The 115343-nt window shown below is 30.9% G+C and carries 99 protein-coding genes and 1 tRNA gene (2 of these 100 running past the window's edge); 53 read left to right on the top strand and 47 right to left on the bottom strand.

Annotated features, from left to right (window positions below):
* From A8C32_RS01980 to A8C32_RS01930, 11 genes are all read right to left on the bottom strand, one after another.
* Positions 1-290, bottom strand: the 5' portion of a protein-coding gene (locus tag A8C32_RS01980) for a hypothetical protein (RefSeq protein ID WP_069828772.1). The gene continues 157 nt to the left of window position 1, outside the view; 290 of the gene's 447 nt are visible here — the first part of the coding sequence; it begins with the start codon at positions 288-290; the stop codon falls past the left edge of the window.
* 64 nt (positions 291-354) lie between these two features.
* Positions 355-1569 carry an aminotransferase class V-fold PLP-dependent enzyme gene (locus tag A8C32_RS01975; RefSeq protein ID WP_069829156.1) on the bottom strand — a complete coding sequence of 405 codons (1215 nt, stop codon included), beginning with the start codon at positions 1567-1569 and terminating at the stop codon, positions 355-357.
* Positions 1570-1657: 88 nt separating this feature from the next.
* The gene (gene sufD / locus A8C32_RS01970; protein ID WP_069828771.1) at positions 1658-2971 is read right to left on the bottom strand and encodes a Fe-S cluster assembly protein SufD; all 1314 of its coding nucleotides are present in this window, start codon (positions 2969-2971) and stop codon (positions 1658-1660) included.
* A gap of 135 nt (positions 2972-3106) precedes the next feature.
* On the bottom strand, positions 3107-3859 hold the full coding sequence (sufC, locus tag A8C32_RS01965) for a Fe-S cluster assembly ATPase SufC (RefSeq protein ID WP_069828770.1): 753 nt from the start codon (positions 3857-3859) through the stop codon (positions 3107-3109).
* Between the two features lie 79 nt (positions 3860-3938).
* A complete protein-coding gene (locus A8C32_RS01960) occupies positions 3939-4358 on the bottom strand; it encodes a hypothetical protein (protein WP_069828769.1) in 420 nt (139 codons plus the stop codon).
* 70 nt (positions 4359-4428) lie between these two features.
* Positions 4429-5877, bottom strand: a complete 1449-nt coding sequence (sufB, locus tag A8C32_RS01955) for a Fe-S cluster assembly protein SufB (RefSeq protein WP_069828768.1) — start codon at positions 5875-5877, stop codon at positions 4429-4431.
* Between the two features lie 23 nt (positions 5878-5900).
* Positions 5901-6230, bottom strand: a complete 330-nt coding sequence (locus A8C32_RS01950) for a HesB/IscA family protein (protein ID WP_069828767.1) — start codon at positions 6228-6230, stop codon at positions 5901-5903.
* Positions 6231-6436: 206 nt separating this feature from the next.
* The gene (locus A8C32_RS01945) at positions 6437-7504 is read right to left on the bottom strand and encodes a cytochrome-c peroxidase (RefSeq protein ID WP_349267220.1); all 1068 of its coding nucleotides are present in this window, start codon (positions 7502-7504) and stop codon (positions 6437-6439) included.
* A gap of 7 nt (positions 7505-7511) precedes the next feature.
* Positions 7512-8279 carry an MbnP family protein gene (locus A8C32_RS01940; RefSeq protein WP_069828766.1) on the bottom strand — a complete coding sequence of 256 codons (768 nt, stop codon included), beginning with the start codon at positions 8277-8279 and terminating at the stop codon, positions 7512-7514.
* On the bottom strand, positions 8280-9641 hold the full coding sequence (locus tag A8C32_RS01935; protein ID WP_069828765.1) for a hypothetical protein: 1362 nt from the start codon (positions 9639-9641) through the stop codon (positions 8280-8282).
* A 10-nt stretch (positions 9642-9651) separates the two neighbouring features.
* Positions 9652-10890, bottom strand: a complete 1239-nt coding sequence (locus tag A8C32_RS01930; RefSeq protein ID WP_069828764.1) for a choice-of-anchor B family protein — start codon at positions 10888-10890, stop codon at positions 9652-9654.
* Between the two features lie 83 nt (positions 10891-10973).
* Here A8C32_RS01930 and thiL point away from each other — a divergent pair, with 83 nt between their 5' ends.
* Positions 10974-12020, top strand: a complete 1047-nt coding sequence (gene thiL, locus A8C32_RS01925) for a thiamine-phosphate kinase (RefSeq protein WP_069828763.1) — start codon at positions 10974-10976, stop codon at positions 12018-12020.
* Positions 12021-12275: 255 nt separating this feature from the next.
* Here the strand turns inward: thiL and A8C32_RS01920 are convergent, their stop codons facing one another.
* Entirely contained in the window at positions 12276-12542 is a 267-nt protein-coding gene (locus A8C32_RS01920; protein ID WP_069828762.1) for a DUF1660 family phage protein, read from the bottom strand.
* Positions 12543-12604: 62 nt separating this feature from the next.
* A complete protein-coding gene (locus A8C32_RS01915) occupies positions 12605-13381 on the bottom strand; it encodes an alpha/beta fold hydrolase (RefSeq protein WP_069828761.1) in 777 nt (258 codons plus the stop codon).
* Positions 13382-13415: 34 nt separating this feature from the next.
* Here A8C32_RS01915 and A8C32_RS01910 point away from each other — a divergent pair, with 34 nt between their 5' ends.
* Positions 13416-14711: a branched-chain amino acid transport system II carrier protein gene (locus A8C32_RS01910; RefSeq protein ID WP_069828760.1), complete on the top strand. Its 1296-nt coding sequence runs from the start codon at positions 13416-13418 to the stop codon at positions 14709-14711.
* Here A8C32_RS01910 and A8C32_RS01905 read toward each other — a convergent pair whose 3' ends face one another.
* Positions 14712-15368, bottom strand: coding sequence for a hypothetical protein (locus A8C32_RS01905; protein ID WP_069828759.1), 657 nt, complete (start codon positions 15366-15368; stop codon positions 14712-14714).
* Between the two features lie 243 nt (positions 15369-15611).
* Here A8C32_RS01905 and A8C32_RS01900 point away from each other — a divergent pair, with 243 nt between their 5' ends.
* A complete protein-coding gene (locus A8C32_RS01900) occupies positions 15612-16934 on the top strand; it encodes an aspartate kinase (RefSeq protein WP_069828758.1) in 1323 nt (440 codons plus the stop codon).
* 92 nt (positions 16935-17026) lie between these two features.
* Here the strand turns inward: A8C32_RS01900 and A8C32_RS01895 are convergent, their stop codons facing one another.
* Complete coding sequence (locus A8C32_RS01895) at positions 17027-18316, bottom strand: aminopeptidase P family protein (RefSeq protein WP_069828757.1); 1290 nt, start codon at positions 18314-18316, stop codon at positions 17027-17029.
* Positions 18317-18432: 116 nt separating this feature from the next.
* Between A8C32_RS01895 and A8C32_RS01890 the strand changes: the two genes are divergently transcribed.
* The 4 genes from A8C32_RS01890 to A8C32_RS01875 all read left to right on the top strand — a co-directional run bounded on the left by A8C32_RS01890 (position 18433) and on the right by A8C32_RS01875 (position 23905).
* Positions 18433-20295 (top strand): T9SS type A sorting domain-containing protein, encoded by a 1863-nt coding sequence (locus A8C32_RS01890; RefSeq protein ID WP_083253205.1) that lies wholly within the window; start codon positions 18433-18435, stop codon positions 20293-20295.
* A gap of 159 nt (positions 20296-20454) precedes the next feature.
* Entirely contained in the window at positions 20455-21126 is a 672-nt protein-coding gene (locus A8C32_RS01885) for a succinate dehydrogenase cytochrome b subunit (protein WP_069828755.1), read from the top strand.
* An 11-nt stretch (positions 21127-21137) separates the two neighbouring features.
* Positions 21138-23156, top strand: coding sequence for a fumarate reductase/succinate dehydrogenase flavoprotein subunit (locus tag A8C32_RS01880; RefSeq protein WP_069828754.1), 2019 nt, complete (start codon positions 21138-21140; stop codon positions 23154-23156).
* 8 nt (positions 23157-23164) lie between these two features.
* Positions 23165-23905, top strand: a complete 741-nt coding sequence (locus tag A8C32_RS01875; RefSeq protein ID WP_069828753.1) for a succinate dehydrogenase/fumarate reductase iron-sulfur subunit — start codon at positions 23165-23167, stop codon at positions 23903-23905.
* A gap of 576 nt (positions 23906-24481) precedes the next feature.
* Here the strand turns inward: A8C32_RS01875 and A8C32_RS01870 are convergent.
* Both A8C32_RS01870 and A8C32_RS01865 read right to left on the bottom strand, forming a co-directional pair.
* Entirely contained in the window at positions 24482-25675 is a 1194-nt protein-coding gene (locus A8C32_RS01870) for a hypothetical protein (RefSeq protein ID WP_069828752.1), read from the bottom strand.
* A 221-nt stretch (positions 25676-25896) separates the two neighbouring features.
* Entirely contained in the window at positions 25897-28668 is a 2772-nt protein-coding gene (locus A8C32_RS01865) for a TonB-dependent receptor (protein ID WP_069828751.1), read from the bottom strand.
* 213 nt (positions 28669-28881) lie between these two features.
* Between A8C32_RS01865 and A8C32_RS01860 the strand changes: the two genes are divergently transcribed.
* On the top strand, positions 28882-30228 hold the full coding sequence (locus A8C32_RS01860) for a deoxyguanosinetriphosphate triphosphohydrolase (RefSeq protein ID WP_069828750.1): 1347 nt from the start codon (positions 28882-28884) through the stop codon (positions 30226-30228).
* A 41-nt stretch (positions 30229-30269) separates the two neighbouring features.
* On the top strand, positions 30270-33446 hold the full coding sequence (locus tag A8C32_RS01855) for a PA domain-containing protein (protein ID WP_123803298.1): 3177 nt from the start codon (positions 30270-30272) through the stop codon (positions 33444-33446).
* An 89-nt stretch (positions 33447-33535) separates the two neighbouring features.
* Here A8C32_RS01855 and dxs read toward each other — a convergent pair whose 3' ends face one another.
* Positions 33536-35305: a 1-deoxy-D-xylulose-5-phosphate synthase gene (dxs, locus tag A8C32_RS01850; RefSeq protein WP_069828748.1), complete on the bottom strand. Its 1770-nt coding sequence runs from the start codon at positions 35303-35305 to the stop codon at positions 33536-33538.
* Positions 35306-35509: 204 nt separating this feature from the next.
* Here dxs and A8C32_RS01845 point away from each other — a divergent pair, with 204 nt between their 5' ends.
* Together A8C32_RS01845 and A8C32_RS01840 are read left to right on the top strand one after the other, a co-directional pair.
* A complete protein-coding gene (locus A8C32_RS01845; RefSeq protein ID WP_069828747.1) occupies positions 35510-35959 on the top strand; it encodes a nucleoside deaminase in 450 nt (149 codons plus the stop codon).
* A 190-nt stretch (positions 35960-36149) separates the two neighbouring features.
* On the top strand, positions 36150-36980 hold the full coding sequence (locus tag A8C32_RS01840; protein WP_069828746.1) for a type IV pili methyl-accepting chemotaxis transducer N-terminal domain-containing protein: 831 nt from the start codon (positions 36150-36152) through the stop codon (positions 36978-36980).
* Between the two features lie 277 nt (positions 36981-37257).
* On the opposite strand, the gene ahcY is transcribed toward A8C32_RS01840, so the two are convergent.
* Positions 37258-38574, bottom strand: a complete 1317-nt coding sequence (ahcY, locus tag A8C32_RS01835; RefSeq protein ID WP_069828745.1) for an adenosylhomocysteinase — start codon at positions 38572-38574, stop codon at positions 37258-37260.
* Between the two features lie 127 nt (positions 38575-38701).
* Here ahcY and A8C32_RS01830 point away from each other — a divergent pair, with 127 nt between their 5' ends.
* From A8C32_RS01830 to A8C32_RS01795, 8 genes are all read left to right on the top strand, one after another.
* Entirely contained in the window at positions 38702-39328 is a 627-nt protein-coding gene (locus A8C32_RS01830) for a 4'-phosphopantetheinyl transferase family protein (protein ID WP_069828744.1), read from the top strand.
* A 1-nt stretch (position 39329) separates the two neighbouring features.
* The gene (locus A8C32_RS01825; protein ID WP_069828743.1) at positions 39330-40055 is read left to right on the top strand and encodes a phosphoglycerol geranylgeranyltransferase; all 726 of its coding nucleotides are present in this window, start codon (positions 39330-39332) and stop codon (positions 40053-40055) included.
* Between the two features lie 118 nt (positions 40056-40173).
* Positions 40174-40434, top strand: a complete 261-nt coding sequence (locus A8C32_RS01820) for a thiamine-binding protein (RefSeq protein WP_069828742.1) — start codon at positions 40174-40176, stop codon at positions 40432-40434.
* Complete coding sequence (gene pnuC / locus A8C32_RS01815) at positions 40418-41050, top strand: nicotinamide riboside transporter PnuC (RefSeq protein WP_069828741.1); 633 nt, start codon at positions 40418-40420, stop codon at positions 41048-41050. Before A8C32_RS01820 ends, pnuC begins: the two co-directional genes overlap by 17 nt.
* Complete coding sequence (locus A8C32_RS01810; RefSeq protein WP_069828740.1) at positions 41011-41577, top strand: AAA family ATPase; 567 nt, start codon at positions 41011-41013, stop codon at positions 41575-41577. The genes pnuC and A8C32_RS01810 overlap by 40 nt, the downstream gene beginning before the upstream one ends.
* Complete coding sequence (locus A8C32_RS01805; RefSeq protein WP_069828739.1) at positions 41577-43124, top strand: DUF4301 family protein; 1548 nt, start codon at positions 41577-41579, stop codon at positions 43122-43124. The genes A8C32_RS01810 and A8C32_RS01805 overlap by 1 nt, the downstream gene beginning before the upstream one ends.
* Entirely contained in the window at positions 43121-43531 is a 411-nt protein-coding gene (gene arfB / locus A8C32_RS01800; RefSeq protein ID WP_069828738.1) for an alternative ribosome rescue aminoacyl-tRNA hydrolase ArfB, read from the top strand. Before A8C32_RS01805 ends, arfB begins: the two co-directional genes overlap by 4 nt.
* Positions 43532-43777: 246 nt before the next feature.
* The gene (locus tag A8C32_RS01795; protein WP_069828737.1) at positions 43778-46033 is read left to right on the top strand and encodes a TonB-dependent receptor; all 2256 of its coding nucleotides are present in this window, start codon (positions 43778-43780) and stop codon (positions 46031-46033) included.
* A gap of 61 nt (positions 46034-46094) precedes the next feature.
* Here the strand turns inward: A8C32_RS01795 and A8C32_RS01790 are convergent, their stop codons facing one another.
* Positions 46095-46523 carry a Rieske (2Fe-2S) protein gene (locus A8C32_RS01790; protein ID WP_069828736.1) on the bottom strand — a complete coding sequence of 143 codons (429 nt, stop codon included), beginning with the start codon at positions 46521-46523 and terminating at the stop codon, positions 46095-46097.
* Positions 46524-46670: 147 nt separating this feature from the next.
* Between A8C32_RS01790 and greA the strand changes: the two genes are divergently transcribed.
* Together greA and A8C32_RS01780 are read left to right on the top strand one after the other, a co-directional pair.
* Positions 46671-47144: a transcription elongation factor GreA gene (gene greA, locus A8C32_RS01785; RefSeq protein WP_069828735.1), complete on the top strand. Its 474-nt coding sequence runs from the start codon at positions 46671-46673 to the stop codon at positions 47142-47144.
* A gap of 71 nt (positions 47145-47215) precedes the next feature.
* Complete coding sequence (locus A8C32_RS01780; protein WP_069828734.1) at positions 47216-47605, top strand: HIT family protein; 390 nt, start codon at positions 47216-47218, stop codon at positions 47603-47605.
* Here the strand turns inward: A8C32_RS01780 and A8C32_RS01775 are convergent.
* The gene (locus tag A8C32_RS01775) at positions 47600-47953 is read right to left on the bottom strand and encodes a hypothetical protein (protein ID WP_069828733.1); all 354 of its coding nucleotides are present in this window, start codon (positions 47951-47953) and stop codon (positions 47600-47602) included. The two genes, A8C32_RS01780 and A8C32_RS01775, sit on opposite strands and share 6 nt — an antisense overlap.
* A gap of 2 nt (positions 47954-47955) precedes the next feature.
* Complete coding sequence (locus A8C32_RS01770; RefSeq protein ID WP_069828732.1) at positions 47956-49110, bottom strand: sensor histidine kinase; 1155 nt, start codon at positions 49108-49110, stop codon at positions 47956-47958.
* A gap of 258 nt (positions 49111-49368) precedes the next feature.
* Between A8C32_RS01770 and A8C32_RS01765 the strand changes: the two genes are divergently transcribed.
* From A8C32_RS01765 to A8C32_RS01750, 4 genes are all read left to right on the top strand, one after another.
* Positions 49369-50238 (top strand): flavin reductase family protein, encoded by an 870-nt coding sequence (locus tag A8C32_RS01765; RefSeq protein ID WP_069828731.1) that lies wholly within the window; start codon positions 49369-49371, stop codon positions 50236-50238.
* A 37-nt stretch (positions 50239-50275) separates the two neighbouring features.
* Entirely contained in the window at positions 50276-50653 is a 378-nt protein-coding gene (locus A8C32_RS01760) for a DUF3127 domain-containing protein (RefSeq protein WP_069828730.1), read from the top strand.
* 94 nt (positions 50654-50747) lie between these two features.
* On the top strand, positions 50748-51371 hold the full coding sequence (gene aat, locus A8C32_RS01755; protein ID WP_069828729.1) for a leucyl/phenylalanyl-tRNA--protein transferase: 624 nt from the start codon (positions 50748-50750) through the stop codon (positions 51369-51371).
* A 77-nt stretch (positions 51372-51448) separates the two neighbouring features.
* Positions 51449-52627, top strand: a complete 1179-nt coding sequence (locus tag A8C32_RS01750; RefSeq protein ID WP_069828728.1) for a porin family protein — start codon at positions 51449-51451, stop codon at positions 52625-52627.
* Positions 52628-52705: 78 nt separating this feature from the next.
* On the opposite strand, the gene A8C32_RS01745 is transcribed toward A8C32_RS01750, so the two are convergent.
* Positions 52706-53269, bottom strand: a complete 564-nt coding sequence (locus tag A8C32_RS01745) for a DNA-3-methyladenine glycosylase I (protein WP_069828727.1) — start codon at positions 53267-53269, stop codon at positions 52706-52708.
* A gap of 126 nt (positions 53270-53395) precedes the next feature.
* Here A8C32_RS01745 and A8C32_RS01740 point away from each other — a divergent pair, with 126 nt between their 5' ends.
* Positions 53396-54013 (top strand): thioredoxin family protein, encoded by a 618-nt coding sequence (locus A8C32_RS01740; RefSeq protein ID WP_069828726.1) that lies wholly within the window; start codon positions 53396-53398, stop codon positions 54011-54013.
* Here A8C32_RS01740 and A8C32_RS01735 read toward each other — a convergent pair.
* The 5 genes from A8C32_RS01735 to A8C32_RS01715 form a co-directional block, all read right to left on the bottom strand.
* The gene (locus A8C32_RS01735; protein ID WP_069828725.1) at positions 53997-54719 is read right to left on the bottom strand and encodes a hypothetical protein; all 723 of its coding nucleotides are present in this window, start codon (positions 54717-54719) and stop codon (positions 53997-53999) included. The two genes, A8C32_RS01740 and A8C32_RS01735, sit on opposite strands and share 17 nt — an antisense overlap.
* Before the next feature lie 125 nt (positions 54720-54844).
* Positions 54845-55540: a tRNA pseudouridine(55) synthase TruB gene (truB, locus tag A8C32_RS01730; RefSeq protein WP_069828724.1), complete on the bottom strand. Its 696-nt coding sequence runs from the start codon at positions 55538-55540 to the stop codon at positions 54845-54847.
* Position 55541: 1 nt separating this feature from the next.
* On the bottom strand, positions 55542-56339 hold the full coding sequence (locus A8C32_RS01725) for an undecaprenyl-diphosphate phosphatase (RefSeq protein ID WP_069828723.1): 798 nt from the start codon (positions 56337-56339) through the stop codon (positions 55542-55544).
* Positions 56340-56392: 53 nt separating this feature from the next.
* Positions 56393-56647: a DUF3098 domain-containing protein gene (locus A8C32_RS01720; RefSeq protein WP_069828722.1), complete on the bottom strand. Its 255-nt coding sequence runs from the start codon at positions 56645-56647 to the stop codon at positions 56393-56395.
* 99 nt (positions 56648-56746) lie between these two features.
* Complete coding sequence (locus tag A8C32_RS01715) at positions 56747-57625, bottom strand: cell division protein FtsX (protein ID WP_069828721.1); 879 nt, start codon at positions 57623-57625, stop codon at positions 56747-56749.
* A gap of 155 nt (positions 57626-57780) precedes the next feature.
* Here A8C32_RS01715 and A8C32_RS01710 point away from each other — a divergent pair, with 155 nt between their 5' ends.
* From A8C32_RS01710 to A8C32_RS01685, 6 genes are all read left to right on the top strand, one after another.
* Positions 57781-60717: a leucine--tRNA ligase gene (locus tag A8C32_RS01710; protein WP_069828720.1), complete on the top strand. Its 2937-nt coding sequence runs from the start codon at positions 57781-57783 to the stop codon at positions 60715-60717.
* A gap of 231 nt (positions 60718-60948) precedes the next feature.
* Positions 60949-61212, top strand: a complete 264-nt coding sequence (locus tag A8C32_RS01705) for a SemiSWEET family sugar transporter (RefSeq protein ID WP_069828719.1) — start codon at positions 60949-60951, stop codon at positions 61210-61212.
* Positions 61213-61421: 209 nt separating this feature from the next.
* A complete protein-coding gene (gene ald / locus A8C32_RS01700) occupies positions 61422-62522 on the top strand; it encodes an alanine dehydrogenase (protein WP_069828718.1) in 1101 nt (366 codons plus the stop codon).
* A 90-nt stretch (positions 62523-62612) separates the two neighbouring features.
* Positions 62613-63308, top strand: a complete 696-nt coding sequence (locus A8C32_RS01695) for a zinc metallopeptidase (protein WP_069828717.1) — start codon at positions 62613-62615, stop codon at positions 63306-63308.
* Between the two features lie 83 nt (positions 63309-63391).
* The gene (locus tag A8C32_RS01690) at positions 63392-65161 is read left to right on the top strand and encodes a MutS-related protein (RefSeq protein ID WP_069828716.1); all 1770 of its coding nucleotides are present in this window, start codon (positions 63392-63394) and stop codon (positions 65159-65161) included.
* Positions 65162-65646: 485 nt separating this feature from the next.
* Positions 65647-65958, top strand: a complete 312-nt coding sequence (locus tag A8C32_RS01685) for a hypothetical protein (RefSeq protein ID WP_069828715.1) — start codon at positions 65647-65649, stop codon at positions 65956-65958.
* Between the two features lie 182 nt (positions 65959-66140).
* Here A8C32_RS01685 and A8C32_RS01680 read toward each other — a convergent pair whose 3' ends face one another.
* The 3 genes from A8C32_RS01680 to aspS form a co-directional block, all read right to left on the bottom strand.
* Complete coding sequence (locus tag A8C32_RS01680; protein ID WP_069828714.1) at positions 66141-66371, bottom strand: hypothetical protein; 231 nt, start codon at positions 66369-66371, stop codon at positions 66141-66143.
* A 35-nt stretch (positions 66372-66406) separates the two neighbouring features.
* Positions 66407-68194, bottom strand: a complete 1788-nt coding sequence (locus A8C32_RS01675) for a chloride channel protein (RefSeq protein ID WP_069828713.1) — start codon at positions 68192-68194, stop codon at positions 66407-66409.
* Between the two features lie 78 nt (positions 68195-68272).
* On the bottom strand, positions 68273-70027 hold the full coding sequence (aspS, locus tag A8C32_RS01670) for an aspartate--tRNA ligase (protein WP_069828712.1): 1755 nt from the start codon (positions 70025-70027) through the stop codon (positions 68273-68275).
* 372 nt (positions 70028-70399) lie between these two features.
* Here aspS and A8C32_RS01665 point away from each other — a divergent pair, with 372 nt between their 5' ends.
* From A8C32_RS01665 to A8C32_RS01655, 3 genes are all read left to right on the top strand, one after another.
* The gene (locus A8C32_RS01665) at positions 70400-73021 is read left to right on the top strand and encodes a TonB-dependent receptor (RefSeq protein WP_240491669.1); all 2622 of its coding nucleotides are present in this window, start codon (positions 70400-70402) and stop codon (positions 73019-73021) included.
* Positions 73022-73388: 367 nt separating this feature from the next.
* The gene (locus A8C32_RS01660; RefSeq protein ID WP_432416486.1) at positions 73389-76199 is read left to right on the top strand and encodes a TonB-dependent receptor; all 2811 of its coding nucleotides are present in this window, start codon (positions 73389-73391) and stop codon (positions 76197-76199) included.
* Positions 76200-76294: 95 nt separating this feature from the next.
* Positions 76295-76567 (top strand): hypothetical protein, encoded by a 273-nt coding sequence (locus A8C32_RS01655; RefSeq protein WP_069828710.1) that lies wholly within the window; start codon positions 76295-76297, stop codon positions 76565-76567.
* Between the two features lie 168 nt (positions 76568-76735).
* Here the strand turns inward: A8C32_RS01655 and A8C32_RS01650 are convergent, their stop codons facing one another.
* From A8C32_RS01650 to A8C32_RS01635, 4 genes are all read right to left on the bottom strand, one after another.
* Positions 76736-80260 carry an efflux RND transporter permease subunit gene (locus tag A8C32_RS01650; protein ID WP_069828709.1) on the bottom strand — a complete coding sequence of 1175 codons (3525 nt, stop codon included), beginning with the start codon at positions 80258-80260 and terminating at the stop codon, positions 76736-76738.
* A gap of 105 nt (positions 80261-80365) precedes the next feature.
* Entirely contained in the window at positions 80366-81535 is a 1170-nt protein-coding gene (locus A8C32_RS01645; RefSeq protein WP_069828708.1) for an efflux RND transporter periplasmic adaptor subunit, read from the bottom strand.
* A gap of 26 nt (positions 81536-81561) precedes the next feature.
* The gene (locus A8C32_RS01640; protein ID WP_069828707.1) at positions 81562-82905 is read right to left on the bottom strand and encodes a TolC family protein; all 1344 of its coding nucleotides are present in this window, start codon (positions 82903-82905) and stop codon (positions 81562-81564) included.
* Between the two features lie 2 nt (positions 82906-82907).
* Positions 82908-83513: a TetR/AcrR family transcriptional regulator gene (locus A8C32_RS01635; protein WP_069829153.1), complete on the bottom strand. Its 606-nt coding sequence runs from the start codon at positions 83511-83513 to the stop codon at positions 82908-82910.
* A gap of 123 nt (positions 83514-83636) precedes the next feature.
* Here A8C32_RS01635 and A8C32_RS01630 point away from each other — a divergent pair, with 123 nt between their 5' ends.
* Both A8C32_RS01630 and A8C32_RS01625 read left to right on the top strand, forming a co-directional pair.
* On the top strand, positions 83637-84611 hold the full coding sequence (locus tag A8C32_RS01630; RefSeq protein WP_069828706.1) for a polyprenyl synthetase family protein: 975 nt from the start codon (positions 83637-83639) through the stop codon (positions 84609-84611).
* Positions 84611-84958, top strand: coding sequence for a hypothetical protein (locus A8C32_RS01625; RefSeq protein WP_069828705.1), 348 nt, complete (start codon positions 84611-84613; stop codon positions 84956-84958). Before A8C32_RS01630 ends, A8C32_RS01625 begins: the two co-directional genes overlap by 1 nt.
* A gap of 77 nt (positions 84959-85035) precedes the next feature.
* On the opposite strand, the gene ric is transcribed toward A8C32_RS01625, so the two are convergent.
* The 3 genes from ric to A8C32_RS01610 all read right to left on the bottom strand — a co-directional run bounded on the left by ric (position 85036) and on the right by A8C32_RS01610 (position 86935).
* Positions 85036-85752, bottom strand: a complete 717-nt coding sequence (ric, locus tag A8C32_RS01620) for an iron-sulfur cluster repair di-iron protein (protein WP_069828704.1) — start codon at positions 85750-85752, stop codon at positions 85036-85038.
* A gap of 124 nt (positions 85753-85876) precedes the next feature.
* Positions 85877-86380, bottom strand: a complete 504-nt coding sequence (locus tag A8C32_RS01615; RefSeq protein WP_069828703.1) for a c-type cytochrome — start codon at positions 86378-86380, stop codon at positions 85877-85879.
* 111 nt (positions 86381-86491) lie between these two features.
* Positions 86492-86935 carry an alpha-ketoglutarate decarboxylase gene (locus A8C32_RS01610; RefSeq protein WP_240491668.1) on the bottom strand — a complete coding sequence of 148 codons (444 nt, stop codon included), beginning with the start codon at positions 86933-86935 and terminating at the stop codon, positions 86492-86494.
* A gap of 244 nt (positions 86936-87179) precedes the next feature.
* Here A8C32_RS01610 and A8C32_RS01605 point away from each other — a divergent pair, with 244 nt between their 5' ends.
* Both A8C32_RS01605 and odhB read left to right on the top strand, forming a co-directional pair.
* Positions 87180-89921: a 2-oxoglutarate dehydrogenase E1 component gene (locus tag A8C32_RS01605; RefSeq protein WP_069828701.1), complete on the top strand. Its 2742-nt coding sequence runs from the start codon at positions 87180-87182 to the stop codon at positions 89919-89921.
* A gap of 46 nt (positions 89922-89967) precedes the next feature.
* On the top strand, positions 89968-91179 hold the full coding sequence (gene odhB, locus A8C32_RS01600; protein ID WP_069828700.1) for a 2-oxoglutarate dehydrogenase complex dihydrolipoyllysine-residue succinyltransferase: 1212 nt from the start codon (positions 89968-89970) through the stop codon (positions 91177-91179).
* Between the two features lie 352 nt (positions 91180-91531).
* Here the strand turns inward: odhB and A8C32_RS01595 are convergent, their stop codons facing one another.
* Both A8C32_RS01595 and A8C32_RS01590 read right to left on the bottom strand, forming a co-directional pair.
* On the bottom strand, positions 91532-92275 hold the full coding sequence (locus A8C32_RS01595; RefSeq protein ID WP_069828699.1) for an energy transducer TonB: 744 nt from the start codon (positions 92273-92275) through the stop codon (positions 91532-91534).
* 97 nt (positions 92276-92372) lie between these two features.
* Entirely contained in the window at positions 92373-93035 is a 663-nt protein-coding gene (locus A8C32_RS01590; protein WP_165605771.1) for a DUF2490 domain-containing protein, read from the bottom strand.
* 310 nt (positions 93036-93345) lie between these two features.
* Here A8C32_RS01590 and A8C32_RS01585 point away from each other — a divergent pair, with 310 nt between their 5' ends.
* The 4 genes from A8C32_RS01585 to A8C32_RS01570 all read left to right on the top strand — a co-directional run bounded on the left by A8C32_RS01585 (position 93346) and on the right by A8C32_RS01570 (position 99147).
* The gene (locus A8C32_RS01585) at positions 93346-94125 is read left to right on the top strand and encodes a universal stress protein (protein ID WP_069828697.1); all 780 of its coding nucleotides are present in this window, start codon (positions 93346-93348) and stop codon (positions 94123-94125) included.
* Between the two features lie 13 nt (positions 94126-94138).
* Positions 94139-95977 (top strand): SLC13 family permease, encoded by a 1839-nt coding sequence (locus A8C32_RS01580; RefSeq protein WP_069828696.1) that lies wholly within the window; start codon positions 94139-94141, stop codon positions 95975-95977.
* Positions 95978-95996: 19 nt separating this feature from the next.
* Positions 95997-97622 (top strand): phosphoenolpyruvate carboxykinase (ATP), encoded by a 1626-nt coding sequence (gene pckA / locus A8C32_RS01575; protein WP_069828695.1) that lies wholly within the window; start codon positions 95997-95999, stop codon positions 97620-97622.
* Between the two features lie 205 nt (positions 97623-97827).
* A complete protein-coding gene (locus A8C32_RS01570) occupies positions 97828-99147 on the top strand; it encodes an ATP-dependent 6-phosphofructokinase (protein ID WP_205635358.1) in 1320 nt (439 codons plus the stop codon).
* 828 nt (positions 99148-99975) lie between these two features.
* Here A8C32_RS01570 and A8C32_RS01565 read toward each other — a convergent pair.
* The 5 genes from A8C32_RS01565 to A8C32_RS01545 all read right to left on the bottom strand — a co-directional run bounded on the left by A8C32_RS01565 (position 99976) and on the right by A8C32_RS01545 (position 107107).
* Positions 99976-100608: a response regulator gene (locus tag A8C32_RS01565; protein WP_069828693.1), complete on the bottom strand. Its 633-nt coding sequence runs from the start codon at positions 100606-100608 to the stop codon at positions 99976-99978.
* A gap of 202 nt (positions 100609-100810) precedes the next feature.
* Positions 100811-101254 carry a retropepsin-like aspartic protease gene (locus tag A8C32_RS01560; RefSeq protein WP_069828692.1) on the bottom strand — a complete coding sequence of 148 codons (444 nt, stop codon included), beginning with the start codon at positions 101252-101254 and terminating at the stop codon, positions 100811-100813.
* A 5-nt stretch (positions 101255-101259) separates the two neighbouring features.
* Complete coding sequence (locus A8C32_RS01555) at positions 101260-103815, bottom strand: CHAT domain-containing protein (RefSeq protein ID WP_069828691.1); 2556 nt, start codon at positions 103813-103815, stop codon at positions 101260-101262.
* A gap of 31 nt (positions 103816-103846) precedes the next feature.
* Positions 103847-105802 (bottom strand): DUF7849 domain-containing protein, encoded by a 1956-nt coding sequence (locus A8C32_RS01550; RefSeq protein ID WP_205635357.1) that lies wholly within the window; start codon positions 105800-105802, stop codon positions 103847-103849.
* Between the two features lie 279 nt (positions 105803-106081).
* Complete coding sequence (locus A8C32_RS01545) at positions 106082-107107, bottom strand: hypothetical protein (protein ID WP_093455577.1); 1026 nt, start codon at positions 107105-107107, stop codon at positions 106082-106084.
* 134 nt (positions 107108-107241) lie between these two features.
* On the opposite strand from A8C32_RS01545, the gene A8C32_RS01540 reads away from it, so the two are divergent.
* The 10 genes from A8C32_RS01540 to A8C32_RS01495 all read left to right on the top strand — a co-directional run bounded on the left by A8C32_RS01540 (position 107242) and on the right by A8C32_RS01495 (position 113997).
* Entirely contained in the window at positions 107242-107823 is a 582-nt protein-coding gene (locus tag A8C32_RS01540; protein ID WP_069828690.1) for an RNA polymerase sigma factor, read from the top strand.
* Between the two features lie 4 nt (positions 107824-107827).
* Positions 107828-108574, top strand: coding sequence for a tetratricopeptide repeat protein (locus A8C32_RS01535; protein WP_069828689.1), 747 nt, complete (start codon positions 107828-107830; stop codon positions 108572-108574).
* An 80-nt stretch (positions 108575-108654) separates the two neighbouring features.
* A complete protein-coding gene (locus A8C32_RS01530) occupies positions 108655-109422 on the top strand; it encodes a TatD family hydrolase (protein ID WP_069828688.1) in 768 nt (255 codons plus the stop codon).
* Between the two features lie 3 nt (positions 109423-109425).
* On the top strand, positions 109426-110457 hold the full coding sequence (locus tag A8C32_RS01525; protein WP_069828687.1) for an asparaginase: 1032 nt from the start codon (positions 109426-109428) through the stop codon (positions 110455-110457).
* 75 nt (positions 110458-110532) lie between these two features.
* Positions 110533-110620, top strand: a tRNA-Ser gene (locus A8C32_RS01520).
* A gap of 73 nt (positions 110621-110693) precedes the next feature.
* Positions 110694-111467 (top strand): MotA/TolQ/ExbB proton channel family protein, encoded by a 774-nt coding sequence (locus tag A8C32_RS01515; RefSeq protein WP_069828686.1) that lies wholly within the window; start codon positions 110694-110696, stop codon positions 111465-111467.
* Between the two features lie 22 nt (positions 111468-111489).
* Positions 111490-111921, top strand: coding sequence for a hypothetical protein (locus A8C32_RS01510; protein ID WP_069828685.1), 432 nt, complete (start codon positions 111490-111492; stop codon positions 111919-111921).
* 3 nt (positions 111922-111924) lie between these two features.
* Entirely contained in the window at positions 111925-112512 is a 588-nt protein-coding gene (locus A8C32_RS01505; protein ID WP_069828684.1) for an ExbD/TolR family protein, read from the top strand.
* A gap of 23 nt (positions 112513-112535) precedes the next feature.
* Complete coding sequence (locus tag A8C32_RS01500; protein ID WP_069828683.1) at positions 112536-113009, top strand: ExbD/TolR family protein; 474 nt, start codon at positions 112536-112538, stop codon at positions 113007-113009.
* A 364-nt stretch (positions 113010-113373) separates the two neighbouring features.
* Positions 113374-113997 (top strand): porin family protein, encoded by a 624-nt coding sequence (locus tag A8C32_RS01495; protein ID WP_240491667.1) that lies wholly within the window; start codon positions 113374-113376, stop codon positions 113995-113997.
* A gap of 25 nt (positions 113998-114022) precedes the next feature.
* Here the strand turns inward: A8C32_RS01495 and A8C32_RS01490 are convergent, their stop codons facing one another.
* Positions 114023-114628, bottom strand: coding sequence for a hypothetical protein (locus A8C32_RS01490; RefSeq protein WP_069828681.1), 606 nt, complete (start codon positions 114626-114628; stop codon positions 114023-114025).
* Positions 114628-115343 carry the final stretch of an RNA polymerase factor sigma-54 gene (gene rpoN / locus A8C32_RS01485; RefSeq protein WP_069828680.1) on the bottom strand. The gene runs 745 nt beyond the window's last position, so the window shows 716 of its 1461 coding nt (coding positions 746-1461); its start codon lies off the right edge, out of view — the gene reads right to left on this strand; the stop codon is at positions 114628-114630. The genes A8C32_RS01490 and rpoN overlap by 1 nt, the downstream gene beginning before the upstream one ends.

Here is a 115343-nt window from a genome sequence, read left to right as displayed (position 1 = left end):
TCAAAAAAACGTTTTTTAGAAGGCGCTTCTAGATTGGGTATGTTTTTAATATCAAGGTCTTTAAATATCTTCATTAGCTTGTTCCAACTTGCTTGATTACATTCTTTAGAGATGGGTTTAACATCTCTTTTGTTGACTAAGGAGATACGCTTTTTAGTAATGCTTATATGCTTAAAAGAGCCTCTTGAATTTGCCGTATACTCTATTGATACGGCATTTTGATCTATTTTAGTTTTAGAGCATGTATTATTTACTAAAAGTAGAGATAACAGTATTAGTATTAATTTCATAATGGCTTAAAATTGTATTTTTATATTTGGGAGGCCAATAATACAAAAAAAAGAAGCCAAAATATTACATCAACATCATTTTTGCTTTTTTAACACCTGTTACTAAAGTATCAATTTCATCTTTAGTATTATAAAAGGCAAAGGAAGCTCTTATAGTTCCTGGTATACCGTAAAAATCCATAATGGGTTGCGCACAATGATGGCCTGTACGAACAGCAATACCCATTTTATCTAGAATAGTGCCTACATCGTAAGGGTGAATACCATCTAAATTAAATGAAATGACTGAAGTTTTATGTTTTGAAGTTCCATAAATTCTCAAACCTTCAATCTCTAAAAGTTTTTGAGTAGCGTACTCTAACAATTCATTTTCATATTTAGCAATGTTTTCAAATCCAATGCTATTCATGTAATCTATAGCAGCTCCAAAAGCTACTCCTCCACATATGTTTGGTGTTCCTGCTTCAAATTTATGTGGTAAATCGGCATAAGTCGTTTTTTTAAAAGTAACTTCTGCTATCATTTCACCTCCACCTTGGTAGGGAGGTAGTTTTTTTAACCAAGCTTCTTTTCCATAAAGCATACCTTGACCTGTTGGACCACACATTTTATGAGCAGAGGTGACATAAAAATCAACATCTAAGGCTTGAAGGTCTGGTTTTATATGCGGACAAGATTGTGCCCCATCAATTAAAACAGCTGCACCTACTTGATGCGCTTTTTCAATAATATATTCAATAGGATTGATGGTACCTAATGCGTTCGAGATATGATTTACAAATATTAGCTTTGTGTTTGTAGATAATAAGTTGTCATAATCGTACATGATTAATTCACCCTCCTTATTCATTGGGATTACTTTTAGTGATGCTCCCGTACGCTCACAAAGCATTTGCCATGGCACAATGTTACTATGGTGTTCTAATGCAGAAACGATAATATCATCTCCTTTTTTTAATATAGAAGAAAACCCATTTGCGATTAAATTAATCCCGTGGGTAGTGCCTGACGTGAATATAATTTCGTGCGAAAATTTAGCATTAAAATGGGCTTGCACTTTTAGACGAGCCTCTTCGTATTTATCTGTAGCTTCTTGACTTAGCCTATGTACACCACGATGAATATTAGCGTTGTAGTTTGAATAATAATCTACAATAACATCTATAACCTGTTGTGGTGTTTGCGATGTTGCTGCATTATCAAAATAGACTAATGGTTTGCCATTTACTTCACGTTGAAGAATAGGAAAGTCATTGCGTATATTTTTATAATCTAACATAGTTGTTTGGTTTAGCCCAGATTGAGGCATTTGTTGGAGCTCCTCGTAGAGAGCGACTGCCAAAAGCTGGATATAGCTTCAAAAAATATTATAGATCAAAACCTATATTAACGCCTAATTTATTAGCAATAATTTTAGTGATACGTTGTTTGATTTCTGGGATTTTTACAGAACTTAATACGTTATTACTAAAAGCATACATTAAAAGTGCTTTCGCTTCTTTTTCTGGTATACCACGTGAACGCATATAAAACATAGCGCTTTCATCTAATTGACCTATAGTACAACCGTGAGAACATTTTACATCATCTGCAAAAATTTCTAATTGAGGTTTTGTATTTATAGTTGCCTTATCGCTAATTAGTATATTGTTATTGGCTTGAAATGCATTGGTTTTTTGCGCCTCTTTTTCAACAATAATTTTTCCATTAAAAACACCTGTTGCATTTTCACCAAAGATGCCTTTGTAATCTTGATGACTTTCACAATTTGGTTCTATATGGTGAACTAAAGTATTATGATCTACATGTTGTTTGTTCCCAATAATTGTTACGCCTTTTAAGATAGAGTCAATGCGTTCTCCTTCTTGATAAAAATTTAGGTTATTACGGGTTAGCTTACCACCAAAAGTAAAAGTATGTACAGAGGCAATACTTTCTTGCTTTTGCTTGATAAAGGTATTGTCTACAAGTGAGGCGTTTAAATTATCGTTTTGTACTTTGTAATAATCTACAATAGCTCGCTTTTTTGTGAAAATTTCGGTAACACTATTTGTTAACACAGGGTTATCTGTTAAACTTTGATGGCGCTCTATAATTTGTACATGTGAATTTTCTTCAACAACAATTAAATTACGTGGTTGTAATAATATAGCAGATTCGTTTCCTGTAGAAAAGTGTATAATTTGAATAGGTTTTTCTACAACCTTATTTTTAGGAATATGTATATACGCTCCTTCATTTGAAAATGCAGTGTTTAAAGAAGGTAAACTATCTTTTGTAGCCGCTTTATTAAAATAGTTTTCAATAATTAAACGGTATTTAGGCTTTGTTAATGCAGAAGACATTAAACAAACATCTATACCTTCGTGTGTTGTTTGAGATAGGTGAGATGAATATTTACCATCTATAAATACTATTTTATAAGTATCAATATCATGAATAAAATATTTTTTTATATCACTATAATCTAATGCGTTTTCTTGTTTTGGGAATACGCTATAATCTTCCTTTAATACTTTGTTTAAAGAGGTATATTTCCAAGCTTCTTCCTTTTTTGTAGGGAAGCCTTTTTCTTCAAATGTTTTTATAGCATCGTTTCTAACTTCATGCAAATAGTTATCTGCATCAGATTTATCTTCAAATACTAAAAAGGATGATAATAATTTTTCTTTTAAATCCATTTTTTTCAGTTTTCAGTTACTATTTCAGTATATATTTATACTAAGTAGGTAGCTGTTTACTAATTTTTTAAACTTTTTAGTGTTCAATTATGTTTGAGCAAATTACTAATAGGGTTGAACACTACAAACTATTTTTTAAGCGTCTACTTCTTCTTTAATCCAGTCGTATCCTTTTTCTTCAAGCTCATGTGCTAGTTCTTTACCACCAGACTTTACAATACGACCATTGTATAAAACGTGTACAAAATCTGGAACGATATAATCTAATAAACGTTGGTAGTGTGTTATTACTACAACAGCGTTGTCTTCATTTTTTAGTTTGTTAACACCATTAGCTACAATACGTAGAGCATCGATATCAAGACCTGAATCTGTTTCATCAAGAATAGCTAATTTTGGATCTAACATAGCCATTTGAAAAATCTCATTACGTTTTTTTTCTCCTCCCGAAAATCCTTCGTTTAAAGAACGTGATAAAAACTTTCTGTCTATTTCTAATAAATCTGCTTTATCGCGAATTAGTTTTAACATGTCTTTTGCAGGCATATCTTCTAATCCTTTTGCTTTACGTGTTTCGTTAATAGCTGTTTTAATGAAATTAGTTACAGATACACCAGGGATTTCTACTGGGTACTGGAATGATAAGAATACACCTTTATGTGCGCGTTCTTCAGCAGCTAATTCATCAATATTTTCACCATTAAAAGAGATGTTTCCTTTAGTTACTTCATATTCTTCTTTTCCAGAAATAACAGAAGCTAGTGTACTTTTACCAGAACCATTAGGTCCCATAATAGCATGCACTTCGCCTGCTTTTACCTCTAAGTTTATACCTCTTAAAATACTTTTGTCTTCAACACTTGCGTGTAAATTATCGATCTTTAACATACTATTTGTTTAAAATCCTGCACCTTAAAACATTTTATAAACTTGTTTTAAGGTTTGGAATTTGATTTCTCTATTTTAATTAACTTCCTAGTTTTACTACGTTGTTATCTTCTTGGGGAGCTGATTTTATATTTAATATTTCAACAATTTCAAGTTTATTTTCCCAAAGAATTTTATCATCTTTTTGGTTACTTATTTTTCCTCTAACTTCAACATTAACCATGTCTGTTGGAGCTTTTTTATATTGCTCTGCAAGTTTGTTTAACTCATGCATTTTATCGGTAATTAAAACGCCATAAATTTCTGCATGTGTTTGTAAAACAGCTGCGCCACCATGATATACAAACTCCCCTTTTAATAGTGTTAGTCCATCACGTTGTTTTTCGGTTAATTCACTGTCATCTGCAGTAATTGTTTCTTTTTGATCTCCTTTTGTGTTGTCTTTACAGCTTAAAAACACTGTAAACATTAATGCGATAAAAAATGTGCTTTTTTTCATTTTTAAAATTTAGGTTTTTTAATATAATGAGAGACTTTTTATTAACACTTCATGAAACTTATTTCATTTTTTACCCTACAGATCCTTCTAAACTTATTTCTAATAGCTTTTGGGCTTCTACAGCGAATTCCATAGGCAGTTTATTTAATACTTCTTTACTAAAACCATTAACTATTAACGCAATTGCTTTTTCGGTATCAATACCACGTTGATTACAATAGAAAATTTGATCTTCACCAATTTTACTAGTTGTTGCTTCGTGCTCTATTTTAGCTGATTTGTTTTTTGCTTCTATATATGGAAATGTATGTGCACCACATTCATTACCCATAAGTAAACTATCACATTGTGAAAAGTTACGGGCGTTTTCTGCTCGCGAATTTATTTGAACTAAACCACGGTAGCTGTTTTGTGATTTACCTGCAGAAATTCCTTTTGAAATGATGGTCGATTTAGTGTTTTTACCTAAATGAATCATCTTAGTACCTGTATCTGCTTGTTGGTAGTTGTTCGTTACTGCTATTGAATAAAATTCTCCTACCGAATTATCGCCTTTTAATACACATGAAGGATATTTCCATGTGACAGCACTACCCGTTTCTACTTGAGTCCAAGAGATTTTTGCATTTTTCTCACATAATCCTCGTTTTGTAACAAAGTTGTACACTCCACCTTTTCCTTCTGCATTTCCTGGATACCAGTTTTGTACTGTTGAGTATTTAATTTCAGCATCATCTAAGGCTATTAGTTCTACAACTGCAGCGTGTAATTGGTTCTCATCTCTGCTTGGAGCAGTACATCCTTCAAGATAACTTACATAGCTTCCTTCATCTGCTATAACAAGTGTTCTTTCAAATTGACCTGTACCTGCTTGGTTAATTCTAAAGTATGTTGATAATTCCATAGGGCAGCGTACGCCTTTTGGGATATAACAGAAACTTCCATCACTAAATACAGCGCTATTTAATGCTGCGTAAAAGTTGTCTTTTTGTGGTACAATGGTACCTATGTATTTTTTAACAAGTTCTGGATGCTCTTTTATGGCTTCAGAAATACTCATAAAAATAATACCTTTTTCTCCTAAGGTTTTTTTAAATGTTGTTGCAACAGATACTGAATCGACTACAACATCCATAGCTACTCCAGATAACTTTTTTTGTTCATCTAAAGAAATACCAAGTTTTTCAAAAGTTGCCAGTAATTCTGGATCAACTTCATCTAAACTTTCATACTTAGGTTTGCTATTTGGTGCAGAGTAATATGAAATACCTTGGAAGTCGGGTTTTTTGTAATTTACATTCGCCCATTCAGGCTCCTCCATATCTTTCCATACTCTAAAAGCTTCTAGCCTCCAATCTGTCATCCATTGTGGCTCTTCTTTCTTTTTAGAAATAGCACGTACAATATCTTCATTTAAACCATTAGGAAATGTTTCAGATTCTATATCTGTGTAAAAACCGTATTCGTATTCCTTGGTTTTAAGCTCCTCGCGAAGGTCATCTTCTGTATACTTCGACATAATTCTTTATTCTTTCTTAAATTTTATAGTGAAAATGATTCTCCACAACCACAGGTGCGGTTAGCGTTAGGATTATTAAATACAAAACCAGTACCGTTTAATCCTCCAGAATATTCAAGAGTAGTTCCTATAAGATATAGGAAACTTTTTTTATCAACAATAATTTTCACATCATTATCTTCAAAAACTTTATCGTCTTCTTGATTTTCTTTATCAAACTTTAAATCATAGGACAAGCCTGAGCAGCCACCACTTTTAACACCAACGCGAACGTAATCTGTAGTAGGATTGTAGCCGTCATCTTGCATAAGCTCAATAACTTTTTTCTTAGCTGTTTCAGAAACTTTAATCATAACATCTTTAATTTAGATTTATTCATATGTCTTTCATATTGTTTAAATACTGGCACATATAACCTTTGTTAATAAAATTGACTATTGTTTAAAATAATCAGTAAATTTATTAAGATGATTTCTAAATAGAGTGCAAATATACAATATAAGTCATGGATTTCCATATAACCTAACATTATATTAATATATAATTTTATAGGTTTTTCTTATGGTTTTATAAAGTTAAGGTTGTTTATAAATTCATAATCAGAGAGAGTCAGTAAAAAAGCTTTTAAATCTGCTTTGTCTTGTGGAGTTAAATGTACACCTCCTTGTGCTACTTTTTTCATTAAGGGGTCTATGGTTGTAGAGTTTTTGAGTCCTTCACTGTAATGATTTATAACATCGTTTAAAGTTTTAAACCTACCATCGTGCATATAGGGTGCTGTAAATGCTAAATTCCTTAACGAAGGCGATTTGAATTTACCATTATCTGCGGGGTCTCCAGTAATTGCTCCTAAACCTAAATCTGTAATAACTGTATCTAAACCGTTGTTGTGAAATATATTATCTGTCCATAATGGATTTTTGTCACTTCCATGGCAATGAAAACAATCTCCTCGAGTTTCATCCATAAAAATATTAAAACCATTGAGTTCTTCTGCTGTTAAAGAGGTTTCTCCTAAAAGGTATTTGTCGAATTTAGAGTTAGAAGATATTAGTGTGCGTTCAAATTGCGCTATAGCTTTTGTAACTAAAGTAGAATCTATTGTTGATGTTCCAAATGCTTGTTGAAATAATTCTGGATATTCCGGATGTTGTTGTAATTTTTCTTCAACTTGAATCCAAGTACTCCCCATTTCATTGGGGTCTGTTACAGGTAAAAAGGCTTGGTGTTCTAAACTGAAAGATCTACCATCCCAAAAAAACTTTTCATCATAATTCCAGGCTAGGTTAAATAGAGGCATAGAGTTACGTTTGCCAAAAGCACCATTAATACCGTCGCTAAACCTGTCTGTGTCTGTAAATGCATTTTCTAGGGCATGACAGTCTGCACAGGCTTGTGTGTTATTTGCAGATAAAATGGGATCGAAAAACAGTTTTTTACCTAGGGAAATACCTTCAATAGTTTGCAGATTATTGTTCGGAATTACTGGTGCTAATATATTATCTTCAAAAAGTTTTGGAATTTGTAATAAGCTTGGTTTGGATACATAGGTTTCTATTTTTTCATTTGAACATGATATACACGTGAAAATAAAAAGTATATAAATATATGTGTTCCATGTTTTCAAAATAAAACTATTGAATTGGTTTTAAATTAAATGTGTTTTGACCATTTTCAAACATCATGATTTGGGCATCGAAATTAGGCATGAGCATATTGTTTAATGTATTTAAATCCCAGGTGTTTGGGTTTTTAAACCATTCTGCTATATTTATTTCAATATCAAAAGTAGAATTATTAGAAACAGTAACTTCTCCTAGGTTGACTTCAAAAAATGTATCTTGAAAAACTTGAATAGCTCCAGAGTTATTTACGGCTCTTATCGTGTGATATGCGTATCCAGTTTCTGTACTAGTATTGTCTATAAATTTACCTTCTAGTTGCATGTAGTGGTAGCCACCACCTAATGCTTCAGGAACATTCCATGATACCGAATTTAAATCTGTGTAATTATTATTGTAATTAGCATCATTATTAAAACCAAAAGTAAAAGATAGACTGCTATAAACTCCTAGTGGAATAGCAGTAATTGGTGTAAATGATAGATCTGTGTTATTGGTAACATCTACTAAATTGTAACCATCAAGGACAATTGTTTCTCCGTTTGGTTTTGTTAAAGTAACATTTGAAATTAAATAACGAAGTTTTGTGATGCTCATTTCTTCTCCATTAGCATTAGTGTATTGAATGGTGTTAAAATTAGCATTTGTAAAAGGGGTTTCGTCCCAATTATGATTAAAATTAAGAGTAATATTAGTTCTTTCAGATTGATCATCATTGTCGTTATTACATGAAATTACTGTAAATAAACAAGTTATTAGTATAAAGTTTATTCTTTTCATTTATTGATTTTCTTTTATTTTTAATATGAGTAAATCTGTAAATCCATTATTGGTTGTAATATCTATATCGGAGCTATTAGACTCGCCAACCGAGATTATTGTCTTGTTATTAATTTCAATAGCGTCATGTGCAAGATCAATACTGGAGCCTCCAATGTTTTTTTGCCATTTTAAATTGCCATTGGTGTCTATCTTTAAAACCCAAGCATCATTTTGTCCATTATTTTTGTTTAGATCATTATCTGAGCTTCTTGAACTGCCAGAAATAATGAAATCGCCATTCTGAGTTTTTGATATTGAACGGCCAGCGTCAAAATTAGTGCCTCCAAATGATTTTTCCCAAATTAAATTCCCGCTAGGTGATATTTTAATAATCCACAAATCTGCTGCGCCGTTATTAAATGAAACGTCTAAATTGCTGCTTCTGGTATCTCCAACAATAATGTAATTGCCATCATTTGATTTTTCAATAGCTCTGGCCTCGTCAATTTCGCTACCTCCATAAGATTTCTCCCAGAGTAAATCTCCAGTTTCGGATATTTTCACAACCCAAAAATCATAAGAGCCTTTGTTTGCTTTTATATCGACATCGTTACTGTCTGATGAGCCTACTATAATGTAGCCATTATCTTCTGTCTGTATGGCATCGTAAGGTGTATCTGTAAAAGTGCCTCCATAGAATTTACTCCATTCTTTCTCTCCTAAAGTGTTAAGTTTTATTGCCCAGTAATCGCCACCAGCATGTTGTGTAGCTGTGCTTTTGCTGTTTCCTTGTCCGTTAGATGCTGAAACATCTAGAACGCCAGTTAAAAGAAAGCCTTTATCGTTAGTTTGAATTATAGAAATACCTTGGTCTACTCCAGAAAAACCGAATGATTTTTCCCAAGAGATAGTTCCGGAACTATCTAATTTAGATACCCAAAAATCGTTAAAACCATTATTTTGCGTTACATCTCCATTGGCACTTTTACTAAAACCTGTTATAGCGTATCCGTCATCTAATGTTTGAATGATGCAGCTTCCTCTATCGTCATCACTTCCACCATATGTTTTTTGCCATTGTAAGCTATTGTTGGCATTAAATTTAAGTAGCCAGTAGTCGAAAGATTCATTGTTTTTGTTTGTTATGTCTCCATTTATACTTTGAGTATGTCCTAAAACGACGTATCCGCCATCTGAAGTTTTGGTAATGTTTTTGGCACTTTCATTTTTTGAGCCTCCAAGTGTTTTTATAAAATCTAGTTCTACTTTAGATGTGTTTGATGGCTTTGAAGTATCATCATTTTGTGAGCAACTAAATGTTTGTAAAACAATAGGCAGGAGTATTAAAGCGATTATATGTTTTTTTAAGAAATTATACATAAGCTAATAATTATGTTCCGCTTTTTCTAATAATAAAGAGCCCTTTATTAATATCGCTAATTATTATATTTCCACTTGAGAAATATGGATAGACGTTCCAGGCGCCTTGGAAGCCAGTAATATTGTTATCTGTGTAGGTGTCAAAAAAACCTATTTCGGTAATGGATTTATTACTAATGTTGGTTATATCTAACATTCTAACTCCAGCTCTGTAATTTGCTTGATAGTACGTGTTGCCTTTTACATAACCATTATGATCTATAGCTGTAAAATTGGAGAAATAGTCTGTATGAAATAGTGGGTTATCTAAATCTGTAAAATCAAAAACGATGGTGCGCGTATTGTTTCCTATATCTTGTTCATCTGTTTCATCACCTAAAATAAAGTATTTGAGGTCTTCGGTAAACCAACCTTGGTGTGTGTAGCCGACGTTATTATAGCTAATTGTTGAAATACTTATAGGTTTTGCTTTATCTGTGACATCTACAATAACGACTTCGTTTTCATTGCTTCCAATTAATATTTCACGACCTATATAGTCTGCGTCAGGACCACTATAGGTTACTACTTGAGCATCGTGAGAATAACCTCCTGCTCCAAATCCACCTTCAGAAACTGGTGTTTTTGGAGTATTAATGTTAATAAATAATGGCCCTCCTTTAAAAATACCTCTTCTGTCTGTTCCAACAATGTATGCATAGCCACTGGTTTCATTTATTACAATATTATGGGCGCTGCCAAAGTCTGTAAAATGTGTGTCTGCTGAAAAAATTTCTGGTAGATTAGTTAAATTTCTTAGTCTAGTTAAATCAAATACTTGTAGTCCGTGATTATCAGCTTTGTCTGCAACAATAAAAGCATGGTTTTTAAATACTTTTACATCTCGCCAAGAACTTGCGGTTGTTGCTGTAGGCAGGTTTCCTAGATAAATAGGGTTGTTGGCTTCTGTAATATCAATAAATGAAACGTTACTATCAGTACCCATTAAAGCGTATTCTTTTCCTGTTGTGCTGTCTGTCCAACCCCAGCAATCATTTCCAGATATTGCTCCAAAAGTGCTTAATGGTATGTGCGCCATTAAATCATAATTATTACATGGATAAATATCTGCAAAACCATTTTCACAAGGGAATAATGCTTCAGATATATTGTTATTTTTTATAGAAGTGTTGTCTTTTGAACAATTGTAAAGTAATACTAAAATAGCACACCCTAAAAATCCTCTGTAAAGGAGTTTGGTATATTTCATAACAAATTTATATTAATAACTAAATAAGTTTTGTTTTTAGTATAAAGGTAGTAAAAACAAAATTAGCTTCTTATTTTTGCATCATGATAGAAGATAAAAATCAACAACGAACTCAATTAAGTGATTTAGGTGAATTTGGTCTTATAGATCATTTGACTAAAAATTTCAAAATTAAACAGTCTTCGACAGTTAAAGGAATTGGTGACGATGCAGCTGTTTTAGATTTAAAAAACAAAAAGATTGTAGTCACTACAGATTTACTTGTTGAGGGTGTACATTTTGATTTAAGTTACGTGCCATTAAAGCATTTAGGTTATAAGGCGGTTGTAGTTAATTTATCAGATGTGTATGCTATGAACGCAAAAGCTACACAAATTACAGTGTCTATTGCGGTATCAAATAGGTTTCCTTTAGAAGCTTTAGAGGATTTATATGCTGGAATAGAAACAGCTGCTTCTATTTACAATATTGATGTTATTGGAGGTGATACGACGTCGTCTACAACAGGGTTGCTTATATCTGTAACGGCTATTGGTGAAGTTGAAGACAATGGTGAAGTGTATAGAAGTGGAGCTAAACCAAATGATTTACTAGTTGTTACAGGAGATGTTGGTGCAGCTTATATGGGGCTTCAGGTGCTTGAACGAGAAAAGGAGGTTTATAAAGTGAACCCTAATAGCCAACCAGATTTAGAGCCATATTCTTATATTATAGAAAGGCAGTTAAAGCCTGAAGCTAGAAAAGATATTATTAAATTGTTGAGAGATTTAGAGGTGAAGCCAACATCAATGATTGATATAAGTGATGGTTTGTCCTCTGAAATAATTCACCTTTGTAAGCAGAGTGAAGTTGGGTGTGATTTATATGAAGCAAAAATACCCTTAGATCCTCAAGTTATTTCAACTTGTGAAGAATTTAATATTGATAGTACCACTGTGGCTTTAAGTGGAGGAGAGGATTATGAGTTATTATTTACTATTTCTCAAGACGACTTTTCGAAAATAAAGGCAAATCCCAATTTAACAATTATTGGTCATATTAAAGATACTAAAGAAGGCATGCATTTAGTTACTAGAGCAGAAACTAGAGTTCCTATTAAAGCACAAGGCTGGAGAAATTTTAATGATTAAGAATTAAGTAATTGTTTAGGTTTTACTCACGTCTTATGTTCATTTTTTGAGCATGCTTATAGTACGTAAAATACTAAAAGATCATTTATTTCTTTATACTTAGGTATAAGTTGTTTTTTACACGTGTATTCTTTTACATAATAGGTAACATGACGTGTTATTTTTAGTCATGACTAAATATTTTTTTTATTATTTAATTAGATTGTTTAAAGTGTGTTAAGGTGCTAAAAACAATTTAGAAGCATGAGAGATTGTTTAATAAACTGATGAAGCGACTGCTTTATTCTTTGAACGTTCCATCCTTGAAGTGTGAATACGTTCTAATATGTCATTAATTTCTCTAAATTTAGGGGTTAACTCAATTAATTGACCATTACTGTCTGTGGTTAATTCTTTTTTACATTGGGAGCAAGTGTATTCTTTAACATGGTATGTAACTTTTTTAGTTACTTGATAATCATGTCCAAACAAATTGCAGTACATTTTAGGAATTAGTGTTGGTTTGTTAGTAGTTTTTTTCATATCTTTTATCGTTAGGGATTGTTAAATCTAAAAATAAAAACGAATAAAACGACAAGGTGTTATTATTTTTCGATGAAACGCAAAGCATTGTACGAAAAGTCTTTTTTATTCTCGATATGACTCATGTGTCCATCAGAAAACTCAACAACTTGGACTTGTGTATTTTTTGTTTGAGTAATTAATGAATTGTAATCAAGTACAGGATCTCTTCTACTTAGAATCATCATTTTTTTAAAAGGCGTAAAGTGGAGTAAGGCTTCTCTGTCGTTTCTTATTTTCATACCTTCAAGTGCTGCAATAATACCTTGTAAAGGTGTTTTTAATGCTTCATTTTTTAATTCTTTTATTTCTTCAGAGAAAATAGTTCTGTTTTTTGGTCTAAATAAATTAGTAATAGCCATTCTTATAAATGCTTTATGGTTTTGTTTTACAGCTAAAATGGCTCTATCTCTGTTTTTTTTCTTTTCTGGGGTGTCTGCATTGGATGTGGAATTCATTAAACATAATCCTTTTAAAGCATCTGGGTTTTTTTCTGCGAAAGCGAGCGCTACATACCCCCCCATGGAGTGGCCTATAAATGTGGAGCGTCTAATTTTTAAGTGTTTAAGAACAGCTTCCACGGCTTCGGCCATAAGTTCCATAGTGTGTAAATAACCTAAGCATTCTGATTTTCCATGACCTAATAAATCAATACAAATTACTCTGTTTTTTTTTGAAAAAGATGGGATAAAAGGTGACCACATAGAGCTATTCTCTAAAAAACCATGTAATAATACAAGAGCGTTTCCTTTTCCTTGATCTGTATAAAAAATGTTAATGCCTTTATGTTCTAAAATCATTTTAAAGTATATTGGACAAAGATAAAAGCATACTATGAAAAAAACTAAAGAAATACTAGTTACAAGTTTTGCATTGTTTTCGTTGTTTTTTGGAGCTGGTAATTTATTAATCCCTCCTCTTTTAGGCTATAATTCAGGAGGAAGTTGGTTTTTAGTGACTATCGGTTTTATGATTACCGCAGTAATTATTCCTATTTTAGGTATTTATGCTCATGCTAGATTACAAGGCACAATGTATGATTTTGGAAAAAAGGTATCTCCGCTCTTTAGTGTTGTTTATTGTGTTCTAGTTTATTTAATATCTATTGCTATTCCATCACCAAGAACTGCATCTGCTACTCATGAAATTGCTATTTATCCAGTTTTTGGTACTTCTCCATTATTAACAAGTGCTATTTATTTTTCTCTAGTATTGGTATTCGTTTTAAATCGTTCCAAAATTTTGGATTTCATTGGTAAATTTTTAACGCCTTTTATCGTTATTATGCTTTTGTTGGTTATTGGTATAGGGTTGTTTTCTTCAGAATTTATTACAAATATGCCTAATCTAAATGCGCCATCTTTTGTTAGTGGTGTGTTAGAAGGTTATCAAACGTTTGATGCGATAGGGGCTGTTGTAGTTGGAGCTGTAATTATTGTGTCTTTGAATTTTAAAGGACAAGTTTCTTTTAATGTTAGGAAGGATTTAATTAAAAAGTCAGGACTAATTGCTGGTTTTGGTTTGTTTATTATATACGCTGGATTAATTTCTGTAGGGGCATTCTATGGTACGGAAATTAATATTGATAATGCCTTAAATAATGATATGCAGCGTGCTGTCTTATTAAGAGGTATTAGTTTAGCGGCTTTGGGATCATTTGGTAATATGACTTTAAGTATTTTAATTTCTCTAGCCTGTTTTACAACAGCTGTTGGTATTATTGCGGGTACTGCAGATTATTTTAAAGGCTTATTTGGTGATTCTCAGAAGATCTATGTCTTAACTGCAATTATAGCATGTCTTTTTGGGGTTGTTGTTGGTCAATTAGACTTCCATTCTATTATTGTTTTGGCTTATCCAGTTTTGTTATTTATTTACCCTATCACAATTGTTTTAATTTTCCTTAATGTAATTCCTGAAAAGTTTGCGGCTCCCATAGTGTTTAGAACTACAATTTTAGTTACTTTAGTATTCAGTATTCCTGATGTTGTAAACTTTATAAGTCCTTCGAAAATATTAAAAAATCTTATTGATTTTATTCCTTTAAGTCATTATAGTGTGGGATGGTTATTACCAATGACAGTTGCTTTTTTAATTGTTAATCTGTTTAAAATTATAAAAAATAAATGATTAGGCTTTTACTCTTTTAATAGCGGCAAAAGCTTTGTCTACAAACTCATCTTCAACTAAAATAGTGAATTCATTTGTGGTAGATATAACTTCATATAGTACAACGCCTTCCCATGCTAAACGTTTAAAAAAATGGTAATAAAGTCCTGCGATTTTTGAGTTGTCTTTGGGTAGGTTAATACTAATAGCAGATAGGCCGTCTTGTATTGCAAGAAAGTGTTCGTTTTTAAGTTGTTCTAAAATAAAATCTTTTAGACTACTTGAGATAATAATATTGCTTTCATGAATACCTCTAGTAAACGTATAAAAAAGCTTAGATTCTTGATTAATTCGGTCTAGGATTTTTGCATGGTTATCTATAAGTGTATCAGAATTTCTAACGGTAAAATCTGTTAAATTAGAGCGTACTGTAATGTCTCCCAAATTCTGAATAGCCTTTTTCATTTTAACAGAATTCGATAAAGTAGTAGGAGGGTTGTAGCGTCTTAAAGCCATCATGATTGCTCCAGGTTTTACATCCTTCTTAAGCATCTTGCTTATAGGTTCTGTAAGTTCAATGGCTAAGGCGCTAAAGTTTATAATATTTCTTGATAATGCCTCTTCTAGGTAAGGTTGCGTTATTAGAATATCTTCAACACAATTTGATACTGTTTTCATATGCTTATTTTATGATCTTTATTATTTATAATAGCTATACCATTTAAATAAATAACTATTAGAATGACAAACACATTTTGTTAAATATTTAACAATATGTGCAAAAATAAACATATTTTTTAATAAATATAGCTATTAGCTAAATGAGTTATAGTTTTGCTTTCAAAATAATGAAAATCAAGTACCTAGTATTAAGCTCTTGTTTTATAAATAGCTTGTTTATAGGTTTTTAAAAGATATAACATGAAAGTATTAAAGTTTGGAGGCACCTCAGTAGGATCTATTGAAAATATGAGCAACGTTAAAAGTATAATTAACGATGGTAAGAAGAAGGTTGTAGTGCTTTCTGCTATGTCTGGAACAACTAATAAATTAGTAGCTATCGCAAAGGATATAGCAGATGGTAAATCCAATGACGCTTTAGGTGTTATTAATAAACTTCATGAAACGTATTTTGTTACTATAGATAATCTTCTTAGTGATGTTGTTTTAAATAAAACTGTTAAAGGATATGTTTCTAGTGTCTTTAATTTTTTAGTAGAATGTACTTATAAAGATTTTTCTGAATTATTAGAAAATCAAATTGTTGCTCAGGGAGAATTGCTTTCAACTTTTATGTTTAATAGTTATTTAAAGCAAGAGGGCGTGAGTTCTGCATTATTACCAGCTTTAGATTTTATGCGTATTGACGGTTTTAAAGAACCAAATATTAATTATATAAAAGAGAATTTTCAGATTGTTTTAAATAAAGTTGACGAGGCCGATATTTATATTACGCAAGGGTTTATTTGTTTAGATGAAGAAGGTGAAATATCTAATTTACAGCGTGGAGGTAGTGATTATACAGCAACTATTATTGGGGCAGCTATTAAGGCTGAAGAGGTTCAGATTTGGACGGATATAGATGGTATGCATAATAATGATCCTAGGCACGTTGAAAATACTAGAGCTATTTCGAATTTGTCGTTCGATGAAGCTGCAGAGTTAGCGTATTTTGGAGCAAAAATATTGCATCCGCAAACAGTAACTCCTGTAAGAGCAGATAATATTCCTGTTCGATTAAAAAATACAATGGATCCTGATGCTCATGGCACATTGATTTCTAGTGAAACTTCGGAAAATGGAATAAAAGCAATAGCTGCAAAGGATAATATTACGGCTATAAAAATTAAATCTGCAAGAATGTTGCAGGCACATGGTTTTCTAAAAAAGGTATTCGAGATTTTTGAAACATATAAAACTTCTATAGATATGATTACAACATCTGAGGTTGCTGTTTCGTTAACTATTGATGATGATAGAAATCTTAATGAAATTCTTGCTGAATTACAGGAAATTGCTTCGATAGAGGTTGATAAAAATCAAAGTATTGTTTGTTTGGTAGGACATTCTATAGTAAACCATCAAGATACTTTTAGATTATTTCAAATATTGAAAGATGTAAAAATTAGAATGATTTCTTATGGAGGAAGTAATAATAATATTTCATTATTAATAGATACTGAAGATAAAATTAATACGCTACAAAAACTAAATAGTTATTTATTTGAATTAGTCACTCTATAGATTATTACATATTTTAGTGTTGTTAGCAAAAGGGTCGTTTTTATTAAACGACCCTTTATTTTTTTTGAATAAGAAGATTTTTTGGCTCGGATTTAATTCATGATGTCTTCAATCTCATCTGCTTCAATAGGGATATTTTTCATTAAATTAAAAGGTTCTCCAGTTTTTTGAATAACAACATCGTCTTCTAGTCTAATACCAAAGCCTTCATCAGGGATATAGATCCCAGGTTCGACTGTAAAAACCATATTAGCCTGCATAGGCTCTGTTAAAATTCCATAGTCATGCGTGTCTAACCCCATATGATGACTTGTGCCATGCATAAAGTACTTTTTATATGCTGGCCAATCTGGGTTCTCATTTTGTACATCAGCTTTGTCAAGTAAATTTAAGTCTAATAACTCACTGGTCATTATTTTTCCAACTTCAATATGGTAATCGGCCCATATAGTTCCTGGAGTAAGCATTTTTGTAGCTTCTTTTTTTACTCTATTTACAGCATTGTAAACAGCTTTTTGTCTTTTAGAAAATTTACCAGAGACAGGGACACTACGTGTCATGTCGCTAGAATAATTAGCGTATTCTGCAGCAACATCCATTAAAATTAAATCACCAGTTTTACATTGTTGGTTGTTTTCAATATAATGAAGTACGTTGGCATTATTTCCCGAGGCAATAATAGGTGTGTACGCAAAACCTTTAGAACGATTGTTTAAAAACTCATGCATCAGTTCTGCTTCAATATTGTATTCCCAAACATCTGGTTTTATAAAATTTAAAACTCTACGAAATCCTTTTTCTGTGATATCGCATGCCTGCTGTATTAAATCTATTTCTATTGGATCTTTTACAGAGCGTAATCTTTGTAAAATAGGGTTGCTTTTAGCTACACTGTGCGCTGGATATTTTTCTTTAAGCCATTTTGTAAACCTATCTTCTCTAGTTTCGGTTTCTACATTGGCTCTGTAGTGTTCGTTTGTGTTTATGTATACGGTATCGCATTGAGACATAATTTCTGCTATAACTTTCTCCATGTCTTGTAGCCAATAAACGGTTTTAATACCACTTGTTTCAAAAGCTTTTTCTTTAGTTAGTTTTTCTCCTTCCCAAACAGCAATATGGTCATTGGTTTCTTTTAAAAATAACATTTCTCGGTGCTTTTCTTTTGGGCAGTCAGGAAACAAAACGAGAATACTTTCTTCTTGATCAATACCAGATAGATAAAAGATATCTCTATGTTGTTGGAAAGGCATAGTGCTATCTGCGCTTATAGGGTATATGTCATTAGAATTAAAAATAGCTAAGCTGTTTTCTTTCATTTGGTTAGAGAATTTTTCTCTGTTTTTTGAAAAAAGGGTGTTTTTTATAGAATGGTATTTCATGTTAAGGGTGTATTAAGTTTGCTAAAAGTACTAAATCTAAATAAATCATGGATTATATTTATTATCTTTGATTTACCCCCTGATCGAATAGAAAAAGAATATAAAATTTAAAGAAAATGAAAAGAATTGTACTAATATCTTTCGGGTCGGTTATATTATTATGTTTATTGAGTGCCAACATGTTGTCTGCTCAGGTAATGTTAAAAGAAATATCATTAAAAGCTCAAATTAAAAGTTCGAGTTTAGTTATTGAAGGTGAGGTTATTGCTAAAAAATCTGTTTGGGATAATAGTCATAAAAATATTTATACTATTAATACAGTGAGAGTAAGTAAAGTGTTTAAAGGGGATTTATTAAAAACGGTAGATATTGTCACTTTAGGAGGGACTGTAGGGGAGACCGCCTTAATTGTTTCACCTAGCTTAAATTTAAGTGTTAGAGACATAGGCGTTTTTATGTTAGAGAATGATAATTTAGTTTTAAATAAAACAGGTAAATCATCAAGTGAAAAATTTAAACCTTATGGCTCGTTGCAAGGGTTTTATAAATACAATTTATATGATGATTTGGTGGTAAATCCATTTAATAAAAAACAAGGTATCTCTTCATCGTTTTACGCTGAGATAATGGATTATACTAAATCAAATTATACAGAGATGTCTTCGTTTAATGTGAATCAATTCTCGAAATCTAATTTAAGTAAAAGCTTAATGCTTCCTCCAGAAGCTATAACATTTTCTCCAACTACATCTACGGGAGGAACTAAATCCGTTTTAACTATAAATGGTACTGGTTTTGGTGCAACGAAGGGACGGGTTGGATTTAGTAATGCAGATGATGGTGGAGCAACTTTTGTTTTTGCTTTAGATACGCAAGTTTTAACTTGGTCCAATACAAGAATAACAGTGGAAATACCATCAAGTGCAGGAACGGGAAATATTTTGGTAGAAAATGCAGATACAACTACTGGGCAATCTACAAGCGATTTAACTATTACTTATTCAGAAAGTAATGCGGAATTTGATCCTGACGGTAACGGGCCTTTAGGACTTTATGCATACCCCATAAGACATATTAATAGTAATGGTAGTGGAGGTTATACATTTCAAATGCAAACAGGTTTTTTTAACAATTCTGAATTTCAGGGAGCTAAAGCAGCTTTCGAAAAAGTATTAGATCAATGGCGTTGTGAAACTAAAGTAAATTGGATTGTTGCTGGATCTGCAACGGGAATTGATATTGCGGCTGCAGATGATGTTAGCGTGGTTAAATTTGATAACAATAATGTACCTTCTGATAATTTACCAGCTGGCGTTCTTGGTCAAACTTTTAGTAGGGTTTCTGGCTGTGGAATTTCTGGTATGCCAGCTACTTGGAATGCACATGTAACTGAGATCGATATTGTTTTTGATTCTGCAATCGACTGGTTTTTTGGTACAGGATTACCAGATTTTGTGCAATACGATTTTGAAAGTGTGGCGCTCCATGAATTAGGTCATGCACATCAATTAAGCCATGTAATAGATGATTCTTCACAAGCAGATAATTCAAATGATGTTATGCATTATGCTATATCTAATGGTGAGCAGCAGAGAGTTTTAAATTCAAATAATATTACAGCAGCAAGTAATGTTCATGGTAGAAGTATTACTGTTAATGCTTGTTCACAAGGTTTAATGATAGATTATGTCGCTAATTGTACTTTGAGTACTACTAGTGATAATGAAGGAGAATTAGCAAGTGATGTTTCTATATTTCCTAATCCTACAAAGGGTAATTTTTCTATAAAAAAAGGTGCTTTAATTAGCTTAGAAAAAGCAGCTATTTATGATATTAGTGGAAGATTGATTTCTGAACATGATATTTCTGACGCATCAAATATTAAAACGATTAATTTATTTGGAGTTTCTAAAGGGGTTTATTTTGTTAATATTCATTCTGAAGGAACATTTATTACCAAAAAACTTATTTTTGAATAAAACCAAAATTAACTTATAATATTCAACATAGGGAATACTTAGTTTAAACTAAGTATTTTTACTTATAATTGTTCTAAATTATAATTTTTTATGCATAGGTTTTTGTCTAAGACTTTATTGTAAATTACATTTGTAATTAAATAAATTAACTTAAAAAATATGAGTGGATTTTTTAATTCTTCAATAGGAAGAAAAGTAGCTATGGCGCTTTCTGCATTTTTCCTGATGTTCTTCTTACTTCAGCATTTTGCTATCAATATTTTATCAATATTCAATCCAGATGTATTTAACGAAGTGTCGCACTTCATGGGTACAAACCCATTGGTGCAGTATGCTTTGCAGCCTGTTTTGATTTTTGGTGTTGTATTTCATTTTGTTATGGGGTTTGTATTGGAACTTAGGAATAAAAAAGCGAATGGTATTAAGTATGCAAAAAACAATGGTGCTGCGAATTCATCTTGGATGAGTAGAAACATGATTTACAGCGGAATTGCAATTCTTGCTTTTGTTGTATTGCATTTTATTGATTTCTGGATTCCAGAAATTAATACAAAGTATATTGTTGGAGATATGTCTGGATTGCATAATGGCGAGTTTAGATATTTCCATGAGTTAGTAGAGAAATTTGAAAACCCGTTAAGAGTTGTTGCTTATGTAATAGCCTTTGTGTTTTTAGCATTGCATTTACTACATGGTTTTACATCGGCATTCCAATCTATGGGAGCTACTGCGGGGCGCAAGAAAACATTACAAAATATTGGTAAAGCCTATTCAATTATTATTCCATTAGGGTTTATTGTTATTGCACTTTTTCATCATTTTAACCATTAATCTTAAATAGTATGGCTTTAGATTCAAAAGTACCAAAGGGTCCAATTAAAGATAAATGGACAGATTATAAAAATCATATAGACTTAGTTAATCCAGCTAATAAACGTAATATCGACATTATTGTGGTTGGTACAGGTTTAGCAGGAGGTTCTGCAGCTGCAACATTAGCTGAACTAGGTTATAATGTAAAAGCATTTGCTTATCAAGATTCTCCGCGTAGAGCACACTCAATTGCAGCTCAAGGAGGTATTAATGCAGCAAAAAATTATCAAGGAGACGGTGATTCAACTTACAGATTGTTTTATGATACTGTAAAGGGAGGAGATTACCGTGCTCGTGAAGCTAATGTATATCGTTTAGCAGAGGTTTCTGCAAATATTATAGATCAATGTGTCGCACAAGGTGTTCCTTTTGCTCGTGATTATGGCGGATTACTAGATAACCGTTCTTTTGGAGGGGTATTAGTATCTCGTACATTTTATGCGAAAGGACAAACAGGGCAACAATTATTATTAGGAGCTTACTCTGCAATGAACCGTCAAATTGCACGTGGAAAAATACAAATGTTCAACCGTCATGAAATGATGGATGTTGTCATTGTAGATGGTAAAGCAAGAGGGATAATAGCTCGTAACTTAGTTACAGGTGAAATTGAGCGTCATTCTGCACATGCAGTAGTTATTGGTTCTGGTGGTTATGGAAATGTATTTTTCTTATCAACAAACGCTATGGGATCTAATGTTTCTGCTGGATGGAAAATTCATAAAAAGGGAGCGCACTTTGCAAACCCTTGTTATACGCAAATACATCCAACATGTATTCCAGTGCACGGAGAGAATCAGTCTAAATTAACATTAATGTCTGAATCTTTACGTAATGATGGACGTATATGGGTGCCTAAAAAGAAAGAAGATGCTGAAGCTATTAGGGCTCATAAATTGAAAGCTACAGATATAGCTGAAGAAGATAGAGATTACTATTTAGAAAGAAGATATCCAGCCTTTGGTAACTTAGTACCACGTGATGTAGCATCACGAGCTGCTAAAGAGCGTGCAGATGCTGGTTACGGTGTTGGGCATAATGAAACTGGTGAGGCAGTATTTTTAGATTTTGCTTTTGCTATTGAACGTTATGGAAAAGAACAAGCCTTAATAAAAGGTTTAGATCAAAATAATAAAGCTTTAATTACAGACTTAGGTAAAAAAGTAGTAGAGGCTAAGTATGGTAATTTATTCCAGATGTATGAGAAAATTGTTGACGAAAATCCATATGAAACGCCAATGATGATTTACCCTGCAGTACACTATACAATGGGAGGTGTTTGGGTTGATTACAACTTGATGACTACCATTCCTGGGTGTTACTGTATTGGTGAAGCAAACTTCTCTGATCATGGTGCTAACCGTTTAGGGGCTTCTGCTTTAATGCAAGGTTTGGCAGATGGATATTTCGTGTTACCTTATACAATTGGAGATTATTTATCAAATGATATTAGAACAGGAACAATTCCAACTGATACTCCTGAGTTTGATCAAGCAGAAAAAGAAGTGAGAGAGAAAGTTGATTTCTTTATTAATAACAACGGAACAAAATCTGTTGATCACTTCCATAAACGTTTGGGGAAAATTATGTGGAATAAAGTAGGTATGGCTCGTAATGAAAAAGGGTTAAAAGAGGCTATGACCGAAATTAAAGCGTTACGTGAAGAATTCTGGAAAGATGTAAAAGTACCTGGTACTGCAGATACTTATAACGAAGAATTGGCAAAAGCAGGACGTGTAGCAGACTTTTTAGAATTAGGAGAGTTGTTTGCAAAAGATGCTTTAGAAAGAAACGAATCTTGTGGTGGGCATTTCCGTGAAGAATCTGCCGAAGAAGATGGACCGCAAAAAGGAGAAGCAAAACGTGATGATGAAAACTTTGCGTATGTAGCTGCTTGGGAATATAAAGGAGAACCAGCGAAAGCAGTTCTTCATAAAGAGGAGTTAGAATTTAAAGATATCGAGTTAAAACAACGTTCATATAAATAAGAAGGATTATGAAATTAACGTTAAAAATTTGGCGCCAAAATGGTGCAAACGATAAAGGAGGTTTAGTAGATTATAAACTAGACGGAGTGTCTCCAGATATGTCTTTCTTAGAAATGTTAGATATGTTAAACGAACAAATTATCAATGAAGGAGGGGAGCCTGTCGCTTTTGATCATGATTGTCGTGAAGGAATTTGTGGTATGTGTTCATTATATATAAATGGTGAAGCTCATGGACCGGATAGAGGTGTTACAACATGTCAATTACACATGCGTATGTTTAAAGATGGTGATACTATTTTTATAGAGCCATTTAGAGCGTCTGCATTCCCTGTAATTAAAGATTTAATTGTAGATCGTACGTCTTTTGATAGAATTCAACACGCGGGAGGATTTATATCTGTAAATACCTCTGGAAATACACAAGATGCTAATTCACTTCCAATTTCAAAGCATGCAGCAGATGAAGCTATGGATGCTGCAACTTGTATAGGTTGTGGAGCTTGTGTTGCAACGTGTAAAAACTCTTCTGCAATGCTATTTGTAGGTGCTAAAGTATCTCAATATGCATTGTTACCACAAGGGCAAGTAGAAGCTACAGATCGTGTTAAAAATATGGTCGCTCAAATGGATTTAGAAGGTTTTGGTAATTGTACTAATACTGGAGCTTGTGAGGTGGAATGTCCTAAAGGAATTTCATTAGATAATATTGCAAGAATGAATAGAGAGCTTATGAAGGCTTCTGTGTAATTCTATAATTTAAAAGAATATTAAAGCCCATATCATTTTTTGATATGGGCTTTTTTAGTGAAGTAATCTGCCTGCTCTGAAATATATTAAAGAATATCCTGATTTATAAGAAATAACAGCAGATTGAGAATAAAGCTAACATAACGTGATTGTGATTTTAAACTTAGAATAATCCTTAGTATCTGAAGTTAATAAAGGTACTTATGGATATAAGTAAGCACAAAAAGCTTATGGTATTAAAGGGGGCGTTTAGGTATGATTAAGGATATATAGTAGATTAGATTGAAGTAAACTAGACTTATATCTTATACTAAAACCATAAGAAATCCTAGTAAAAAAACAAACACTTAGAATAAGAAGGGAGTAAATACATTGATATGCTTAAAATTAATTGATATAAGAGTGACTTGTAATCCTGCAACAATTAAGGACCTTATTTTTGCTTTAATGTAAAATCATCTAAGTTTTATGGACAATAAAAAACCTGTTAAGCTAGCTTAACAGGTTTGATTTAATTTTATTAAAAGCTGTCTACCTTTTTTTAGTAGGACTTATAAAGTTTCTTTTTACTAAAACTTATTTAGTAACTACAAATTCTTGGTTAGCCCAAGCGAAAGCAGATAAATCTGCACCAACACCAGCTTTTGTAGCAACAGTGTTGTTTGAAGGAACAGAGATACCATCTGTAATTACAGATACAGTACCTGTAATATCACCACCTTCTTTGTCATCTCCTACATTTCCTTGAGCAAAAGCATTAGAAATAGTTAAAATACCATTTCCTTTATCATCGTTTGTATCTATTCTGTTACCAAAAGAAGCAGATCCGTAGGCAGCAAAAAGAACATTATCTATAGTAGCCTCAGTTCCTCTTCTAATCTCAGCACCAGCTTTAAGAGCTACATCAGGATTAAGGTTAAGTATTGTTACATTTCTTAATGTAGGTCTAGATATAGGTGTAGCAGTAGCATCAGAACCATTACTATCTCCTTCGATACCTCTTGGGTCTTCACTAGCCTCATCAAAACCATCATTACGAACACCAAATGCATTTGTTATAGTTCCTGTGTAACCACCTGTCCAATCAAACATATCATCTCCGATGTTAGCACAGTAAACATTAGTTACATTAACGCTACCTCCAAAGAATTCAATACCATCGTCTTTACCATCGCTTACAACTATGTTGTTTACTACTGTACCATTACCAACACCAAAGAAAGAAATTCCATTAAATTCTTGCTCCCCGTTTATTTTCGCTCCAGTGTATTCTGCGATAACATAGCTTAATTCTCCTGAGTTATCAGAATTATCATTGCCTCCATAAAGTAAACCGGCAACTTCAGATTGTACATCTGTACCTTTGTTGCTTATAGCTTTTCCAGCAATTACAATTCCACCCCAGTCACCAGCTTTAGGAGAACTAGCATCAGATGTGAATTTAATTGGATTAGCAGCAGTACCTTTGGCTATTAATTTAGCGCCTCTTTCTACAGCTAAGAATATATCAGTTCTACCGCTTTTAGCTTTAATTATTGTACCAGCCTCTATTGTTAAAGTTGTTCCTGTTTTAACTGTTAAAGATCCTGTTAGGTTATAAGCTACAGAAGCTAATAAAGTAGCGTCTTCTGTCAGTTCTCCTTTTAACTCACTACCTGTAATAGGAGTTCCTCCCTGACCTGGGTCAATAGACCTATTATCATCATCAGAAGAACAAGAGAAAATTGAAACTATAGTTACAACTAATAATAAGTTTTTTAAATTTTTCATTTTGGTTTTTTATTATTTTATAGGTTTTGTTAATTATAATGCAAATTAACTTCAAGAGTATAAATTAAGTTTTAAGCCAATATTAGTATTAGGTTAAGAAATTAGACTAAAGTTAAGCTAATGTTTTTTACTATAGCTATTTAGTGTTATCTTGTATAATAAAAAACCCTCAAAAGTATTTAATTTTTGAGGGATTTTTTATAATAATGAAGCTTATGTTTTTATAAGCTATAGCTTATTCCTGCAGATATTGAAGTTCCTCTTTTATATGTGTTCATTGTTAGTTTTTCTGGAATATCTCTATATCTTTCAAAACTAGGGTTCAATAAGTTTTTAGCATTAAATTTAACGCTTAAATTTTTATTGAATTTATGACTAAAAACAAAGTCTAGTAAAGGCACTCCTTTTTCAACAATGTTTTCTTTAAAGTTTGTTCCAATACTATATACTTTATCACTTTGATAATTAAATACTAATGTAGAAATAGTTTCTTTTTCATTTACTTTAAATCTATATGAAACATCAGCATTTATTGTAAAAGGAGATGCGCCTTCTAATTCAGAACTGCCTCCTGTGTAATTAAATAATGTATTAGTAGTGTTATATTTAAGTTCGGTTTTCATTAGTGTTATATTACCACCTATCGTTAGATGTTGAGATTTTTCATCATCTATTTCTTTAGATAGTATATTTAATTTTCCTTCTAGTTCAGCTCCAAAAACTGTTGCGTCACCAGAATTGTCGAATGTAAAATCTCTTTCTATAGCAGAGTTTCTTTCTAAACGGTTTATAGAGTTTTGGATTAATTTACCAAATACACCTATGGAGATTAATTCACTTTTATTAGGGAATAATTCAAATTTAAGTTCCCCATTATAATTATCTGAAGGAAGTAAAGCAGGATTACCACTTTCTTGAAAGTTAATCCCTTCATAAGTAAAAGGTGCAATTTCTTTAAACTGTGGGTATGTGTAAGTAACTCCACCAGATGCTCTTAAATTGATTTTTTCATTAACTTGATACTTCAAGTTAAGCGTAGGTAATATGTATTGTTTATCTAATGCTATTTTACTATTACTAGAAAAACCAGGGAAACTAATATTAGTACTCCACTCAATATCCATTTTTATGTCTTCAGCACGAATCCCAACATTAGCTGTGAATTTATCATTGAACTTAAACATAGCATCGATATATGCTGCATGTATAGTTTTTTCAGCATCATATAATTGTGGAAGATATGTTTCAGCATCATCACTGTTTCTACCTCTTGAAGTTTCTATTCCAAAAAACGCATTATCAAGGTTGTTTTGGTTAAAAGTAGAATCTAAATTGTTTATGTCTACAAAAGTATTTCTTGGATTTGTGAAGTTGTGATCAAAATAAATACCATCAAACTTTCTGTCTGTAATGCTTCCATTGTAACCTAAAGTTACTTTGCCTTTGTTTTCATAACGTTCTCCTAGGTATTTTATAATACTTAGTTTTCCTGCAATATTATTTTCAAATAAATTACCATAAAACCTACTGTTATCTCTTACTGCATTTTGAGATATTCTTGTTGTATTAGTGTCGTTATTGATAATGAAAGTATTTTTCCTTCTGTCGGGTTCATCATTGTAAATGGCATTATAACTTAAAGCAGCATTAACATCTATTGATTCTCCTAACTTGTTTGTAGATAACAATTGATTTACAAAAAGCTTATTTTGAATCTCTGTTTGCAATAATACGTTTACTAATCTATTGTCATCTGAATCTCTTCCTACATCAGTTGTTGTTCCAATGAAATCTTGAATTTTTTGAGTGTTAGAGTGAACAAATAAATGATTAAAACTTAATTTATGGTTGTTGTTAATTTTATAAGCAATATTACCCATTAACATTTTTGAGGCGCTATATTTATAAGTTTTAGTGTCGAATATGGATCCTACATTAAGAATAGCATTATCATTAATGTCAACAATTGCATCTGAAGCTCCTTCTTGAAATGTATATTTATTATTAAATGATCCAACTAAGAAAAAACTAACATTACTTTCGTCTGATAAAGCTATTTTTTTACCATAATTAACAGAAAGACCTAAATTAGGATTCGCTTTTCCAGAATTAGGGGAATAGCTATTGTCGAAACTATAAGTTGATAGGTTTCTTATTTTGTGTTTCGTGTTTGAATTAACTCCAAGCCAGTTAGCTCCATCAATTTCTTTAAAATCTTTAAGTGTTGTTTGTGTATTGGCTCCAGCAGAAACTCCAATTTTAAATAAAGATTTTTTTGAGTTTTCTTTACTTACAATGTCAATATTTGCTCCAGCAACATCAGAAGACATATACGAAGAAAAAGCTTTTGATATTCCTACGCTTTCTATAATGCTTGATCCAAATAACGATAAATCAATATTTTTGTTTCTTGGATCATTAGAAGGCAGAGGAAGGCCATTAAGTGTTGTGTTGTTGTATCTATCACCTAAGCCTCTTACATAAATTTTGCTAGAACCTTCTTTTTTATTTACACCAGTTACTTTTAAGGTTGCTGCTCCTGCATCAGATACCGCTTTTTTGCTGAGTTCTTGAGCACCTATAGCTGTTTTTATACTTACAGCTTTCTTTTGATCCAACAACAAGGCAGTTTCACTTTCTCGTTTAGTTGTTGTTGTAATTACAACTTCATCTAATGAAGCCGAACTAGCACTCATAACAACATTAACTGTTGCGGTTTCTCCAGCAACAATGGTTACAGGTATCTCTTGAGTTTCGTAACCAACAAAGCTAAATTGTAATATATGAGATCCAGGTTGAAGTTCTTCAAGTTTGTAAAGTCCTTCAAAGTCTGAAGTCGTTCCTTTTGTTGTCCCTTTTATGATAACATTTGCAAAGGCTAAAGGCTCATTATTGTAATCTTTATCTGTTAGTTTACCTGTCACAGAACCAGTACTTTGAGCGTGCGAAAAAGACGCTAAAATCAATGTAAATACTACTACTAAATTTCTCATTTTGTTAATATAGTTTCTTGGCGCAAAGAACGGTAGAACCTATAAACTCGATGTTATTAATAGGTTAAACAACAGTAATAAAAGTGTTATCTAAATGTTAACAAAACATTGCGTTGATAATTACGAAACAATTTTTTAACATTTAAAAACAAAGTAGAAGTTTTAAAGGTTAAGCGTGAATTTAAGTATCTTGCCAGAACTTAATAATTTACTATGAACTGGGAACAATTACTATCCTTAAAGCGTTTTGGAGATACTAATAAACGTATAAGAAAAGAACAAGATGAAACTCGATTAGGTTTTGAGGTAGACTATGATCGTATTATTTTTTCTTCAGAATTTAGAAGTCTTCAAGATAAAACACAAGTTATACCGCTATCGCAAACAGATTTTGTACATACGCGATTAACACATAGTTTAGAAGTTAGTGTTGTGGGGCGTTCTTTAGGGCGACTTGCAGGGAAAAAAATATTAGAAAAATATCCTCATTTACAAAATGTACATGGCTACCAACCTAATGATTTTGGAGCTATTGTAGCATCTGCAGCTTTAGCTCACGATATAGGAAATCCGCCTTTTGGGCATTCAGGAGAAAAAGCTATTGGTGAATTTTTTAAAACAGGAGAGGGTAAGCAATTTAAAGATAAACTTACAGATAAAGAATATCAAGATTTATGTGATTTTGAAGGTAATGCAAATGGTTTTAAAATATTAACTGAAAGTAGAGAGGGGCGTGATGGTGGATTACGTTTGAGTTATGCAACTCTTGGTACGTTTATGAAGTATCCAAAAGAATCACTTCCAAAGAAACCAACAAAACATATAGCAGATAAAAAGTATGGTTTTTTTCAATCCGAAAAAGATGCTTTTATAGATATAGCTAATGAATTAGGTTTGTTAAAAAGAGGTGATGATGATTTGAGTTTTTCTAGACACCCACTGGCTTTCTTAGTAGAAGCGGCAGACGATATTTGTTATACTATAATTGATTTCGAAGATGGTATTAATCTAGGACTAATCCAGGAAGAATTTGCACTTGAATATTTAATTAATATAGTAAGAGATAAAATTAAAACTGAAAAATACCATGCGCTTAAAAGCAAGGAAGATCGTTTAAGTTATTTAAGAGCTTTGGCTATTGGAACGCTAATAGATGAAGCTGTAGATATATTTATGAAACATGAAGAAGCTATCTTAAGTGGTGATTTTGATTGTGCATTATTAGATAAAAGTAAATATGAAGCTCAAATAAAAGATATTATAAAAATAAGCGTAGAACAAGTTTATCAAAGTAAAGACGTTATAGAAAAGGAGATAGCAGGATATAGTGTGATAAATACATTATTAAGTACATATACAAGAGCTGTAAATAATTGTTTTGAGGGGATTGCTTCAAATTATGATAAACTGATAATGAAAAGTTTACCTCGCCAAATGATTTATAATAATCAAGCTAGTTTATATAAGCGTTTATCAAGTGTTTGTTATTATATATCTTTGCTTTCTGACAGTAAAGCAATATTAACCTACAAAAAAATGAAAGGTTTTGATTTTGTTTGAGACTAATTAAATCCTTATTTTTAAATTTAACCCAATATACAGTGAAGAAAACCTTATTAAGTATCTCATTATTAACATTAATCATCGCTTTAGCATGTATTTTAAATACTCCTAAGGAAGATGTAGTTAGTAATCTAAAAGCTAAACATAATGAGTTTTTAGATAAAAGTCCATTTAAATTAAATAAAAATTTATCAAAAAAAGAAAAATTTGAAATGGGATTACCTCCCAATAGATATCTTTCAAGAGAATGGGAGCTTACAATGAATCCTGAAATTGGAAGGCCTACACCAGAAAATATTAGCAAAATTCGAAAACAATTAGGGTCTAGTTTAACAGCTAGAGTGCCAGGAGATAAAGCGAGTAATATATGGATAGAAAGAGGACCTAATAATGTAGGTGGTAGGGTGAGAGCTTTAATGTTCGATCCTAATGATAATACAAACGAAACTGTTTTCGCAGCAGGAGTAAGTGGAGGATTATGGAAAAACATTAATATAAGTTCATCTTCATCAACTTGGACAAGAGTAAATATTCCAGAAAACCTTAATATTTCTTGTATGACTTACGATCCTACAAAGCCTAATGTTTTTTATGTAGGAACGGGCGAGTCTTATGTTGGCGGTGATGTAAATGGAGATGGTCTATGGCAATCTACAAATGGAGGCACAAGTTGGTCTAGAGTATTTGGAGGTGTTACAGGAGAAACAAAATTTGTTACAAATGCAAAACTTACAGTAAATTCATCTAGTTTAATTACAGGAGAATACCAATTAGCACGAGCTAATTTTGGACCGTCATTAACATCTGTTACAGGAGATCTTGTTTTAGTAAACGACGGTGTCGATACGGTAATAGATGGATGTACTGTGTTAACTAATGGAGCTGAAATCAACGGTAATATTGCTGTTGTAGAAAGAGGTAGTTGTTCTTTTGTAGCAAAAGTGAAAAATGCTCAAGATGCTGGTGCTGTAGCTGTATTAGTTGTTAATGATAGAGTAGGTCCACCATCAGCTCTTGGAGGGGTAGATGGAACGGTTACTATTCCTTCTGCAATGATTTCTAGGGATGCTGGGCAAGCTTTAATCACACAGTTAGGAAGTGGAGTTAATGTGACTATAGAAGCAGTATCTTCTTCGCCTGTAGCCTCAGGGTATTTAACGCCAGGTATTCATCATATTAACGATGTTGAAGTAAGAGACATAGGCGGAGGAAATAGTGAAGTTTATGTAGCTGCAGCATCATCTAGATATACAGATGGTTCTCCTAGTTCATTATTTGGAGTTGAGGAATATGGTTTGTATAGATCTTCATCTAATGGAAATACATGGTCTAAACTTGTATTACCATTAACATCAGAAGGAGCTGTGTATACACCAAACGATATAGAAATTGGTGCAGATAATACAATATGGATTGCTACCACAAGGAATACTTCAGGTTTAGGAGGCGGTGTTATTTTATCTTCTACTAATGGAACATCATATAGTATTGAAAAAACAATACCAAAAGGAAGAAGAACTCAAATAGCAGTATCAAAATCAAACCCAGGAAGAATTTATGTTTTGGTAGAACTATCAGAGAGTACTAATGCTGTGCAAATTATTAGAACCAATGATAAGTTTAATAGTGAAGAAGATTTGCCTTTACCAGATGATGTAGATATAAATATACCAGCTACAGATTTTACAAGAGGACAAGCATTTTATAATCTGGTTATAAAAGTAGACCCTACGAATGATAACAATGTATTTTTAGGTGGAATAGATTTATTTGAAAGTAATGATTCAGGTGATACATGGAAACAAATGTCTAAATGGTCTAATAACAATGATTTACGTGCTTTAAGAGAGCCATTGGTTCATGCAGACCATCACGCTATAACTTTTGGTAAAGGAGATGTAACTAAAATGCTTTTTGGAAATGATGGAGGTGTGTATTATAGTAACAATTCAGGAGTTTCAATTAATAGAAGAAATAGAGGGCTAAATGTAACGCAGTTTTATACTGTTGGTGTGGCTCCAACATCAGCAATTAGTGGTGATTATTTTTATGCTGGAGCTCAAGATAATGGGACTCAGTTTTTTGAAAATTCAAATTCAGGAATAGACTCTTCAGTAATAAATCCAACTGGAGGTGATGGTGCTACTACATTAGTAGATCAAGATGGGAGTGATACATATTTTATTTACAACTCTGTTTATAATGATAGAATTACGAAAAGAGAGTATCCATCTGGTGTTGAGATTGAAGTAAATAGAGAAAATTTGAATAGAGGTGATTTTATTAATGAAGGAGAATTAGACTCTAATTTAGATATTCTATATACAAATTATTCAGAAGGATCAGATTTTCAAATAAGGAGATATGATTTAAGCGGGGCGAGTATTCTTAAATCAATTTTATCTGATAATTTAATGAATTCTAGTCCAACAGCTTTTAAAGTATCTCCATTTACAAAGTCATCTACTGTATTATTAGTTGGTCTTGAAAGAGGAAAGCTTTTAAAAATTACTGGCGCTAATGGAAGTTCTCCTGTTTGGACCGAAATTGGAGATGGCAATTTTATTGGTAGTATTTCTGATATTGAGTTTGGTCAAACAGAATCGGATATATTTGTAACTATTCATAATTATGGAGTAGAAAATATTTGGTATAGTGATGATGCAGGTACTTCATGGGAAGTTAAAGAAGGCAATCTTCCTGATTTACCAGTTAAAACTATATTGCAAAACCCATTAAATCTTGAAGAAGTGCTTGTAGGTACAGAACTAGGTGTTTGGTATACTAATGATTTCTCATCTACAGATCCAACATGGAGACGATCTTTTAATGGGATGAGTAATGTGAAAGTAACCGATTTAGATCTTAGAGATGATAATACTGTTTTTGCAGCTACTTATGGAAGAGGAATCTTTTCAGGAAAATTACTGTCAAAAACATTAAGTATTGATGAAAATAACGAAGAAGCAGTTTCTCAAATTAAAGTATATCCAACAGTATCGAATGGTGATTTTAAAGTATCTGCACCTATTGATATTAAAAAAGGAACTCTAAATATTTTTGATTTAAATGGTAGAGAAGTTTATGCATCAAAAGTTGATTTTAATAGTGGTTCAAGTTTAGATATATCTCTTAATGTGTCAAGTGGTATTTATGTTATTAAATTTATGTCTGAAAAAAGGAAACCATATACACATAAAGTTATTATTAAATAGGAATCAATAATAGAATTTATTTAAACAAAAAGAGGAAAGCCTAAGCTTTCCTCTTTTTGTTTAAATATTTGTCTCTTTCTAAAATAGCTTTACATCAAAATATTATTTATATATTGAGTTAAGTTTTCTACATCTAAACCGATAGTTTGTTGTAACTGGATTACGTTGCCGTGTTCAATAAATGTGTCAGGAATACCTAATACTTTAATGTTATTTTTATAATTATGAGTTGAAATAAATTCTAAAATAGAGCTTCCAAAACCCCCTTTTATAGTGTTGTCTTCAACAGTAATAATTGTATCATGATGTTTTAATATATTATGAAGTAAAACGTGATCTAAGGGTTTTATAAAGCGCATATCATAATGTGCAATAATATTTGAATTATCACAATTTTTAATTGCATGACTAATATTTTTAGCTATAGTTCCAATGCTTAAAATAGCGATATGTTTTCCGGTTTTTAATAAAACACCTTTGCCTATTTCAATTTTAGAAAAAGGCTGTTTCCAATTTATAGTAATGCCTCTTCCTCTTGGGTAACGAATGGCGATAGGTAAATCTAGTCCTAATTGAGCGGTGTACATAATGTTGCGTAATTCTATTTCATTTCTCGGAGCAAAAATGATAAGATTAGGAATGCAATTTAAATAGCTTAAATCAAAAACACCATGGTGTGTTGCTCCATCTTCACCTACTAACCCTGCACGATCCAAACAAAAAACTACAGGGAGTTTTTGTAAGGCTACATCATGAATAATTTGGTCATAAGCACGCTGTAAAAAGGTGGAGTAAATATTGCAAAAGGGAATTAATCCTTGTGCGGCCATACCTGCAGCTAAGGTTACAGCATGTTGTTCTGCAATACCAACATCGAAAGCACGGTCGGGAATCTCATCCATCATATACTTTAACGAGCTTCCTGTAGGCATAGCAGGGGTAATGCCTACTATGTTTTTATTTTTTTTTGCTAGCTCTACAATGGTACGTCCAAAAACATCTTGATATTTAGGTGCTTGTTCAATTTTATTTTTTGGAATTAAATTACCGGTATTAGCATCAAACTTACCTGGAGCGTGATATTTAACTTGGTTTTCTTCAGCTTGTTTTAAGCCTTTGCCTTTAGTTGTAATGATGTGCAAAAACTTTGGGCCTTTAACTGTTTTTAGTCTATTTAATTCTGAAATTATACGATTTAAATCATGTCCATCTATGGGGCCTGAGTAGTCAAAATTTAGGGCTTCAAATATATTGTCTTGTTTTTGAGTACCTTTTTTAACGTTGGTTAAATATTGTTTTAATGCTCCAACACTGGGATCTATACCGATAGCATTGTCGTTTAAAATAACTAGTATATTTGCGTTGGTGACTCCAGCATGATTTAAGCCTTCAAAAGCCATTCCGCTAGCAATACTTGCATCTCCAATAACAGCTACATGATGTGTGTCTTTTCCTTTTAGTTGTGATGCAATTGCCATTCCTAAGGTAGCAGAAATGGAAGTAGAAGAATGACCAACACCAAAAGTGTCGTATTCACTTTCTTCTCGTTTAGGAAAACCGCTAATACCTCCAAGGCGTCTATTGGTATGAAAATTATGTTTTCTTTCGGTTAAAATTTTATGTCCATAAGCTTGATGTCCAACATCCCAAATAAGTTGGTCTTCGGGAGTATTAAATACATAATGTAAAGCAATCGTTAATTCAATAACGCCTAAACTAGCACCTAAATGGCCTTCTTTAGTAGCGACTATATTAATAATGAATTCGCGAAGTTCTTTTGCAAGTTGAGGTAAGTCTTCTTGTTTTAAAAGACGTAATTCTTTTGGGGAATTGATATGGTATAATATTGAATTTTGCACACCACAAAAGTACAAGATTTTATTGTTCTTCTATTTGAAAAATAACTAGGTAAGACTATATATTATTTTAATAGGCTTTCCATTTTGTTCTTCGGGTATAAATTTGGTAAAAGATTAATGACTTGTATGGCTTCTTTATCTAACTTAAGGTGAGGTGCTCTCGCTTTAATATATAAAACCATTTGAAATTGTATTTTTGTTTTTATGATAGAACCATTTGATGATACCTATTTTATGAAGAAAGCACTTCAAGAAGCTGAGGCTGCTTTTGAAAAAGGAGAAATTCCTGTAGGTGCTGTTATCGTTATTGATAATAGGATTATAGCTAGGGGGCATAATTTAACGGAAACATTAACAGATGTCACTGCTCATGCCGAAATGCAAGCCATTACAGCTGCAGCAAATTTTTTAGGAGGTAAATATCTTCAAAAATGTACCTTGTATGTTACTTTAGAGCCATGTCAAATGTGTGCAGGTGCATTATATTGGAGTCAGATATCTAAAATTGTCTATGGAACTAGAGATATGGAACGTGGTTGTATAAATTTAAAAACAAAGTTACACCCCAAAACTATAATTACTGGAGGTGTAATGGAAGAAGAGGCTTCAGGGCTTTTAAAACGTTTTTTTATTGAAAAGCGAAATTTAAATTAAGAAGATATCTGTTTGCTTATTATTGTGCTTTTATAGGTTTTATAGCATAAAATTGATTAATTTATAAATAGTTGTATTAAAAATATGAATACAATAATAATTGTAGGTTTTTAACTACAAATTGTTCTTAATCTTGCTTCTTGTAAGTAAAATAAGTAGTTTTACTTTGTAACTATTTAAGAGCATCTATATGGTTTTGAAAAATACTATAATTATTTTTTCGTTTGTATTTTTGAATATAAATAAGTTATCATCACAGTCCCAGAATTATGGAACGATTGACTATAATAAGGCAATTAATATTTCTGGAAAACAAAGAATGCTTTCACAGAAAATGGCAAAAGCATATTTGTTACTTACTAAGGGGGTAAATAATGAAAAAATAAAAAGAGAACTTAATTCTAGTAAGTTTATTTTTAAAAAACAGTTAGAGATTTTAAGAGAAAATGCGACTAGTTCATCTGTAAAACTGTATATAAAAAATGTTGACAAGCTTTGGGAAGCGTTTAAAATATTAATAAGTTCGCCTGTGAATTTGAATGATTCTGAAAGGATAATGAAATTAAACTCTAAGCTATTAAGTGCATGTCACGAGTTAGTAGAGAGTATTGAAGCGAGGTCAAATTATGACAACCGTTTTTTTGAAAATAATAATCAAGAATTAATGAAAATCATTAATGTATCTGGTAAACAACGCATGTTATCTCAAAGGCTTTGTTTATATTATACAGCTATAACTATGTTTCCAAAAGATAAAACCGAATATCAGGAAATATTAGGTCAAGTTTTTGATGAGTTTGATGGTGTTATAGGGTACTTATTAATAAATGGTTATAATACGACTGAATCTGAAGAGGAACTAGGGGCAGTCATGGCTATGTGGGAAAAAATTCAATCTAATAAAAAAGGATTTTTAGATGGAGAATTTGATTTAGAAGATGTTTTTAATGTTACTAATGATTTAACAAAAAGCTTTAATAAAATAACTGGAATTTATGAGATAGTTTCTAAAACCTATTAAGTATAAAACAACGAATGATAGTTATTTTGTAATTAAACTTAGCGTGATTTCTGCGATAGTGATTGAAGTGGCATCCTTTTTTGAGGTAGGAGAAAAAGATATAACGGAAAGCACGGTTTATTTTGGTTTTTCTGCCAAAATAAAATTGCCATATAAATAATTTGTTTAATTAGTAATGGTATAAAATGAAAAAATCCCAAGCAATAATGTTTGGGATTTAGTTTTATATATAAAAGGGAAGCAATCGTTTTATGTTTAAGAACGATTAACTATTTTTTTAGTATCTGTAATGCTCAGGTTTATATGGACCATCTACAGTTACACCAATGTAGCTAGCTTGCTCTTCACGAAGTTCTGTTAATTCAACACCAATTTTAGCTAAGTGTAATTTTGCTACTTTCTCATCTAAAGCTTTTGGTAACATATATACTTCGTTTTTGTAAGCGTCTGCGTTATTCCAAAGTTCTATTTGAGCTAAAGTCTGGTTTGTAAATGAGTTGCTCATTACAAAACTTGGATGTCCTGTAGCACAACCTAAGTTTACTAAACGACCTTCAGCAAGGATAATAATATCTTTTCCATCGATAGTATATTTATCTACTTGAGGCTTAATTGTGTTTTTGGTATGACCATAGTTTTCGTTTAACCAAGCCATATCAATTTCATTATCGAAATGTCCAATGTTACAAACAATGGCTTTGTCTTTTAATGCTTCAAAATGACGACCTTGAACAATATCTTTATTTCCTGTGGTTGTAATAACAATATCTGTATTACCAATTACAGTTTCTAGTTTTTTAACTTCAAAACCATCCATGGCTGCCTGTAAAGCACAAATAGGGTCAATTTCTGTAACAGTAACTATACTTCCTGCACCTTTAAAAGAAGCAGCAGTACCTTTACCAACATCTCCATAACCACAAACAGTTACTCGCTTACCTGCAAGCATAAGATCTGTAGCACGACGTATAGCATCTACAGCACTTTCTTTACAACCGTATTTGTTGTCGAATTTAGATTTTGTTACAGAATCGTTTACGTTAATTGCAGGCATAGGTAATGTTCCATTTTTTACACGCTCATATAACCTGTGAACTCCTGTTGTTGTTTCTTCAGATAAGCCATTAATTCCAGCTGCTAGTTCTGGGTATTTATCTAAAACCATATTTGTTAAATCACCACCATCATCAAGTATCATATTTAATGGTTGTTTGTCTTCTCCAAAAAATAAAGTTTGCTCGATGCACCAATCAAATTCTTCCTCAGTCATGTCTTTCCATGCATAAACAGCAGTACCAGCAGCAGCAATTGCGGCGGCAGCTTGATCTTGTGTAGAGAAAATGTTACAAGAACTCCAAGTTACTTCTGCTCCTAAAGCTTGTAATGTTTCAATTAAAACAGCTGTTTGAATAGTCATATGCAAACATCCAGCTATTCTTGCTCCTTTTAGAGGTTGTGAATTTTTATATTCTTCACGAAGACTCATTAGTCCAGGCATTTCAGCCTCAGCTAATTCTATTTCTTTTCGTCCCCAATCTGCAAGCTTTATATCTTTAACTTTACTTGCTACGTAAGGAGTTGTTTTTGTGCTCATAATTAATTTTTATTTTTGTTAAAATCTAAACATGATTGGTTTAGTTCTTAAAATACTTAAATTCGCGTGTTAAAAACGCCAAATTATTTGGCTGTGCAAAGATAACTAATAACTTTTAGAATATTAAATGCCACTTTATAAAACCATTACTCCAAATTCGAAAACTATTGTTAAAATATGGAAGATTACTGAATCTTATAATGATTTAATGGAGACGGTAAATCTAAAACCAGAAAATTTAGAACGTGTTCTGACGATGAAAAGTGAATTACACCAACGTGGGTTTTTAAGTGTTCGATGCTTATTAGAAGAGTTTGGCTACAATGATGATGATTTATTTTATGATGAAAATGGAAAACCTTATTTAAAAGATAATAAACAAATTTCTATTACGCATTCATTTAATTTTTCGGCAGTTATAGTAAGTGATGTTATAATTGGTATTGATGTTGAAAAACAACGCGATAAAATTAGTGTTATAGCTCATAAATTTATTGACTACGAGTTTAATTATTTAAATAAAGATGCCGAAGATTATATTAAAAAATTAACAGCTATTTGGTGCGTGAAAGAGTCGTTATATAAACTATTTGCAACACCTGGGCTTAGTTTTAAAACACATTGTTTAGTTATTCCTTTTGAAATATGTGATGATGAAACTATTGCATGGATTGATTATGATGGAAAAAAATACCGTTACAATATTCATTTTATAGAATTTGAAGGGTTTACTTGTGCATACGCTATTGCTTAACATGGAATATATTTTTAAAGACATAATGTCCTCAATTTGTCTACAAGAAAAGTTGCTTGCTGTTTTAATTGATCCAGATAAATTCTCTATTGAAAACATTGAAGGTTTTATAGGTAAAGTGAACAGATCTATAGCAACTCATGTTTTTGTTGGAGGTAGTACTGTTGGTGTAAATACTACAGATGTTTTAGTTGAAGAAATAAAAAAACATACAAAATTACCTGTAATATTATTTCCTGGAGATGTAACTCAAATTACAGATAAGGCAAATGCTATTTTATTTTTATCTTTAATTTCAGGAAGAAATCCTGAATATTTAATAGGTAAGCATGTTGAAGCCGTTTCGAAGTTGAGAAAAACAAATTTAGAAGTGATTCCAACTGGATATGTTTTAATTGAGAGTGGGAAAAAAACAGCTGTTGAAAGAGTTACTGGAACAAGTCCAATGTTAAGAAGTAATATTGAGTATATAGTTGATACAGCAAAAACAGGAGAATTGCTTGGAATGAAATTAATATATTTAGAAGGGGGCAGTGGCGCAATTTATCCAATTTCAAAAGAGATTGTTAGTAGGGTTAAAAAATCATTACAAATTCCATTAATTGTTGGTGGAGGTATTAGGAGTAAAAAAGAAATTGAAGAAGCGTATAGTGCAGGGGCGGATTTAGTTGTTATTGGCACAGCTTTTGAGGAAGATGAATCGTTTTTTGATGATTTAATTAAGTGAATTATTACAACATATTGACACTGTAAAGATGTTTTAACATCTAAATAAAACAAATAAAATTTTCGTTATAGTTTATTAAAAGCTTTAATAGAAGACGGAAATAAAAAATAAATTATAAATGAAAATATCTGTAGAATTAACGTTAACACCTTTACATGATGATTATGAGGCGGCGATTATTCATTTTATAAAAAAGCTAAGAGCTTCAAATTTGAAAATAATTGAAACACCATTAAGTACTCAAGTTTATGGTGATTATGATGAGGTTATGCATTTATTAACATTTGAAATAAAAGAAGCTTTTGAACTTATGGATAAAGGCTTATTATATATAAAAATTGTAAAATCTGATAGATACGATTATGAACCCCATTTTTGAGTTTTTATTTGGGCAATATTCTGGATATGAATTGAATGATGTTGTTTTAGAGGTTATTGCTGTCATTTTTGGTTTCATATCTGTTTGGTGTTCAAAAGAAAATAATGTTTTTGTTTTTCCTACAGGAATAATAAGTACTGTGATTTTTGTTTACTTGTTGTTTAAATGGGAACTACTTGGAGATATGATGATAAATGCTTACTATTTTATAATGAGTCTTTATGGTTGGTATGTTTGGACATTAAAAGTAGATAAATTAAATGTTACGCCTATTACAAGAACAGTTTCTAAAGAAAAAAAAGTTAGTACAATTATATTTTTAGTAACATTATTATTTGTTTATTTAGTTTATCAATTTTTTGATAAATGGACAAGTTGGGTAGCATATGTTGATACTATTACAACAGCAATATTTTTTGTAGGCATGTGGCTTATGGCTCGAAGAAAACTGGAACATTGGCTTTTTTGGATTGTAGGTGATTTAATATCTGTTCCTCTATATTTTTATAAGGGGTTTACATTTACTAGTTTACAATACTTAGGATTTACATTTATTGCAATTTATGGTTATATAGCATGGAAGAAAAATATAAACAGCAATTTTCGAACTGCATAAAGGTGGTATTGTTTGGTCCTGAAAGTACGGGAAAAACAACACTATCTCGTCAGTTAGCTCGACATTATAATTCTGTTTGGGTTCCAGAATATGCACGTGAATATCTTCAAAACAAATGGAATAATGAACGGAAAACTTGTGAGCCAGATGATTTGTTGCTTATTGCAGCTGGACAAATTAAACTTGAAAATGAGCTTGCTAAAAAAACAGATTCTGTTTTAATTTGTGATACGGATTTATTGGAGACAAAAGTATATTCTGAAGCTTATTATCGAGGAAGCTGTGATCCTATTTTAAAAAAATATGCAGAAGAAAACACTTATAATTTGTATTTTTTAACTTATATTGATACTCCTTGGGAAGCTGATGACTTAAGGGATAGACCAGAAAATAGAGAAATGATGTTTGAATTTTTTGAAAATGAACTAATTAAAAATAAGAGACCATATGTGCTACTTAAAGGTAATAAAAATGAACGTTTAGAAACTGCGGTTATGCATATTAACAGGTTATTAGAAAGAAAATAATGTTTTTAGAAAAAGATCAAGAACAGATAGAAGATATAGGTTTAACTATTAATAAAGTTAATGCTCAGATAACTACTATAAAATCAGGAATGACTTATTCCAATTTAGTAGAGGCGGCAACGATTGGTAATGGTATTCTTAAAATTAAGAATAATAAATCCCAAGATTATTTCATTGATTTATTTGAACAAAAACGAAATTCTATAAACATGGTGAAATTTGTACCAGCATCTGGTGCAGCTACCCGTATGTTTAAGTTTTTATTTAAATTTTTAGATGAATATAATAGATCTGACTTGCGTTTTGATGCCTATTTAAAAAGGAATAAAACACTTTGGATATTTGTTAGTGGTTTAGAGAAATTTCCTTTTTATAGAGATGTTCTTAGTCAAGTTAAAAAAGCAGTGCCTAATTATAGTGAATTGCCTTATGATGAGAAACATCGAGAGTTTATAAAAACAATGCTTTGTGAAGAGCATTTAAATTATAGTAATTACCCAAAAGGATTATTGCCATTTCATGATTATGAGACTCATGTTTCAACGGCTTTTGAAGAACATTTATTTGAAGCAGCACTTTATGCATCTGCTAATAGTAAAGCAGATTTACACTTTACGGTTTCAGAGAAGCATAAACAACAGTTTGATGAAACTTTAGAAGAAATAATTAAGAGAGTTCAAGAAAAAACGAAAATGGAGTTTAATATTTCGTTTTCTTTTCAAAAAGAATCTACAAATACAATTGCTCTCAAGGCAGATAATGATTTATATAGAAATGGAAATGATGCTTTGTTATTTAGACCAGCCGGTCATGGAGCTCTATTAGAGAATTTAAATGAGTTAGATTATGATCTTGTTTTTATAAAAAACATAGATAATATTGTTGTTTATAAACGAAATAAAAAAGTATCAGATTATAAAAAAATGTTAGCTGGTGTTCTTTTGGAAATTCAAGAACAGGCTTTTAAATTTTTAAATAAACTGGATGGTAATTCCGTTTTAGAAGAAGAAATTATTGAAATAGCATTGTTTTTGTCAAACAAAATGAATGTAGAAATTGATGATCGGTTTGATGATTTTAATATAAGAGAAAAAAGAGATTATTTATATAAAAAATTAAATCGCCCTATCAGAGTTTGTGGTATGGTTAAAAATGAAGGAGAACCAGGAGGAGGGCCATTTTGGGTAAAAGATAAGAATGGAAATATATCATTGCAAATAGTTGAATTTGCTCAGATAGATATAGATAATGAACAGCAAAATAAAATAGTTCAAAATGCAACTCATTTTAACCCAACAGATTTAGTTTGTGCAATTAAAAATTATAGAGGGGAGAAGTTTGATTTAAGAAAATTTGTAGACGACAAAGCAGCTTTTATTACTATGAAAACACAGAATGGAACAGATATAAAGGCATTAGAACTTCCTGGATTATGGAATGGTAGTATGGCATATTGGAATTCTATTTTTATTGAAATCCCTTTATCTACTTTTAATCCTGTAAAAAATGTAAATGATTTGCTAAAACTAGCACATCAAGTGTCATGATATTTAATGAAGAACTTATATTACGAGAATTAAAATTTAAAGCGATTAGTAGTTCTGGTAGTGGTGGGCAACATGTAAATAAAGTAGCATCAAAAGTAGAATTGGTTTTTAATTTATTTGAATCATCTGTTTTTAATAGTGAACAAAAAGAAAGACTACGTGTAAAATTGCAACATAGATTAACAAAAGATTTTATTCTTATTTTACAATGTGATGAAAGTAGAAGTCAACATAAAAATAAGGAATTGGTCATAAAGCGCTTTTTGAGGTTGATAAAATTTGCTTTAATTATCCCAAAAAGACGCATACCAACTAAAACTCCAAAGTCAGTTATCAGAAGGAGGTTGAAAAACAAAAGTAAGCTTTCTGATAAAAAAATAAATAGGAGAAAGCCTAATGTTGATTGAAAATAATTAACAATAAATAATTGATAATCAATAATTCGTTACTACATTTGCACCGTTCTCAAAAAGGGGTGCCCATTATTGGCTGAGATCATACCCATTGAACCTGAGCAGATAATGCTGCTAAGGGAAATAACATAAACAAAAGTATGATAAACTTTTATATGTAACAATGAGTTAAACATTCAAAACTAAACTAATAGCATAAAGAATAATAACCTCTTTTTATTCGATTGTAATATAATCGTAATGAAAAATTTATTTCTTTTTTTGGCACTACTTGTATTCTCAGTTAGTGTAAACTCTCAAGAAAATCAAGTACAACAAGATTCAACTAAAACAGAAAAATTAGACGAAGTCCTTCTTTCTGCAACTAGAGCTAAGGACAAAACACCAGTTGCTTTTACCAATATAACAAAAGTAGAATTAGAATCTGTTAACTTAGGTCAAGATTTACCAATTTTATTAAATCAATTGCCTTCTGTTGTTACAACAAGTGATGCAGGTGCAGGAGTAGGTTATACAGGAATTCGTGTACGTGGTAGCGATGCTACAAGAGTGAATGTAACCATTAATGGCATACCATATAATGATGCCGAAAGTCAAGGTACGTTTTGGGTAAATATGCCAGACTTTGTAAGCTCTGTAGAAGATATTCAATTGCAAAGGGGCGTAGGTACATCAACTAACGGTTCTGGAGCTTTTGGGGCAAGTTTAAATATAAAAACACTAAAACCTTCAAGTGAAGGATATGCCTCTACAACGAATGCTATAGGTAGTTTTGGAACTAGAAAACATAATATTAGTTTTGGTTCTGGATTAAAGAATAATTTTTATGCAGAAGGTAGGTTGTCTAATATTCAAAGTGATGGGTATATAGACAGAGCCAGAGCAGATTTAAATTCGTATTACTTAGAAGCTGGGTTTTTAAACAAAAGAACAGCGGTAAAAGCCATTGTTTTTGGTGGAAAAGAAGAAACTTACCAATCTTGGTACGGAACGCCAGAGGCTGTGGTTAATAATGATAGAGATGAGATAAAAGCATTTATTGATAGAAATTTCCCTTCAGAATCTGATACTCAAAATTTATTAAACTCTGGTAGAAGATATAATTTTTATACTTATGATAATGAAGTCGATAATTATCAACAAACACATTATCAGTTACATGTTTCGCATCAGTTTAATACTAACCTTTCAGCTAACCTTTCAGGTAATTTTACTAGAGGAAAAGGGTATTTTGAACAATATAAAGATGATGAAGAATTAGGTGATTATTTTCCAAATAGTTCTAATGCTTCAGATGAAGGAGATGTTATTAGAAGACGCTGGTTAGATAATGATTTTTATGCTTTAGTTTATTCATTTAACTATAAAAAAGACGCTTTAAACTTATATTTAGGAGGGGGTTATAATATTTATAAAGGAGATCATTTTGGTGAAGTTATATGGGATTCTTTCCCTTCTTTAATACCTATTAGAAGCAACTACTATTTTAGTTATGGAGAAAAGAGTGATTATAATACATATATAAAAGCGGAATATGATATTAGTGACAATTTATTTGCATTATTAGATTTACAATATCGAAGAGTCGATTATAAGTCAGTAGGTACTAGTTCAGATTTATTAGATATTAATGTAAAAGAAACCTTTGACTTTTTTAATCCAAAGCTGGGGTTAACTTATAAAATTGATAATTACAGTACTGTTTATGGCTCTCTTGCTATAGCAAATAGAGAACCAAATCGCGATGATTTGACTAAAAACCCAATACGTCCAAAATCTGAGCGTTTGTATGATTTTGAATTTGGTTACAAATTAAAAACATCAAACTTATATGTAATAGCTAACTTGTATTATATGGATTATAAAGACCAATTAGTTTTAACTGGTGATTTAGATGATGTAGGAGATCCTATTAGAGAAAATGTAGCAAATAGTTATAGAGCAGGAATAGAACTGCAAGCAGGTTATAAAGTGTCAGAGCAAATTAGAATAGATGCTAATGCTACATTTAGTCAAAATAAAATAAAAGAATTTGATTATGTAGTTTATGATACGCAATATGATACAAATACATTCGAAAGTGTGTCTTATGAGCCTGTTATTACTCAATTTAAAGATACAGATATTTCATTTTCGCCTAATGTTATTTTTGGAAATACTTTAACATATGCTCCAATTAAAAATGGAAGTGTTGCATTGTTGTCTAAATATGTTGGAAAACAGTATTTAGATAATACTTCTAGCAATAGAAAAAGTATAGATGCTTATTTTGTAAACGATTTAAATCTATCTTATAAAATACAGCCTAAATGGATAAAGGAAATAGCGTTTAATGTATTAGTTAATAATTTATTTGATTCAGAATATGTTTCTAATGGTTATACATATAGCTATTTTTATAGACCATTAAATTCTAACGATGCAGCTATAACTGAGAACTTTTATTATCCGCAAGCAACAATAAATTTCTTAGCAGGTATTACATTAAAATTTTAATAATAGAATTAATTAGTTCACTATAAAAGTTCTTCATTCTGGGAAGGACTTTTATAGTGAACTAATTAAAAATTAAGAGTGTATTACCATTTTTTTCAACGCGATAGTTTCTTAAACTACATTGTAAAGAACCGTTTTTTAAAGGTTCTCCAGTTACTAAGCTATACTGATTGCCATCATCACAACCACATGTACCTTCCAATCCAGAAGGGGTAAGGGCAGAACAAGAACTTGGTACGTGATTTGGGTCACTAGCATCCCAAGCAAAAAAATCTGCGCCAGTACTGGCAACAATAATACCAGCATTTCCAGCATTAGCTATGTATATAGAATTACCCGCAAAAGGAAGTTGACTATATTGAGGTAAGCTAAGGTCAATATTAACATTAACGCCAACATCTAATAAAAATTTACAATTTTTATTATCAACAGAGTTACTACTGCAAGACAATAAAATACTAAGAGATATTAAAGAAAAAAGAGATTTCATAATTCTTAAAAAATTAAAGTGCAATTTACAACAAAAAGCAAATTGAGGTAAATATTTTGTATATTTGTTATGCAATCTCGTATAAGCGAGATTTTTTTATATGCTGAACTTGTTTCAGCATCTTTTATTAAGTAAAACGATGAAGTAATGAGTAAAGTATCATACTATACACCAGAAGGGTTAAAAAAACTAAGAGGAGAACTAAAACAGCTAAAGGATGTTGAGCGTGTAAAAGCATCTAAAGCTATAGCAGAAGCTAGAGATAAAGGTGATTTAAGTGAGAATGCAGAATATGATGCAGCTAAAGAAGCTCAAGGTATGTTAGAGATGAGAATAGCTAAATTAGAAGATGCTTTAGCTGGAGCTCGTATTATTGATGAATCTCAGCTAGATAATTCTAAAGCATTAGTTTTATCAAAAGTGAAAATAAAAAATCAAACCAATGGAATGGAAATGAATTATACTTTGGTTGCAGATGGGGAGGCTGATTTGGCTTCAGGAAAAATATCGGTAAATTCGCCAATAGGTAAAGGATTGTTAGGGAAATCAGTAGGAGATGTTGCTGAAATTCAAGTGCCAAATGGGGTTATAAAATTTGATATAATAGAGATATCTAGATAACAAAAAATCCTTTCTAATTAATAGCTTAATTAAAATAAAACATTTTCCTCTAAAAATTCTTTAAAACTATTATGACTTCAATTTTCACTAAAATAATAAATGAAGAAATCCCATGTTATAAAATAGCAGAAACCGAGGGTTATTTGGCCTTTCTTGATATTAATCCTAATAGCAGGGGACATACGCTTTGTATACCAAAAAAAGAAGTTGATAAAATTTTTGATTTAGATGAAGCTACTTATAATGGTTTAATGAGTTTTTCTAGACGTATTGCGTTAGCTATAGAAAAAGCCATTCCATGTAAACGTGTTGGAATTACTGTAATAGGCTTAGAAGTGCCACATACCCATGTTCATTTAATTCCGTTACATTCTATGGAGGATGCTCGGTTTATTCAAAAGACAAAATTATCTTCGGAAGAATTTCAGGAAGTTTTAGATGCGATTAAAGCACAATTATAAGTTTGTGTAATATATTATAAGTAATGTTATAGCTATTATAATTATGATTACAGCTATAATAACAAACCAAGATGCTTTTTTTAAGTATGTTGATGACTTTTTAGGTGTAACAGCCTTTTTTTGATATTCAAATACGCGATCAATATCATCTGTCCACTGTACTGGATAAATAATAGAATGACATGTTTTACATTCTATTTCATGACTAATATCAGAGGTAATCGATTTGTAAAGTTTAGTATTTACTATTTTTTGTTTAAAAGTTAAGTGTAAACCATCATTACTGAAACATTCAGGACAATTATTTTTTAAGGCAACTTCTTTTATATTAATTAGTTTTTCAGACATAATTAGTTAACGCGTTTTAAGCTAATTTGTATTGTGGTACCTTTATCTTTTTCAGATTTTAAAACTTTTATTTTACCATTATGAAAATCTTCAATGATACGTTTGGTTAAAGATAAGCCTAATCCCCAGCCACGTTTTTTAGTAGTGTAACCAGGTTCAAATATTTTATTAAAATTCTTTTTAGAGATGCCTTTACCTGTATCTGTTACATTTACTTTTACATTGTTTTCAAATTGAAAAATTTCAACAGTAACTTTACCTCTACCTCTCATGGCGTCTATAGCATTTTTGACTAAATTTTCAATAGTCCAGCTATAAAGCTGTGTATTTAAATTTACTAGAATTTCATCATTAGGAGAAATAATTTCAAAATCTATAAGATCAGAAGATCGTGTTTTTAAATAGTCAAAGGAATCTATGGATTCTTTAACAATACCAGTTACTGATAAGGTAGGTAATGAGCCTATTTTACTAAAACGTTCTGTGATAGTTTTTAATCGATCAACATCTTTTTCTATTTCAGTAATATAATCGGGGTTTATATTTTCTATTTTTAGTATTTCTGTCCAACCAATTAAGGAAGATAGTGGAGTTCCTATTTGATGAGCTGTTTCTTTTGCCATACCAGACCATAATTTGTTTTGGGCTGCAGTTTTGTTACTTCTGTAAAAAAAGAAAACAACGGCGCTAAAAAGGAAAATAATAAGTAATAGAGCTAACGGATAATATTTTAGTTTGTTTAACAAAGGAGAATTGCCATAATAAATAGTAGATAATACTTCTCCATTATATATAACATCAATAGGTTTATACTCACTTTGAAATTTTATGATGAGATTTTTTATATAAGCAGAATCTTTAGCCTTTTCTTTGTCAATATTAATAAAATCATAACTCCCATTTTGATTTACACTAATTGCAGGTGTCGTTTTATTACTTTGTACAACTTCAATAGGTAGTTCTCCAATGTTAGCATTTAAATTACTGGTTTTGCTTAGTTCTTTTTGAGCGAAAGACCAATTTTGCATTTTTGCACGTTCTTCTTCCTTAAAAGTTTGAAAAAACACGTAAGTATTCCATAAAATAAGGGATACAATAATAAATGAAGTAGCGATGATAATCCAGCGGAGAGCATTACTGTATTTTGTAAAAATCATTAATAATTAATTTAACATGTAATATAATGTAAATCTGCTAATATTATTGTCTAAGAAGGAGGTAAATTAGTTTTTAACTCTAGCTATAGAATCGCTTTTTGTTAGATTAGATTCTGTATTCTATACATTGAATTTAGATGATGTTTTAATTCTCTTACATAATAATTTGTTTAAGTTAGATATAGATAAACTAATAATAAGGCAAGATTAAGTTTTAATGATTTTTTTAATTAGTTTTGTAGAATCTAAAGAATCTTAATGTTAACATTTGACCCAAAAACATTGTCAGTCAGTAAACTACATGCTTATTTGTTAAGTGCTGTAGCACCTAGACCGATAGCATTTGCTAGTACTGTTGATGTAGATGGAAACCCTAATTTATCACCATTTAGTTTTTTTAATGTATTTAGTGCTAATCCACCAATTTTGATTTTTTCTCCTGCACGCCGTGTAAGAGATAATACAACGAAACATACGTTGCAAAATGTTGAAGTAACAAAAGAAGTGGTTATTAATGTGGTAAATTACGATATGGTTTATCAAATGTCATTAAGCAGTACTGAGTACCCCGAAGGTGTTAATGAGTTTGACAAAGCAGGATTGACTATGTTGAAATCAGATATAGTAAAACCATTTCGTGTAGCAGAAGCACCTGTTCAATTTGAGTGTAAGGTGAATGATGTTATTAAGTTAGGAACAGATGGAGGAGCGGGAAACTTAGTTATATGTGAAGTTCTTAAACTTCATATAGATGAAGAAGTTATTGATGAAAAAGGTAGTATAAATCAAGAAAAACTGGATTTAGTGGCAAGAGCGGGAGGTAGTTATTACAGTCGTGCAAAAAAAGGTTTTTTTGAAATACCTAAGCCATTATCAACATTAGGTATTGGTGTTGATAGTTTCCCAGAACATGTTAAAAATAGTATGATTTTAACAGGTAATGATTTAGGGATGTTGGCTAATGTAGAAGCTTTGCCTACCAAAGAAAGTATTAAGGGTTTTATAGAAGAATTGGAAGTACAGAGTTCCAACATAAAAGAAATAAGCCATAGTGAAAAACATACATTGGCACGTAATTATTTAAGTTTTGGTGATGTGGAAAGTGCTTGGAAAATATTATTAAGTTAGAAAATAAAACAATAATTAACAGATATAAATAGTAGACATGGAAGTTCAAGGAAGAATAAAAATGATTGGTGAAACTCAAACTTTTGGAACCAATGGGTTTAGAAAGAGAGAAATTGTGGTAACAACCGAAGAGCAATATCCACAACACATCATGGTAGAGTTTGTTCAAGATAAATGTGATTTATTAAATAGTTATCAGGCAGGACAGCAAGTGAAGATTAGTATTAATTTACGAGGGAGAGAGTGGGTTAATCCTCAAGGAGAAACTAAATATTTTAATTCTATTCAAGGATGGAGAATTGAAGCATTACAGGCAGAGGCTTCAGGAGATAATGTTCCTCCAGTACCTCCAGCGGATGCTTTTGAACCTGCAACTAATTTAAAAGAAGAAGATCACGACGATTTACCATTTTAATTAATATAATACCTGTGAAAGCAGGGATTTTATAAAACGAACCTCAATGTTATAATTATACGTTGAGGTTTTTTATTTTTATAGAAATATTTTTATGAAGTATCTAACACAGAATATATGGTTTCCAAATGTTATAGAGGCTGCTGAGGATGGTTTGCTAGCTGTTGGAGGTGATTTATCTGTTGAGCGTTTATTGTTGGCGTATAAACAAGGGATTTTTCCTTGGTTTGAAACAGAAGAGCCTATTTTATGGTGGTCTCCAGATCCACGTTTTGTATTGTTTCCAGATAAGTTAAAAGTGTCTAAAAGTATGCGGCAAGTATTACGTAATAAAAATTATGTAGTAACAATTAATAAAGCATTTAAAGATGTTATAGGAGAATGTTCTAAAATAAAACGGAATGGGCAAAATGGAACTTGGATAACAAATAATATGATGGATGCTTACATCAAACTTCATGAATTAGGATATGCAAAGTCTATAGAAGTTTGGAATGATAATATATTGGTTGCAGGGCTTTATGGGATGGATTTAGGGAATGGTGTGTTTTCGGGAGAAAGTATGTTTACTAAAGAAAGTAATGCTAGTAAAGCAGGGTTTATTACGTTTATTCAAAATACTAATTATAGAGTTATAGATTGTCAAGTATATACTAATCATTTAGAAAGTTTAGGTGCAGAAGATATTTCTAGAGATAAATTCTTGAGTTATTTATAGTTAACGATTTCTGAAAAAGTTAGTCAGAAACGTACTATATTTGACAAGTTTTTACTCTAAGTCGTTATCAATAAAATATGAAAAACCTATTTACGTTTCTTTTACTTGTTATGTCGAGTATTAGCTCTTATTCTCAAATTGTTTTTGAAAAAGGATATTATATAAATAATGCCAATCAAAAAAATGACTGTTTAATTAAAAATATTGAATGGTATAATAACCCTACTGAGTTTGAATATAAACTTAGCGAAGATTCTAGAATTATAAAAAAAACAATTGATAATGTAAAGGAATTTGGAATAACTAATGATTTTAGATACGTAAGGTGTTTGGTAGATATGGATAGATCTAGCACTAAAATTTCTGAAATGAGTAGAAATAGATTGCCAGAGTTTAAAAAAGAAAAACTCTTTTTAAAGACTTTAATTACGGGCAAAGCGGATTTGTTTTTATATAAAGAACAGAATTTAATCAGGTTTTTTTATAGTTTAGAGGAAGGGGATCTTAAACAATTAGTTTATAAGGAGTATAGGAATTCACAAAATATTATTGTTGAAAATATAGGGTTTCAACAAGAATTATTAAATAATTTAATATGTGAGTCTATTTCAAAAAGAGATATTGAATATCTTAAATATCAGGTAAAAGACTTGGTAAGCCTTTTTAAAAAATATAATGAATGTGGAAATTCTGAAATCACGAATTATCAAAAGAAAGTAAAGAATGGAGATTTTTTTAATTTAACATTAAAGGCAGGTATAAATAATTCTAGTCTTTTTATTAAAAATTCTTCTAATATAGGTTCTGAGGTGGATTTTCAGAATAAAATTTCATTTAGAACTGGGGTGGAAGTAGAGTTTATTTTTAAGTTTAATAAAAATAAATGGTCGGTTATAGTTGAGCCTAATTATCAATCTTATAAATCTGAAAAAAGAGTACGAAATAGGGATGTTAAAGTCGATTATAAATATATTCAATTGCCCATAGGAATAAGATATTATATGTTTTTTAATAAAAACTCTAAACTCTTTTTAAATGGGGCTTTGGCTACTAACTTTAATTTGAATTCTACTGTAGGTAACCTAGATGTGGAATCGGTAAATAATAATCTGAATTTGGGATTAGGTTATAAGTATAAGAATAAGTATAGTTTAGAGTTAATATATGCGACAGAATCTAATTTGCTAGAAAAGTATGTTTATTGGAACTCTGATTACAATAATGTTTCTGTAGTTTTTGGTTATACCATTTTTTAGATAGAAAAAAATATACTTAATCTGTTATAAATAGCAATATTAGAATACGTTTGGTATTATAATGAAAATATAAAAAGTTTAAATCTCATTATATCTAAAACATCCAGTTTCGTGGTCGTTCACCATACCAGTAGCTTGCATATGCGCATAAATGACGGTAGTGCCAACAAATTTAAATCCACGTTTTTTTAAATCTTTGCTAATGTTATCGCTTAAAGGAGTGTTCGCGGGGATATCACTTAAATTTTTAAAACTATTTTTAATAGGTTTTCCATCAATAAAACCCCAAATGTATTTACTAAAAGATCCAAATTCTTCTTGAATTTTTATAAATGCTTGAGCATTGGTTACTGTAGCATTTACTTTTAGTTTATTTCTAATAATGCCAGCATCTTGAAGTAGTTCGTCAATTTTATTTTGATTGTATTTTGCTATTTTTTTATAATTAAAATTATCAAAAGCCTTTTTGAAATTTTCACGTTTCCTTAATACGGTAATCCAGCTTAATCCAGCTTGAAAAGTTTCTAAAATTAAAAATTCAAAAAGTATGTCATCATCATAAACAGGAACGCCCCATTCATTATCATGATAAGCTTCATATAAATCATCTCCTTCACACCAGCCACATCTGTGTTTTTTCATGAGTTATTTTTTAATCAAAATTAATTATTCATAACGAACGTAAGGTTTAAAGTAAAAGTATGACAAATATCATCTAAATTAAAAGATCAAGGTACTAATTTTATAGTATTAATTAAATAATTCTTTATGAACGAAGTTATAAAATCAGGTTTAGAAAATAGTATGTCTTATGATGCTTATCGTGATTTAGTAAAGCAATTAGCAGAAGATAATTCTACAACAGGATTAGCAAAAACAAAAGTTTTAGTAGATTATACAAAGCTAAATGATAGACGTATGAAACGTTGGGATAAAACGATAAAAATATCTGAAGAAGCTCAGCGTAAAATTTTAGACTTTAATCAAAGTATAACGTGGTTAATTATTACAGAAAGTTGGTGTGGAGATGCAGCTCATGTTATGCCTGCGCTTAATAAAATTGCAGAATTAAATAATAAGATTAATATTAGAATAGTACTTCGTGATGAGAATTTAGAGTTAATAGATGCTTTTTTAACTAATGGAGGTAGAGCTATAGCTAAAGTTATTATGATTGATGATGAAACAGGAGATGTTATAAATACATATGGCCCAAGACCTAGCGAGGCTACAGCTATTGTTAATGCATACAAAGCAGAACATGGTAAACTAACTTCAGAGTTTAAAGAAGATTTACAGCGTTGGTATAATAGTAATAAGGGGCAAAATATTATTGATGATATTACTAAAATGCTTTGCGAATTTCAACCTAGTATTTGCCTATAAAACTAAAAGTAATTGACCCTATTTGAGTTTTTTTTGAGCCATCAATACTAAATTTAGATTGTTTTGCATAATCTAAAGCATGTTCAATTAAACATTCATTATTTGAAGTAGAAGAGGTGTTAATATAAGCATCAATAACATCTCCATTTGAATTAACAGTTATATTTACAACTATTTTACCGTCAACTTCACAAAGATAAACAGGAATTGGAATGTAGACTTTTGTTCTGTTAACTAACGAGAAACCAATAGAGCTTTTAGAATTGTTATTTTCAGACAATTGCTTTTTTAATATTTCATTAGCTTTATTAAATTTAGATAATTCTTCTTCGTTTAATTTAGAGTCTTGCGTAGCGTTATTGTGTCTTTCGTTAATAGTTTTTAGATAGTCTGTAGTGTTATCATCATGCTTTGGTATAAAGTCTTCAGGAGGAGCAATAGTCTTATATGCTTGTGCGAAATGCTTGTTTTGTTGCGATTGGTCGAAAGCTTCGTTGGTTTCAGCTTTAGTGTTGTTTAATTTTTCTAAAGCTTCTAGAACTTTAATATCTTCTTCTGTTAACTCTTTTTCTGGTTCTAGTTCATAGTAACTCTCGGAAGCAAATTCGTTATGTTTTTTAAGTCCTAAATTAAAAATAGACAATACTACAGTTCCAGAGATTAGAAATGTAAGTAAGAGAGCTTTATGTTGATCGTTAAAGTGCAATAGGTCCTTTTAAGAGCTGTGATTTTATACTAATATACGACAAAGTAACTTAAAAAGTTTAATATTGCGTCAATTCTGAAGAAAATAGAAATACTATTTTTAAAAAATTGATCATTAAATTAGAATTATTCAGAAGGGAGATTTTTTATAAAGTCTTCAATAGAATTCGCTGTATCAATATTAAAATCACCAATTTTTGTACGTCTTAAAACAGATAGATGAGCACCAGATTTTAAGGCTTTACCAAAATCATTAGCTAAAGAACGAATATAGGTGCCTTTGCTACAAACTACTCTAAAATTAATGTGCAAACCATCAATTTTTGTGATTTCAAATTTAGAAATGTTTACCGTTCTTGATTCAATTTTTACAGCTTCACCTGCTCTGGCAAATTCATATAAACGTTTTCCGTCTTTTTTTAATGCAGAAAACACTGGTGGAAACTGTTGAATGTTTCCAATAAATTGTTCGGTAGTCTTATATATTAAATCTTCAGTAATATGATTAGTTGGGAAAGTATCATTGATTTCGGTTTCTAAATCAAATGATGGCGTTGTACCTCCTAACACAAAAGTACCTGTATATTCTTTTATTTGACCTTGAAAAGTATCTATTTGTTTAGTCATTTTTCCTGTGCAAATAACTAAGAGACCCGTAGCTAAAGGATCAAGAGTGCCTGCATGACCTACTTTTATTTTTTTTATACTGAAAGCTTGTCGTATTTCCCAACGTAATTTATTTACAACTTGAAATGATGTCCAATTGAGAGGCTTATCAATTAGCAAAACTTGACCAGAAAGATAATCGTCTTTCGAAAGCATATTACGAATTTAATAATGAAAATACAATAGCAATAAAACCTACTATAACACAGTATATTGAAAAGTAAGAGAGCTTACTTTTTTTAACCAAAGAAATCATCCAAGTACAGGCAAATAATCCAGCTATAAAAGCAGTTATAAAACCTGTTGATAAGGCCGTGAAATTTTGGCTATTATATGTTAAATCTCCACTTAAAATGTCTTTAGCAATTTTTCCAAAAATTAAAGGGACTACCATTAAAAAAGAAAACCGAGCAGCTTTAATTTTATCGTTCCCTAATAAAACAGAAGTTGAAATTGTTGCTCCAGAACGCGAAATACCAGGTAACATGGCAATAGCTTGAGAAATGCCAATAATAAAAGCATTTTTAAAGAAAACATCTTTATTAGTGTTTTTAGCTTTATCAGCAAGAAATAAAAGAAGCGAAGTTACAATTAACATGCAACCGACTAATAGAATACTACCTCCAAAAAGTTGTTCTAATTGTTTTTCGAAAAATAAACCAACAATAACAGCTGGAACCATTGAGAGTGCGATTTTTAAAACAAATTGTAAATCATCATTCCATTTAAATTTTAAAAGACCTTTTATTAGGTCTAAAATATCTTTTCTAAAAACAACAATAGTGCTTAGTGCTGTTGCAAAATGAAGAACAACAGTAAAAAGTAAGCTTTCTTCTGGTACAGAGTTGTTGCCAAGAATGGCTTTTCCTAATTCTAAATGTCCGCTAGATGAAACAGGTAAAAATTCAGTAAGCCCCTGAATAATGCCTAAAATAATTGCGTCTATGATATCCATGCCGCAAAAGTATTAAAATACATTAATGGAATAATAAATATAAGTCTAATTTTTTAGCTTTTATTAGGGTCTAATAAAATAGCATAAATCTCTATACCAAAACCTATAAGAACAAGCATTGGTGCTAATCTAATACGGCGGAAACTAAAAATATCAGGATTAAAAACGTTAGGATCGTCACTGCCGCCTCCAGACATTAAAATAAAACCTATAGCAATACATGCTAAACCAATAAACATGAATTTATAGTTTTTTTTTCCAAAAATAAATTCACTTTTTGTTGCGTCTTTTCGTTTTTTCTCTCCCATGATTAGTAATTATAGACAAATATATAGATGCAAAGTAACGGATTTATTTAAAATGATCCTGTTAAGAGTCTTTTAATTTATAGTTTCAATTAGCGATTATTAATAATATAATTGGTCTGTTTTTAAATTCAAAAATCGTTGTGTTGCAAAATGAGTGCTAATCCAAGTAATTACGATACCTAATCCAAATATTAAAACAAATAGAAGTCCAACTAAAAAAGGCTTGCTTAATAATTGTAATTCAGTAAATGTTTTGTTTAGGTAATATAGTACAATAGCCATTCCAATTATAGCTAGAAAAGCACCTAGCATACCTAGTCGTACACTTTTCCAAACAAAAGGACGTCTAATAAATTGTTTCGTAGCTCCAACCATTTGCATTGTTTTTATAGTAAATCGTTTAGAATAAACGGCTAATCGTATAGAGCTGTTTATAAGTAATACTGCAATTAAAGTAAAAATACCGCTTATAAAGAGTACCCAAAAGCTAATCTTTTTTACATTATCGTTCATTAAATTTACTAAGTCATTATCGTAGGAAACTTCATCAACAAAATTTTTATTTAAAGCTTCTGTTGCAATTTTTTCAAGCTGTTCTGAAGTCACAAAATCGGCTTTAAGATTAACATCAATAGAATTTTGTAAAGGATTGTAGCCTACAAAATCCATAAAGTCTTCACCATTTTCGGCTTTCATAAATTCGGCAGCCTGTTCTTTAGAAACGTATTCTGTAGATTTTGTATAATCAGCCATAGCTAAGCTTTTTTCAAGCTGCTTAATTTCGACTTGTTTGGCAGAATCTTTTAAATAGATAGTTAGAACAACTTGTTCTTTAAAATGGTCAGAGACTTTTTTTGCATTAAGAACTAACATACCCAATAATCCTAATAAAAACAATACTAAAGCAATACTTAATACTACTGAAAAGTAAGAAGAAATAAGCTTACGTTTTTGATGTTTTTCAAATGATGAACTCATAAATAATTAAGGTTGAAGTTGTAAAAATAGTAAAGTATTCTAATTGATTGTTCTTTACAACGTTTAAACTTTCAACATTGTTATAATAAGTTTAAATTTGCCAATTAATTTGTCGTCATAATTAGTAATGACGTTAATATTTAGTAGCAAGGATAATGAAATACAATTTCAACGAGATAGAGGCCAAATGGCAAAAGTATTGGGCGGAAAACCAAACTTTTAAAGCAGTAAATAATAGCGAAAAACCTAAATATTATGTTTTAGATATGTTTCCTTACCCTAGTGGAGCTGGTTTGCATGTTGGACATCCTTTAGGGTATATTGCTTCAGACATTTATGCACGTTACAAACGCCATAAAGGATTTAATGTATTGCATCCGCAAGGTTACGATAGTTTTGGTTTACCAGCAGAACAATATGCTATTCAAACTGGGCAACATCCTGCTATTACAACTGCTGAAAACATAAAAACCTACCGTCGTCAATTAGATCAAATTGGTTTTTCTTTTGATTGGTCTCGTGAAGTTAGAACATCTGACGCTAGTTATTACAAATGGACACAATGGATTTTTATTCAATTGTTCAACTCTTGGTTTAATAACGATACAAATAAAGCAGAAGATATTTCTACTTTAGAAGCCGTTTTTGTTTCAGAAGGAAATTTAAAAGTGAATGCTGTTTGTGATGATAATATTGAATCTTTTTCTGCCGATGATTGGGATGCAATGTCTTCAGAAGCTAAACAAAAAATATTACTACAATATAGATTAACCTATTTAGCCGAAACGGAAGTAAACTGGTGTCCAGAATTAGGAACAGTTTTAGCAAATGATGAAATAGTAAATGGTGTTTCCGAACGTGGAGGTTACCCTGTGATTCGTAAAAAGATGACACAATGGAGTATGCGAATTTCTGCCTATGCAGAACGTTTACTTCAAGGTTTAGAAACTATAGATTGGACAGACTCTTTAAAGGAAAGCCAACGTAACTGGATTGGTAAATCTGTTGGAGCGTCTGTAACTTTTAATGTTTTACCAATAACAAATAACCAGAAACCAACAACTATTTCCGTATTCACAACACGTCCAGATACCATTTTTGGTGTTAGTTTTATGACTTTGGCTCCAGAACATGAGTTAGTATCACAAATAACAACAACAGAACAAAAAGCAGAGGTTGATGCCTATGTTTTAGCCACGGCTAAACGTAGCGAGCGAGATAGAATGGCAGATGTAAAAACCATTTCTGGGGCATTTACAGGAGCTTATGCCGAACATCCATTTACAAAAGAACCAATCCCAATTTGGATTGGCGATTATGTTTTAGCAGGTTATGGTACGGGAGCAGTGATGTCTGTACCTTGTGGAGATGAAAGGGATTATGCATTTGCAAATCATTTTAACATACCAATTATAAATATTTTTGATGGTGTAGATATTTCAGAATCTGCATTTTCAGATAAAGAGAAAACAATTATTGGTAATAGTGATTTCCTTAATGGAATGAATTATAAAAAAGCAACCAAACGTGCTATTTACGAACTAGAACAAATAGGGCAAGGAGAAGGGAAAACAAATTACCGTTTGCGTGATGCTGTATTTTCGCGTCAACGTTATTGGGGAGAGCCATTCCCTGTATATTATGTAAAAGGGATGCCTCAAATGATTGACGCTGCACACTTACCAATTAAATTACCAGAAGTAGAAAAATATTTACCAACCGAAACTGGTGAGCCGCCATTAGGTAATGCTACAGTTTGGGCTTGGAATAGTATTGATAATAAAGTCGTTTCAAATGATTTAATTGATAATGAAACTATATTTCCATTAGAATTAAATACCATGCCAGGGTGGGCAGGAAGTTCATTCTATTTTAACCGTTATATGGATCCAGAAAATCCAAACGAAATGGCCTCAAAAGAAGCTATGGATTATTGGCAAGATGTCGATTTATATATTGGAGGAAGTGAACATGCTACAGGACACTTATTATATGCTCGTTTTTGGCAAAAATTCTTATTCGATAAAGGTGTTGTTCCTGTTGATGAGTTTGCTAAAAAGTTGATCAATCAAGGAATGATACTGGGGAATAGTGCTTTTGTTTTAATAGTGAAAATGAACTATGTTAATGAAGATTCAAAATTCAAAATTATTTGTAGGAATGACTTAAAGAATTCAAAAGAGTATTTTGACGAAGTTATATTTGAAAATTATATTCATAGCGATTCAAGTTTTGAAAAAATATTGGATATTCAATATATATATAGTAACATAGATATTTCTATTATAAATGATATTACTAATGAGTTAGATATTGAGAAGTTTAAAAATCATTCATTATATTCTGATTATATTAATGGTGAGTTTATTTCGAATGATGATGGTAAATATTTAGTTACTCGCGAAGTCGAAAAAATGTCTAAATCTAAATACAATGTCGTTAATCCAGATAATATCGTTTCAGATTACGGTGCCGATAGCCTTCGTCTTTACGAAATGTTCCTTGGACCATTAGAACAATACAAACCATGGAATACAGCTGGTATTACAGGTGTACACTCATTTCTTAAAAAACTTTGGAAATTATATGCAGACGATAACGGATTAAAAACAACTGATACAGCACCGACAAAAGATAATTTAAAAACGCTTCATAAAACGATTAAAAAGGTAGAGGACGATATTGAAAACTTCTCATTTAATACTTCGGTATCTACTTTTATGATTGCAGTTAACGAGTTGGGAGCTCAAAAATGTACGAGTAAAGAAATATTGGAACCTTTATTGGTTTTAATTTCACCTTATGCACCCCATATTTCGGAAGAGTTATGGAGTCAATTAGGACATGAAAGATCGATTTCGACAGTAGCCTTTCCTAAGTTTGATGCAAATCATTTAGTGGAAAGTAGTAAAAATTATCCAATCTCATTTAATGGTAAAACACGTTTTACAATGGAATTATCATTAGATATGAGTAAAGATGATATTGAAGCCGCAGTTATGGCTCATGAAAAAACGAAAGAACAATTACAAGGTCGCGAACCTAAAAAAGTGATTGTTGTTCCTGGTAAAATTGTAAATATTGTAGGATAACATTATAATACATAGTTTATTACTTAATAGTGTCTCTCTGCTAAGCGTAGTCGAAGTATGCTTAAAGCTACTACTATTAGTAAAAAGAATCTGTTAAAATAAGAATTCAGTTGAGGCATCACATATATTATGTGGTGTCTTTGACTTGTTAAATAACGACTTGGTTATATTTCAACGATGCCAAAAATTCTAGTTTCAACAAGAAGTTAGACTATTTTAAAAAATTATTAAATGAATTATATAGAAATTATAGGCTTTATAGCAGCTTTTTTAACAACAGCAGCTTTTTTGCCTCAAGTATATCAAACATGGAAAACGAAAGATGTCTCTGGTCTTTCTTTACCTATGCTTATTTTGTTTTTTATTGGTGTTTTAATATGGTTGGTTTATGGTTTTTTAAAAGATAGCCCTTCTATGATTTTTGCCAATAGTATTACAGTAATATCTTTCTTTTTATTAATTTACTTTAAGTTTAAATATACCAAAAGTAAATAGTGAATTATTCGAAAAGGTACTTAAATCGTTCATTATTATAGGATTTATCCTTCTTTTCTTATTCCTATAAAACAGATAGAAATTATGTATTAACTATTGTTTAACACAATTTGATGAAAAAAAATCATCTAAATCAGTAAATCACTTAGAATATTTAAAAATATTATTTTAATTTCGCCAATATTTCCACAATTAATACATTTTAATTTATGAAAATTGGAGTTCCTATTGAAATAAAAAATAACGAAAACAGAGTAGGGATGACACCATCTGGTGTTTTTGAACTTACTAAAAGAGATCATACTGTTTTTGTACAGAAAAATGCTGGTTTTGGTAGCGGTTTTTTGGATAAAGATTATATAGATGCTGGTGCAATTATTCTTGATACTATTCAAGACGTTTATGAAGTAGCAGAAATGATCATTAAGGTAAAAGAACCTATTGAAGAAGAATATAGCTTGATTAAGCCAAATCAAGTTGTGTTTACGTATTTTCACTTTGCGTCTAGTGAGGTACTTACCAAAGCAATGATTAATAGTAATGCTATTTGTATAGCTTACGAAACGGTAGAAGATATAGATGGTTCGTTGCCGCTATTAGTACCAATGTCTGAGGTAGCAGGAAGAATGTCTATTCAACAAGGTGCTAAATATCTAGAAAAACCAGTAAAAGGAAGAGGTGTTTTGTTAGGAGGAGTACCAGGAGTTCCTCCGGGTAGAGTACTTGTTTTAGGAGGCGGAGTAGTAGGTGTACAAGCAGCTAAAATGGCAGCGGGTTTAGGAGCTATTGTAACTATTTTAGATATTAATATGAAACAATTACGTTATATTAATGATGTAATGTCTAAAAATGTAATAACAGAATTTTCTAATGAATACAATATTAGAAAACATATCAAGGAATCAGATTTAGTTATTGGAGGTGTGTTATTAAAGGGAGCAAAAGCACCAAAATTAATAACTAAAGAAATGTTGAAAGAGATGCGACCAGGAACAGTAATTGTAGATGTTGCTGTAGATCAAGGTGGATGTTTTGAAACGACAAAACCAACAACACATGAAGATCCAACATATATTATTGATGATATAGTACATTACAGTGTAGCTAATATGCCAGGGGCAGTGCCTTATACATCTACGGTAGCGTTAACAAACGTAACATTGCCTTATGTTGTTAAATTAGCAAATGAAGGTTGGGAAAAAGCTTGCCAAAACAATAAAGCCTTAGAAAAGGGTTTAAATATTGTAAAAGGAGAAATTGTTTATAAAGAAATAGCAGAGGCTTTTGATTTAGAATTTGTAACATCATAGTTTATTAAGAGCTGACAAACTTACATTTATTTATAATTGGCGTTATTTTTGTTATCTTTAATGTAGAAATTTAATCTAAAAAAAGAAACAATGTTACAATATTATATACTATTAGGAGCTATAGCACTTATAAGTTGGTTAGTAAGCAGTCAGTTAAAGAAAAAGTTTGCTAAGTATTCTAAAGTACAATTGCGTAATGGCATGAGTGGTGCAGAGATTGCAGAAAAAATGTTAGCAGATCATGGGATTACAGATGTAGAAGTTATTTCTACACCAGGTCGTTTAACAGACCATTATAACCCTAAAAATAAAACAGTTAATTTAAGTGAAGCTGTTTATAGTCAGAGAAATGCAGCAGCAGCAGCAGTTGCAGCTCATGAATGTGGGCATGCAGTACAACACGCACAAGCTTACAGTTGGCTACAAATGCGTTCTACGTTAGTACCAGTTGTTAGCGTAACATCAGGCATGTCTCAATGGGTAGTTATTGGAGGCCTTATGTTGGGAGCAGCAGCAGGTTTAGGATTGGGATATTGGATAGCCGTTGCTGGTTTAGTGATGATGGGGTTCGCTACTTTATTTAGTTTTATTACATTACCTGTAGAATATGATGCAAGTAACCGAGCGTTAGCATGGTTGAAAAATAAAAATATGGTGTCGCAAGAAGAATATAAAGGTTCTGAAGATGCTTTAAAATGGGCTGCAAGAACATATTTAGTAGCTGCCATTGGAGCATTAGCATCATTAGTTTATTGGGCATTTCAAGTATTTGGAGGAAGAGATTAATCCCTGTAAAATAAAATACAATTCAAAAAGCTCTGAAATTTTTCAGGGCTTTTTTGTTTCTTTACATTCTATTAAAATTAAGCATGGAAAATCCGTTATCATACTATAAAAAACAATTAGAAATTTATCAAGCAGAAGTACAAAAGCTGTACAAAAAAATGACACTTTTAAGTACTTATAGATTACTTGTGTTTTTAATTACTGGGTTTGGTATTTATATGACATATCAACAATGGCAGATTGCTACTTTTATAGGTGTTTCGGGTATTATTGTTTTCATTGTATTATTATCTAAGTATACAGATATTAAAAGGCAACGAAATTTAAATAAGGCTTTAGTTGAAATTAACGAAGAAGAAATTAAAATAGCTTCGGGTGATTTTTATAGTAGAGCAGAAGGTTTGCAATTTCAAGACCCCAATCATTTTTATAGTGTAGATATAGATTTGTTTGGTCGAGGTTCATTTTTTCAATTTATAAATAGAACTACTATTAATGAAGGTACTCAAAAATTAGCAGATGCCTTAAAAGCAAATAATATTGATGACATTGTACAGCGACAGGAAGCTATAAAAGAATTATCTACCAAGCCTAAATGGAGGCAACATTATACAGCAACATCTAGTTTCGTGGAGGTAGAAACTTCAGCAAAAAGCATTATTAAATGGTTGAAAGATTATCAATTGTTTTTACCAAAAGTAATGTCATGGTTACCTATAGTGTTTATGGTAAATTCTATAGCTTTAATAGTGTTAACCTTTTTAAAAATAATTAGCGCGTCAATTATCGGATACTTTTTATTTGCTGGATTAGGAGTTACAGGGCGCTATCTTAAAAAAATAAATGTACTAGCTTCAAATACAGATAAAGTAAAAGAAACTTTTAGGCAATATGCATTACTATTAGATTTAATAGAGGAAGAGGTGTTTTCCTCAGAATTACTTAAGCAGAAACAGCAGCAAATACAATCTAATAATATGAAAGCATCTGCTGTTTTTAAAGCGTTTTCAAAATCATTAGATGCTTTAGATCATAGAAATAATATAATATCTGCCATTTTTGGAAATGGTCTTTTGTTATCAGATATAAAACATAGTTACCATATTGAGCAATGGATTTCTCAGCATGCAGATAAGGTCTCCGATTGGTTTGAAGTTGTATCATTTTTTGACGCTTATAATTCATTAGGGAATTTTACTTATAATCACCCAGAATTTGTTTTTCCAGAAATAGAAGAAAAAGGAGCTGTAATTAATGCCATAGATTTAGGGCATCCTTTATTAAATAAAGTTAAACGAGTTGATAGTGATTTAGTTCTTGAAAAAGAACAATTTTTTATTGTTACAGGTGCGAATATGGCAGGTAAAAGTACTTTTTTAAGAACCATATCTTTACACATCGTTATGGCAAATGTAGGTTTGCCTATTTGTGCTAAGACAAGTAAATATTCTCCAGTAAAATTAATTACAAGTATGAGAACATCAGATTCCTTAGCAGATGATAGTTCATACTTCTTTTCAGAATTAACACGCTTAAAGTATATCATGGATGCTATTCAAAGAGAACCTTATTTTATTGTTTTAGATGAGATTTTAAAAGGAACAAATAGTACAGACAAGGCTATTGGCTCAAGAAAATTTGTGGAGAAATTAGTGGCTTCAAATGCCACAGGTATAATAGCTACACACGATTTAAGTTTATGTGAAATAGAGCAAGAACTTGATGATGTAAAAAATTACTATTTTGACGCCGAAATTATTAATGATGAACTTCACTTTGATTATACTTTAAAATCAGGTATTTGTCAAAACATGAATGCATCTTTTTTATTGAAGAAGATGGAAATTGTTTAAAAGGTATTTTTTATAGATATATTAATTTATTGTAGACTATGACACAAATTGTAATATAAGTTTGAGATAAAAAATAGTATAAGTGGACAGTAGTGAACTGATATATGTAATTTATGGGCAAACTGTACATACAGGTCATATAAATTTTTATGCTAAAAACAATAATTCTTTTTTTGGGTATCGAGATGATAATGATTATATATATATTTACAATAAAAAATGATAGTATTCAATATGAATTTTCTAATAGTTAGATCTATTTGGATGCCCTTGCTTTATAAAAAATATTAAATTATAGATATACTATTTCCCCACTCTAGTATAGTGCTTGTGCTACTACCAGTTTGCAACTGGTAGCGTTAACGAGCGTCTCGTACTAAAAAAATTTAAGTAGTCATTATAATTGCTTCTAGCAAGTTTCTTTTAGAATTAAGTCTTCTAATAGGCTTTTTTTGTTCATTTTAATTTAAAAAAATGCTATCTTTATGGAGATAGATAAATTAAGTGTCTTTAAGATCAAATTAAAATTAGTATTTATGTTACCATTTAGATCTGAAATTAGAAATTCTCCAACTCAACAAACAATCAAGATTTTTTTGAGTGATGAGTCTTTAGATGAGGAGATTAAGAGTTATTTAGAGAGCTTTAGTGATATAGAACTTATTGAAATAAGAAAAAGTGTAGAGCGCAATCGAGTAAAGGAAAATATTACTATTTTTAGAAAATCAGGGGTCGATATTAATTCTTTACAAGCAAAAATCGATGAGAGTTTAAATCGATATTTTGAAAGAAAATAGTTTATACACTAACACGTTTAAGTTTCAAATTTAGTTTAAGAAATGTATCTTTTTAAAGTTTTTTGAAGGATTTCGCATGTCCATTAGTTAAAACAGGTATAAGGTATGTTTAAATTATCCTTTTTATTGAATCTAGCCTTCAATTTTGTTTCAAAAAGATTATACCAAAACAATAAATATGTTTATTTGTTATTCTCTCGCTCACGCATTTTATCTAGATTCTCTTTAGTAAGCATATAGTCTTGTACGTTTTTCTCTTTCCAACGATAGTATGAAAATAAAGGAAATACAATTAAAAAAAGACCAACAACACCAAAGCCAATAAGTTTTTGAGCATATTCTAGATCTGCAACAAATCCTATAATAATGCTGCTAAATGCTGCGATGGTTAAAATTAAAATAATGTATTTCATAATAAGTAATAAAAATGGTAGTCTACTCTAAGACTCTATTTTGTAAAGTTAATAAGTTGTTGCCTGTAAGCAGTTAATAGTTTCGATTTTGAAATATAGCCATAATATTTTCCGTTTTTTATAACAGGTAAATTCCATGCACCACTGCTTTTAAACTTATTCATGATATCGTTCATAGAATCTTCATAATAATCAATAATACCAGCATCAGCATGCATAAGACTAGATGCTTCTACTTTATCGTATAAATCTGAATTGAACATAATATGCCTCACATCATCTAAACGAATAACTCCTAAAAATTCATGATCATCGTTAACCACAGGAAAATGATTTCTTGAAGATTTAGCAACAGCTTCTTTTAAAATATTACCAAGTTTCATATTTGGTTTTAATATAATAAAATTAGTTTCAATAACCTTATCAATATCTAAAACCATAAGTACATTTTGGTCTTTGTCATGCGTCATGAGTTCACCACGTTCAGCAAGTTTAAGAGTGTAAATGGAATGAGATACATAGTATTTTGTAATAGCAAATGAAATAGCAGAAACGATCATTAAAGGCACAAATAATTCATAGCCACCTGTTATTTCAGCAATAAGGAAAATAGCTGTTAGTGGCGCGTGAAGAACACCAGCCATTAAGCCTGTCATACCAATAAGCGTGAAATTGGATTCTGATACATGAAAATCTAAACCAATATTATTGATAATTTTAGCAAATGAGTTCCCTAATGCGCTTCCCATAACGAGTGTAGGAATGAATACACCACCAACACCGCCAGCACCAAAGGTGGTTGTCATAGCTATGGCTTTAAATACAGAAATACCTAGTAGTAAACTAATAACTATCCAGATATTAGATAAATCTAAATTAAAAGGTGTCACACCAATAGCCGATATATGGTCTCCTTTTAGTAGGTTATTCATGATACCATAACCTTCACCATATAAGGGCGGAATAAAATAGAGCATACTACCAATAGTAATACCTCCAATTAAAAGACGCTTAGCTCGACTTTTAAATTTTTTGAAAAAGTTGGTAATACCAAAAAATACTTTTGAAAAATAGACCGATGCTAAACCAGTAACAAGACCGAGAAGTGCAAAAAATAAGATGTCATTAACTTCAAATTTATCGGTTAATTCAAATCGTAATAATACATCGGTTCCTAAAAACATGTAAGACGTTACTACAGCAGATACAGAAGCTAATAAAAGAGGTATTAATGAGGTGAAAGCGATGTCTAGACTAAATATTTCAACAGCAAAAATAATAGCAGCAATAGGCGCTTTAAACATCGATGCCATAGCGCCAGCAGCAGCACAACCTATTAAAAGCATTCTTGTTTTGGTATTCATATGGAATAAACGCGCTGCATTAGAACCTAAAGCAGACCCTAAACTAACAGCAGGGCCCTGCAACCCAACCGAACCTCCAAAACCAACAGTTAACGGTGCAGTAATTAAAGCAGCATAAATGTTGTATCGAGGAATAATTCCATTCAACTTTGAAATAGCATATAAGGTTGACGAAATACCATGCCCAATATGTTTTTTTAACCAAGTTTGTTTTATAATATATACAAGTAGAAGTCCTATTATAGGAAATATAAAGTATATAGAATTTTGAGAATTCTTAAAAAGGCTTAATTCAAAAAGGAGTCTAATATAGTGTATTAGGTTTTTAAGCGCAACAGTTCCCATTCCTGCTAAAAACCCAACTAAAACACTAAATATATATACAAATTGACGTTCTGAAATATGTTTATATTTCCAGATTAAAAATTTACGTAGTAGGCTTTTAGAACTAAAAGACATTTTTAATTAAAGATAAAAAGTTTAAACGGGGTAATTACAATAAATACAAAAAAATCCTGCTAAAAGCAGGATTTAATTTTATGATTTTAAATTAAGTTTTAAACTTAATTCTGTTAGTTGATCATCATCAATAGGAGCAGGGGCGTCAATCATAACGTCACGTCCAGAGTTGTTTTTTGGAAAAGCAATAAAATCTCTAATGGTTTCTTGTCCGCCTAAAATAGCAACCAATCTATCCAATCCAAAAGCTAAACCACCATGAGGAGGTGCGCCATATTGGAAAGCATCCATTAAAAAACCAAACTGTTCTTTTGCTTCTTCAGGAGTAAACCCTAAATAGTCAAACATTAAAGATTGTGTTTCTTTATCATGAATTCTTATCGATCCACCACCAATTTCGTTTCCATTTAATACTAAATCGTAAGCATTCGCTTTAACATCGCCTGGATTTGTTTTTAGTAATTCTAACTGTCCAGGTTTTGGAGATGTAAATGGATGGTGCATAGCGTGGTAACGTTCGGTATCTTCATCCCATTCTAATAATGGAAAATCCATAACCCAAAGCGGAGCAAATTCATTAGGCTTACGCAAACCTAAACGCTCTGCTAATTCCATACGTAAAGCACTTAATTGCGCACGGACTTTATTTTTATCGCCAGAAAGAACACATATTAAGTCTCCCGGTTTAGCGCCTGTAACTTCTGCCCATTTTGCTAAATCACCTTGATCGTAAAACTTATCTACAGACGATTTGTAAGTGCCATCGTCATTACAACGCGTATAGACCATACCTAAAGCGCCAACTTGCGGACGTTTTACCCAGCTAATTAATTTATCAATTTCTTTTCTAGTATAACTATTTCCACCAGGAACAGCAATACCAACTACTAACTCTGCATTATTAAAAACACTAAAGTCTTTATGTTGTGCTACATCGTTTAATTCGCCAAAGGCCATTCCAAAACGAATGTCTGGTTTATCGTTTCCGTATAAACGCATGGCATCATCATAAAGCATTCTTGGAAATTTTTCAACCTCAACTCCATTAACTTCTTTAAGTAAATGACGTGTTAAACCTTCAAATGCATTTAAAATATCTTCTTGCTCAATAAACGCCATTTCACAATCAATTTGTGTGAATTCTGGTTGTCTATCGGCACGTAAATCTTCATCTCTAAAACACTTTACAATTTGAAAGTATTTATCCATACCACCTACCATTAGTAACTGCTTAAAGGTTTGAGGTGATTGCGGAAGAGCATAAAATTGACCTTCATTCATTCTTGAGGGCACTACAAAATCACGAGCACCTTCTGGTGTAGATTTTATTAAATAAGGGGTTTCAACCTCAATGAAACCATCTTTAGATAAATAGTTTCTAACTTCTTGAGTTACTTTATGCCTAAAAATTAAACTCTCTTTTACGGGGTTACGACGAATATCGAGGTAACGATATTTCATTCTAATATCTTCACCACCATCTGTTTTATCTTCAATAGTAAAAGGAGGAAGTAAAGCTTCGTTTAAAATGTTTAATTCCGAAACTAGTATCTCAATATCTCCTGTTGGAATATTAGGGTTTTTTGATGCACGTTCAATAACCATTCCTTTAACTTGAATAACAAATTCCCTTCCTAGGTTTTGTGCTTGTTCAATTAAGGTTTTAGAGGTACGTTCTTCATCAAAGACTAATTGAGTGATGCCGTAACGGTCACGCAAATCTACCCAAACTATAAAACCTTTATCTCTTGATTTTTGAACCCAACCTGATAGAGTTACTTCTGTATTAATATGTGTAGCTCTTAATTGGCCACAATTATGACTTCTGTACATGTTCGTAAAATTGAAGTGCAAATTTAAGTAAATACTATTGAGTTTAAATTTTTTAATATATTTTTTATTTCATTTGAAATAACCTAATACTTTAGAAATAGACTAAGCTCAAACGATGGTTAAAAAAGGCTCTAATTAAGAGAAAATACATTTGTTTAATGCTATGTTTTTCTAATTCTAAGCTTAGATATGTAAACAAAACATGTTTAAATAATATTTATTTTTTTTTGATTATATTAGTAAATACATATAGGATTTTAACTGTTTTATTCGTAAAAGTATAAATCGTAGATTTGGTATTTTATTTTTCCGTATGAAAAAGACTATATAATTTATATATATTAGCTTCGAATAATTCAAAAAACTTTTATTATGAGTAAACTATTACCTATTAAATTAATCATGTTTTTGATGTTTATAGGAGCATCAAATTTTATTATTGCTCAAGAGGTTAAAGGAATAGTTGTAGATGATACATCTCAACCCTTACCTGGAGTTTCAATTGTAATTAAGGGAACTTCTAGCGGAACCACAACAGATTTTGATGGAAAATATTCCATAACAGCAAACAATGGCGATGTTTTAATTTTTTCTTATGTAGGTTACGAAAGTCAAGAAGCAACTGTTACAGGTGGGATTTTAGATGTAACATTGCAACCTGGAGTTGCTTTAGATGCTGTAGTGCTTGTTGGAAATAGATCTAAACCAAGATCCATATTAGATTCTCCTGTTCCAATTGATAATATAGGACTAGAAGAGCTTACAAACACAGGGCAACCAACGGTTGATAAAATGTTAACCTATAAAGTACCTTCTTTTAATTCAACAAATCAAACCGTTTCAGATGCAACTGCACATTTTGATCCTGCAGATTTAAGAGGTTTAGGACCTAGTAGAACTTTGGTGTTAGTTAATGGAAAAAGAAAAAACCAAAGTGCTTTGGTTTATATTAACGATACTCCAGGTAAAGGAGAAGTTGGTGTAGATTTAAAAAGTATACCCTCAGCAGCTATAGAAAGAATAGAAGTTCTTAGAGACGGTGCATCTGCACAATATGGATCTGATGCTATAGCGGGAGTAATAAACATGGTATTAAAAAAAGGTGTAGAATATACCACAGTAAATGCAAAAACTGGTGTTACTACAGAAGGCGATGGATTTAATTTTGGAGTAGATTTAAATACGGCTTTAACAGGAGACAGCGGTGGTTATTTAAACTTTACAGCAGGGTATTATGAGCAAGAAAAAACAAATAGAGCTGGTACTCCTGGAGAAGATCAGTTGTTTGGAGTATTAGCAGATGATCCCGTTTTTGGGGATTGGTTAGCTGAGAATCCAGATTTAGGAATGAACATTGGACAACCTGAACTAAAAAAACTGGATGTGTTTTTTAATGCAGGTATTCCTTTTAAAAAATGTGAAGGTGAGTTTTACGCCTTTGGAGGACTTACTTATAGAAAAGGTAAAAGTTTTGCATTATATAGAACACCTTATTGGGTACAAGATCCATTTAATTTATTGCACGAAGCAGGTACAGAATATCAAGGTTTTCAGCCTACGTTTGAAACAGATGTTAGAGATAATAATATGACTGCTGGTGCAAAATGGAAGCTTTTTGATTTTGATGTTGATTTAAGTGGAACTTATGGAAGAAATGCTGTAGATTATGAAGTAAATAACAGCATTAACCCTGCGCTTGGAGCCAATAGCCCTACTTCTTTTGATGTTGGTGCATATACATTTAGCAGTACATTAGCTAATTTAGATTTTTCTAGAAATTTAGGCCAAGTAAATATCGCATTTGGAGCCGAGGTTAGAGGAGAACGATTTACGGCTAAAGCAGGAGAGCCAGCATCTTATATTATGGGAGGTGTTCAATCGTTTCCAGGATTGCAACCTAGTAACGAAGTTAAAGCAACCAGAGATAATTATGGGGTTTATGCAGATTTAGAATGGGAGCTAATTGAAGAATTACTTATAGGTGGAGCTGTTAGGTATGAGGATTTTAGTGATTTTGGAGATAATACTTCTTGGAAAGTTAATGCAAGATATTCTTTAGGAGATAAAGGCGCTATTAGAGGATCTTATAGTACAGGATTTAGAGCACCTTCATTACATCAAATATATTTGAGTAATATTCAAACTTTAGTATCTGGAGGAACAATTTCGAACCAAGGGACTTTTAATAATGTAGATCCAGTAATTAGAGAAGGTTTGGGTGTGCCACAATTAACAGCAGAAACGTCTAAAAATATTTCGGCAGGAATTACATATAAATTTGATAGTAATTTTTCAGTCTCGTTAGATTTCTACAATGTAAAAGTAGATGATCGTGTTTTATTTACAGGAGAAATTGGTTTTGATGGAGACACTGGAACTACAAATCCAGTAGAGCAAGTATTAATAGATAATTCCATTACGAGTTTAAAATTCTTTGTAAATGCTGTAAACACAAATACTTCTGGTGTAGATTTAGTTATGAATTATAGAAATATTGAGTTAGGAGAGGGTAAGTTAGGAGCAACTTTAGCAGCAAATTTTAATGAAACTAAAATTGAAGGGCAAATAGGTACTCCTTCTTTACTAGCTGCAAATGGTTATGATATTTTTAATAGAAAAGAACAATCTAGAATTATTTCATCTAGACCAAAATCTAAAGTTTTATTAGGGCTAGATTATAATATAAGTAAGTGGAACTTTATATTAAATAATACTTATTTTGGAGAGGTAACTTGGCAACATGCAACAACGCCAGCTAATGATCAAACTTTTTCTGGAAAAGTGATTACAGATTTAGTAGTTAATTATAAGTTTTGTGATAAATTTTCGGCTACAGTATCAGCCAGTAATCTTTTAGATGTTTATCCAGATGAGATTGAAACAAGAGGTGATGTTGTAACAGATTTAGGAGGTCGTTTTAGGTACCCTTGGGAGGTAAATCAGTTTGGATTTAATGGTACTACCATTAATGGAGGAGTTACTTTTAAGTTTTAAGAATAAAAGCGTTATTTTAAAATAAAATAAGAGAGTCGCCTAAAAATATTTTAGGCGATTTTTTTTTGATCTTTCAAGAGTTAAAAAAATAAAAATGGTTATATCCTGTTTTTGAGGTAGAATATAAGAAAACAAGCATTTTATAATGCTTAAGTTTTTGTATATTAAGTTGTTAAATGTGTGTGTTTTAATCTGGTTTCTTATTAAGAATATACTGTGAACATAAATATATGTATTTTTTTGTACGAAAAAACTGGTTTAATTTATATATATTAGCTTATAACTAATTCAAAACACTTTTATTATGAGTAAACTATTACCTATTAAGTTAATTATGTTTTTGATGTTTATAGGAGCGTCAGATTTTATGATGGCTCAAGAGGTCTCTGGAAATGTTGTAGATGATACATCTCAACCATTACCAGGGGTTTCTGTTGTTCTTAAAGGAACTACACAAGGAACAACTACAGATTTTGATGGAAATTATTCCATAACAGCCAGTAATGGAAATATTCTGGTTTTCTCTTATGTTGGCTACGAAACTCAAGAAATTCGAGTTTCTGGAACAACATTAAATGTTACTATGCAATCTGGTGTTTCACTATCAGAAGTAGTACTTATAGGTTCAAGAAACCCTAGTAGAGTAGCTGTAGACACTCCAGTACCAGTAGATGTTATAGATATTACAGAATTAACAGCACAAGGACCACAAGTAAATTTAAATCAAATTTTAAATTTTGTAGCACCTTCATTTACTTCCAATACACAAACCATTTCAGATGGTACAGATCATATTGATCCAGCTTCTTTAAGAGGTTTGGGGCCAGATCAAGTACTTGTTTTAATTAATGGAAAAAGAAGGCATAACTCATCGTTAGTTAATGTTAATGGTACTTTTGGTAGAGGTAGTGTTGGTACAGATTTAAATGCTATACCATCTGGAGCTATTAAAAGATTAGAGGTTTTGCGAGATGGAGCAGCGGCACAATATGGGTCTGATGCTATTGCAGGTGTTATTAATATTGTTTTAAATACAAATGTTAACGAGCTTACTTTAAATGTTACTACGGGAGCAAATTTTACTAAAAACGCCAATGACCAAACAGGAGGTGTAGATGGCGAAACCGTAAATATTAGTGCGAATTATGGTTTGCCAATAGGGACTAATGGTGGATTCATTAATTTTACCGGAGATTTTGATTTTAGAGAAGATTATGGTAGAATGAAAGAATGGGAAGGCAATGTTTTTAACCTTTATAATACTGTTGAACGATTTGCAAATAATGATGATTACGATCTAACCCAGTTGCTAGATGAAAATGTTGACGATGTTAATTTTTATGCAGGTCAAGCAGGTATTATTCCTACTGGGAGTAGTTTTACAAAACCAGAATTACAAACCATTTTATCTGGCGACAATACAGACGCAGAATTGGCAGCTAGAGGTTTAGTTAGAAGCGATTTTAATATGCGTGTTGGTCAGTCTGAAGTGCGTGGCGGACGTTTTTTTGCTAATTTATCGTTGCCATTAGATGATAATGGTACCGAATTATATTCGTTTGCAGGAACAAGTTCTAGAAAAGGAAACTCTGCTGGTTTTTATAGATTACCAAATCAAAGTAGAACGTATACGCCAGCTTATATTAATGGGTTTTTACCAGAAATTAATTCTACAATTACCGATAAATCATTTGCTGTTGGTATAAAAGGTAAAATAAATAATTGGAATGTAGATTTGAGTAATACTTGGGGAAGAAATGCTTTTTTATATACTATAGGTAATACCTTTAATGCATCTTTTCAAAAAGCGTCTCCAACAACGTTCGATGCGGGTGGGTTTAACTTCATGCAAAATACAGTTAATTTAGATGTTAGTCAGTTTTACGACGATATTTTAAAAGGATTAAACGTGGCATTTGGTGCAGAATATAGATTAGAAAACTATGAGATTGAAGCTGGAGAAGAAGCGTCGTATTCAAGATACACAGCAGAGGGGCAAGTTATAACATTAGCTACTCAAGAAGCAGCTCAAGACTTTTTTGGAGCTTCAAGACCGGGAGGATCGCAAGTGTTCCCAGGATTTAGTCCTAATAATGAGCTTTCTAGAGGGCGTAGTAGTATTGCAGGATATTTTGATTTAGAGGCTGATTTTTCTGAAACTTTTTTAGCGAGTTTCGCAACACGTTTTGAGAACTATTCAGATTTTGGATCGACAATTAACTTTAAATTAGCAACCCTATTAAAGGCAGGTGAGAACCTGAATATAAGAGCGGCTTTAAATACAGGATTTAGAGCACCATCTTTACATCAGTTAAATTTTAATTCAACATCAACTATATTCGATCAAAATGGAAACCCAGTAGAAGTAGGAACTTTTGCAAACGATAGTAGGGTAGCAGAAATATTAGGTATTCCAGAATTGAAAGAAGAAACGTCTCAAAGTATTAGTTTAGGTTTAACGGCAAAACTACCAGATGCTAATATGACTATTACTGTCGATGGTTATTTTGTGGGTATTGACGATCGTGTTGTATATACAGGACAGTTTGGAGGGGATGCAATTGCTGCCGAATTGGCTCAAGCTAATGCATCTGCAGCATCATTTTTTGCCAATGCAATCGATACTGAGTCTAAAGGGGTAGATATTGTTATTACGCATAAAGCTAACATAGGTACAAACATGAGGTTAAAATCTGATTTGTCTGGAACATTATCCAAAACAAAACAAGTAGGACGTATAAATGCATCTCAAGTTTTGGAAGACGCTGGTTTAGTAGGAACGTATTTTCCAGAAGATAGTAGAGTTTATTTAGAGGAAGCAGTACCAAGAACAAAATTAAATTTAACTAATAACTTAACAGTAGATAAGTTTAATGTGTTTTTACGAAATGTTTATTTTGGAGAAGTTACCGAGGCTACTACGAATGTAGATAGACAACAGGTATTTGGAACCAAGTTAGTAACAGACCTGTCTTTTGGTTATAAAGCTTCGGAAAGTTTAACATTAACTGTAGGAGCTAATAATTTGTTTGATATTTATCCAGATAGAGCTGCTCAAGTTTTAGCAGATGGAGGAACTAATAGAAGTAGCGGACGTTTTGATTGGTCAAGACGAGCACAGCAGTTTGGTATTGGAGGGCGTTTCCTTTTTGCTAGATTAAGTTTTAAGTTGAAGTAATGTTGTTATTTATTTGTAGAGAAGCATTTGTGTAGAGTATAATAGCTAAAATCAAAGTTTTAAGAATTTTTGTAATAAATAAAAACCAATAAATTATGAATATATCTTTAACATCTTCTAGTGGAGGCGGACAAAATGAACCTTTTAGAATCGCGAGATTAGAAAAAGTTTCTAGAATATATAAATTTCAGGTCGGAGACTTAAGTGAACAAAAGATTCCAGAAATTATTTCTTTGCATGATCATAAAGGAAAACTTGCCGTTTCTTGGAATAGAGAACCAAATGAAGAACAAAAAAATGTTATTAAATTAGTTTGGGAATTACAAAATGAATATGATATAATTCATAATATTGATGGTGAATTATAAAAACGTTATATGTAAATCATATTAAAGTAATAACAAGCATAGTTGACAAGTCTTATTGATTATAAAAATGAAAAGTCGCAATTTTAAATTGCGACTTTTCTGCTATTAATTAATCCTTTTTAGGGATGATAAAAGGACTCACATATTACAACTGTATTTCAAGCTGTATTATTGTTTATTAGGTGTTAATTCAAAAACTTCTTGAGTTGTTAACTCCTCTTTAACTGTAGGTTTCCATATTTTCATTTTTAATTTAGTTACTAAATAAAATAATATAGGGACTACAATTAAGGTTAAGAATGTTGCTATAAAAAGACCGTAAATAACAGTCCAAGCAAGAGGTCCCCAGAAAATTACATTATCTCCTCCCATATAAATATGTGGATTAAACTCACTAAACAAAGTAAAGAAGTTAATATTTAAACCCGTTGCTAATGGAATTAATCCTAAAATAGTAGTAATTGCTGTTAGTAGTACAGGACGTAAACGAGCTTTTCCTCCTTTTACTATAGCCTCAATTAAGTCGTTAGTTTGTAAATATTCTTTATCATCTAAATCTTGTTTAACCTTTTTTCTATCTATTAAAAGTTGTGTGTAATCTAAAAGTACTACACCATTGTTTACCACAATTCCAGCAAGTGAAATAATGCCCATCATAGTCATCATGATAACAAATGAGCTACCAGTTGCAACAATACCACCAAATACACCTATTAAACTTAAGAAGATAGCAAGCATGATAATTCCTGGTTTCGAAACCGAATTAAATTGGAATATTAAAATAAAGAAGATTAAGCCTAAACCTGTAAAGAATGCTCCCATTAAAAATGCCATTTGTTTATTTTGCTCTTCTATTTGTCCTGTGTAATCTATTTCTACGCTGTTAGGTTTTTCGGTAAAACTTTGCATTTCATTTTGAATTTGAGATACAATAGCACCAGCATCTGTAAAACCTGGAGCTAATGCAGAATATAAGGTTACAACACGTTTTACATCTTTATGTTTTATAGCACTAAAACCAGAGTTGTTGTTTTGTTTTGCAATTGTCGAAACTGGTACTTCTTTTATTTGTCCAGAAGCCATATCTCTAAAAGTAATTTTCTGATTGAAAATTGCGCTGGTATTATATCTGTTTTCTTCATTAAAGCGAACATAAATATCATAATCTTCTCCATCTTCTTTATAAATGCCTGCTTTAGCTCCAAAAATAGCATTACGCAATTGTTGTCCAACTTGACCTGAAGTTACACCAAGTTCACCAGCTTTTTTTCTGTCTACAATAACTTGCATTGATGGTTTAGATTTGTTTACATCAATTTTCAATTCGTCAATCCCTTGAATGTTTTTAGAGTTGACAAAATCTCGCATTTTTTCAGCAGTAGCAATTAATTCAGAATAATCATCGCCCTCTAATTCTACGTTAATAGGGTATCCAGCAGGTGGTCCTACGGCATCTTTTTCAACAGATATGGCAACACCAGGGTAGATGTCTTTTAAATTTTCTTGTACCTTTTTAAGAAGTACATTGCTATCTGCTCCATCTCTAAATTTATACTCACGCATAGTCGCTGTAATCTTTCCGCGATGTGGCATTTCTGCTGCAGAACCTCCATCTGTTTGGGGGTTTCCTGCACCTTCTCCTACTTGAGATACGGCACTTTCTGTTAAGAAATTAAAATCACCATGTATGTATGCTTGGTCATTAATAATTTTGTAAACACGTTGCTCTATGTCTTTTGTAATGATATTGGTTTTTTTTATATCTGTCCCTTCAGGATATTCTATATAAACAATAATTTGGTTAGGTGTATTGTCTGGAAAGAATTCTACTTTGGTACGTTGACTTCCTACAGAAGCTCCAAAACCCATAAAAGCAACAAAAAGTAAAATAACTGTTCCTACAGTAATTAATATCGGTTTTTTACCGCCTAATGCAGCACGTAGCATTTTTTCATAAAAACGTTCCCATTTTGGTAGGATTTTGTTTTGAAATCCGTTTGCCCAACCTCTTAGGAATAGTCGATACATCCAAAGTAAAATAACAGTTACTATCATTAAGGTTCCTAAACCTCTATAGGCTCCTCCCGCGATTAAAATAAGTAAACCTATACTTCCAACGATTGCAGAAATTTTAATAATCTGTTTAAGTGGCATATCCTTATCTTCAGTAGTCATAAACTGAGATACCATAACGGAATTAAAGAATATAGCAACGAATAATGATGAGCCTAAAACGACAGATAATGTAATTGGAAAATATATCATGAATTGTCCCATAACTCCTGGCCATAATCCTAAAGGAATAAATGCTGCTACTGTTGTTGCTGTGGAAATAATAATAGGAAACGCAATTTCACCAATCCCTTTTTTGGCAGCTTCTATTCTGTTCATACCTTCCTCGGACATTAAACGATATACGTTTTCTACCACTACAATACCATTATCTACTAACATACCAAGTCCCATAATTAAACCAAACAGAATCATAGTATTCATGGTATATCCTAGGTAATCTAATATCATTAATGACATGAACATGGACATTGGGATAGCAAAACCAACAAATAAGGCGTTTTTAAATCCTAAAAAGAACATTAAAACGGTAACAACTAAAATAATACCGAATATAATATTGTTCACTAAATCGTCTACTTGACCAATGGTTTTAGAGGATTGGTCGTTAGCAACAGTAACTTTTAAATCTGGAGGAAATACATTTTCAATAGCATTTTTAACTATAATATCAATTTGTTCTGCAGCAGCTACCATGTTTTTACCAGCACGTTTCTTAACATCTAGCATAACAACAGGATGCCCAAACTCTCTAGCGTATGTTGTTTTGTCTTCATCTTTAAATGTTACTTTGGCAACGTCTTTTAAATAGATAGGGTTGTTGTGCTCAGATTTTACAACAAAGCTTTCAAGTTCTTTTGGGTCTTCGATTTCACCTAGTATTCTTATAGTACGTCGTTGTCCACTTGTAATTAAATTACCAGCAGCCATAGTCATGTTTTCTCTGCTAATAGTATTTATAATATCATCAAAACTTACTTGAGCTGCCATCATTTTATAGATGTCTACAGCGACTTCTACTTCTTTATCTTGAGCACCACGAATATCTACTTGTTTAATTTCTTGCAAACTCTCTATTTCATCTTCAAGATATTCACCATATTCTTTAAGTTTATCTACTGGGTAATCACCAGAAATATTAATATTAAGAATTGGTATTTCTTCAGACATGCTTAAATCGAACACATTTGGCTCTACTTTGGCACCATTAAAGGTTGGCCAATCTTCACTAGAAGTTTCAGAATCTACCTCGTCTTTTACTTTTTGTTTTGCAGCTTCTACAGTAATACTTTCATCAAATTCTACAATAACAATGGAGTAATCTTCTTGAGAGGTTGAGGTTATCTCAACCACATTACTAACTGTTTTTAGTTTATCTTCAATGGGATCTGTGATAAGTTTTTCGATATCCTCGGCAGTATTTCCTGGGTATACAGAACTTATATAAATTTTGGTTTCTTTAATTTCTGGAAAATTTTCTCTAGGCATACTAAAATAAGCGCCTGTACCAAGAAATAATATCAACGTAATCAACACATACATGGTTGTTTTATTGTTGATAGCCCAAGAGGATAATCCAAATTCTTTATTTACTTTTTTCTTCTTTTTATCTTTAGTCATGATTGATTATTTTTTTGTCGCCCTGAATAGTCAAAGGACCTTTTTTGTTATACAACTCAATTGTTATAAAATAGAGTTAGTTCTGCTTGAGCAGAAATGACAAGTTTATTCTACAACAAGGATTTTAACCTCTTGACCATCTTTTACACTACGAGCACCTTCATCAATAATCTCTATTCCGTTTTTAAGACCAGATAATATTTCTATATAATCTCCTTGTGTTTTTCCTGTTTCTATGATAACACGTTTTACTGTAGCTTTGTTTTCTACCTTATTTGTTATAGTGTAAACATATTGTTGATTTTCAGCATTCTCGGAAATAATACTTTGTGGTATTAAAATGGCTTTATCGTTTGTGTAATCGTTAATTTTAAGTTTAGCTGTAAGATTAGGTTTTATAGATCTGTCTTTATTAGGAATCTCTACTTCAACTCGAAAGGATCTGTTAGCTGGGTTAATAAAATTTCCAGCTTGACGTATTTTTGCATCTAATTGTTTTCCTAGAATAGGGAAATCTACTTTAACTTCTTTGCCTTTAACAATAGTTGAAATGTAACGTTCTGGAACCTCAGTTTCAATGTACATTTTGTTAAGATTTACTATTCTAAATAACTGTGATTGTCCTGGTGCTACAACACTACCTTGTTCACTAATAACGTCGTCTATAGTACCAGAAAAAGGTGCACGAACAACTGTTTTTCCAACTTGTTGTTGTAATTGACTAACGGCTTGTTGTTGTGCTTCGTAACTAGATTTTGCTTGTAAATATTGGATTTCGCTACCTATTTTTTGATTCCAAAGACGTTCTTGACGCTCGAATGTTGTTTTTGCTAAATCTGCTTGAATCTTTAATTGTGTTACTTGTTGACTTAAACCACCATCATCAATTTTTGCTAAAATTTGCCCTTTGCTTACTTTTTGTCCTTCTTTAACGTATACTCGAGTTAAAACTCCAGAAAATTCAGGGAAAATTACCAAATTCTGTTTTGTACTTACATTACCTTGCAATTCAACAAAGTGTGTGAATACATCTTCTTTAGCCTTAAAAGTAGTTATTAATGGTATTTTTTCTTGAGGGTCTAAAACCTTTATTGTTGCTTCCAATTGTTTTAATTGTGCAGAAATTTCTTGAGCAGAAGCATCTAACTCAGATTTCTTTTTTCTAATAAGTTCTAAGTTGTCTGTTGCAATAATATCTTCAACAGTTTTTTTCTTATCGGCGCCACATGATGTTAATAGAGCTGTTGCCAGTAGAAGTGAATATATATTTTTCATTGTCATTGATTTTGTGTGTTGATTATCTATTGATTGGTTTTGTTTAATACCGTTTCTAATTCAGCTTTTTTATTGATAACATCAAGCATGGCTTGTAAGAATTCTTGTTGAGAACTGTATAGTTGTGTTTGAGCTTGTCTCAATTCAAAGCTTGAAGCAATACCTTCAAAAAATTTGGTTTGATTCTTTTTTTCAATACGTTCTGCAAGATTTAAGTTTTGCTTTTTATTTTCATAATCTTCAATAGCAAATTGATAATCACTTTTTGCTGACGCGATTTGAAGCTTTAATTTCTGTTCGGTTTCGGTAAGATTTTCTTTTGCTTTTTCAAAATTTATTTTAGCACGTTGTGTCGCGGCACTTCTTCCTCCAGAACTAAAAATTGGAATATTCATTGAAACACCTAATAGAGATGAGCCAAACCATTTTTGTTCTTTTTTAAGAAAATCGAAGTCGTTAGCATTTCCAGCGTAAGCGCCATTAATGAACCCACGTAGAGAAGGTAAAGCTTTGCTTTTTTCTAGTTTTAAAAGAAGCTTTTTAGCTGTTTTATCATTTTCTGCAATTTTATAATCAATGCTATTTTCAACTTTTTCTTCAGAATTAAGGAGTGTTAAAACAATATTCTGTGTAGTTAAACTTTCTAAATTGTCTGTTAGTATGGTTTTAGAATTTATGTCGGTACCTAAAGTGATGTTTAGCATTTGGTAAGCTAAAGTTTTTAAGCGTGATGTATTGCTTAAATTACTTTTTACTGCAGATAATGTGATTTGTAGTTGCTCAACACTTTCTTCGTCTCCTAAACCGTTTTCATAGATTTTAGAGGTTTCATTTAGGTTTTTTTCTAAAACATTAATATTACGTTCTAGTATTTCTATACTTTCCTCGGCCAATAAAACATTTCCGTAAGCATTGATAACTGCTTTTCTTACTTCAAGATCTGTTTTCTTTTTGGCATTTTTTGAGATTTCTAAAAAGACTTTGGCAGATTGTAAACCAACTAAATAAGAGCCATCAAAAATTAATTGCTCTAACGTTACTGTACCGCTCATCGTTTGTTTAGTGCCAAAAGCAACTTCTGAAAACTCACCTGGATTACCTCCAAAAAATTCTGCAGGAATTAAAGAAACTTGTTGCTTCAGCCAATTATTATAATCAATTTTTCCATTAATTTGAGGTAAACCTATAGTGGTGGTTTCCCATTTTTGCTTTTCTGCAGCTTTAATGTCTAGAGCAGCATTTTTAGCAGTTCTATTATTTACTAATGCAAAATCTATAGCTTCTTGCAATGTGAAGCTTTTATTGTTTTCTTGTGAAAACATAGAGATTGAGGCTAGTAAACAAAAAAATAAAATTAGTTTGTTCTTCATTTTTATGATTGATTTGATGTTATAAATTTATTTAGAATTTCTAGACCTTTATCTGTAACAATAGCTCTTAAGTGATATTCTAAGTAGCTTTCCATTAAATATTCCATGCTGTAAATTTCTTTAGGAAAAATAGAGGGATCTTTTATTCCTGTCATACCATTAAAGTACATTCTAGAAATAAAGTCAACATTTATGTTTGGTCTAAATAGTTTTGTGTCTACTCCGTTTTGAAGACTTTCCTTTACGGAAACATGCATTTTTTCAAATTGTTTAAGTTTTAGGGCATCATATATTTGAGGATAATATTTTTTAAGTTGAAATTGAGGCGATGATCTTTCATTTTTTAAATGTTGCATCACAAACATTTTTACATCATATAATTCTTCAATAGGATTGTTAGAACTATCGCAAATATCATCTATACCATCGCAAATGGTTTCAAAAAGCTCAAAGGTAACAGTTTCAACCAGTTTTGTTTTATTAGCAAAATGGACATAAATGGTTTTTTTAGATATACCCATTTCTTGGGCAATATCGTCCATTGTGACACTTTTAAAACCTAGTGTTAAAAATAATTCTGCTGCTTTTGGTATAATTTTATCTCTCATAATAAGACGCAAAGCTACGAAGGAAACTTTAAAAACAAAAAAAGTTTCCTTCGTTTTATGGTTTTTTAACATTTAATTGAGATTCAAACTTTTTAATGTTACTTATTACTTTATTTTTGCTTAATGCTTACAATAGAAAAATATCAAGAAAAATTTATAGCGTTTTTAGAAACGTATTCAACTGTAAAAGAACCAAGAAATCTCTATGAGCCTATAGAATACATTTTAGGATTAGGGGGGAAAAGATTGCGTCCTGTTTTAACATTAATGACTGCCGAAATATTTAATTGTGATTATAAAGAGGCATTGAACGCTGCATTAAGTATAGAGGTGTTTCATAATTTCTCATTGGTTCATGACGATATTATGGACGATGCTCCTTTGCGTCGAGGTGAAAAAACAGTGCATGAAAAATGGGATATTAATAGAGGGATCCTTTCGGGTGATGCTATGTTGATTATGGCATATCAGTTATTTGAAAATTACGAAGCAGATGTTTTTCAAGATTTAGCAAAACTATTTAGCAAAACAGCTTTAGAGGTTTGTGAGGGACAACAATATGATGTTGATTTTGAGACGAGAAATGATGTTACAATTCCTGAATATTTAAAAATGATTGAATATAAAACTGCTGTTTTGGTTGGAGCTGCTATGAATATGGGAGCTATTATTGCTAAAGCACCAAAAGAAGACCAGCATAGTATTTATGAGTTTGGTAAAAACTTAGGTATTGCTTTTCAATTACAAGATGATTATTTAGATGCATTTGGTGATCCTAAGACTTTTGGAAAACAAGTAGGAGGAGATATTATAGAGAATAAAAAAACGTATTTGTATTTAAAAGCTTTAGAGTTTTCAAAGGAATTGGATAAAACTAAATTACAAGATTTATTTTCTACAAATCCAGAAGATCCAACTCATAAAATTGATTTAGCTAAACAGATTTTTATATCATCTGGTTCTGCTGAAGCAACTAAAAAAGCGATTAAAGAGTATACAGATAGAGCTTTTAGTGTGCTCGAATTTTTGGATGTTGAAGAGGATGAAAAAGAGTTATTAAAAACTTTTGGAGGTAGTTTAATAAATAGAAAAGTATAATGCAAGCACCAGTAAATTTTGAAGGCTTAATTAAAGAAGCTAATCAATTAGATTTGTATAAGAAATTGGTGATTCAGCTTAATAAAGATTTTCTTTTAGCAAATATTGATTTAGACTTTCATGAAGAGGTTCTGCCTTCAAGCTTAAAGCTTATACTTCATGATACAGTTTATAAATTAATTCAAGAAAAATTTACTGAATACTTAAACTTGTTATATATAATTGATGTGCCAGAAAATCAAGTAAAAGCTTTAGATGGAAATGATATCCTTAAATTGGCAGAGGATGTGTCTTTTTTAATATTAAAGAGAGAGTGGCAAAAGGTATGGTTTCGTCATAATTATTGATTTAAATATAATTATGAAATCCAAAAAAGCTCCCTACAAGGTTTTTTAATCTCGTAGGGAGTTTTTTGGGTAAAAATTTATATAAAGTTCTTTTCTAATTCTATTGCTTTAGGGTGTAAAATATTGTTTTCTAGGTGAATGTGTTCGTGTAGGTCTTGTTCAAACTCATCTAGTTTTGCGTACAATGCCTTAAAAGTATTACATGCGCCTTCTGGAGGGATGTAGTTGTTTGTGAGTTTAGCTATAACTTTAAAAATATCACCAGCAGTTTCGTGTTCAGATTCCATCATTTGTATAGGAGTGCTTATAGTGCCAAATGGAGGAGGCGAAGACAATGTAACACCTTTTTCTGTCTGTAATAACTTTTTAATATAAGGAAATAAAATGAGTTCTTCTTTCTTCATATGTGCTGTTAATTCGTTAGCAACTTCGGTAAAAAGTTTGTTGATTTTAACGACTTCTGTGTAGTGGTGTCCATGTACTTGAGCAACTCTGTTTGAATATTGAAGAATTAAAGGAATAGATTCTTTTACATAAATGTGGTGTACATTAATAATATGGTCAATTAAGAAACTAAGGTTCCAAGTATTGTAAGCGTAATTTTTTGGAGCTTCATCAACTTGTAGTAGCTCGTCTTTTAGAGCCGAATAGTCAAGTTGTTTTTTTTCACAGGCTTTTTTTATAGTTATGCCTCCACCGCAACAAAAATCGATACCGTATTTTTTAAAAACATGAGCCGTTTTAATGTTTTCTGCAACTGTTTCTGCGACTGTTTTATTTTCTAGGATATTCATATATTCTGGTTAAAGTCAAAAAAGATAATTATGTCTTTTTTAATGTCAATTCAAAATTATTGATTCAAATAAGTTTAAAAGATGATATTTGTTAGTTTTTGAATTATTTAAAAAATGTAATAAATTATTTAAGTGTTCTAAAATATTCTAATATGTTTCTAGCATCATCTATAGATAGGCTTTGATTGGGCATTGGTGAGCCGTTAAATTCTATGAGTAGCGCTTTTGCTAATGGGTCTTTTTGTGTCATTTCACTAGGGTTTAAAATCATATTCATTATCCATTCTGGGGATCTCCGTTGTAATATGTTTTGTGGAGATGGTCCAATAAATTTTTTATTAGACTTATGGCAAGCAGTACACATTCTTTTAAATACATTTGCGCCATGTGTTACCATAGTTTGGTTTATTTTGCTGGATAATTTTAATGAAGTAATTGGACCAATGCCTTTGTTGTTAAGGTCTATTTTTTTTGATGCAGATATGGATGCGTTTTTTTTTATTATTTGTTCTGTTTTTTGTAATGAATTCTCGTATGAAAAACCTTTCTTGTTTTTTTCCTTTTTGTCAGAACAATTAAAAAAGAATAATGTTATGAATACGATTAAGTATTTTAATATAGTTTTCATATTAGTTTATTTTAATAAAGCAAAACTATAGCGCAAAAAAGGAAGAAAAGTTGATAAAAATCATGTTCAAAATAAACCTCCTTAATTTTTGATGTTAAATAAAAAACTGGGCTAAAAATAAAACCTAACAAAAGGAGCCCAAGGATCTGAGTAAATACTTTTATCTTCATCATATAAAAGGTCGTACCTAATACCGAAAATTATGTTTCCACTTCTATATCCAGCACCAATAAATAAGGCTGGTAACCAGTAATTGTCATCAGGGATATTTATATTAACATCATATCTTCTATTTATATTGAGTTCTTCAAATTCAGCAGAAATTTGTAATTCATTAATAACATTATATAATCCAATTAGGCTTGCTCCTAAAATGGTAGATTTATAAACTTTTTTTTGATTATTAAAAGTAGCACTAAGACCTAGACCAAGAGCAAAATTTTTATCAAATTCATAAACAGCATTTGGAGCTAATGTTGCGCTAAAAAAATGATTACCAAAATTCAATCCCAACCCACCGCCATACCTGACATGATTCCAGAAATCGCTTTTCATTTCTTGCGCTTGCATAAATTGAAAAAAAGATATGATGACTATTAAAAAAATGGTAACTTTTTTATTAAATGAAAGGAATGTTATCATGAAAATTAGAAATCATTAAAAAATTAACAGGTAAAAATATATATTCGTTAAAAGTATATTATGGGTTTATAAATATAGTTAAAGAAACATCTAATTTTAGTAAAAGTTGTATTTTTGAAGAATATTTTGATTAAACTACACGGTATTAATAGCACCAATGGACAAATTTTCATTTTTAAACGCAGCACACACAGCATATTTTGCTGATTTATACGATCAATATTTACAGAATCCAGATGGGGTAGAGCCAAGTTGGAGAGCCTTTTTTCAAGGTTATGATTTTGGTAGTGAGAATTACGGATTAGACGGAGAAATTATTGAAGGTGCCTCTGCTCAAATACCAGAACATGTTCAAAAAGAATTTCATGTTGTTAAACTTATTGACGGGTATAGAATACGAGGACACTTGTTTACCAAAACAAATCCTGTTAGAGAAAGAAGAAGTTATTCCCCAACTTTAGATTTACAAAGTTTTGACCTTTCTGAAAGTGATTTAGATACAGTTTTTAATGCAGGGGAAATTCTAGGAATAGGAGCAAAAACTTTACGCCAAATAATCAATCATTTAGAAAATATTTACTGTAGTTCTATAGGTTTAGAGTATATGTACTTAAGAAACCCAGAGGTTATTAAGTGGTGGCAAGAAAAATTAAATGTTAATGATAATCAGCCAAATTATTCAGCTGAAACAAAAAAATATATTCTTTCAAAATTAAATCAGGCTGTTACGTTTGAGAACTTTTTGCAAACGAAATATGTTGGTCAAAAACGTTTTTCATTAGAAGGTGGGGAGTCTTTAATACCAGCTATTAGTAATGTGCTTTTTTATGCTGTAGAAAAATATGGTGTTAAAGAGTGTGTATTAGGAATGGCTCACCGTGGTCGTTTAAGTACACTTGTTAATATTTTTAGAAAGCCAGTAAATGAGCTTTTTAGTGAGTTTGATGGTAAAGATTTTGAAGATGAAGATATTGATGGAGATGTAAAATATCATTTAGGATTAACTCTAGATAAGACTTACCAAAATGGTAAGAATATAAAAATGAATTTGGTGCCTAATCCATCTCATTTAGAAACTGTCGCTCCTGTTGCAGAGGGTATTACACGTGCTAAGATTGATAATGATTATGGTGGTGATGATTCGAAAATTATACCAATTATAGTGCATGGAGATGCTGCAATTGCTGGGCAAGGTGTTGTTTATGAAGTTGCACAGATGAGCCAATTAAATGGATATAAAACAGGAGGAACGATTCATATTGTTGTAAATAACCAAATAGGGTTTACAACCAATTATTTAGATGCACGATCAAGTACATATTGTACAGATGTAGCAAAAGTAACGTTGTCTCCAGTACTTCACGTTAATGCCGATGATGCAGAAGCTGTTGTTCATGCTGTAGAAATGGCATTAGAATACAGAATGCGCTATAAAAAAGATGTTTATATTGATTTATTAGGATATAGAAAGTATGGACATAATGAGGGAGATGAACCTAGGTTTACACAGCCAAAATTATATAAAAAAATATCAAAACACGCTAATCCGTTTAAAATATACTCAGATAAATTAATAGCAGAGAATACTATTGATAAAGCATATGTAGATGGAATTGTTGGTGATTTCAAGGCTACTTTAGAGAGAGAATATGAAAAATCTAAGGGAGCAGAATCATCAAAAGTTAGAGAATTTATGCAAGAACGTTGGACAGCATTCGAGCGTAAAGGAATAGAAGGAATACTTAAAACTGAAGACACGACTTATCCTAAAGATAAGTTAGAAAATATATCTAAAGTAATTTCTACAGTTCCAGAAGGTGTTAAGTTTTTACGTAAAGCTGAAAGGATTTTAAGTGGTCGTTTTAAAATGGTTTTTGAAACCGATACATTAGATTGGGGAATGGCAGAAACATTAGCTTATGGTAGTTTGTTGGAAGAAGGGTTTAATGTGCGTATTTCAGGTCAAGATGTTGAGCGTGGTACATTTAGCCACAGACATGCGATTTTACGAGACGAAATATCAGAAGAACGTATCAACCTTTTAAATACCAATCCAGAAAATAAAGGTGAAATGTATATTTACAATTCATTTTTATCTGAATATGGTGTATTAGGGTTTGATTATGGATATGCTATGGCTAATCCAAACACATTGACCATTTGGGAAGCACAATTTGGTGATTTTAGTAATGGTGCTCAAATTATTTTTGATCAATACTTATCTGCAGCTGAAGATAAATGGAAATCTCAAAATGGTATTGTTGTGTTATTACCTCATGGATATGAAGGTCAAGGATCTGAGCATTCATCGGCAAGAATAGAACGTTATTTACAGTTATGTGGTAATGATAATATGATTGTTGCAGACTGTACAACACCAGCTAGTATCTTCCACTTATTGCGTCGTCAAATGAAACGTGATTTCAGAAAACCTTTAATTGTATTTACACCAAAAAGTTTATTACGTCATCCTAAAGCGGTGTCGTCAATGAGTGAATTAGCTAAAGGTGAATTTCAAGAAGTTATAGATGATACTATTAATCCAGAAAAGGTTAAAGAAATAGTATTCTGTACAGGTAAATTCTATTATGATTTATTGGCTGAAAGAGAAATACTAAATAGAGAAGATATAGCTTTAATAAGAATAGAGCAATTATTTCCATTACATTTAGAGAAAATACAAGCAATTATTGATCGTTATCCAAATGTTAAAACATATGCTTGGGCACAAGAAGAGCCTAAGAATATGGGAGCTTGGAGTCATATAGTACAACGCTTAGATTTGGTTAAGTTAGATGTATATTCAAGGCCTTATAGTTCTGTGCCAGCACCAGGATCAAGTACAAGAGATAAAAGAAGACAGAAAAGTGTTATTGATGCAGTTTTCAATATTGATTAATTCAATACCTAAATTAGAAATTAAGATACAATTAAAATTATAAGCAATGATTTTAGAAATGAAAGTACCTTCGCCAGGGGAGTCTATTACTGAAGTAGAAATAGCAACATGGTTAGTAGAAGATGGAGATTATGTTGAAAAAGACCAAGCTATTGCTGAGGTTGATAGTGACAAAGCAACTCTTGAATTACCTGCAGAAGTTAGTGGAGTAATTACACTAAAAGCAGAAGAAGGTGACGCCGTTGCTGTTGGAGCAGTAGTATGTTTAATTGACACTAGTGTAGCAAAACCAGAAGGTGGTGATGCAGCAAAACCAGAAAAGAAAGAAGAAGCCCCAAAAGCAGAGGAGCCTAAAGCTCCTGTAGCCGAAGCCAAAACATATGTAACAGGATCTGCAAGTCCTGCAGCTAAAAAGATTTTAGCTGAAAAAGGAATGGATGCTAATTCAATTTCAGGAACAGGAAAAGCAGGTAGAGTTACTAAAGAAGATGCTGTAAAAGCAGTACCATCTATGGGAACTCCAACTGGAGGAAACAGAGGAACTTCAAGAAGTAAAATGTCTATGCTACGTCGTAAAGTAGCAGAGCGTTTAGTAGAAGCTAAAAATACTACAGCTATGTTAACTACTTTCAATGAGGTTGATATGTCTCCTATTTTTGCATTACGCTCTGAATATAAGGAAACTTTCAAAGCAAAACATGGCGTTGGTTTAGGGTTTATGAGTTTCTTTACATTGGCAATAGTAAGAGCTTTAAAAATGTATCCAGCTGTTAATTCTATGATTGATGGTAAAGAAATGCTTTCTTATGATTTTTGCGATATAAGTATTGCTGTTTCTGGACCTAAAGGATTAATGGTACCAGTAATTAGAAATGCTGAGAATTTAAGTTTTAGAGGTGTGGAATCTGAAGTAAAACGTTTAGCACTTCGTGCAAGAGATGGACAAATTACTGTAGATGAAATGACTGGAGGAACCTTTACAATTACCAATGGAGGTGTGTTTGGAAGCATGTTATCTACTCCAATTATTAACCCTCCACAAAGTGGGATTTTAGGAATGCATAATATTGTAGAGCGACCAGTTGCTATAGATGGACAAGTGGTAATTCGACCTATAATGTATGTCGCTTTATCTTATGATCATAGAATTATTGATGGAAAGGAAAGTGTTGGATTTTTAGTAGCTGTAAAAGAAGCTTTAGAAAACCCTGTAGAGTTATTAATGAATAACGATATTAAGAAAGCTTTAGAACTGTAAATTCAAAATACAGACGATTTATAATAAAAAAAGGTGTTGTATAAATTTATACAACACCTTTTTTATTGAATTTTTTATAATTAATGAAAGAACATTATAATATTTATAGAAATAGTGACTATAACTAAAATAGCTAACCCAACTAAGCAACATTTACTAAGAATATTATTATTATTATTATTTTTCATTATTGATATTGACTTTTTAATAGCTTAAAAAACTCTGTGTCATAAACAACACAGAGTTTTAAAAAAATTCTCTCTCAAAAGAATTAATTAATAACTATGTAAAGATATATTTCACTCAGTAAAAAAAAAATAAGCACTTCTACGTATTTTGTAAGCAGGTATTTTTACTCAATATGCATCTTGAAATAAATAGGGACACTATATCTAACACTTACATTCATATCACGTTGTTTTCCTGGTTTCATTTTAGGTAATAAAGAAATTAACCTAACAGCTTCTTTTTCTAATATTTGATCAGGTCCTCTTTTTTGAATATTAGCAACCTCTCCTTTAGCATTAATATCAAACTGTACATATACTTTTCCTGTAATACTTAAATCTAATGCTTCTTGAGGATAATCAAAGTGCTTGCTAATATGTTCGGTTATTTTACGATTAAAACATGCTTTTTTATCCTTTTTAGCGAGTCCTTCGCAACCAGGAAATGTAGGAACATCATCAATAATAGCAAAAGGGACAACAACATATTCTCCTTCATCAACTTCACCAACCTCAATGTCTTCTACATTAATAACAGTATTACTAATCTCTGTAGTTTGATTTGATTCTGTACTTTCTATAAAAGTCTCTTCGATTTCAATTTCATTTTTTACCACCTGTATTTTTATTGGAGCACTTGGCGGTGGTGGAGGTATTTTATAACTTGTTTTAATAATAGGAATTTCCTCTTCCTCTTCTTCTATGTAATTTTTACTATGCATGGTTAATACTTCTTGTTCTTTATCAGAAATATATGTTCTGGATTCTAAAGCTCTCCAAGTAAGAAATAGCATTGTAGCTAACCCAATTGCAAAATAAAGACTACTATTTCTATTTAAATCTAGTTCTGGGTTTTTCTTGATTTCCATGATTGTGAATTTTAATATTATCTTAAAATTACGACTTACTTGTTTTTAATTAGATGACATCTATCAGTTTATGAAACTAATAACTCTAGTGATAATTCTATTTTTTAGACTGTAAAATTTTATTTTGAGATAATATTGTTTTTTTCTTAATCAAATTAGTTTTAAATAAAAGAACTATACGCAACCTGTCATACTTAGCCTTTGGAAAACTATTTTTTATATATCCGGTTTCTAATTTTATTGAATTGGAAATGTTGCACCCTAAACCTGCATAAAATCTATTTTGATTAAAGTTAGAAGTGTTAAAGGAGTAGAAAAATTCATTAAACGTTTTCAAATAAAAATATTTATTAATAGGGTATTTTAGTTGAAGTCTATATCTCAATCTGTAATTAGTAATATCGTTGTCCTTCTTGTTAATCCACCTATTTTCAAATCTTAATCTATTTGAAATTCTTAGTTTTTTTAGTTTTATATTAAAAACATTTTCTTGATAAAGCCACAATTGTGTAGATCGTTTCTTTTGGGAACCTATAGCATAAGTCTCTGCGTCTAGGTATGCGATTCCAGTTGTTAAAAATAAATTATCTTTTGCTTTATATGTTAAGCCTATTCTTGCAAAAGAAAATTCATAAGCATTAAATAATTTATAGTGGCGTAGAATGCCTACCGTAGGGATACTCCATCTTTTTGCTATTTTGTTATTTCCTGAAATAACTATCCAAGAGCCAATAATATCTTCTCTATTTTTTTGAGCCAATAAAAGGCTTGTATTAAAGAAAATTAAAATTACAATCGTAAGACTTCTTAAATTTTTTACACACATAATCTAAAGCATTATATTTTAAAAACTATCGCAAGGTTTTAAATTTTATGCGCTATAAATATGATTAATGTTAGGTTTTAAAAATTAAATGAATAATAAAATTATGTACATATAAATGTCCTTTTCATCATTAATAATATATGCAGAATAAAATAAGCTTTTTTCAAATGGATGTGATATATGTCATGTTTTTACACCTGAACAATTTCTAGTTTTACTGTATTAATAATTAAATCTGGATATCATGAATAAAATTTCTAACATCTTAGTGCCTTTCGATTTTTCAGGCTCTTCAAAAAAAGCATTGGATTATGCAATGGATTTTATAAAGGATAACAAAGACATGAAGATAATTATGGCTTATGTTACAAATGATAATAACCATAAAGAATTAAAGAAATCTTTTGATTCTATTATGGTGAAGAATAAAATTAAAGAAAATGTAGAGTGGGTTTCTGGAAGTGGTTCTTTAATAGATTTTTTAACAAGTATTTTAGAATCTAAGCAAATAGACTTAGTTATCATGGGAACTTTTGGGGCATTAAATGATCCTTATAAGGAAAGTACAAATACTTCAAAAATGGTATTAGAAGCAGATTGTCCTGTTCTTGTAATTCCATATAAAATAGATGATTTTAAAATTAAAGATATTGCATTAGTTATTGGAAAAGAGGAAATTGACGATGCTAAAGTTTTGAATGTGTTACTGGATATTTCTAGGAAGTTTAAAGCTAAAGTACATGTGGTTACTATTAAAAATTTACCAGAGACTTATGGGTATTCTCCAATAGATGAAAAGAACGAGAATATATTAGCTTATTATTTAGAGGAGTTTTATTCTGAGCATACATTTATAGAACATACAGATGTTTTAGAAGGTATTATGACTTATGCTAAAAAGCATAATATAGATATGATAACTATTCTTCCTAGAAATCATGCTAAAAATAGCGAAAAATCTAAAGGTCAATTAACAGAATTGTTAACACTACACTCTAAAATACCAGTGTTAGCTATAGACTAAAATACATTGTGAAATGATAGCATTATTTATAATTCTTAGTATAACTATTATCCTATTTATATGGGGTAAGTTTCCTCCAGATGTAGTCGGCATATTATCCATGCTCGCTTTGTTTCTTACAGGAGTTATAGATTTAAAGGAAACCTTAATAGGGTTTAGTAACCCAACAGTAATAATGATTGCAGCTCTATTTATAATTGGAGAAGGGCTATCAAGAACTGGGTGGACTGCTCTTGCAGGGCGTAAATTTGTTGAATGGGCAGGGAATAGTGTTAATAAACTATTAGTTATCGTTACTCTTGGTTCTGGTGTTTTATCTGGTTTTGTAAGTAATACAGGTACAGTGGCTGCTTTACTTCCAGTAACAGTTTCATCGGCTTGGAATGCAGCAACATTACCATCTAAGTTGTTAATTCCAGTGGCTTTTGGTTCTAATACAGGAGGTCTTTTAACACTTACAGGTACACCCCCTAATATTATAGCAAGTAATGCTTTGGTAGAGAGCGGATTTGAAGGACTTTCATTTTTTGAAATAGGTTTAATAGGATTGCCTCTTCTGCTAATAACAATACTCTATTTTAGATATATAGGCAATAGGTTGCTTCCTAATAATAAAACGAATAATAAGCCCGTAGATATTAATTCTGAATTGCATAAATGGGTAAAAGATTATAGTATAGGATATAATTTATATCGATTTAGAATTCGTTCCATGTCTCCTTTAATAAATACAAGAATTGGTGATTGGGAATTTGAAAAAAACAGTGAAATATCGATAATTAGGCTACGTAGAAGGCATCCAAATATTTTAAAAAAAACACCTCCTTTTGTAGAATTTCCAACTATGGATACTGAAATGAGATATCATGATAGTATTACAGTTAAAGGAAATGCAGAAGCAATTAATGCTTTTATGATAAAGTTTAAATTAGGAATAATACCTACTCCATATACTAATGATGAGTTAAAAGGTGAATTTATCAACCAAGAAGTAGGATTGGCTCAAATGATAATTACCCCTAGTTCTAAATTTATTGGACAATCTATTTCATTGGGTTCATACTTAAAACAAATAGGAATACAGTTAATTGGAGGTTCTAGAGGAAACAAACCTTTAACAGATGTCAATGTTAATGTAAAGTCTGGAGATGCTTTTATAATAAGAGGTTCATGGAATGCTATTGAGACATTACAAAAATCTCATAATAATGTAGTAATATCTGGTAGTCCCGAATCTATGGCAAAAAATGTAGATCAGCTTACTTTTAAATCTTATTTGGCTTTAGGAACATTGTCATTGTTAATCATATTACTAGTTTTTAAAATTATGCCTGGAGCTATAGCTTCTTTAGTTTGTGCAGGAATCATGATGTTGTCTGGTTGTATACCTATATCTAAAGCATATAAAGACATAAGTTGGACAAGTGTTATTATGATAGCAGCTATGATTCCTATGGGAGTTGCGTTACAAAAAACAGGAGCAGCACAAATGGCTGCAGATTATTTAGTAACTACTTTAGGGGCAATTCACCCATCTGTTTTATTGGGAGGTATATTTTTATTAACAACAGCATTTAGTCAGACTATTAACAATTCTGCTACAGCAGTACTTATGGCTCCAATAGCTATTATTGCGGCAACTACATTAGGAGTGTCTCCAAAACCATTTATGATAGTAGTAGCCATTGCAGCGTCTACAGCATTTTTAACACCAGTTGGTACAACAACTAATGCAATGGTAATGGTAGCAGGTAATTATAAGTTTATGGATTATATGAAAGTAGGCACCCCGCTTTTATTACTCTTGTTTTTAACAACAGTGATCTTAGTACCACTAATATGGCATTTTTAATCAATTAAATTATAAAACTATGGAAAGTACGATTATTGAAAGAAGTCTAGAAAAGTATGGACTAAACAATGTAAAAGCGCATTGGAATTTAGATGAAGAAACATTACAGAAACTTACTCTTGAACAAGGTTTGGGGGTAGAAACAGAAAATGGAACTTTAGCTGTAAATACAGGTAAATTTACGGGACGCTCTCCTAAAGATCGTTTTTTAGTTAAAGATGACTATACTAAAGATAAAGTATGGTGGGGGAGAATTAATAAACCGATCTCTTCAGAAAATTTTGATAGATTATATGATGAAGTAACTAAATATTTGTCAAACAAAGAAGTTTATGCAAGAGATGCAGCTGTTTGTGCAGATCCAAAATACCAATTGAATGTGCGTACGATAACGGAATACCCGTGGTCAAATTATTTTATTAAAAATATGTTCTTAAGGTTGAATGAAGAAGAATTGGCTGGTTTTGAAGAAGATTGGTTAGTGCTTTGCGCACCAGGATATGAAGCACCAAATCCAGAATCTTTTGGTATTCGTAAAGGAAATTTTTCTATTTTAAATTTCACGAAAAAAATAGCACTTGTTGGTGGGTCTGCATATACGGGAGAAATGAAAAAAGGTATTTTTTCTGCGTTGAACCTTATCTTGCCAGTAGAAAAAAATGTACTACCTATGCACTGTTCTGCTAATATAGGTAAGAATGGAGATACAGCTATTTTCTTTGGTTTATCAGGTACAGGAAAAACAACTTTATCTGCAGATCCAAACAGAAAACTAATTGGAGATGATGAGCATGGTTGGACAGCGGAAAATACTATTTTTAATTTTGAAGGAGGTTGTTATGCTAAAGCAATAGACCTAACCGAAGAAAAAGAACCAGACATTTTTAGAGCGATTAAACCTGGGGCGCTACTGGAAAACATTGTTTTTAAAGAAGGTACTAAGGAAGTGGATTATTTTGATAGTACAATAACACAGAATACAAGAGTTAGTTACCCAATAGATCATATTGACGCTATAGCAAAACCGTCTTATGGGAAAAATCCAAAAAATATATTTTTTCTTACCTGTGATGCTTTTGGAGTATTGCCTCCTGTATCTAAACTAACTCCAGGGCAGGCTGCATATCATTTTATTTCTGGTTATACAGCTAAAGTAGCAGGAACAGAAGCAGGTGTAACAGAGCCTATACCTTCTTTTTCAGCTTGTTTTGGTGAGCCATTTATGCCATTACATCCTACAAAATATGCAGAAATGTTAAGTGAAAAAATGATAGAAGCGGGAGTTAATGTATGGTTAATAAACACAGGGTGGAGCGGTGGCTCGTATGGTGTAGGATCTAGAATTAAATTAAAGTACACAAGAGCAATGATTTCTTCAATTTTGGAAGGGGAATTAGAAAAGGTAGAGTACGAACAACATCCAATTTTCGGATTATATATGCCTAAATACTGTAAAGGAGTACCAACAGAAATATTGGATCCAATGAATACTTGGTTGCAAAAAGGAGCTTATATAAGTAAGTCTATTCAGTTAGCACATTCGTTTCATCTAAATTTTGATAAATTCATAAACCTAGCATCTGATGAAATCATGCATGGAGGACCATTAATTGATGCCCATCAAATTCTTGATCATCATTTATAAAAGTTTTAAATGAGTGCTATTGCTAAAAAGTAATTTGGAGATGATCAATAAAAATGTATTAAGAATAATGTTTTTCACCGTTATTTTATTCTTAATACATTTTTAATGCTAAGTGATTTCATAGAAGTCATTCAACATATTAATGTAAAGTTACTCTAATACCAATTATGACTATTACTTAAAATTATATTAATCACACTATATAATGATGGAGAAGAATTTTAAAATACATACAATAGGAAAAGCTACAATAAACTCTCCTTTAGATTTAAGCAAAAAAAGAGGGGATAAGATTTTTAATTTCGTAACAGAAAACGAAAAAATAATTTATAATATTTTTTACGAAAATTATAATAAGTGTTTAAAAAAGAATATTATGCCCTTGTATATGGAAAAAGCAGGTCCAAGAGAGCAAATTTTTTTTAATCCAAAAAATGTAAAAGCAGCTATTGTAACATGTGGAGGTTTGTGTCCAGGTATTAATAATGTAATACGTGGTACAGTAATGACGCTTCATTACTTCTATGGAGTTGAAGATATTTTAGGAATCCCTTATGGTTTTGAAGGATTGAATAGTAGTATAGGGCATAAACCTATAAAGTTAACACCAGATAAGGTTAAGGATATTCATGAATTTGGAGGAACTATTCTAGGTTCTTCAAGAGGTGCTCAAGATGTTAACGATATGGTGAATTATTTAGTTGAAAATAACATCAATATGCTTTTTGCTATAGGAGGAGATGGAACGTTAAAAGGAGCTGATGCTATTGGTAAAGAAATAGATAAACAGAAACTTGAAATTAGTATTGTTGGAATTCCAAAAACCATCGATAACGATATTGATTTAATTGATAAATCTTTTGGGTTTGAAACGTCTTTTGATGTCGCTAATCCAATTATAAGAAACGCAGCTATCGAGGCCAATGGAGCTAATAATGGTATTTCTATTGTAAAATTAATGGGTAGAGATAGTGGTTTTATTGCTGCTTCTGCAGCCCTTTCTATGCCTGTTGTAAATTTTGTATTAGTTCCCGAAATGAATTTTCAGTTGAAAGGAGAAAATGGGTTTCTAAAGAGTTTAGAAAAACGATTGAAATCTAGAAAACATGCTGTAATTGTAGTTGCTGAAGGGGCAGGACAACATTTAATTAAAAACGGGAAAACAGTAAAAGATGCATCAGGAAATTTAAAACATCATGATATTGGTTTATTTTTAAAAGAAGAGATTCAAAGTCACTTCAAGTCTATTAAACAAGAGGTTACCATCAAATATATCGACCCCAGCTACATCATCAGAAGTGAAAAAGCGAATTCTAGCGATAGTATTTTTTGTAGTAGATTAGCGTATCATGCAGTGCATGGAGCGATGGCAGGAAAAACTAGATTTGTAATAGGTGTAGTCAATAATATATTTGTTTACTTACCAATTTCGGAAGTAGTTAAGAAACGTAAGAAAATAGATTTAGAAGCTGGATTTTGGTTTGCTGTTTTACAAAGTACAGGTCAGCCTTTTAATATGAGTTAAAAAGGTGTGGTTCTTTTATTTTAATAAATATTTATTATGCCTACTAAACATAGAGTGTTGTATATGTGTATAGTTTTGTAAAAGATAAAAGCTCCAAATCATTACAATTTGGAGCTTTTTATAACTCTCCCTAAAGAACTATTAATAGTATTATAAAGGTAATTTGTTTACTCGTTATAAATAATAGGGCTTCTACGTATTTTTTGCACCCCGTATTATTACGTGGTTATAGTAGAATCTTAAATTTAGAGAGTATTATAATGTGTAAGAGCATATTTTGTGAGAGAAAAGGCTCTAAATTGTAATGATTTAGAACCTTTATTGATTCTCAATAAGAATTAATTAATAGCAAGGTAAAAGTAATTTTTATATTTAGTAAAAAGAATACGCACTTCTACGTATTTTTTATGTGTAAGGATTTAAGTAGAAGATTAATTGTTGTGTTCAATATTCGTGATAGTATAACTGAATTAAGAAAGTATATTATGTAAAAAATGAAAAGCTCTAAATCGTAATGATTTAGAGCCTTTTTTTAATTCTCCCTAAGAACTAATTAATAGCACTGTAAAGGTATTCTTTATAATTAGTATAAAAAATACGCACTTCTACGTATCTTTTTATATGTTGGGTCTTAAGTAGAAGAGTTAATTAAGTTATTGTATTCTATATTTGTGATAGTATTCTAAAAAAAGAAGTTTTTTTGAAAAATATAAAAGCTCCAAATCACAATGATTTAGAGCCTTTTTTTAATAGCACCCATTAAGAACTAATAACAGTGTAAAGGTAATTTATGAGATTAATATAAAAAATACGCACTTCTACGTATTTTTATAAATATGCTTTATTTAAATTAGCCCAAATGGAAAGAGATGTGGGTTTGTTGTCTAGACCTAATTTAGCAACAATGTTACTACGGTGTTTATCTACTGTGCGAACAGATATTATTAATTCTTCAGCAATATCTTGACTAGTTTTATTCTCAGAAATAAGTTTTACTATTTTTAATTCAGATTTTGTTAGTAAATTTAATGTATCTGGTTTTTGTTCTAAAGTACTTGCGTTTAAGTAAGATGCTATTTCTGCGCTAAAGTAAGGTTTGCCGCTAATAACGTGTTTAATACACATTTCTATTTCTTCTATAGCAAACTCTTTTAAAATATATCCATATACATTAAACTCTTTAGCTTTATCGTATAATTCTTCTTCCTTATCAAAAGTGATAAGAATAACTTTTGTATGTAAATTGTTTTTTTTACAAGCTTCGGCTATTTCTAAACCAGTTTTATGTGGCATTCTTATGTCAAGAATGGCAATTTCTGGTTTTAATTTTATAATTAGGTTGTAAGCGCTATTTCCATCTTCTGCGCTTCCAATAATATTATATCCTTTAGAGGTTAAAAAATCAGTAAGGCCTCTTAGCATCAGTGGATGATCGTCTGCAATTACAATAGAGGTATTCATTAATGTTTTAGGGATTAAGTGCTATTAATTAAAAAAGTGAGTTCGTATTAAGAGAGTTTTTGTAGCTTTAAATATAGATATTTCTTTTTGTAATCTATAATAGCTTTATCTTTTTAAGATATCTGCTTCTAAGAGTCTTTTATTGATTTTTAGTAGATTATGTGTTATTAGTTGAAAAAATAAATTTGTGTTATGAGCTTTTTTATAGCTTTAAATATATATATTTCTTTTCATAATCTATAATAGCTTTAGCTTTTTTTAAGATATCTGCTCCTATAATACCATCAACAGGTTTCGAATTGTGGTTTATTAAGGCTGTATTTACATGAGTTAGATCAAATAACACCAAGACAACTTTATTGCTTACCCACTTTCCTATTTTAATTTTATTCTTTTTAGATGTTTTAGTATCCATGTTTGTAGCACCAGCACCTGCAGCTTTTATTTTAGAATCTTGTACTTTTAATTTAAATGGATTAATAGCTTCAAAACCTACACAAGAACTTGAAGCCCCAGTATCTAAAATAAATAAACCTTTTGTACCATTAATAGTTGCTTTAATTTCAAAATGGTTCGTTTTTGTAAGCTTTAGTTTTGTTTTAGTATAGTCTTTTTCAAGAAGAAATTCCTGCAATGTTTTTTTCATATGATTTACTTAAATTTCAAAAGTAAAATTACTATAAATAGAAGGATAAATACAATTATACCTATATTATAAAATAAAGGTCTATTGTAATCTGGTTTTGTAAATTCCCCATAATAAACAAAAGCACTCCAGTAGTATGGAGATTTTTTAATATTACTGATAGTGTTATTTTCTATATACTCAATTTTGGAATTGTGATTAGCAAGATATGTAGCTTGGTGTTTGCTATAATTTTCATAAAATGATTGTATGATTTGAGACGCTGATAAATCATTGATTCGCCATAAGGAAAACAGTACATTTTTAGCTCCAGAATACTGGAAGCCACGAGCTATACTCATAGCTCCTTCTCCTTTGTATAGTTTTCCAATACCTGTTTCGCAGGCACTTAAAACGACTAGGTTTGTATTCAAATTAAGGCTGTATAATTCATTTAAATACAGTGTATCATCATAAAAATCAATATTAGCAGGTTTTATAAAATCACCAGCATTAGCATGTGTAGATAAATGCAAAATATTATAGTTATTAGCGTTTTTTATAAAATTAGCTTTTGTTGCTTTATTATACATAAATATTTTAGAGGACATTTCTGTATTTATGGCATGCGCTTCTTCTATTGAGTAAGTAAGCTTTTTTTTAGTGTTTTCAAATACAGGAAAAAAGCCGAGTAGCGTATTCGTTTCTACAGGTTTATTTTTTGTTGAATAAAAAAGAGCACTAGAATTATAAAGTACATTATGAGTTTTCACCAGGAAAGGCATTTTGGAATAAGATGTTGTACTTGTTTTAGAAGTTAATAAAGATTCGAAAGAGATAAAATTCAATAATCCATCAGGTATAATAACAACATTTTTACTTGTTGAAATAGTATTGAATTTTAATAGTTCAAAAAGATTAAATGCTTTTGTTGTAAAAGTATTTATATTATTATTTATGATTGAGGCGTTATCAAAAAGATGAATGAAATCGGTAATTTGTTTTCTGGTATCAGTATTTAAAATAATTTTATCTAAATAAATGTTTTTACTTAAAATTGTAAACTGATATATGGCAGTTTCTCCATAAAAATATTCTACTAATACAGTATCATCTTTTAATAATTTAGCTTGCAATGTTTCTAAGGATAAGTTACTAGTACTCTCTGGGTATTTTTTTAAAATGGCTGTTTTTATTGTTTTTAATTTAAGGCTGATTTCGCTAAGGTTTTTGCTTAAAAGGTTTATTCTTGATGCTTTACTATTTCCCATTTGTTCTTTTACAAGTAAACTTGTAATATGTTCTTGTTTTTTTAAAAGATTAATTTCTATAGTTAACAAGCTGTCATTAGGAAATTGTTTTTGGCGCAATTTTTTTTGAAATACTTCTTTTAAAACAGATGCTTTGCCGTTTTCAGAATAATGAAATGCGTCATATAAATAGGTCTTATTTTTAGTTTCATTGAATTTATTATAAAGAAGACTAATACATTTTTCGCTTCTAATTCTATTATTGGTTTGATTTAAAATTTTAGCTTCCTGCGAGGTCCAACTATTTTGTAATAATTTTGAAACATGAAAGCTTAAGTTAAAGTATTGAAGTGCTTTCTCTGTATTGGACTGCATGGTGGCATATAAATCAAAAATGTCTATAAATGTATTTTCAGGATATAAATTATTTTTATCATAGAAGTCTTGAGGCGTAAGATTAGGGATTAGTGTTTTTAAGGCAAGGTTTAGGCTCTGTATTGCATTATTTTGTCTGTTAAGTAGATAATATAGTTGTGCTTCTTCAACATAAAACTTTGAGAGATTTCTAATAGACATGTTTGTTTTGTTAATGGTTGTTTTTGCTTTTTTGAAAGCATTTAATGCCTGATTATAATTACCTTTTTTTAGTTGGATTAAGTAATCGTTTTTATGCTTATTGAATTTTGAAAATTTTGAAGTGGCGTTTATAAATGATGCTTCTTCATATTTTTCTAAAGCTATTAAATTTGTGATTTTAATAGCTGTTAAATGTTTCTTTTGTGTGTTAGATATATTGGGGAGTTTGGAAGTGTTTTCAATAATTTTTAAAACGATTTTATATTTACCTATAGTTTCGTATAGTTTAGCAAGATTAATGGCACCGCTAACTTGATGGTTTATGTTATTACGCTCTTCAGCAAAAAAAATATATTGATTTATAGTATTTATAGCATTGGTATAGTCACTCGTTTTGGTGTACAAATTACCTAAGGGTTTTAGGCAACTTTCAATAATATCAAAATCAGAAAATTTTAAAAGATTGTTTGATTGAAATCGTTTTAGGGCATCTTCATAACTAGTAATGGCTTCTTTTAGTTTAGAATGTTTGTCTAAATAGTAGCCTTTGTTGCACTGCAAAAAGACTAAGGCTAATTGCTCGTCTTTTGTATTAACTAGTGTTTTATATGTTGATTCTTGTTGGTTTAATAGTTGTAATGATTCATTGTTTTGGTTGCTAATAAAAACTTCGGTGGCTACATAAATGGTCTCTTCAAGTGTTTGTGAAAAACTAATTGAATTTATTAATAGAAAGAAGAAGTATAATTTTTTCATAAGAATGAGTAGCCTAAATATGATTTAGGTCTTAAAATTTCCATATAGCATAGAACTGCCAATAGCTAAGATGGTCTTCAAAACTCATAATATAACGAGCGCCTAAACTAGGGCCAATTCTAGAAAAACCAGCAGTGGCTTCAAATAATAGACCTGTTCTTAAGTTTGTAAAAGAATTTGTTTCTTCTTGGTTTTCCTCAATAGTATTAAAAATAGAAGCTGGTTGTTGAAAACCTTCAAATTGTTCAGTTAAAATATTTTGTTGTCGCTTTTCATTTATAGAAATAGTGTTCTGTAAACCTGTTCCCAAACCTATATAATTATTTATGTTATAACGTATTAAAATAGGAATATCCCAATCTATATTTTTGTAAGATGTACTTGTTGTAGTACGTTGTGTAAAACGAACCCCACTAGGATCAGTAATAATTTCGTTTAAAACTTGGGTATCACTATCATAATTATGAAGATTGTTCATCAATTCTATTTGCCAATACCATCTATAAGATTTAAAAGGTGAAAGTGTAGCTCCAAAGAAGTAACTTTCAGAGTTTTTTAAATCATTAAATGAATTATAGCCCACTTTTGCTCCAATTGAAATACCTGGTAAAAAGCGTGTTGTAGAATAATTGGTGATGATGGGATCATTTTTATCAAAAATAATAGCAGTCCTACTTTTTGTCTTTTTCTTATGGAAATCTTTAGCAAATTTGATACTGTATTTTACAAAACCTTTAGTGGAATCATGTTCTTTTACATTTTTTTGCTCACTCCCTGGTAAATAAATATTTTTAAAAGTAAAAATAGCTTGTTTGTTTGTGAATGTAGTGTCAAGGCAACTATATAAAACATCTCGTTTAGGGCATATTTCGCATTTAGGATACATATCTAAAACTTTTAAAGTTGATTTGTCTAACATTTCAGGAATGTCTGTTTCTAATCTTATAGTTCTAGCAGGACCTTCTCCGTTATTTTGGAATTTAATTTTATATTTTAAAGTTTTAAAACGGACTAATCTATAATTCATTAAAGTTCCGTTTGATGACATTTTATTAGGGTCGTGTGAAGTCACAATTTCCATTTCCATGTCTTTTACTTTGTGATTGTCAAAGTTAGCATCTGGTATGTAAACACCTCTAACAGATATAATGGCACTAGTATCTTTAACCATTTCTGGTGTTGTTTTAAAACTAAAGAAGATATTACGTTCTTCATTAGGTTGCATATTGTCAAATTCTAAGAGGCTCCAATTTTTATATAATGCTTTAGAATCTTGAATGGTGAGAGGTAGATTCATTTTTTGAGTAGTATCTTGTATAACTTTCCTTGCTTGAATCGTTTTATTATCTATAGATGCTAAGTAAGTTCTATCATCATCAATATTGTTTGTAAAAGTAAATGCATCGTTTAGAGTATTTTTTTCATTATAATAGGTTCTAGTTTCAGTTAATTCAAAATTATTAGCTTTATATTGGAGTTCATTATAAAACAAATAAATTTTCCCATTAGCTACATAATCTTTAGCATTTTTATAACTCATGATAACTACCATATCTTGATCGGGTACTGGTTCTCTGTTTCGTTTTAAAGTAAAGTCTTCGCTCATTGATGCAATGTCTTCATATGTAGAAGTTATATTGTTAATCGCGACCTTTTTAGGTCTTGAGGTTGGAGGTTTGCCTACATCGTAATTGTTTGTAGCCCATAGCTTAATTTCATATTCGCCAGCTTTTTTATAAACATGTTTAGGAGTTTCTTTGGTGCTATAGTGTCCATCTCCAAATTCCCAATAATGGGTGTAGAACGCTTTGGGAGCACCTGCAATTTGATTTAAAACAGGTGTTTCTGGGGTGCATATAACTTCGTTATTATTAATGCTATATTTTATATTTGCTATTCTAGGTATGGTATCTATTTTTGTTTTTTTTTGAGCAAAACCATAAAGGCATAATAAACAGAATAAAATAGTAATAAAATGTTTAATCATTATAATAATACGTGTTAGTTGTTTTATAAATATACAAAAGTTGATTTGTTTAACTTAATTTAGTTGTCCAAGGTTTAATACAATAAGCGTCAAGTTAGCAATAAGTATTAATACAATAAATATTATAAGTAATGTGGGAGTGGTTTTTTTCATAACTTTAGGGTATATATTATATATACAGGCAAGTCCTTTATATTATCCTTCTTTTTGTAAGAAAAAAACCAGGTTAAACCTTGAAGCAAATTACTTTAAGTAGTAGGTCATGAAAAGGATAGATATTTACGGTAAGTCATTAATGATAGTTGTTAATTGAGCTTCAGTAACAGTAGATGTATCATCATTAGTAAATGTTATAATTCCATTTTCTGTGATAGTAGCTGCTTTTATAGCATATTTCCAATCATTTGCATCTTCAGTTACAAAAATAACATGACATTCTAATCCAATAGGGATTTGTCCATAATGTTCGCTAAATAAACCGGTATTTGAATCGTAAGTGTCTAAATTGGCTAAACCAGTGTTTTCACCATCATAGGATAAAAATACAGAACAATTAGTGTTATTATAACCTTCAGGTACATTAACTAATATGGTTGTTTTTGGTCTTGGGTCATTATAAAAACGATCTACATTAGACCATCCAAAATCTCCTAAAAAAGCATAGTATTGATTACCTTCTGCAAATACGCCTCCTTGTCCAGTAGCATTATCTCTAACTTGATCCCAAGCTAAATTATCATTTTCGTCAATTCTACCTTTCCAAAGTAGCATGTCATTATCTATTCCACCTGTTAAATTTGAAGGAATAGCCAATTGGATACTACAACTTATATCTAAAGATTCTCCATTTTGAGTGGCATTTACAAAAAACTCTCCACCAGAAATCAACAAGGCTTTATCTCCATTAGGTAAGGTACCCATTGTTGGTTTATTTGTTGTTAGCATATGGCCTTTGTCAAATAATTCGATAAACTCTAAATCTACAGTTCCAGTTATAGAATTTCCATTTAAAGTTAAACAAGATCCGTTAAGGTTAATTTGAACACCTTTTTCAGATGTTAAAGATATCGTACCATCTTCGGCATTAAACTGAAAATTTTGTGTTTGATTATTTAAAGCTTCTTGTTTTAAATTACTAAAGTCTTCAGCGGTAGCACGAATTATAATGTCTACGTCGTCGTTATTTTTAGAACAGCTAGTAAATAATAAAGTCATTATTAAAAGTGTACCAAATGTGTTTTTCAAATTTTTATTCATATCATTTAAATTGTTTGAATGTTTGTAAAATTGCTTTATAATTTTCATGATTTCTAATTTTTAAGGATTAATTAATTTTATGTAAAGCATATAGCTGTTACATCCTTATATCAAAATCATTTTAATATTGTTACCCTTTGTTTTAAAGTTTTTTTACTTTAGTAGGAAATACAAGAGGGGGAATGGGTGAAAAAAAAATACACGAAGACCAGAAATACATAGAAGGTTTATTAAACAACAATTCATTTATTATACAAGCTATATATGATAAGTTTGTGCCTAAAGTTGTTAATTATATTAAGCTAAACAATGGTACTACAGAAGAAGCTCAAGATATTATTCAAGATACTCTAGTAACCATATATAATCAAGCGAATGAAAAAGAATTAAAGCTTACATGTCCCTTTGATGCTTATTTTTTCCTGCTTTGTAAACGTAAATGGTTAAATGAATTGAAAAAATCTTCAAAAAAAGAGGTAACAATTAATGAAGAGATTTTATCTAAAAGTGACGAGGCTCAAGAACTAGCTTTTGAAACGTCTGTGTTTGGAGAAAAAGAAGCTTTATTTGCAGAAATGTTTCAAAAATTAGGAAATGCTTGTAAAGATTTATTAGCAGCTACATTTAAAATAAAGTCTATGGAAGATGTAGCAAAAAAAATAGGCGTTACATATGCTTACGCTAGGAAAAAAAAATCTTTATGTATAGGTAAGTTAACTGAGCTGGTTCGTAAATCGCCAAAATTTAACCAACTTAATAATTAATTAAATGAAAGATCAAGACTATATATTATTTGAAGAATATCTTTCTAAAATACTTCCATTGGATGATGTTGAAGCTTTCGAGGCTCGATTAAAAACCGATTTAGAGTTTAATGAGTCTTTTAATTTTTATAAAGAACTATCTTCTTATTTAGAGCATAAATTTAAAAACGAAGAAGCTTCAAAATCATTTCAAGAGAATTTACAGAGTATATCTAATAACCATTTTAATAAAACAGAAACAACCTCTAATATAAAAGAGAAATCAAAAACCTTTAATCTTTATAAATATGCTATTGCTGCAAGTATAGCTTTATTACTTGGGATTTTTGCATTAAATCAATTTTCAAACCCTACGTATAATGATTATGCAGATTATGGCAGTATTAGTTTAACTGTTAGGGGTAGTAATAATGAGCTTTTAAATACAGCAGAGCATGCATTTAACTCAGGTAATTATGCCAAAGCCGAGGATGCGTTTCGAAATTTAATAAAATTAGATGAAAATAATTCAGAATTAAAATTATATAGAGCCATTACTAATATTGAATTAAATGATTATGAAATGGCAGATAAGGTTTTAGAAGATTTGCGTCGAGGAAATTCCGTTTATAAAAACAAAGCGACTTGGTATTTAGCTTTGAGTAAATTAAAACAGAAAGATAATAAAGCATGTATAGATGTTTTAAAAACAATTTCTGAAGATGCGGATGATTATAAGCAAGCTAAAAAACTCTTAAGACAGTTAGATTGATTTATAATCTTGTAAGATTTAAACATAACAAAAAACTTAAAAGTCATTATTTAAACTAATGACTTTTTTATTTTTACCAAATGATTATAACAGATACACATACACATTTATATAGTGAAGCGTTTGATGAAGATAGAACAGAAATGATAGAGCGTGCTTTGCAACAAGGCGTATCTCGCTTTTTTATTCCAGCTATAGACTCTAATTATACAGAGTCAATGCTTGATCTTGAAAAAAAATATCCAGACCATATGTTTTTAATGATGGGGGTACACCCAACTCATGTAAAGGATAATTATAAAGATGAGTTAAAACATGTTGAAGAGATGCTCGCTAAGCGAAAATTTTATGCAGTAGGCGAAATTGGAATTGATTTATATTGGGATAAATCAACACTTAGTATTCAACAAGAAGCCTTTAAATATCAAATTCAATTAGCTAAAAAATATAAATTACCTATAGTTATTCATTGTAGAGATGCTTTTGATGAAGTTTTTGAAGTTTTAGAATCAGAAAAAAGCGAGGATTTATTTGGTGTTTTCCATTGTTTCACTGGAACATTTGAGCAAGCGTATCAAGCCATTTCATATAATATGAAGTTAGGTATTGGTGGCGTGTCTACTTTTAAGAATGGAAAAATCGATAAATTTTTAAGTGAGATAGACCTTGAACATATCGTATTAGAAACAGATTCTCCTTATTTGGCACCAACACCTTATAGAGGAAAACGAAATGAAAGTGTTTATATAATAAAGGTATTAGAAAAACTGTCCTATATATATAATAGAAGTGAAGAAGATATTGCAGCTATAACAACACAAAACTCTAAGAATGTTTTTAAAGTTTAATATATGAGCCAGTCAAAACCAAAGATACTACTTATATATACTGGAGGTACTATAGGGATGGTGAAAGATTTTAAAACAGGAGTGCTTCGTGCTTTTGATTTTAAAACACTTTTAGAAAAAATACCAGAACTACAACTTTTAGATTGTAATATTGATACGGTATCATTTAAAGAACCAATAGATTCTAGTAATATGAATATGGAATATTGGATTCAAATAGCCGAAATAATAGAGCTTAATTACAATGAGTTCGATGGTTTTGTAGTTTTACATGGCAGTGATACGATGAGCTATACAGCATCAGCATTAAGTTTTATGTTAGAAAACTTAGCTAAACCTGTCGTTTTTACCGGATCTCAACTTCCTATTGGAGATTTACGTACAGATGCCAAAGAAAATTTAATAACATCTATTCAAGTGGCTTCTTTACAAACTGAAGGTAAGCCAACCATTAAAGAAGTCTGTTTATATTTTGAATACAAATTGTATAGAGCTAATAGAACAACTAAAATAAATGCTGAGCATTTTCAAGCGTTTGCATCTTTAAATTATCCAGACTTGGCTGAATCTGGTGTGCATTTAAAAATTAATAACAAGTTTTTATTTAAACCCGATTTAGAAAAGAGATTAATCGTTCATAAAAAGTTAGATGAAAATATCGCATTAATTAAGCTTTTTCCTGGGATTACTAATTTGGTAATAGAAAGTGTATTTAATACACCAAACTTAAAAGCGGTTATTATCGAAACGTATGGAGCAGGAAATTGTACTACCGAAAAATGGTTTATTGATATACTAAAAAAAACGATATCTAAAGGTATATATATAATCAATATTACTCAATGTTCTGGAGGAAGTGTGATGATGGGACACTATGAAACGAGTAATGAGCTGAAAAAAATAGGTGTTATTTCGGGTAAAGACATCACAACAGAGGCTGCTCTGGGTAAATTAATGTATTTATTAGGGCAAAATATTTCTGATAAACTGTTTAAAATCACGTATGAAGACTCCTTGAGAGGGGAAATGACCTAAAAATAACTTTCAAAATTTTAGTGTTTAAAGTTTTTTTCGTTATTTGAGCCCCTTAAAATAATGCAATAAAAATACAGAGAGGTGGCCGAGTGGTCGAAGGCGCACGCCTGGAAAGTGTGTATACCTCAAAAGGGTATCGAGGGTTCGAATCCCTTCCTCTCTGCTGTTATTTTATTTTTACTTGCTTTTTTTTTATATCTTTAACACTTTAACTAATAAAATTAAGATCTAGACACATGAAAAGATTATTTTCTATCCTTGCTATTACAGGAATGATGGCATTCGGAACTGCTAATGCAACTACAATTGCAAATACAAGTACAGCTGTAACAACTGTAGTTAGTACGACTCAAGAAGCAGAAGAAACTGCCACTGAGGACCTTGGGTTTCATCAAGAATTAAAAAAGAGATTTATTGAAGGAGGCCCAGGATTTATGGGTATTGTATTATTATGTTTGATTCTCGGTTTAGCAATTGCTATAGAAAGAATTATCTTTTTAAATCTTTCAACTACGAACACAAAAAAATTAACTCAAAGTGTTGAGGATGCATTATCTTCTGGAGGTGTAGAAGCAGCAAAAGAAGTTTGTAGAAATACAAAAGGACCTATCGCTTCTATTTTCTATCAAGGTTTAGATAGAGTTGATGAAGGTGTAGAAGCTGCAGAAAAAGCAGTAGTAGCTTACGGAGGTGTTCAAATGGGACAATTAGAGAAAAATGTATCTTGGATTTCGTTATTTATCGCTCTAGCACCAATGCTTGGTTTCATGGGTACGGTAATTGGTATGATTCAAGCATTCGATAAAATTGAAGCTGCTGGAGATATGCAACCATCACTTGTAGCAGGTGGTATTAAAGTAGCACTTTTAACAACTGTATTTGGTTTAGTAGTAGCTATTATACTTCAAATTTTTTATAATTATATTATTGCTAAAATTGATAGTATCGTTAACAATATGGAAGATGCTTCTATTACGTTAATGGATCTATTAATTAGAAATAAAAAGTAATAAATAATTAAATATAAAAATTATGGGTTTACATAAAATTTTAAAAATAGTAGCTTTTGCTCTTGCTATTATTGGCGCAATATTTGCGTTGATGATAATGACAGGAGATGATGAGACTGCTATAGATATGAGTGGGAACATGTTATATATTGCATATACTGTTCTTGGTATAGTACTTGCTCTTGTTGTATTGTTTGTTATAAAGGGCTTGTTTGCTGGAAACATTAAAAAGACTTTAATTACAGTTGGAGCGTTCTTAGCAGTTATCTTTATTTCTTACGGGATATCATCAGGTACAGATTTAGATTTAAAACCTTTTAATGATAAAGGTCTAGGGATCACTGAAGCAGATTCAAAAACTGTAGGTGCAGGATTATTTGCATTTTATGCGTTAGCATTTATTGCTATTGCATCAATGTTATTTGGAGGAGCAAAAAAACTATTTAATAAATAAATTATGGCAAAAAGAGCAGCACCAGAAGTAAATGCAGGCTCCATGGCCGATATTGCGTTCTTATTATTAATATTTTTCTTAGTAACAACAACTATTGAAACAGATTCTGGTATTAACAGAAAACTTCCTCCTATAGAGGATCAATCTGAACCACCAGTTATAAAACAAAAAAATATTTTTACAGTTTTATTAAATGGTAAAGATCAATTACTTGTTGAAGATGAGATTATGGAAATTAAAGATTTAAGACAAGCAGCCATTGATTTTTTGGATAACGGAGGCGATGGGTCATGTAGTTTTTGTAATGGTAAAAAAAATCCTGACTTGTCGGATAATCCAACAAAGGCGATTATATCTTTAAAAAACGAACGTGAAACAACTTACAAGACTTATATAGCTGTTCAAAATGAATTGGTAGCAGCATATAATGTGTTAAGAGATGCAAGATCCCAAGAGCTATATGGAATGCCTTTTTCAGAAATGGAAGCAAATCATAAAGATGTAAATTGGCCAGGGAATAAAGTAAAGTTAAAAGAGAAGATAGAAAAGATAAAACTTGATTATCCTCAAAAACTTTCAGAAGTACAATAGATTAAAATTTAACATTAACAATTATGTCTAAATTTAAAAAGAAAAAAGGAGGAGAAATACCTGCAGTTAATACAGCAGCATTACCGGATATTGTATTTATGTTATTATTCTTCTTTATGGTTGCCACAGTTATGAGGCAAAATAGCTTAAAGATTGAGAATAATTTACCATTTGCAGATCAAGTAGAAAAGCTTGATAAGAAAGATTTGGTTATGTATATATATGCAGGTAAACCAAGTGAAAACTATAAGCAAATGGGTACAGAAGCAAAGATTCAGCTAGATGATAGTTTTGCAGATGTAAAAGATATAGCTGGATTTATTGCAGAACAACGCGCTTCAAAACGTGAAGAATTAATACCATTTTTAACTACTGCTTTAAAAGTAGATAGTGATGCTAATATGGGGTTAATTGGTGATATTAAACAAGAATTACGAAAAGTTAATGCACTTAAAATAAACTATACTACTAAAAAAGGTAGTGTAATAGGTAATTAATTTATAAACTCTTAATTTTATAAAAAAAAGACGTTTTGATATTTTCAAAACGTCTTTTCTATTTTTAATAATGTTATATTTAATTATAATTTTAAGATTAGAACTCATTTTGACTTTTTCTATTTCCTAAAAAAATGTCCAAGATTATCCCATATTTAAGTTATTTTCTCATGCTTAGCGATGCTATACCTTTTAAAAAATAACTTTATCTGAACAAATTTTGACTCATTTTCGGTTAAAAACATAAAGTCAAAATGAGTTCTTATTAAAAATTAACACATACTAATTATTACTGATGAATCGTATATTTTTTATCCTGTTTTTTTTAATCGGTGCTATATTGTGTTCTGCACAGAATCATATTGTGAAAGATATAGATTCACTATATAAAGAAGATCAGTTTTATGCAGGAGTCACTTATAATTTAATAGGAAAGCAACCTGAAAAACTTTCTCAAAGAGGATTTTCTTTAGGGTTTCATTTAGGGTTTATTAAAGACATGCCTATAAATAAAAAAAGAAATATTGCAATAGGTGTAGGTTTGGGGTATTCTGCTAATTCATTTAACCAAAATTTGCTTATTAGAAAAGAAGATACAGGTGATTTTGTATATAGTATAGTAGAAAATAATAATACATATTCTAAAAACAAATTTTCTAATCATTTAATAGAAGTTCCTATTGAGTTTAGATGGCGAACATCAACACCTACAGATTATGATTTTTGGCGTATTTATGCAGGTTTCAAGGTTGGTTATGTGTTAACGAATACAGCTAAATATAAAGGCGATTTAGGACGCTTTAAATATAATGACAATAATGACTTTGAAAATTTCCAATATGGTTTAACATTAACAGCAGGTTATAATACTTGGAATATTCATTTCTATTATGCTTTAAATTCTATTTTTTCTAAAGATGCAGATCTTAATGGAGAAGATATAGATATAAATGCTATAAAAATTGGATTAATGTTTTATATATTATAATAAACTAAAGCTGGTTTCTTAATGTTTATAACCAATAGGAAACCAAAATTAATTGCGGAATTACACCTATAAAAAGTCCCATAATGAGTTCTTTAGAAGTATGCGCTTTTAGGTGTAGTCTTGATGTCGCAACAGCTCCTATTATTATAGTAACTAAGGCAAGTGTGCTATTTATGTTTATACTAAAATGAATACTTAGAGCAACAAAAAACATAAAAACTCCAGAAATAGCTGTCATATGTATACTCGCCTTAAATTTCAAAATAGCTAGACCTAAACAAGACATAGATGAAATTAATATGCCAATAAAGAAATAGTAAAGCTCAATAATTTGAGAAGGAGTGATAATACGATATATAACTATTAAAATAACAATACAATTTAGTATTAATGGATATATTCTTTCATTAGTGGTTTCAAGATAGATAGATTTTACTTGTCCCAAGGTTTTTAATAAAAAATACAAAAGAATTGGTAAAACAACTGTTAGTATAAAAAGGGAAACTAATTTAGCTTGAATAATTTCAAAAGGAATATGTATTGGAGATTTTAAAAAGTAAAATATAACACCTAATAATGGCATTATTAAGGGGTGAAAAATATATGAAATACTTTTTAATACTTTGTCCATTATATCTTTTTACGTAATCGTGCTACAGGAATATCTAATTGTTCTCTATATTTTGCTACTGTACGTCTAGCTATAGGATAGCCTTTTTCCTTTAAAATAGAGGCTAATGTTTCATCCGTTAAGGGCTTTTTCTTATTCTCTTCTTCAACGACAGTTTCTAAAATTTTCTTTATTTCTCGAGTAGATACGTCTTCTCCTTGATCATTTTTCATAGATTCAGAAAAGAACTCTTTAATCAATTTTGTTCCGTAGGGTGTGTCTACATATTTGCTGTTTGCTACACGCGATACCGTTGAAACATCCATGGAGATTTCGTCAGCAACATCTTTAAGAATCATGGGTTTTAAATTACGTTCATCACCAGTTAAGAAATATTCTTTTTGGTAATGCATAATAGCACTCATGGTAACAAATAAGGTTTGTTGTCGTTGTTTTATGGCTTCGATAAACCATTTTGCAGCATCAAGCTTTTGCTTGATGAAAACGACAGCGTCTTTTTGTGATTTAGACTTGTCCTTAGAGTCTTTATATCCTTTAAGCATATTATTGTACTCTCTGGATACATGGAGCTCTGGAGCATTTCTACCATTAAGTGTTAATTCTAATTCTCCATCAACAATTTTAATAGCAAAATCAGGAACTACATGTTCTACAATTCTATTATTTCCAGCATAAGAACCTCCTGGTTTAGGATTTAAATGTTCAATTTCAGAGA

Source organism: Flavivirga aquatica (genome assembly GCF_001747085.1).
GTDB lineage: Bacteria > Bacteroidota > Bacteroidia > Flavobacteriales > Flavobacteriaceae > Algibacter_C > Algibacter_C aquatica.
Note: the sequence above shows the minus strand (reverse complement) of the source record. Positions and strands in the feature narration are given on the sequence as shown.

Coding starts and splice junctions, on each gene's coding strand:
- sufC (WP_069828770.1), bottom strand. CDS start 3,859: ATGTTAAAGATCGATAATTTACACGCAAGTGTTGAAGACAAAAGTATT.
- A8C32_RS01540 (WP_069828690.1), top strand. CDS start 107,242: ATGGGTGAAAAAAAAATACACGAAGACCAGAAATACATAGAAGGTTTA.
- A8C32_RS01490 (WP_069828681.1), bottom strand. CDS start 114,628: ATGGACAAAGTATTAAAAAGTATTTCATATATTTTTCACCCCTTAATA.
- A8C32_RS01845 (WP_069828747.1), top strand. CDS start 35,510: ATGATAGAACCATTTGATGATACCTATTTTATGAAGAAAGCACTTCAA.
- A8C32_RS01565 (WP_069828693.1), bottom strand. CDS start 100,608: ATGAATACCTCTATTGTAATTGCAGACGATCATCCACTGATGCTAAGA.
- A8C32_RS01910 (WP_069828760.1), top strand. CDS start 13,416: ATGAAAAAAACTAAAGAAATACTAGTTACAAGTTTTGCATTGTTTTCG.
- A8C32_RS01875 (WP_069828753.1), top strand. CDS start 23,165: ATGAAATTAACGTTAAAAATTTGGCGCCAAAATGGTGCAAACGATAAA.
- A8C32_RS01870 (WP_069828752.1), bottom strand. CDS start 25,675: ATGAAAAATTTAAAAAACTTATTATTAGTTGTAACTATAGTTTCAATT.
- A8C32_RS01880 (WP_069828754.1), top strand. CDS start 21,138: ATGGCTTTAGATTCAAAAGTACCAAAGGGTCCAATTAAAGATAAATGG.
- A8C32_RS01645 (WP_069828708.1), bottom strand. CDS start 81,535: ATGAAAAATATATATTCACTTCTACTGGCAACAGCTCTATTAACATCA.
- A8C32_RS01940 (WP_069828766.1), bottom strand. CDS start 8,279: ATGAAAAGAATAAACTTTATACTAATAACTTGTTTATTTACAGTAATT.
- A8C32_RS01915 (WP_069828761.1), bottom strand. CDS start 13,381: ATGATTTTAGAACATAAAGGCATTAACATTTTTTATACAGATCAAGGA.
- A8C32_RS01550 (WP_205635357.1), bottom strand. CDS start 105,802: ATGATTAAACATTTTATTACTATTTTATTCTGTTTATTATGCCTTTAT.
- A8C32_RS01640 (WP_069828707.1), bottom strand. CDS start 82,905: ATGAAGAACAAACTAATTTTATTTTTTTGTTTACTAGCCTCAATCTCT.
- ahcY (WP_069828745.1), bottom strand. CDS start 38,574: ATGAGCACAAAAACAACTCCTTACGTAGCAAGTAAAGTTAAAGATATA.
- A8C32_RS01950 (WP_069828767.1), bottom strand. CDS start 6,230: ATGATTAAAGTTTCTGAAACAGCTAAGAAAAAAGTTATTGAGCTTATG.
- A8C32_RS01680 (WP_069828714.1), bottom strand. CDS start 66,371: ATGAAATACATTATTTTAATTTTAACCATCGCAGCATTTAGCAGCATT.
- truB (WP_069828724.1), bottom strand. CDS start 55,540: ATGCTTTCGAAAGACGATTATCTTTCTGGTCAAGTTTTGCTAATTGAT.
- A8C32_RS01605 (WP_069828701.1), top strand. CDS start 87,180: ATGGACAAATTTTCATTTTTAAACGCAGCACACACAGCATATTTTGCT.
- thiL (WP_069828763.1), top strand. CDS start 10,974: ATGATAGAAGATAAAAATCAACAACGAACTCAATTAAGTGATTTAGGT.
- A8C32_RS01675 (WP_069828713.1), bottom strand. CDS start 68,194: ATGTCTTTTAGTTCTAAAAGCCTACTACGTAAATTTTTAATCTGGAAA.
- A8C32_RS01685 (WP_069828715.1), top strand. CDS start 65,647: ATGGAGATAGATAAATTAAGTGTCTTTAAGATCAAATTAAAATTAGTA.
- A8C32_RS01635 (WP_069829153.1), bottom strand. CDS start 83,513: ATGAGAGATAAAATTATACCAAAAGCAGCAGAATTATTTTTAACACTA.
- A8C32_RS01810 (WP_069828740.1), top strand. CDS start 41,011: ATGGAAGAAAAATATAAACAGCAATTTTCGAACTGCATAAAGGTGGTA.
- A8C32_RS01580 (WP_069828696.1), top strand. CDS start 94,139: ATGATAGCATTATTTATAATTCTTAGTATAACTATTATCCTATTTATA.
- A8C32_RS01665 (WP_240491669.1), top strand. CDS start 70,400: ATGAGTAAACTATTACCTATTAAATTAATCATGTTTTTGATGTTTATA.
- A8C32_RS01750 (WP_069828728.1), top strand. CDS start 51,449: ATGAAAAACCTATTTACGTTTCTTTTACTTGTTATGTCGAGTATTAGC.
- A8C32_RS01525 (WP_069828687.1), top strand. CDS start 109,426: ATGAGCCAGTCAAAACCAAAGATACTACTTATATATACTGGAGGTACT.
- A8C32_RS01545 (WP_093455577.1), bottom strand. CDS start 107,107: ATGAAAATTATAAAGCAATTTTACAAACATTCAAACAATTTAAATGAT.
- A8C32_RS01890 (WP_083253205.1), top strand. CDS start 18,433: ATGAAAAGAATTGTACTAATATCTTTCGGGTCGGTTATATTATTATGT.
- A8C32_RS01825 (WP_069828743.1), top strand. CDS start 39,330: ATGGAATATATTTTTAAAGACATAATGTCCTCAATTTGTCTACAAGAA.
- A8C32_RS01560 (WP_069828692.1), bottom strand. CDS start 101,254: ATGAAAAAAACATTGCAGGAATTTCTTCTTGAAAAAGACTATACTAAA.
- ald (WP_069828718.1), top strand. CDS start 61,422: ATGAAAATTGGAGTTCCTATTGAAATAAAAAATAACGAAAACAGAGTA.
- A8C32_RS01515 (WP_069828686.1), top strand. CDS start 110,694: ATGAAAAGATTATTTTCTATCCTTGCTATTACAGGAATGATGGCATTC.
- A8C32_RS01740 (WP_069828726.1), top strand. CDS start 53,396: ATGAACGAAGTTATAAAATCAGGTTTAGAAAATAGTATGTCTTATGAT.
- A8C32_RS01790 (WP_069828736.1), bottom strand. CDS start 46,523: ATGAAATCTCTTTTTTCTTTAATATCTCTTAGTATTTTATTGTCTTGC.
- sufD (WP_069828771.1), bottom strand. CDS start 2,971: ATGGATTTAAAAGAAAAATTATTATCATCCTTTTTAGTATTTGAAGAT.
- A8C32_RS01865 (WP_069828751.1), bottom strand. CDS start 28,668: ATGAGAAATTTAGTAGTAGTATTTACATTGATTTTAGCGTCTTTTTCG.
- A8C32_RS01830 (WP_069828744.1), top strand. CDS start 38,702: ATGCCACTTTATAAAACCATTACTCCAAATTCGAAAACTATTGTTAAA.
- A8C32_RS01820 (WP_069828742.1), top strand. CDS start 40,174: ATGAAAATATCTGTAGAATTAACGTTAACACCTTTACATGATGATTAT.
- A8C32_RS01650 (WP_069828709.1), bottom strand. CDS start 80,260: ATGACTAAAGATAAAAAGAAGAAAAAAGTAAATAAAGAATTTGGATTA.
- A8C32_RS01625 (WP_069828705.1), top strand. CDS start 84,611: ATGCAAGCACCAGTAAATTTTGAAGGCTTAATTAAAGAAGCTAATCAA.
- A8C32_RS01505 (WP_069828684.1), top strand. CDS start 111,925: ATGGCAAAAAGAGCAGCACCAGAAGTAAATGCAGGCTCCATGGCCGAT.
- A8C32_RS01690 (WP_069828716.1), top strand. CDS start 63,392: ATGGAAAATCCGTTATCATACTATAAAAAACAATTAGAAATTTATCAA.
- A8C32_RS01770 (WP_069828732.1), bottom strand. CDS start 49,110: ATGATTTTTACAAAATACAGTAATGCTCTCCGCTGGATTATCATCGCT.
- A8C32_RS01975 (WP_069829156.1), bottom strand. CDS start 1,569: ATGTTAGATTATAAAAATATACGCAATGACTTTCCTATTCTTCAACGT.
- A8C32_RS01610 (WP_240491668.1), bottom strand. CDS start 86,935: ATGAAAAGCGATTTCTGGAATCATGTCAGGTATGGCGGTGGGTTGGGA.
- A8C32_RS01745 (WP_069828727.1), bottom strand. CDS start 53,269: ATGAAAAAACACAGATGTGGCTGGTGTGAAGGAGATGATTTATATGAA.
- A8C32_RS01900 (WP_069828758.1), top strand. CDS start 15,612: ATGAAAGTATTAAAGTTTGGAGGCACCTCAGTAGGATCTATTGAAAAT.
- A8C32_RS01905 (WP_069828759.1), bottom strand. CDS start 15,368: ATGAAAACAGTATCAAATTGTGTTGAAGATATTCTAATAACGCAACCT.
- A8C32_RS01695 (WP_069828717.1), top strand. CDS start 62,613: ATGTTACAATATTATATACTATTAGGAGCTATAGCACTTATAAGTTGG.
- A8C32_RS01660 (WP_432416486.1), top strand. CDS start 73,389: ATGATGGCTCAAGAGGTCTCTGGAAATGTTGTAGATGATACATCTCAA.
- A8C32_RS01960 (WP_069828769.1), bottom strand. CDS start 4,358: ATGAAAAAAAGCACATTTTTTATCGCATTAATGTTTACAGTGTTTTTA.
- odhB (WP_069828700.1), top strand. CDS start 89,968: ATGATTTTAGAAATGAAAGTACCTTCGCCAGGGGAGTCTATTACTGAA.
- sufB (WP_069828768.1), bottom strand. CDS start 5,877: ATGTCGAAGTATACAGAAGATGACCTTCGCGAGGAGCTTAAAACCAAG.
- A8C32_RS01705 (WP_069828719.1), top strand. CDS start 60,949: ATGAATTATATAGAAATTATAGGCTTTATAGCAGCTTTTTTAACAACA.
- A8C32_RS01780 (WP_069828734.1), top strand. CDS start 47,216: ATGACTTCAATTTTCACTAAAATAATAAATGAAGAAATCCCATGTTAT.
- A8C32_RS01930 (WP_069828764.1), bottom strand. CDS start 10,890: ATGAAATATACCAAACTCCTTTACAGAGGATTTTTAGGGTGTGCTATT.
- A8C32_RS01585 (WP_069828697.1), top strand. CDS start 93,346: ATGAATAAAATTTCTAACATCTTAGTGCCTTTCGATTTTTCAGGCTCT.
- A8C32_RS01510 (WP_069828685.1), top strand. CDS start 111,490: ATGGGTTTACATAAAATTTTAAAAATAGTAGCTTTTGCTCTTGCTATT.
- A8C32_RS01530 (WP_069828688.1), top strand. CDS start 108,655: ATGATTATAACAGATACACATACACATTTATATAGTGAAGCGTTTGAT.
- A8C32_RS01720 (WP_069828722.1), bottom strand. CDS start 56,647: ATGGGAGAGAAAAAACGAAAAGACGCAACAAAAAGTGAATTTATTTTT.
- ric (WP_069828704.1), bottom strand. CDS start 85,752: ATGAATATCCTAGAAAATAAAACAGTCGCAGAAACAGTTGCAGAAAAC.
- A8C32_RS01765 (WP_069828731.1), top strand. CDS start 49,369: ATGTTAACATTTGACCCAAAAACATTGTCAGTCAGTAAACTACATGCT.
- A8C32_RS01885 (WP_069828755.1), top strand. CDS start 20,455: ATGAGTGGATTTTTTAATTCTTCAATAGGAAGAAAAGTAGCTATGGCG.
- A8C32_RS01725 (WP_069828723.1), bottom strand. CDS start 56,339: ATGGATATCATAGACGCAATTATTTTAGGCATTATTCAGGGGCTTACT.
- A8C32_RS01840 (WP_069828746.1), top strand. CDS start 36,150: ATGGTTTTGAAAAATACTATAATTATTTTTTCGTTTGTATTTTTGAAT.
- A8C32_RS01630 (WP_069828706.1), top strand. CDS start 83,637: ATGCTTACAATAGAAAAATATCAAGAAAAATTTATAGCGTTTTTAGAA.
- A8C32_RS01895 (WP_069828757.1), bottom strand. CDS start 18,316: ATGAAATACCATTCTATAAAAAACACCCTTTTTTCAAAAAACAGAGAA.
- pckA (WP_069828695.1), top strand. CDS start 95,997: ATGGAAAGTACGATTATTGAAAGAAGTCTAGAAAAGTATGGACTAAAC.
- A8C32_RS01775 (WP_069828733.1), bottom strand. CDS start 47,953: ATGTCTGAAAAACTAATTAATATAAAAGAAGTTGCCTTAAAAAATAAT.
- A8C32_RS01715 (WP_069828721.1), bottom strand. CDS start 57,625: ATGAGTTCATCATTTGAAAAACATCAAAAACGTAAGCTTATTTCTTCT.
- A8C32_RS01795 (WP_069828737.1), top strand. CDS start 43,778: ATGAAAAATTTATTTCTTTTTTTGGCACTACTTGTATTCTCAGTTAGT.
- A8C32_RS01935 (WP_069828765.1), bottom strand. CDS start 9,641: ATGTATAATTTCTTAAAAAAACATATAATCGCTTTAATACTCCTGCCT.
- A8C32_RS01710 (WP_069828720.1), top strand. CDS start 57,781: ATGAAATACAATTTCAACGAGATAGAGGCCAAATGGCAAAAGTATTGG.
- A8C32_RS01920 (WP_069828762.1), bottom strand. CDS start 12,542: ATGAAAAAAACTACTAACAAACCAACACTAATTCCTAAAATGTACTGC.
- A8C32_RS01595 (WP_069828699.1), bottom strand. CDS start 92,275: ATGGAAATCAAGAAAAACCCAGAACTAGATTTAAATAGAAATAGTAGT.
- aat (WP_069828729.1), top strand. CDS start 50,748: ATGAAGTATCTAACACAGAATATATGGTTTCCAAATGTTATAGAGGCT.
- A8C32_RS01555 (WP_069828691.1), bottom strand. CDS start 103,815: ATGAAAAAATTATACTTCTTCTTTCTATTAATAAATTCAATTAGTTTT.
- A8C32_RS01655 (WP_069828710.1), top strand. CDS start 76,295: ATGAATATATCTTTAACATCTTCTAGTGGAGGCGGACAAAATGAACCT.
- A8C32_RS01805 (WP_069828739.1), top strand. CDS start 41,577: ATGTTTTTAGAAAAAGATCAAGAACAGATAGAAGATATAGGTTTAACT.
- A8C32_RS01615 (WP_069828703.1), bottom strand. CDS start 86,380: ATGAAAACTATATTAAAATACTTAATCGTATTCATAACATTATTCTTT.
- A8C32_RS01535 (WP_069828689.1), top strand. CDS start 107,828: ATGAAAGATCAAGACTATATATTATTTGAAGAATATCTTTCTAAAATA.
- A8C32_RS01570 (WP_205635358.1), top strand. CDS start 97,828: ATGATGGAGAAGAATTTTAAAATACATACAATAGGAAAAGCTACAATA.
- A8C32_RS01760 (WP_069828730.1), top strand. CDS start 50,276: ATGGAAGTTCAAGGAAGAATAAAAATGATTGGTGAAACTCAAACTTTT.
- A8C32_RS01500 (WP_069828683.1), top strand. CDS start 112,536: ATGTCTAAATTTAAAAAGAAAAAAGGAGGAGAAATACCTGCAGTTAAT.
- arfB (WP_069828738.1), top strand. CDS start 43,121: ATGATATTTAATGAAGAACTTATATTACGAGAATTAAAATTTAAAGCG.
- pnuC (WP_069828741.1), top strand. CDS start 40,418: ATGAACCCCATTTTTGAGTTTTTATTTGGGCAATATTCTGGATATGAA.
- greA (WP_069828735.1), top strand. CDS start 46,671: ATGAGTAAAGTATCATACTATACACCAGAAGGGTTAAAAAAACTAAGA.
- aspS (WP_069828712.1), bottom strand. CDS start 70,027: ATGTACAGAAGTCATAATTGTGGCCAATTAAGAGCTACACATATTAAT.
- A8C32_RS01860 (WP_069828750.1), top strand. CDS start 28,882: ATGAACTGGGAACAATTACTATCCTTAAAGCGTTTTGGAGATACTAAT.